Here is a 115343-nt window from a genome sequence, read left to right on the forward strand (position 1 = left end):
ACTTTACCGTCGGCATGGTAACGGATATCGGCGGTGTTGATGACAAATCATTTAACCAGTCCGCCTGGGAAGGCATCCAGGCATTCGGAAAAGACAACGGGCTTAAAAAAGGCAAAAGCGGTTTTGACTATCTTCAATCAAAATCAGATGCAGATTATACAACGAACTTAAATAAATTAGCGCGGGAACACTTTGACCTGATTTACGGCGTCGGGTATCTGATGCAGGATTCCATCAGCGAAATCGCCGATCAGCGCAAAGACACACATTTTGCGATCATTGACGCCGTTGTCAAAAAAGACAACGTGGCGAGCCTTACATTTAAGGAACAGGAAGGTTCATTCCTCGTGGGAGCGGCCGCTGCGCTATCGAGCAAAACGGGAAAAGTCGGATTCGTGGGCGGAATGGAATCTGAATTGATCAAAAAATTTGAAATCGGCTTCCGCGCGGGTGTACAAGCCGCAAATCCGAAAGCGACCGTCGAAGTGAAATATGCGGGCGGGTTTGACAAAGCCGATGTCGGCAAGGCGACGGCTGAAAGCATGTACAAATCAGGCGTTGACGTCATTTATCACGCGGCCGGCGCAACGGGAACGGGTGTCTTCACAGAAGCGAAAAATCTGAAAAAAGAAGATCCGAAGCGGAACGTATGGGTTATCGGTGTCGATAAAGACCAGTACGCGGAAGGCCAAGTCAAAGGAACAAAATACAATGTCACTCTCACATCAATGGTCAAAAAAGTGGATACTGCCGTGGAGGACTTAACGAAAAAAGCGAGTGACGGTAAATTCCCGGGCGGCAAAACATTAACATACGGTTTGGCGCAAGATGCAGTCGGCATCTCGGATCACAAGGAGAACCTTTCTGACGATGTCATCAAAGCAACAGACGATTGGAAGAAGAAAATCGCGGACGGACTCGTGATCCCTTCAACTGAAAAAGAATTGAAATCCTTCAAGGCTGAGTAAGAACCAGGGGATAAGGAGACTTTCGTGCTTATCCCCTCTCTTTTTTGAAAAGAGCGGTGAAGGAAAAGCTGCATCTCTTGCAGCTTTTCTTTTGCCAAGCTCTTTCTCATCAAAGTATCTCTGAAAAGGAGCGACAAATCTGTGGATTATATCATTGAAATGCTTAATATACGCAAGGAATTTCCCGGAATCGTCGCCAATGATGACGTCACGCTTCAAGTGAAAAAAGGCGAAATACACGCCCTTCTCGGTGAAAACGGCGCCGGAAAATCGACACTCATGAACGTTTTATTCGGCCTGTATCAGCCGGAAAAAGGCGAGATCCGGGTGCGTGGCGAACGCGTTCACATCAACAGTCCGAACAAAGCCAACGATCTCGGCATCGGGATGGTGCACCAGCATTTTATGCTTGTGGATACCTTCACCGTCTCAGAAAATATCATTCTCGGAAAAGAGCCGAAAACTTTCGGCCGAATTGACAGACAGCGCGCCGCCCGGGACGTGCGTGATATTTCCGACCGTTACGGCCTGCACATTGATCCTGAAGCCAAAGTTGCCGATATCTCCGTCGGTATGCAGCAGCGGGCGGAAATATTAAAGACCCTCTACCGGGGCGCCGACATTCTCATTTTTGACGAGCCGACCGCGGTGCTGACTCCGCACGAAATTCAAGAACTGATTCAGATTATGAAAAATCTTGTCAATGAAGGAAAATCAATTATCCTCATCACCCACAAATTAAAAGAGATTATGGAAGTCTGCGACCGTGTCACCATCATCCGGAAAGGAAAAGGCATTACAACACTTGATGTCGCACATACGGATCAAGATGAACTGGCAAGCCTTATGGTCGGACGCGAAGTGTCATTCAAGACGGATAAACAGCCGGCTGAACCGAAACAAGAAGTGCTTTCGCTTTCTGATGTAACGGTGAAAGACGCGCGCGGCGTTGAGGCGGTCAAACAGCTCTCCCTCTCTGTCAGAGCCGGTGAAATCGTCGGCATTGCGGGCGTTGACGGAAACGGCCAGTCTGAATTAATTGAAGCCATTACAGGTCTCAGAAAAACAAATGCCGGCACGATTACGTTAAACGGCAAACAGCTGCAAAATATGCCGCCCAGGAAAGTCACTGAATCCGGAATCGGGCATATTCCGCAGGACAGACATAAACACGGGCTCGTCCTTGATTTTCCGATCGGAGAAAATATCGTGCTGCAAAGTTATTACCAAAAGCCCTACTCTTCTTTCGGCATATTAAATAAACACACGATTTATAACAAAGCGCGAAGCCTGATTGAAGAATACGATGTCAGAACACCTGATGAATATACGCCTGCGCGCGCTCTCTCCGGGGGGAATCAGCAAAAGGCCATTATCGGCCGGGAAGTGGACAGAAATCCGGATCTTTTAATTGCGGCCCAGCCGACGCGGGGACTCGATGTCGGCGCGATTGAATTCGTCCATAAAAAGCTCATTGAGCAGCGTGACGCCGGTAAAGCGGTGCTTCTGTTATCTTTTGAACTTGATGAAATAATGAATCTCAGCGATCGCATCGCCGTCATCTTTGAAGGCAGCATCATCGCAAACGTCAATCCGCTTGAAACAAACGAGCAGGAGCTCGGACTTTTAATGGCGGGAAGTAAGCAAATGGAGGCGGGGAAAACACATGATTAATCGACTTTCTCATCTGGCTGTGCCGCTGATTGCGATCATCCTTGGATTAGCTGCGGGTGCGGTCATCATGCTCGCCAGCGGCTACAATGTCGTAAGCGGGTATTCGGCTCTTTGGAGCGGCATTTTCGGTGAAGTGTATTACATCGGGGAATCGATCCGGCAGATTACGCCATATATTCTGTCCGGATTGGCCGTGGCATTCGCATTTCGGACCGGCCTGTTTAATATCGGGGTTGAAGGACAGCTCCTTGTCGGCTGGACCGCCGCGGTGTGGGTCGGCGCTTCCTTTGACGCCCCAGCTTACGTCCACCTTCCGCTTTCGTTATTGGCGGCTGCGGCTGCGGGCGGCATTTGGGGCCTGATTCCCGGATTTTTAAAAGCCCGTTTTTTTGTCCACGAAGTGATTGTCACGATCATGATGAATTATATCGCTCTTCATTTAACCAATTATCTCATTTCCGATGTCATGACGGACCACCGGGACAAAACAGACAAAATTCATGAAAGCGCGTCGCTCCGCTCGCCGTTTTTAGAGCAGCTGACAGATTACTCCCGCCTTCATTGGGGCATTCTGATCGCTCTGTTTGCGGCAGTCCTCATGTGGTTTATCATTCATAAAACAAAAAGCGGATTTGAATTCCGGGCTGTCGGCTTTAACCAGCACGCCGCACAATACGCCGGAATGAGCGTCAGAAAAAATATGATGTACGCCATGATGATTTCCGGGGCCTTCGCAGGGCTTGCCGGCGCGATGGAAGGACTCGGAACCTTTCAATATGCGGCGGTTAAGGGCGCCTTTACCGGCGTCGGCTTCGACGGCATTGCGGTTGCGCTTCTCGGCGGCAGCACGGCAATCGGCGTTGTTCTGGCGGCATGTCTTCTCGGCGGCCTTAAAGTCGGGGCATTAAATATGCCGATTGAATCCGGGGTGCCTTCTGAAGTCGTTGACATCGTCATCGCCATTATTATTTTGTTTGTGGCATCAAGCTACGCCATCCGTCTCATCCTTGATAAATTGAAGAAAAAGGGGGCGAAGTAAGTGGACTTCCTGCAGATTTTATCCATTATTGTTCCGGCAACACTCGTATATGCGGCTCCGCTTATTTTAACCGCTCTCGGCGGCGTGTTTTCTGAAAGATCGGGGGTTGTCAACATCGGTCTTGAAGGACTGATGATTATCGGCGCCTTTACAAGCGTCATGTTCAACTTATTTTTCGGACGCGAGCTTGGCGCCGCCGCTCCGTGGCTCGCTCTGGCTGCGGCTATGATTGCCGGCGGACTGTTCTCACTGATCCACGCGGCTGCCGCGGTTTCTTTCCGCGCCGATCAGACGGTAACCGGTGTGGCGATCAATATGCTCGCGTTAGGAGCGACACTGTTTATCGTCAAACTGATTTACGGAAAGGCGCAGACTGATAAAATCCCGGAGCCCTTTTACAAAACGAACATTCCCGGGTTAAGCGATATTCCGGTTTTAGGAAAGATTTTCTTTTCAGACGTATATTATACATCGATTTTAGCCATCGTACTGGCCTTTGTTTCCTGGTTTATTTTATTCAAAACGCCGTTCGGCCTTCGCATCCGTTCTGTCGGGGAACATCCGATGGCGGCCGATACGATGGGAATCAACGTGTTCGGCATGCGCTATATCGGCGTCATGATCAGCGGGCTGTTCGGCGGGCTCGGCGGCGGTGTGTATGCTTCCACGATCGCGCTTGATTTCACGCACTCCACCATTTCCGGACAAGGCTTTATCGCTCTCGCCGCGCTGGTTTTCGGCAAATGGCATCCGATCGGCGCGCTCGGGGCTGCGCTGTTCTTCGGGTTTGCGCAGAGTTTGAGCATTATCGGCTCGCTTTTGCCCCTGTTCAAAGACATTCCGAATGTATACATGCTGATGGCTCCTTACATTCTGACCATTCTCGCGCTTGCCGGCTTCATCGGCCGCGCGGATGCGCCTAAAGCCAACGGCATCCCTTATATTAAAGGAAAACGCTGATTGCCACACAAAAAGAGTTCCGCACCCTGGTGCCGGAACTCTTTTCATCTATATACGATTCTGATATACTCACGCGGCTGAAACGGCGTTTGCATTGATTCAGCCGCACTCAGCTTGTCTTCTGCGTATTCCGCACCGAGAAAAAAATGCTCCCAATCATCTGCTTCCGTCTGCTGCCGCGTTTTGCAGAAATCATCAACTATGAATGTTCCTGCAATAATAGAACAAAATATTCCAATACAGGCCGCCGCCTTTCTCTTCATCTGACCAGCTCCTTTTGTAAAGCTTGATCTGAAAAAGAAATGTATATACAAAGATCCGGATATTTGATAAATTTATTTTGGGTTCAAAAGACCACAAAAACACAAAGAGGAATACATTATGCCGTAGCAGGGTAAAAAAAAGTGCGATATAATTTGTACTGGGTCCTATGACCGTGAATTGATTGATTCATTCTTACATAAAGCAGTTGCTTGATGAAAAAACAAGCAAAGGAGGTCTTCTGTTGCAGCTGTTACATTTCGCGATTTTGGCGCCTTTTTTATTTGCATTTATCGTTCCCTTTCTTTATAAACGGGTAAAACAAGTCCATACAGGCTGGTTTGTGCTGATAGTGCCCGTTGTGCTGTTTGTTTACTTTATCAGCAAGCTCCCTGTCACAATGGCTGGAGAAACCGTCCGGTATGCGGCCGAATGGATTCCGTCCCTCGGTATTAACTATACCGTTTATATTGACGGACTCGGGCTGTTATTCGCTTTATTGATTACGGGCATCGGCTCTTTGGTGACGCTTTACAGTATTTTTTACTTATCGAAGGACAAAGAAAAGCTCGGCCCTTTTTATGTGTACCTGCTGATGTTTATGGGCGCGATGCTCGGCGTTGTGCTCGTCGATAACGTCATCGTGCTTTATATGTTCTGGGAGCTGACAAGCCTGTCATCCTTCTTATTAATTGGGTATTGGCATAAGCGGAAGAAATCACGCTACGGGGCGGAAAAATCACTGCTGATTACCGTCGGCGGCGGGCTGTGCATGCTCGGCGGATTTATCCTGCTGTATCTGATGACGGATTCTTTCAGTATCAGGGAAATGGTCAACCAGGTGCATATTATCGCAGGCCACCCGTTCTTTATTCCGGCGATGGTTCTCCTGTTATTGGGGGCCTTTACAAAATCAGCGCAGTTTCCGTTTTATATCTGGCTTCCTGATGCCATGGAGGCGCCGACTCCTGTCAGCGCCTATCTGCACTCGGCTACAATGGTGAAAGCGGGTATTTATCTGATTGCCAGATTCAGTCCGGTTTTTGCTTTTTCACCCGTCTGGTTTTGGACGGTTGCCTCAGTCGGTCTGATCACGATGGTATGGGCTTCCTTTAATGCGATTAAACAAACCGATTTAAAAGCGATTCTGGCATTTTCCACAGTCAGCCAGCTCGGTATGATTGTATCGATGCTCGGCGCAGGAGCCGCCGCGCTTCATTATGAGCATTCAGAGTATTTTACGGCGGCTGTCACCGCGGCTGTGTTTCACTTAATTAACCATGCTACTTTTAAAGGAAGTTTATTTATGGCGGCCGGCATTATCGACCATGAAACGGGAACGCGGGATATCCGCAGGCTCGGCGGCCTGATGGCGCTCATGCCGGTAACGTTCACCGTTTCACTGATCGGAACGTTTTCCATGGCCGGTCTCCCTCCGTTTAACGGCTTTTTAAGTAAAGAAATGTTCTTTACAAGTATGCTGCGGATTGCTCATGCAGATATTTTCAGCCTGGATACGTGGGGCGTGCTGTTCCCCGTTCTCGCATGGATCGGGAGCGTCTTCACTTTCATCTACAGCATGAAGCTGTTTTTCAGAACGTTCCGAGGCGCGCGCAAAACGGATCAGCTTGAAAAGACGCCGCATGAAGCTCCGCTCGGCATGCTGATTTCGCCGGTGATTCTTGCCGCTTGCGCCGTCAGTCTGTTTTTTGCCCCGAACGTTTTGTCTTACAGCCTGATTGAACCGGCGATGAACTCCATTTATCCCGCTCTGTTAACCGGCGGAGATACATTCCATGTCCATATTTCCCAGTGGCACGGGGTGACGGCTGAGGTAATGATGACCCTCGGCATCATCATTGTCGGCACGATCGGTTACGTAACGCTGTCTAAATGGGAGCGTCTGTACGGTCTGTTTCCGAAAAAACTGACGCTGAACAAGCTTTACGATGCGGTGACGGGCAGTATGGAAAAAAGATCTTACCAGCTGACGTCATCTTATATGACCGGATTTTTGCGGGATTATCTGCTGTATATCTTTGCGTCGTTTATCATTCTCATCGGAGCGGCGTTCGTCATGAAAGGCGGCTTTTCCATGACAGCGAAAGGAATGGCTGAGATCGGCCTGTATGAAATCGTGCTGTCCCTCGTTATGGTGAGCGCAACGATTGCGACTGTGTTCGCCAAATCACGGCTGACGGCCATTATCTCACTCGGTGTTGTCGGGTACACACTCGCGCTGTTTTTCGTGATTTTCAGAGCGCCCGATCTGGCGCTCACGCAGCTCGTCATTGAGACGATATCCGTCGCCTTGTTTCTTCTTTGTTTTTACCATCTGCCGAAAATGCGGCGGAAAAAGAAGACAAGAACATTCCGGATGACGAATTTTATCATTTCTCTCGGTGTCGGCGTCATCGTGACAATGCTCGGAATCGCGTCTTCCAGCGAAAAAACAAAAGACAGCATCTCCTCCTTTTTCACCGCTTACAGCCATAAGCTCGGGGGAGGAAACAATATCGTCAACGTCATCCTCGTTGATTTCAGGGGATTTGACACGATGTTTGAAATTACGGTGCTGTCGATTGCCGCACTCGGGATTTACGGCATGATCAGAACAAAAGTAACAGAGGAGGGAGAAAAGCGTTGAGACAGCCAAAAACAAACGACATCATCCTTCAGACGGCAACGAAGCTTGTATCTTTTATCATTCTGCTTTTCTCTTTCTATTTATTTTTATCGGGGCATAACGCCCCCGGCGGAGGATTTGTCGGCGGACTGATTACGTCTTCGGCCATCGTGCTGCTGCTTTTGGCCTTTGATTTAAAAACCGTCAAATCGATTTTGCCCGTCAATTTTATTTATGTGGCGGGCGCGGGTCTGCTTATCGCGATTGCAACGGGTGCAGGTTCGTTCTTATTCGGAGCGCCCTTTCTCACCCATACATTCGGCCATTTTCATCTCCCGGTGCTCGGGAATACGGAGCTTGCGACGGCCACTTTGTTTGATTTAGGTGTGTATCTCGTTGTTGTCGGCGTGACGATGACCATTATTCAAACGATTGGAGAGGAAGAATAGTGGAAATCTTAATGTCTGTCATTGCCGGTATTTTGTTTATGGCGGCAACCTACCTGCTGCTTTCTAAAAGTCTGCTGCGCGTGATTATCGGCACCGCGCTTTTGAGCCACGGCGTCCATTTGCTGCTCCTGACCATGGGCGGACTGAAAAAAGGCGCTCCTCCCATACTGGGCGGAAAAAGCACGTCCTTTGTCGATCCGCTGCCGCAGGCACTCATACTGACGGCGATCGTTATTTCGTTCGGCGTCACGTCCTTCCTGCTTGTGATGGCGTTTCGCGCCTATCAGGAACTGAAAACGGACGATATGGATCGAATGAGGGGAAATGATCAACATGAATAACTTTGTGATATTGCCTATTCTGGTGCCGCTGCTTGCCGCAGTGCTGCTGATTTTTATGAACAGGCACGTGATGCTGATGCGGATATTCAGCACTGCCGCTTCCTGTGTCTCCATCGTCATCAGCGCCGCTCTCGTTCAGACGGTTTTCACACACGGGATTCAGACGCTGACACTCGGCGGCTGGAAAGCGCCGTACGGCATTGTGCTCGCCGCGGATCAGCTTGCCGCACTGCTTGTTTTGACAACCGCCATAATCGGGCTGCTCGTCACCCTGTACTCCTTCCGCTCCATCGGAGAAAAAAGGGAGCGCGCTTTCTATTATTCAGGGGTGCAGTTTCTTCTGGCCGGCGTAAGCGGAGCGTTTTTGACGGGTGACCTGTTCAACATGTACGTCTTTTTTGAGCTTCTGCTTATCGCGTCCTACATGCTGATCGTGCTTGGCGGAACGAAAATTCAATTAAGAGAATCATTGAAGTATATCGTGTTTAACATTGTGTCATCCGCGTTTTTTGTCATCGGCGTCGGTTACTTATATGCGGTGACGGGCACGCTGAATATGGCTGATCTAAGCGTAAAAATAAGCGAATCGGGCCAGACCGGGCTGATAACCGTGATCGGCGTCCTTCTTCTCGTCGTTTTCGGTTTAAAGGGCGGGATATTCCCGCTGTATTTCTGGATGCCGGGCTCTTATTACGCCCCGCCGGCTGCAATTTCGGCTTTATTCGGGTCTCTTTTGACGAAAGTCGGCCTGTATGCCATTTTAAGAGTATTCACCCTGATCTTTATTCACGATACGGGCTTTACCCACCAATTGATGATGTGGCTTGCGATGCTGACGGTGCTATTCGGCGTAATCGGATCTATCGCCTTTTCGGATGTCATGAAAATCGTCATCTACAATATTATTACAGCCGTCGGCGTGATTTTGTTCGGCATTGCCATGAACACGCCGGCCTCCATTCAAGGAGCGGTTTATTACTTGATTCACGATATGCTGATTAAAGGAGCGCTGTTTATGCTTGCCGGCACGCTTATCGCATTGACAGGCACTGCCAGCCTGCATAAAATGGGCGGACTGATCACCCGTTATCCCGTTTTAGGATGGATGTTCTTTATTTCAGCCATATCTTTGGCCGGCATCCCGCCGTTCAGCGGATTTGTGGGCAAGCTGAAGATCGCGGAAGGCGGGTTCGATAAGGGGGAAACATTGTTTTCCGTATTGATTCTTGTATCAAGCCTGCTTGTGCTCTATTCGGTGCTGAAGGTTTTTACGACGGCTTTTTGGGGCGAAGAAAAAGAAATCCCCGGCGCAGGCGGACGGTCCGCAAAAGGACTTCTTTATCCGGCAGCCGCTTTTCTCCTTTTGTCGCTTCTGTTCGGGCTCGGAACCGAATGGGTTTCACCGTATGTCAATCAGACGGCTGAGAATCTGCTGAATCCGGAAAAATACATTGAAGCTGTTTTGAAGGAGTAGATGGCATGGCTTTTCAACTATTATTAAACGTTCTTCTCGCTGTTTGCTGGATGTTTCTCACAAACAGCCTCAGCACGGCGGGTTTTATAACCGGATTTATCGCAGGCTTGGCGGCGCTGTTTTTTTTCCGGCGCTTCTTCTCGCGGCCGTTTTACATTTGGAAAATATGGTCAGTCATCAGACTGGTGCTGATCTTTATAAAGGAACTATATTTGGCCAATGTCAGCGTGCTGAAAACCGTTATAGCGCCGAAACTGAACATCCGCCCGGGCATTTTCGCGTTTAAGACGGAATTGACGGAGGATTGGGAGATCACGCTGCTCTCGCTGTTAATCACTTTAACACCGGGTACGCTCGTGATGGATATCTCCGATGACCGGTCGATTCTCTATATACACGCCATGGATATTGAAGATGCGGAGAAAGCGATCCACGACATCCGCGTCTCTTTTGAGAAAGCCATTCAGGAGGTGAGCCGCTGATGTTTACGTTTATTCTGCAATTATCACTCGGCATTATGGCGGTTTCGACTCTTCTGTACGTCATTCGCGTCATGAAAGGGCCGACGATACCGGACCGGGTCGTCGCGCTTGATGGAATCGGCATTAATCTGATTGCCATGACCGCGCTTGTATCCATTCTCTTAAACACATCGGCCTTTTTGGACATCATTCTGCTGCTCGGCATTTTATCGTTTATCGGCACGATTGCCTTTGCTAAGTTTTTGGAGAAAGGAGAGATTATCGAAAATGATCGAAATCGTTAAATGGGCCGTCGCCGTTTGTATTCTGATGGGATCGCTGATCTGCCTGGTCGCGTCTTTCGGCACACTCAGGCTTCCTGATGTGTATACGCGCGCCCACGCCTCTTCAAAAGGCTCGACACTCGGCGTTAATTTGGTATTGCTCGGGGTGTTAGGCTACTTGTGGATGCTGACCGGAGAAATTTCTGTAAAAATACTGCTCGGCATCATTTTTATCCTGCTGACGGCGCCGGTCGGAGCGCACCTCATATGCAGGGCCGCGTACAATTCGGGAGCGGCGCTTGATAAAAGAAGCGTTCAGGATGATTACAAAGGGATCAGAAACTTTGTGATCAAACGAAAAGAAGATTCATATTTGTAAAAACAAACAGCCGGACGATTCAGGGTTCCGGCTGTTTGTTTATTTTGTTATAACAGCCAGCGTACAGCGGGAAACACAGATCAGCCTTTCTCGTTCATCGAAAATGTTAATCCCGTACACAATGGTTGCCCTGCCTGTGTGAACGGGTTCCGCTATCGCCGTGACCGTTCCGCCCTCTTTCACGGACTTTAAATGATTGGCATTAATCTCAAGCCCGACACACGCCTGTTTCGACCGGTCGATAAAATGCTGGGCCCCGACACTTGCAGCAGTCTCCGCCAGCGCTGCTGATGCACCCCCATGCAGATATCCGAAAGGCTGCACCGTCCTCTTATCCACCGGCATCACCGCCACGCATCTCTCCGGCGTGTTTTCAGTGATTTCAATACCGAGTGCGCCGAGCAATGTATTGTTCAGATTCATAGGTCATTCTCCCTTCAAGATTTATAGTACGTTATCTGACTTGGCGATCAGCACCGCTTCAGTTCGGGAGCCGACATTCAGCTTATTAAAAATGGATGTCAGGCTGTATTCAATCGACCGCTTGCTTAAGTGAAGCGCATCTGCGATTTCCTGATTGGTCAAACCTTTTTCGACCTCTTGGAGAATATGGCGCTCTCTCGGGGTTAACCGATCCTGCTCACTTTGAGGGGAAGAAGACGTTTTTGTTTTTTGCTGGGTCATCAGCTGTTTGAAATAGGAGAAATCAACTAAAATCTGTCCGTTGAGCACGTGATATATGTATTGCATGATTTTCTCTTTAGATTCGGTTTTGCTGATGGCGCCATGCAGGCCCGCGCGGATGGATTCTTCAAAATAATCTTCAACCTCATAGCCTGTGTAGACAATGATTTTACAGAGAGGATTCTCTTTTAAGATTTTCTTGGAAAGCTCGATGCCGCTGATGTCATCACCCAGATTTAAATCCATTAATATGAGATCGTAAGCTGAAAAATCATGCCGGAGAACGAATTGTTCACTGGCATCAGGACTGAGGCAATCGACAGAAAGATTCGTGTCCGTTTCCAGAATCGTCTTGGTCCCCTCCATGACAGCCGGATGATCATCAATCACTAGTATCTTTTTCATGGTTTCCTCCCTTTTACTCACTCATTTCCATTTTATTAAAAAGACTTGGCTTCTGCCAAGTCGATTTGGTGATAAAATGGTTACAATTCCATTTCAATATCCGCTTTAAAACCGTTTCCTTCACTTGTGTCGATTTTCATCCGTCCGTCAAGCGCACGGACGCGCTCCTTGATACCCGAAAGACCCATGCTCATCGACTGTCCGCCGCCTTCTTCCTGATTGCAGCCGACACCGTCGTCTTCATAATGCAGAATCACTTTATTTTGAATGCTGATCAGCATAATCAGCACCTCATTCGCCTGTGAATGCTTCATGGCGTTCGAAAGAAATTCCTGAATAATGCGGTACAAATTCAGCTGCGTATCCAAATCCAGCGCCGCCGTAAACCGGCCCGTATTCAGACGGATATGAAACGGCGCACGCTCCTGCTGCTGCGCGGCAAGCTTGGATACCGCCTTGACCAGACCCAAATCATACAGCAGCTGAGGCCGAAGCTCATGGCACGTCTCCCGGGTCATCAAAATGACATCCGACATCTGCTCATTCATCTGATGAAGCTTGTCCTGCACCTCTATGTGGCAGGGCTCTTCTTTCTTAAAATCGGCCAGAAACAGCTCACACTGGCGCTTCAAAGAAATCAAATCCTGCAGCACTGAATCATGCAGATCACGGGCCAAATCCGAACGCTGCTTTTCCTCGATCGTAAACATCAGCTTTTTGAGCCAGACCGGGTTTGTCTCCTGTTTCTTTAAATCTTCGAGGTGATTCATAAGTTCTTCGATTTTAAGCACATTCTCCATCGTAATACTGGTGTAGAATGATAAGGTTTTTAACCAAGAAATCTCATCCCAGGTTAGTTTCGGAGTATTCATAAATGATAAACACAGTACAATGTATGATTTACTGCCCCGTTCCCCTATTTTCATTAAAAACCCTTTATCCACCTGAACTATTTTGCCAATTTCGCTTGTCGTTTCAGCTAATTGATGAGAATACGGCTCCCATAATTTTTTCTCATTATCATTAAAAAAACACCTTATATTTAAGTCTCCTTCTACTTCTAAAACACATACTTTACTAATCATCAAAACTTCAAGTAGAGTAGATTCAAGTTCAGTGAATACTTGTTTTAATGATGAAGCTCCTTTAATTATTTGAGTAAACTTGAATATGCTATCCTGATAATTATGTTTTTCAGAAAAACGCTTTAAACGGAAACGAAAATCTAAGATCTCTTTTGAATAAAACACAGCCAACATAATAATATATGTCAGCAAAGTTAGTTTAAACGTATAAAACTCTGAGTTTGGATCTTGTACAAGATCATAAATTGTAATAATAAGTAAAGTAGGAGTGACAGCTAAAAGACTATAATATTTCAACCGCCCAATAATAAAATCAATTTCATAGATTTTATTAGTCATAAATTGATAAACTAAAGAAAAAGGAATTAATAAAAGAAAAGGCGCAACTAAAAAAGAAGAAACATAATAGTCATTAAAAATGATGTAGGGTGCCACATACAAGAATACAAATGGTGAGAAAGCAAAAATATTAATTAAAAGAAAAGTCTTAAGAATATTTGCTTGCTCTGTTTTTTTGTACTTTATTAAACCTATGGTAATGAAAAATAAAGCTATTAAATAAAGGAGAGATATTGATACTAAATTAACTTTCCCCACTACTCCTCTTTCAAAGCAATGCCTAAAAAACTCTAGTATTATATTAATAACAGGGACTGTATATAAAGCAACAAAAACTTTCCCGTTAAAAATCTTGTATCCAAATTCTTTGATATATTGATAAATAAACAAGAGATAATTTACCGGTACGGATATTAAAGTTATGACATTTACGTATCGGCTTATTATATCTCCTTTTGATGAACCTCCCGCACTCACATATGCTATACCTGTAGTGAGTAAAAAGATGATCAATATAAAAGCTGAAACTGAATCTTGCTCCTTATTAATTTTTAAAATAAGGATAATACAACTAAGGCATACAAAGAAAAAAATAACAGGTATTAAATAAACAAATAAGTTGTCTTCACTTAATAAACTTAAATTTTTGAGATCAACTATTTCACCAGATCTTTCAACTGTCATAGATCTAACGTTTTTCAATGTATTTTGTTTTAAATCTTTTGGTTCAACGCTCTTATTCTGATTAATTTTTATTACAATGTCACCTTTTTTAACACCAGCATAATAAGCCATTGTGTAATCTGATACTTTGGTAATCTCTATTTGATTCTTGTTATTAACATTTGCGGTGGCTCCTACAAACAAATTATTTACATTTATATAAGTTAAATAGAAAATATAAGACAAGCTGAGTAAAATCAATAAAATGGAATACGTATTTTTAGATAACTTCATATTTACCCCTGTTTCATGACGGTTTCCAATATATCTCGTCTTTTGAACTCATTGAGATTAATTGATCAAATCCAAGCAATACCCCTTTCACCTCTTCTTTATCTAAACCTATAATACTGACTTCTTCTCTTCTCAATTTTTGAACAATTTCGGGATTACGAACTAAATAATTTACTATTTCCTGCATCTTTATCCACCTTCTCATTTTCGCAAATTTTTTTAATTAAATAGTTTTTGTTCTCTAAAGTCAAATTTAAATTTTCGAGTCCATTTTTCACTTTCAAATTATATACATTAATCATAACTGACATATAATGGATAACGCCAGATTCTAAGAGAAGCCGTTTTAACTCTGATTGTTGAAAGTTGTTGTTTAACAATTCTGTGGACACTGTGTTGAATTTTTTCTCTAAGAACTGAATTGCCAAATTTGTCTTTTTGAAAAAGGTTTCCGTATTATTCATATACATTATTTCAAATAAATCATTTTTTAATTGAGCTGCAACCCCTATATAGAAAGCATACTGCTCCACATCTGATTGATAACGTTTAGTTGCAAGTACAGCACCCAGCATACTTGGTAAAGCTGTCAAAGCCCCTGACTTTTTCTTAATCATTTCAATGCATTGATTTTCAGTTAAAGTATTATCAACCAAATCAATGTGTTGCCCTTCCATAGCTTGAACTGTATACTTTAGAGCTGTCTTGAGTAATAACCCGTCCGGATCTCGAGATGATATAACTTGGAGAGCTATTGTATAAATTAAGGTTGCAATATTTAAAGATACAGCCTGATCCATTTTCATCCACTCTGCATTTGGACGATCCTTATCTTGTATGTCATCAAAAATATCAGCCGCTAAGATAAGCAGTTCAATCCCTGTTCCTAAATCTAGTATTTCTTCAAAATCATTCCCTCCAAAAGCTAAATAATGATCTAAAGCTAACTCAGCAAATGGAAAGTTGTTTTTTGTATCAGCAAAATTCAAAACATGTTTACTTACTTCTTTATTCACATCATTTTTTTTGAGAATATGGTTTATTGTGTCCTTTACATCTTCTGCTTCTAGAGTTAATTTCTTAGCTATATGAATCCCTCACTTTATTTTACTAAACCCTTTTGTTCAAATACAGCATGTTTATTGTTTTTTAACAATCATATAATACTTTATCCATTAATTGTATAACAAATGCACAAAAAAAAGACTTGTTTCCAAGTCTTTTTAAGAAATTTTCATTGCATATGAGAATTTATCGAGCTGATCAATGCTTTTGTTAATGTTTCGTAATGAGTCGGTTGTTTCTCTGATATCATTTTCAAGTCGGAATAATAATTGCTTTACTTCTTCTAATTTGTTTTCCACCGTTTCCACACTCCTTTTTTTGAAAGATCAATGAATTGTGTATGGTGAACGAGTCCTAGGTATTTGATCTGTTACTAATAGTGTAAACGTTTTTGCGGGATTTTTCACCGAAAAGTATGTGTAAAAGTATCTGCGTGACACCGCAAACTATGGTAATTCCATAGTCCCGAACAGGGCATTTAGCGAACGGGACTATATAACTACCACAAAGGCAGACGTTTAGGATAAAGCAGACCAATCTGGCGGTTCTGCTGTTTTTTCAACGGTTTTCCGACAAACCGGCAGGGACTATAGTCCCTGCCGTCACAATTTCAAAACAGAATGGGCGAACAGCGTCGCATAACCACCGACAAACACCGAAAAGACCGCAACCCCCGCATTGTGGTCTTTTTGCATGTCATAACTCATTATCACGCCGCCTATACTCATGTATAACGAATGTTTTCTCAGGAAGGAGGCCGCCGTATGCATTATGTGTATCCATGCTGCCCTGTTTTCGCCGCGCCATACCGGCATCCAGCGCCCAGTGCCCCGGTTCACGCAGATATTTTGACAGCGTCCGCAAAAGAAGCTGCGGGCATGCTGGAGGATGCGCGCCTGCTCCTTGCGCGGCTGTCGGCGTCAAAAGAGCTTGCGCGCAGCATCCTCACCGCAGCGCAATCATCTGACACCGCAGCGGTCAAGCGGCTCATTAAGCAGACCGGCATCAAAAATGACTTTGACGTGACGTATAATCCCGACGGCATCCGTGTCAGTCTGATCAGAGAGCAAAGCCGGTTTATCATCGCCCTCAGATGGTCGGCTTAAAGCGGCTCAATCGATCAGCTGCCGGCACCATTCGATCGCCTGTAAGTAACATTCATACGCTTCTTCTTTGTTCAGTTCTTTTCCCCACTCGTCACAGTCCCAGTTGTTGCATTCAATGGCTTTGACGAGCGCGAGCATCTTATAATAATCGTTTTCATAACCGAGCAGCGCCTGTCCGACTTCATCGATTAAAGGCAGTTCTTTGATGATATCCTCCAGTTCCCTGTGGAGAAGCGTATCGATGAGCGAAAACATGCCGATCAGCATGTAAGAAGAGGGCTGGGGCCTTCCGGTTCTTTTCGCCAGCAGTTCGCACAGTTTGGCCCTGATTAAGGAAATCTTAATGATTTCTTTTTGGCTTGAGTGGCTTTTCGCCGTTAAATCTCTGAATGAAAGAATGTAAATCAAGCGCTTAATCTCATTCAGCCCGAGCATCATGATGGCCTGCTGGATGCTGTCTATCTTTTTTTTCAGCCTTGTTTGCGATCCGTTTAAAAAACGCAGAATCTGATACGATAAGCTGACGTCACGCTCTATGTATTCCGTCACGCGCTGTATATTAGGCTGGTCATTGTTTAATTCGCTTAAAAGCTGGTAGTAAGAATGAAAATGAAACGTCAGATCATTTCCGCTGATGACACGCGGTTCACTGAAAAAATATCCTTGAAACAGGTGAAAGCCGTCTATGGCCGCCTGTTTATAATCTTTTCTCGTCTCCACTTTCTCCGCTAAATAAATCAGACTTTTACAGCTGTACGTCTGAATGATTTTTTTGCGCTCCAGACGCGAGGATTGCAAAAAGTCGATTTTTAAAATATCAATATATTTCATCAGCTGTTCCACTAACTCTTCATTTTCCGGATTGATGGCGTAAAAATCATCAAGTGCTAATGTATATCCTAATTTCTTCAGCTGTCTGCATCTTGAGATGAGCGCCGGAGTGATCGGTATGTCCTCAAGAATTTCGATAATAAGCTGGTCAGGATCAAAGGAGGTAGGGAGATCTGAAAACATCAGGCTTTCTGTAAAATTCACAAAGCAGCGTTTCCCCTCAGTCAGCTTTTCGATTCCGATGTTGATAAAGCTGTTAATAATGAGATCCGTCGTAGCTTTATCTCCGTCCGCGGCCGAATAACGGTTCTCTTCGCTCTCCCGGTAAAGAAGTTCATAAGCAACAACCTGTTCGTTTCTGTTGAAGATAGGCTGTCTCGCAACAAACACCTTCATTCATTTACCCCCTTAGATGCGGCCTTCGAACATAAGTATATCAAATAACTTGACGAAATTTGTCTAAATGTGAAAAATATTATCACAACAAAAAAGCCTTTCCAGAGATAGGAAAGGCCGCTTTGTTTTCTATTCAAGTTCCCGTTTCAGCTTGCTTTTGATTTCATGAATCCGCTGCATCTTGTTGCTCCAGCAGTCTTCGCTTAAATCGACCGGATATTCTTCCGGCTTACTGATCCGTTTGTATTCCTCCCACAGAAGTTTGAGGTTATCCTGCACGTATTGCTGGATGTCGGTAATTTCGGGATTATCATAGCATAAAACGCCGTTTTCAAAGATCGGCTCATGCAAGTCTTTCGCATAGAAATCAGTGACGAATTTGCTGACGAACGTGTGGACGGGATGGAACATTTTTAAGCGTTTCTGATCATTTACCCGCTCGTCATAAAGCGCGATATAATCACCTTCCGAGTGGTGATTCAGCTTGTTGATAATCCGGTATACTCTCTTTCTTCCCGGCGTTGTCACTTTTTCAGGGTTTGACGAAATTTTAATGGTGTCGGTCAGTTTGCCGTCCTCTTCAATGGCGACAAGCTTATAAACCGCGCCGAGAGCCGGCTGATCGTATGCGGTAATCAGCTTCGTGCCGATGCCCCACGTATCGATTTTCGCTCCTTGGGATTTCAGATTTAATATCGTGTGCTCATCAAGATCGCTTGAAGCAATGACCTTTGCGTCTGTGAAACCCGCTTCATCAAGCATTTCACGCGCTTTTTTTGACAGGTACGCCAAGTCCCCGCTGTCCAGGCGGATGCCGATGAAGTTGATCCGGTCGCCGAATTCCTTTGCGACTTTAATCGCATTCGGCATGCCTGAACGGATCGTATCGTACGTATCTACGAGAAATACGCAGTCTTTGTGGGTCTCCGCATATTTCTTAAATGCCGTATATTCATCGCGGTACGCTTGTACGAGCGCATGAGCGTGCGTGCCGGATACCGGTATATTAAAACGCTTTCCGGCTCTTACATTACTCGTCGCGCTGAAGCCGCCGATCAAAGCCGCTCTCGCTCCCCACATGGCCGCATCCATTTCATGGGCGCGCCGCGTTCCGAATTCGAGGGCGTCTTCGTCACCGACAACGCCTTTAATGCGGGCCGCTTTCGTGGCGATTAATGTTTGGTAATTCACAATGTTAAGCAGAGCCGTCTCAATCAGCTGCGCTTCAATCAGGGGCGCTTCGACCCGCATAATCGGTTCGTTGTTAAAAACGAGCTCGCCTTCTTTCATGCTGTAAAGAGATCCGGTAAAAGAAAGATCCCGTAAATAATCAATGAAATCATCAGCATAGTGCAATTCCGTTTTTAAATAATTCAGATCGCTGTCGGTAAATTTGAAGTTCTCCAAGTATTCGATTGCTTTTTCTAAGCCCGCAAATACCGCATAGCCGTTTTCAAAGGGAAGCTTTCTGAAAAAAAGCTCAAAAATCGCTTTTTTCTCATGAATGCCGTCTCTCCAGTACGTTTCGGCCATATTAATTTGATAAAGATCTGTATGTAAAGACAAACTGTCGTCTTTAAAACCATGCTCCACCAAAATTGTTTTCCCCTTCCTTACTCTGCCACTTGCGCTCCGATGCTGTTCTTAAAATGGGACAGGGCCCATTCATGCCCTTCCGGATTAAAGCTGGCCACAGCGTTTTGATGAATGACGATCTGAAAGCCCTTGTTGTAGGCGTCAACGGCCGTGTGAAGAACGCAGATGTCGGTGCACAGGCCCGCAAGATGCAGCTCAGTGATCTGTCGTTCCCGCAGTTTCAGCTCTAAATCCGTTCCCGCAAAAGCAGAATATCTCGTTTTTTCCATATAATTTACGTTTTTTGCGTGTTTATGTTTCTCATAAAGAGGCGATAGCCTTCCGTACAGCTCTTTGCCCTCCGTGCCGTTGATATTATGCGGAGGAAACAGGCGTGTCTCGGGATGAAAGTCATCGTCTGCATCATGCGAATCTACCGCAAAGACAACGTAATCACCGTTTTCTATAAATGCTTGCGTCAAACTGACAATCGTATCTTCAATCTGTCTCGCGGGTTCTCCGCAGGTTAATGCCCCGTTCTCAGCTGCAAAATCATTCGTATAATCAATGCATATAAATGCTTTTTTCATAGCCGGCCTCCCCGCCATTCATATGAAAACCATTATATCCTATCTCCACTTGTAAGTGAATTGGCATTGTAAAATGACAAACGGTGTTTTGCCCTTTTAAGATTTCAGGAGTGAGCGCTGAAAAATGTCATCCTGCACGTAAATGCCGTCAAGGTTCACGGCATAATCGGCGGCAAAAACCAGGCCGAGCGGCGTTTCGAATTGAAGGTCCGAGATGACGGAGCTTCGGACACCGGCAAGTGCGGCAAGCTTCATATATGGTGAATAAGCATGATACGGGAGCCTTCCGTTTATATAGAGCACCGCGTCTTTTCGGCTTTTCAGCGCCTGTTTCACTTCTTCATACGGCTGCTTTTGCAGCACCTGTCCCTTCGTCAGGGCAATGATGACTCTTTCACGCAGCGAGCCTAAAAATAAATGGCGTTCATCCGGTTTCGTCTGCAAAGGGCCGTACATCCCCTGCTGTAAATAAAGGTCAACCGTTTTGTCGCTCATCGGCCTGTCCCTCCCAGCTTGTTTTACAATTATCGCCCCGGACGGGACGCGGTAAACCGTTTTCGTTACATTTCAGCCACCCAATGGGAGATCTTGCCGGCGAGCTCTCCGGCGGGTTCTTCTTCAATCAGCTTGCTGAATGATTGTAAAAGCCGCAGCGCCAGCGCCTTTTTCTCTTCCTCATAGGAAATGATCGTGCTCCACTCAAGTTCCGGAACGGCTACAAGGGTATGCTGTTCTTTTTTATTTTCATGCAGATATACATCACCGATCATTCCGGACTGCACGGTAATATTCGCTTTTCTGATTTTCATAAAACATTCCCCTTTTATAAAGACTGATTCTATTATACTACAAAAAAGCGACAGCCTCCTAAAAGGAGGCTGTCACGCGTTAAACCAATCAGGTTCGTCAAACACATCAATGTCTTCAAAGCGCGTTTTGCTGAATTTATTAGTAATTTTGACAAAATCTCCGGAATGAAACGCCCCTGCCCCCGCGCCTGAGTGGTCAACGGCTTTGGGAGAAATGGCAAACACGTCACCGAAGCTCGCCGCAGCGTCTCCGGCTAAACTCATAATATAAATCGGTCCCACAATTGCAGGCATACCCACACCTCCGCTTTTCTTTACAGCATTTTATGCGCTGCACCGGGAGTTGTGCCCGTTTTTATTTCGGCTTGCGGCTGTCTTCGAGCTTTGACCGCTGACGAAGTTTGATAAGCCGGACGATATTTAAGACGAAAGCTTTTAAAACCGCGTAAACCGGCACGGCCAGGATCATTGCGAGAATGCCGCCGAAACTGCCCGCTCCGATAAGCAGAAGAATAATGGTGAGCGGGTGGGTATTCAGCCGTTTTCCAATCACAAGCGGAGAAAGCAGGTTCCCGTCAAGCTGCTGGACGACAACGACAACAATAACGGCAAACAGCGCCTTAGCCGGCGAATCCATAAACGCGATAATCACCGCGGGCGCCGCCCCGAGAAACGGCCCCAGGTACGGAATGATATTGGTGACGGCGATCACCATCCCGAGAATTAACGCATACGGCAGGCCGATGATCCAATATCCGATAAAACATGCCGTTCCGACAAAGAGACAAATCAGCAGCTGGCCTTGGAAATAGGCGGCCAATGTGACATATAAGTCGTTAAATATTTTCCGACCTTCCGCCCGGTAGGAAGAAGGCAGAATTTTGACCGCCAAGAGCGGAAACCGCCGGCCGTCCTTCAGCATATAAAACAAAATGAACGGAACGGTGATCATGACAAGCGTGATATTCGTAACGACGCCGAACACGGCCGACAGGCTTGCCGTAATATTTTGCGGAAGGCTTTGTAAAAATCCCGTCAGAGACTGCTGGATTTTTTCTATCGACACATAATCCTGCGTCATCATCCACGTAAACCATTTGGAATGGGATAATTGCGCCGTCAAGACTTGAATCTGATGAATGTAATCAGGGAAATTGTTAATCAGCCCCGTGACCTGGGAAGCCACAATCGGCCCGATGGCAGTGAACATAAAGGCAATCAGACCGATGAAAACGAGATAAATGAGCAGGATCGCCAATGTCCGGGGGATTTTTTTCTCAAGCAGGCGCACGATCGGATTAAAAATGAAAAACAAAATGCCCGAGATCAAAATCGGAAAAAACAGAGTGGTGATAAAACCGAAAAACGGCTGAAATATAAACGAGACTTTCGTTGATACGTAAATAATGAGCAAAACGAGCAAAATTTGCAGCGTCCAAAAATGGACCTTTGATTTCAACAAGCGGTTTCCTCCTATTGGCGTGTGAACTTGTACTGTGATTGTACCAAAAAAAGCCGCCGTGCATCTATGTATCTCAAAAAAGAAGACGCACCGGGGTTCTATAGTGCCGCCTCCGGTTTGCGCCTTTTCGGGCTGTTACACGCGTTCGGTATAATCAGGCATGACGGAAACCACATGGCGGTTTCTGATATAAAATACACGGTCATGCGTCTCTTCAATGGCGATGTGATCCGGAGTGGCATCAATCAGCCGTCCTCTGACAATGCGTCTGACGGTTTGAATGATAAACCTTGAGCCGATAAGCTTATGGATGGTCTGATAAACGTAAGGATCCACTAACGAGACGATTTGCGGGCTTCCTTGATGGGCCATTTTCGCTGATCCCCTTTACTATGTTTTCCTTCAGCATATGCAGCGGACAAAGGCTTTGACACAGTACGTCTATCAGAGCGGAAAAGGTGTTAGTGAGCATGCGGAGTTATGTAAGCGGAAAAGGCCGCATGAGTGGCCTAGACTGAGCTTCTTATGGGATATTGGGCTCGGTCAATTAACTGATCAAGCTTTTGGATTTGTTTGAGCGCGGCCGTGTGATCCATTTGGCGGTAATGGTGATGTCCGCCGGGTTCTTCATCGAGTTCATCCGCTTGTTTCACGATTTGCTGGAGCGTATTCTTGTCCAGTTCGCCTTCAGGCAGATAGGAATCGGTGTGAAGCAGAATCGCCAGCGCAATGTCCTTCGCCGCTTTCGGTTCTTCACCGAGCCGGATGAGCAGCTTATGCGCCCGTTCCGCGCCTTTAATGGCATGGATATCATTTCTTCTGTACTTTTCATAATCCCATTTGCCGTCTGTGTACCATTCATAATGGCCGACATCATGCAGTAATGCCGCTTTCGCCGCCAGATCCGGGCTGACACCTGCTTTTACGGCAAGACGGTATGCATGAAACGCGCAGGCGATCGCATGGGCGACACCGGAACGCTGTAAATACTTTTGTGCGATTGGATGGGTGAAGACATCCATTAACGTTACATTTCTCATGGAAACCCCTCCTTCATATATTTTTAGAATCCTAACATAAATCGAGAAGAAACTCAATTCATCTGATACATTTCTTATACCCCTTATATGTTGTTTCATTCATCATATGCCGCCGGACCCCTAAGTGATTGTACAAACAAAAAAGAGCAGCGTGAAAGCTGCTCTACAAAAATTCTTTGATATCGTATATCCGTCCGTTTTCCGGCTCGCCCGCGATCAGTGAGTGAATGACGCCGGCGATGTATTCAGGACTTCTGAGGTTTTTCGTTTCTTTCAGATTGCGGAACCGTTCGATGTCATGGAAATCTTCTTTTGACGAAGAACGGATGACCGACTGCATGTCTGTATCCATCACTCCCGGCGAGAATGATATCATGCGGACCGGCAGCTCTTCATCTTCCTGTTCAAACCCGAATGTTCTCGTAAACATATCAAGCCCCGCTTTTGAGCTGCAATACGCGCTCCAGCCTTTATAAGGATTTTTCGCCGCGCCCGATGTGATGTTGACAATTGTTTTGCTGCCGCTGAACGCTTCGAAGCGCTTTGTGAACATTTGGCTGAGCAAAACGGGCGCCGTCAGGTTAAGGGTGTAATGGCGGTTCAATTCTTCGGCGGAAGCCTCTTTCGCCCGCTTGATCGGTTCCACCATTCCGGCATTGTTGATCAGTGTGACGGCGGAGTACCCCTTCTCCTCTGCTTGATCAAGAATCGCCTTCATCTGCCGCCCGGTATCTGCGAGATCGGTTAAATCAACACTGTATTCTGTCAGCCCCTCGCGCTTTTCCCCGCTTATCGTTCTTGAAAGCGCGGCGACTTCGGCTCCTTCTTGAAGCGCCTGTTCCGTAAGCGCCCGGCCCAAGCCTTTTGACGCGCCTGTTATAAGAAAAAACTGCATGAAACTCCCCCTTTTTTTCTTATTTTACGGGCTGTCTTCCCGCAAACACAAGCGATCCGTTTTACCGCTTTGCCTTTTCCTGCGCCGTGACTTTCGGGATCAGATAGATCATTGCCGCAATCCCGAGGAGGATCAAGACGGCATAAATAGCAGGAAGCAGATAAGAAGTCTTTTTCTCTTCCGTTTCCATATCTGCCGAGGTATGCCGCACCGCCGGCTCGGCAAATGTGATACCCAGTTGTTTCGATTGCGCTTTGATCGTATTCGGCTCCGTGTCTGACGATGTAAACAAATTTGATATCAGTTTGTCATCCGGGTTTTCGGCCGGCTGATCAAACGTGATATCCTTCTGTTCTTTCGGAAGCGCCGTTTTTTCCTCGGAGTAGGCATCGTCGTGCAGGTAGTCCGTACGAATTTCAATGTCTTTCTTTTCATATTCATTCGGCTTGACATCAGTATTTTCCTCATTCGCGGCTGCGGCTTGGGGAAGGAAAAGGAAAAAGGAGAGAGCAAACAGCAGCAATCCTTTTTCCATGAACGTGTTACGCCTCATAAGACTGATCACTTTCCTCCGTTTTTTCCGCAAACAGCCGAATGACGAGCGGAAGCGCCGCCGCAAGCAGCGTAATGATCGCAAGAACCGTTACCCCCAACGCAAACAGATGGCCCGTTCCGTATTGAATATCGATATAGACTTTCGAAACCGGACTGTCAAAGGTGAAGTTCGGCATAATCAGGTCGATCAAAGGCGCCACATAAAAGAGAATGAGCGCTGATGATGCGATCCATCCGGTAATTGAGCTGAAGACAAAGGCTGCCCGGATAAAAGCTGAACTCGCCGCAAGCAGGAGAATCGTAAAGACTGACCATTTAATCGTCTGATCATCCGGAAGCGAATAGATATTCAGACCGAACAGACTGATCATCAATCCGACCATAATGTTTAAAATCCCAAAGAGCGCGCCTTTGACAAGAAGCGGCGCCTGCTGATAATACGAGCTGAAATAGCCGATCAGAAGACTGCTGATCAGGACGATCACCAAAATGACGACCGGCGGAACATTCTGAACCCGGTCTTCCGGCACCTCTCCGCTGATTTTAAGCGGATTGGCGAGATAATCGTAAACATAGCCGTTTTCCTGTCCGTCAACGAGCGCGTTCCCTAAAATGCCGTACACGTCATTTCTGATCAATTTCGTGGAATCGACGTTTTTGCCCCAGTTGCTGTTCAGGGTGTCCGCTTTTTGCTGGACGTCATTTACGCTTTGCTGCATATTGTCGGTATAGCTGATGATGCCGGACTGGCGTTCTGACAGATGGCCCATCGTGTCAGACATTTGCAGGACTTCGCGGCCGACGGTATCCTGAGCGCCGAGCGCCATCGTTCCGGTTAATCCGTCTCCGCTGAACGCGGCCGCTTCCTGCACAGCACCTTCAGCCAGCTGATCGGATGCTTTCGCCGCGCTGTCTGAAATGCTGGCAAGCTCATCGAGCACTCCCGCTTGTTCATCCCTGATATACGAGCTGTAGTTATCCGAGAATTCGGTCATGCCTTTAATGAAATTGCTGATGTCTTCATCAGTCTGCATTTTGTTGTTTTTCAGATTTTCCCAGCTTGCCGTTTCTTCCGGTTTGATGGCGAGAACGGTTTGGACTTCACCTTGCTGGGCTTTCAGCACCCGGTTTTTCACATCAGGCAGCGAGCCCGCGTCAAGAGAGTGATAGAGTGTCGCCTCATACAGGGATAAATCATTATAGTAACTCATTAAATCGGATATCTTTTTTGTATTGATGTCAGCGGCAAACATCTGTTCAAGAGCAGATTTGCGGCCGCTGTCCAATGACGGGTAGTTCAGAATGTTCTGTTCTGTTCTTACAATCATTCTGTAAACGGTATTGAAGTCTTGTTTTCTCGTTTCTTCTGATTCTTCCAGCTTTTTCTTTAATTTTTCTGCGCGTTTTTTGACGTCATCAATCTGGTCTTTAAGGCCTTGGATTTCTTCATCAAGAGCATCGAGACGTTTTTTCAGTTCTTCATTATGAGTCTGCTGTTTCTCTTCCAGCTCTTTTTCAATTTGCTGAATGCGTTCTGCGGCTTGGTTCAGCCTTTCTTTTGCCTCAGATATGTCCGTGCCGCCGTCCCCTTCAGAATCGTTTGGATCGTCCGCCGGCTCATCAGCAGGCGGAGTGACGTTTTCAGCGGCTGTCGAGGTCTGGACGGTTTTTGGCTCCTGATCGCCTGTGTTATCGGAAGCAGGCTGCTCTTCTTTTGTGCCGTCTTCCGTTTTTCCGTCTTCTCCGGGATTCGTTCCGTTATTCGGATCGGTATCGCCGGAGTTTTCACCGTCATCGCCTTGGCCCGGTTTTTCCGGTTCCGGTTTTTCTTTTTCCGGTTCTTTTAATCCGTCAGAAATGTGATTGATTTCAGCAGAGATGCGTTTTAATTCGTCACGCTGATCGTCAAGGTCAATTTTCAGATCGCCGGGTTTTTCTTCTTCCGGTTTTTCTTCTTCATTCGGGTCATCCGAGCCGTCATCGCCCGGGTCCTTTTCCGGAACGGTTAATGCCGGCCGATCCCTTTTCATAAGGGTTTGAATGCTGTTCAATGTTTCAAATCTTGCTTGCGCTTTATATTGAGTCAAATAATTGTTCAGTAAATTGGATTGAATATCTGCCATCCCGTGTTCCTGCTCAGGAATCTGCGCTTCTCTCACCTGTTGGGCGGCCAAAAGAGACGATCCCGTCTGGTCAAGCTGTGTCTGCGCCCGATTTATGCCTGAAGAGAGCCCGCTCATCATCGTGCTGAACTGGTTGGCGGCCTGCTGTGCTTTAATGGCGTTCAATCCGGTTGTGATTTGCTTTTGATTTTGTTCCTGCGCGGCCATCAGCAGTTTTTTCTGATTTTCTTGATATTGTTTGTAGCGCTCGACCGTGTCGGCAAAGTCTTTGAGCGTGGTTTTGGCTTCATCTGCCGAGGTCAGTTTTTCTTTTACCGCGCCCTGCGCTTCATTCATTGATTTTTTCAGTTCGTCAATCAGGTCTTTTTGCCGTTTGATTTCACCTGCCAAGTCATTGGAGCTCGGCTTGTAAAAGTTGTACATGACGTTTTGAAACTCTGATTCTTTATTGACGATCTTGTCAAAATCGCCTCGGACATTGTTCACTTTTTGTGAGACGAAATTCCAATATAATGCCGACATTTTTTTATTCATTGATTTTTGGGCGTCTTCAAGCTCACGCTGCACTTTTTCTTTGTTGACGGCGTTCAGGTTGCTTTGAATATTGAATGTCAGCGTGGCTTTTTGCGGACGCTCCTTGTCATAGCTTAAGATGTCTTTTGAAAAATCGGATGGAATGTAAACGACGGCGTCATACTTCTTAGCCGCCAGACCGTTTTCTGCCGCGCTCCTGTTGACAACCGTCCATGAATAATCCGGACGGCCGCCGAGAGCGGCCGCTACTTCTTTGCCGAAATGGACGGATTCCTCTTCCTCATTTTCATCTGTTTGTAAGCCCATATCTTCATTCACGACTGCGATTTGGCGGGTGGCGTTGATTTTTTGTTTTCCCGGGTCATCGCCGATAAACCGGAAAAACAGCACCGGCAGCAGCAGAATGATGACGACCGCGGCTATTAATTTGATCAGGCTTTTTCGTTGTTCGGTCATCTGACGGCCTCCCTTTCCGCTGAACATAAAGGTATTTGGATTTTTTGCTCCTTCCCGTTTTCAACCAAATAGCCGAAGCCCGGCTGAATGTCCGGTTCCTGCCTTTGGTAAGGCAGCGGAATGACATTTTGTTCGGATTTTTTCACAAGCAGCATCGCGTGGCGGATCTGTTTCATTTCCGTCGTTAAGGAATCATAGCCTTTTGAGAATTCGCTGTGATTGCCCGCCGGGATGAAACTGAAGCCCACATGCGCGTAAGATTTCATAAACATCGCCAGCTTGTCCTGTACGGCGGTGTCGATCGTCTGCTGGAATCTTGTAATGCCGTCGGCCATTAACACGACCGGAGAGAAACTGAGTTTGTGCACATCGCCATTTTTGACGGCCTGCGTATACTGAGCTTCGCGCTCCGTGAAAATAGCTTCTGCCGTTTCGATCCACTGCCGGACGTCTTCTTTTGTGTCCAGATAGCTGACCTTTGTTTCCTGCGCATACTGCGACAGTCCGCGGTCAATCGAGTCAAACAGCCCGACCCGTTCCGCACCTTCACGCAGCAGGTGATTCAGCATCACTTTCAGGATATTTGTTTTTCCACGCTGTGTCTGGCCCAAAATAAGACAATGCTTATTTTTACCCAGATCAAAGTACACAGGGCTGACCTTTTCCTCATGAAGCCCGACAGGAATGCGGAACGGGTCTTGTTCCGGGCCGAGACGGAGTGAAAATTCGCTGGCCGTCAGCATATCCGGAAGCATCGGAATCGGGTCTGGTCCGGCTGTTCCGGCGTGGCGCTCAGCTAAAGCTTTGACATCAGCTTTCAGCGCCTGGAACATCTCGAGGTCATTTTCCGCTTCAGCCGGGAGAAACATTTGCGCGAAATACAGTTCTTCTTTTTGGATCATGACGCGGCCCGGGATCGGTTCGAGACTGAACGGCGGACGCCCGTAAATGGAGTATCCTTCTGACTGATCCATTAAATAATGGACGACTTTCGTTTTTATGTTGTTTAACAGCGACTGGCGGACGGCGTTTACCCTCGTTGCGGTCAGCAGGAAGTAAATGCCTAAGCTTTGCCCGTCGCGTGAAATCTGGATAAATTCCGTTTCTAATTCATGCATTTCGTCTTTGACGATGTCGAAATTGTCAATTGTGATAAATATAAACGGCAGCTCTTCTTCACTGAGCGAATTGTACATTTTGATATGGCTGACTTCTTTCTCCCTGAACAGTCGTTTCCGCCGCTCGATTTCTTCCTTGATGCGGATCATGAATTTTTCGATCTTTCTCATTTGATCCATTAAGAAATAGTCTGCGGTGTGCGGAAGCTTTGCCAATGGCAGAAGCGTGCCGTTTCCGAAGTCAAAGATGTACATATGAAGCTCTTCCGGCGTGTATCCTTCCGCGAAGTTCATCAGGAAGGTGATGGCAGCCACTGACTTGCCGTAGCCGGATGAGCCGAAAATGCCGATGTTGCCGTCATCCATCATCGTATAAACGAGAGGCGCCTGTCTTTGCTGATCAGGCTCATCAACGCAGGCGATGAAGAAGCGGTCTTTTTCCTGCGCGGGGTAAAGCGTGCGCGGGATACGTTCGGCAAGCGGCGGAAGCCACGGGCTCGGCAGCTTTTCAATTCCCATTTCATTTTGAATCCGCTCGATTTCTTCGACTACGGCTTCTATTTCTGCCGGGGCGTCTTTTTTCGCCGCATCATCCGCATCCACCTCAGACAGCGGAATTAAGCCGGTATCGGTAACGATGGCAATGTCATCCTCGGTGCCGTATACATCTTCCATGTAAGGGGCGCCGCTCCAGGCAGACTGGAACTGCTCATACACTTCGTTATTTCCGACTTGCAAGTAGCCGCGTCCGGTGACCGTAATATTCGCCGCATCACTGTTTTTCAGGATTTCTTTACTGTCACTTGCATCCTGCACTTTCAGCGCGACCTTAAAGCGTGAGTTGCTCCATATTTGGTCGTCAATGATGCCGCCCGGCTTTTGCGTGGCGAGAATTAAATGCACACCAAGGCTCCGTCCGATGCGGGCCGCGCTGACAAGCTCCCTGATAAAGTCAGGCTCTTCGCTTTTCAGCTCGGCGAATTCATCTGAAATCAAAAACAGGTGCGGCATCGGAATATCCGTTTCTCCCTGTTTATACAGTTTTGTATAGTCATTGATGTGATTGACGCGATATTGATCAAACAGCCGCTGCCGTTTTTTCAGCTCGCTCTTAATGGATGCAAGCGCCCTGATACTGAAGTTTCTGCTTCCTTCAATATTCGTGATGGTCCCGAGAAGGTGCGGCATTTTGCGGAACGGCTGCGCCATTCCTCCGCCCTTATAGTCAATCAGCAAAAACGCCGCTTCATGCGGGTGAAAGTGAACGGCCAATGACAGGATATATGTTTGCAGAAATTCACTTTTCCCGGAGCCGGTCGTTCCCGCCAGCAATCCGTGCGGCCCGTGCGCTTTTTCATGCAGGTTTAAATAGACGATGTCGTCTTTTCCTTTATAGCCGATCGGAACAGCCAGCGATTTTGCAGACTCACTTGTCTCCCACTTCTGCCTGATGCCGATTTCTTTTACTTCCTTCGCATGAAACAGCTCGAGAAATGAGACCGTTTCAGGAATGGAATTCGTCATTCCGACCTGATGGTGCAATGTCCGAAGCGTCCGGGAAAACCGCTCGTTGTTTGTCCGTTCATGCCTGTCCAGCTTAAACGGGATCTGCACCGCTTTTTTCTGTTGAATGAGAATGTCTCCCTCATCTTCATTAATGTAGCGGACGAGGGTGTGAATGTTTTCTGCCAGGCTTTCCTTTGTTTCCGCGGCGATGATGGCCGAGATGCCGAGATGCTCATGCCGGCCTTCGATGTATTCTAAAATGACGTGCTCTGCGATCAGCTGCTGATTTGTGATGACAAAGACAAAATGCGGCTGAAAGATCTTTTTTTCTTTATCCTCTTCCAAATCCCGCTCCCGCAGCAGCTCGTAAATGGACGATAACAATTGATCGCGGGTCTGTTCATTGTAAATAAATCCTTTCGCATACATATGAGGCAGCTGAAATTGCGGCAGCCACTTCATCCATTCCCATTCCTTATATTCGTCCTCATGAAAGATAAAGACAAATCGCAGGTCATGGTAGCTGTTGAAGAACGCGAGCTGGCCGATCAGCTGGTGAATTTCATTTTTGACGATCTGAGGTTTCCCGACAAGCCCCATCGGCCCTTCTTGTAAATCAACGGTCACGGGCGCATGGCGGATGTCTTTATACACACGCTGCATGTGCTGCGACTGCTCCATCAAGTCATCCACATCACGGTTCGCCAGGTCTCCGCCGCTCATTGAAATCTCGTAGCTTGACGGGACCGTGCCCGTTCCGAGCCGAAGCATCAGAAAATCCCTGCTTTCCAGCGATTTCTCCCAAATGCGGCCGCTGATTTCAGAAGTTAAATATTTCATTTTTTCAAACGGGGGAAAATGATGCGTCAGCACGTGCAGCTGTTTTTCCGACAGCGTCTGAAGCTCTTTCCGTTTGCTTTCTAAATACTGCTTGTACACACGCTCCCGTTTTTCCTCCCGTTTTTTCCGCTGGTTTTTTTCACGGAAATACTGCACGGTGGACGTAATGAGAGTCATCATAAACATCGCCAAAGAGACAAGGATGAATATACCCCTCGGCTGTATAATAGCGACAACCCCCATTACAATCAGCATGACCACAGGAGGCAGAATGACGAGCCACAGCCCCCGGTTATTCTGTTCGCTTTCCTGCGAGGGAAAGCTGAATGAAACGCGGTCTTCGGGAAGATCGTAGACCATGCGCGGCGTTCTTCGATATTGCGGGTATTTCTTTTTCATTTCGGTGCTTGGTTTTACCGTTTTGGTTAAACCGGTTTGAAGCTTTTCGTGATGAACGATTTCTAAAAGGTCGTCCTCCGTCAGCCTCACACGCAGAAAATTCCACAGCAGCTCATCTCCCGTCCGGAGCCTTTCGGGAGCTTCTGCAAGCTTTCCGTTCACATAAACTTCCTGACCATCAGGGACGACAGACCAGCATCCTCCCGACTTACGCAGATAAAAAGCCCCTGTTTGAGCGGAGGACGGCTCTTTGTATATATCCGCTTCCTCTGTTTCTGATGAGAAAACGATCTCATCCTTCCCGCCGATAAAATACACGGAGGATTCTTCCTGGTCAGGGGTGAGCAGAAGCCGCAGCGTCTCTTCTTCAATCCGGCAGGGCATTTCATTTCCTATTGTCAATTCGCCGGCACAGTTATTTCCCAGGAAAACATCATAACGATCTGTTTCTTTCCGATAAAGGGTTGCGGCGTTTTGCCGTAACGGAAGTGTGCCGACCGTGATTGTATCTTTCATATCCGGACCGATCGTAATCGGCTGAGAGGGCGGGAGTTCAGACAGCTGAACCTTTTGTACGTGCTCTCGGTAAAAGACCCATAACAGACTCATATGGCGAACCTCCTGACGACAGCCTGATCGTTACATGCGGCCATTTGATGTGTGCTGTTATTTTTTTTCATCTTTTTTCTCATCTTTCTTGTCGTTCTCTTTGTTATCTTTCGCTTTGTCTTGTTTGCTTTCATCCTGTCCGGCGGAAGCTTCGGCGGTGTCACTGTTTTCCTCCGCTTCTTTATGCTGCTCCTCCGCCTCTTTTTTCGCCTTCGCAAGCTCGCTTTCCACGGCGTCCAGTTCTTTCTGCTTTTCGTCGTCTTTCATACTGTCATCCGCTAATAATTGCTGTTTATATTTTGTAAGTCCGAGCCAGATGTACGGGTTGTACTCAAGATTGCGGCCGATTTTGATGGCTTCTTCATTTTCCCCTCTGCCGATATCAATCCAATAAAGGAAGTGCTTCGGGTCTGATTGCAGCGTGACCAGATTCCCGATGTTTTTCCGCTGTTCTTCCCTCAGATTTTCAACTGCCACATAAGAGGAAGCAAGCTCGTACTGCACAGATTCCGGGAGGCTTTCCGCATCGTATTTAGCGAGTGTGTCAATGACTTTGCTGTACTGCTGATTTAAAAAATAGCGGTTGCTTTCCGTAATTGCCTCTTGCTTCGGCTGGACGAAAAACAGAACGTATAAGGAGTAAAGAAGTGCCGGCACAAGGAGGACGGCAAGCGCCAGACCGGCGTATCTTTGGATTTTCCATTTCTTTTTCGGCAGTTTTATGTATGTCTTGTCCCTTTCTTCGAGGGAATCGATTGCGGTTTGAATGGCTTCTTCCAGTTCTTCAATCGTCTCCGCCTCTAACACGCTTTTCACCTCAGGAGAGAAATGAAGCGTCTCCTTGTACTTCAAATATTCATCGAAGGTGTACGCCCCGTCAGCTGCAAGCGCCGCACAGGCTTTGAGCTCTTTTAACACCCTTTCTCTATCTTCCTCATAAGGCGGAAGGCTCTCCTTTACGCCGTAATGAAGAAAGTAAGGCGTCAGCGCTTTATCAAACACGATATTTTCAGGGGCGGCAATCAGATTGAGACGTTTCAGCTTATGCTGTTTCACGGCTTGGACGAGACGGTAGGCAAATTGCCACCTGCTTTTTTTATCTTTTCCTTTTATATAGCGGAAAGCCTGATAAGAAGAAGGAGGTTTGATTGTGATGGTTACTTCGTCTTCTGAAACTGAGACCTCTTTTTGAAAAAAAGGATCGGCATCTTTAATCACATTCGCTTCCAGCCCGTCAAGAAGCTTGATTTTTTCCCGCTGGAAGGTGAACGTGAAGCCTGTTTCGGTTTCTTCCCGGACGGCGTCTAATTCTGTTTCTAAATAAGATCTGTTATGACCTGTCATTCCACCATGTCCTTTCATAAAATTTCAAGGCGGTCTCCGTTCGTAATGCCGCAGTCAGATAGCTTTTGTTCTCCGGAAAAAACCGTTTCTTTATTGACCACTCTGATCCAATAGCCTTCACGCGGCGGAACGGATACATGCTGAGCCTGCCGGGCAATATCAATGACTTTTTTCACAGAATGGTAATCTGACAATCTGAGATCGAAGACGCTGCCGTTATAATGTGTTAAATCTATTGTAATATCGATATACATATTCATATCACCCTTACATAGAAAGAGCGCCGTCTTCTTGATTGAATCAGGCGCTCCGTTTCTTCATTCATCTTATTATCCGCGAATTTGGTTAGCGATATCTTGGTCGGTAGACTCAAGCGTATTTGCCGTTTGATCGAGCTGATGATTCACATCTTGAAGCAATTCAGACATTTTAATAAATGAAGGTTTCAGCTGCTCATATTGATCCGCGAATGCTTCACTTGAAGCACCTTCCCACATGCCTTTCAAATCAGAAATCATGCGGTTCAGGCGGTCAACCTGATTCATGACTTCCTGACTTTCAACGCCATATTGCTTAGCCATCGCTCTTAGCTCTTCGGGTGTGACACGAATTAATCCAGACATATTCCTTATACCCTCCTGTGTCATCAGCCTAAATATGGGCTAATTCACTTATTTTTTGAACGTCATTATTATAAAAACAACCAATCGGCACAGTCAAACAAATCTGTTTTAATTTTACAAAATGAGTCTTATGATATATTGGATTTTTCGTCATAATTACACATTTTGTAAATACAATAGTATGATTTTCTTATTATTTTCGTTTTCGCTGAATGATCTTATTGTCCTAGTCTATTTCCCTGCAAAGATGCCTTTCAGTCTGAAAAGCAAGATGGTAAGATCAAGATATGAAGCTATGAAAAAGTAGGGATACAGATGACCAATCCAAAAGATCCATTTAAGTACAGTTTCGACAGGCTTGAAGATGTTGCCGACCATATCAGTGAAGTTCTTCAATGCCCCATTACAATAGAAGACGTTAATCATAAACTGCTTGCATACAGCACGCACAGCGATTGTACAGATCCGGCCCGGACGTCGACGATTATCGGGCGGAGGGTGCCGGAAAAAGTCATCAACAAACTGTGGAAAGACGGAACCATTCCGGCCCTTTTAAAAACGGACCAGCCGATCAAAGTGAAAGAAATTGACGAGGTGGGCCTAAGCAACCGCGTGGCGATTTCCATCTGGAAAAACAGTCAGGTTCTCGGATTTATTTGGGCGCTTGAGATCAAAAAAAAGCTCAATGACGAAGATCTGAAGACACTTCAGCTGGCAGCCAAAGCGGTGCGGAACAAGCTTTTGCACCTGCAGATCCACAAAACGAAAATCGAAGAGCGGGGCCAGGAGTTTTTTTGGAAAATGCTGACCGGCCATATTTATCAGGAAGCCGAGATGGCCGAAGGGTTTCATAAGCTCGGAATGGCGCTGCCGTCCGTGTTCAGCGTCATGATCATCCGTTTACATGATGAGCTGACTGAAAAGACGGAACAGCAGCTGCAATATTTGCAGGAAACGACACAGCAGATTCATGTCATGCTGGCGACTGTTGATTCAAATGAATTAATCTTATTAGCCGCGCCGAAAACCGATCAGCCTTTTAAAGATTTAAAGCACTTCGCTCTTCATATTCAAAAACAGTTGAAGGAACGATATAAAATTGAGGATGCGTCGATTGCGATCGGCGGTATTTACGAATCGATTTCTTACGTTTACCGATCCTATCAGGAAGCGCTTTCCGTATTAAAAGCGAAAGAGCGGTTTGTGAGAGAAACCAAACACCTTTTCAGCTTTTCTGAACTCGGCATTTATCAGTACCTTGATGTGTTGGATGAAAAACGCAAGCACAGCGGCTATATGAACTATTCCCTGTCAAAGCTTGAGCAGTATGACAGGGAGCACCAAGCCGATATGGTAAAAACGCTCGAACATTTTATTGATGCCGACAGCAATGTCAACACCGCCGCTAAAGCGCTTAACATCCATGTCAATACATTGAATTACAGGCTGAAAAGAATCAGCCAGATCGCAGAAATCGACTTAAAAAATGTGAATGAGAAGTTTACGATTTACCTGGATATCAAACTTCGCAGCATGGGTTCGTGAAATTTCACAAATCCGTGTTTTTTTATTTTCTGTTTCAAACAAAGAATTTTCGCAAAAATCGCGCTACACTTGAAGCATCACACAAACATTGGGGGAAACAGACATGATTATCGGGGTTCCAAAAGAAATCAAAAACAATGAAAATCGAGTGGCATTAACACCTGGAGGCGTTTCACAGCTTATCGGAAACGGCCATCGGGTTCTTGTGGAATCCGGAGCGGGGCTCGGAAGCGGCTTTACAAATGAAGATTATGTATCAGCAGGGGCGGAAATTCTGGAGGACAGAAAGCAAGTATGGGATGCGGAAATGGTCATGAAGGTAAAAGAACCGCTGGCTGAAGAGTATGCGTATTTCCGTCAAGGTCTGGTCTTGTTCACTTACCTTCATTTAGCCGCAGAGCCGGAATTAGCTAAAGCGCTTACAGAAAAAGGCGTGACAGCTATCGCGTACGAAACGGTAACGGACGGACGTTCCCTTCCGCTGCTTACGCCGATGTCCGAAGTGGCCGGCAGAATGGCCGCGCAGATCGGAGCACAGTTTCTTGAAAAACCAAAAGGCGGAAAAGGAATTTTATTAGCCGGCGTACCGGGTGTATCCCGCGGAAAAGTCACGATCATCGGAGGGGGCGGCGTCGGAACAAATGCCGCGAAAATGGCTGTCGGACTCGGTGCCGATGTGACAATGATCGATTTGAACGCAGACCGCCTGCGTCAGCTTGATGATATTTTCGGGCATCAGATTAAAACATTGATGTCAAACCCTGTAAATATTGCAGATTCCGTCGCGGAAGCGGATCTTCTGATCTGCGCCGTGCTCATCCCGGGAGCCAAAGCGCCGACTCTCGTTACGGAAGAAATGGTTAAACAAATGAAACCGGGTTCCGTCATTGTTGATGTTGCCATCGATCAGGGCGGCATTGTGGAAACCGTTGATCATATTACAACCCACGATAATCCGACTTACGAAAAACACGGCGTCGTTCACTACGCTGTCGCCAATATGCCGGGCGCCGTACCGCGTACGTCTACGCTCGCATTAACGAATGTAACCGTTCCTTACGCGCTTCAAATCGCCAATAAAGGCGCGGCACAAGCCATTGCAGACAGCCCTGCGCTTAAAGCGGGCTTAAATACGGCTAACGGACATGTCACGTATGAAGCGGTAGCCAAAGACTTAGGCTATGACTACGTGCCTGCTGAAAAAGCAATGCAAGGTTCGGCTGCAAAAGCTTAATAGAGATGAAGAGGACAGCCTGATCAGCGGGCTGTCCTTTTTTCTTTCTCACAAAAGGAAAAACGGCCCCCTGTCTCGAATATCAATTCATATCCCGGAAGAAAAAGGAGGATTCATATGGCTGTTCAGTACTATGGTGTATTAAAAGGCACTGTGTTAGATATGAAAAGGGAAACAGATGATGATTCTCCGCATTTTCAAGTCGAGGTGCTAGGCGAGCCTGATACGCGCTATCGCTGTGCGATCAATGTCATGTCAAGTTCAAAAGAATCAGAGGTGCTGTATGCGGCACGCGATCATTTTGACGCAAGCGCGATCACCCTGCTGCCGAACATTCCGTACGGATATACCCCAATTGATGAAACCAGACGTGAGCTGGCGCTGGATTATGTCCGCGGCGGATTGTTTGATCCCCGGAACATGGTGCCCCTTCCGCATGAAGTCACCGGTCCGGATAATGACTTAAATGACTTTATTGAGACGTACATGCAAAAAGCCAAATCAGAAAAAGCCACCGTCTATATTTACGGCTCTAAATTCGGGCCGGAGCCGGGCGCTGATAAGATTTTCGGGTTCAAGCCGACAAACGGCATGCATAATATTCATATGAATCAGGGAAACCCAATTGATACACGCTGGAAGAAGGATAACGGAACGTGGCACGACGGCGGTATTTTAATCCAGTTTGCAGACCAGTGGGCCGCGGTCTTTTTGGCTTTTCTGTCTCAGTCATGGTGCACGGATGAAGAAGGCCACCCTTATACATTTTGTGATCATACACAGCTTAACGGCTGATGTCCGCATAAAAAGCCTGCCGAAATAACGGCAGGCTTTTCTTATTACATTTTAGCAGCTTCGGTCCGCTTCAGGCTTTCCGGCCTCATATCACGCCAGTTTGTTTCAATATATTCGAGACAAACGGGGCGGGTTTCATTCGTCAGGCGGGTTTCCCAGCCGTCCGGCACATCCAGATAGGCCGGCCACAGTGAGTACTGGCCTTCAGCATTGACGAGCACATGGTATGAACCGTCTTCCCGTTCAAATGGATTTGTCATATCATCTCTTTCCTTTCTTTACCGGACTGTACGCCGTCCGTTTAATTTCTCTGCCAGAATCGCGCCGATGTCGGCAAGCGGGCCCGGCTGGCACATATCTTTATGGCGGCAGTCTAAGTCATACCGCTCGATTTTCCCCGTAATATACGGTTTCCAAGTATCCGGCTCGATCGGGTCAAACCACTCCGGAATAATCGTGGATCTGAAGAACAGCACATCTCCGTGGAACGGCTTCGGCTTGTATGTTCCTAACAGCCCGACAGAATTTACGTACGTGTCTTTCAGATTCATCATCACTGACTCGTCCAGGCTGGCTAATGCGCTTCCCTCACGGCGGAGAATGGTCAGCGCGGTGTCAAAATCAAGCGGCTGATCCCCGAGGCTGTCCGGGTCGTACCCTCCCAGGGCAAGCAGCGCAATGACGGCTTCCTCGTCATCAGGCGCATTTTTTATCGGCAGAAAATGATTCGGATACGCGTCAAGCATCACCAAAAGCGAAACCTCTTCGCCCCGGCTCTGTAATTGTGTCGCCATGGCCTGAATGACATTCCCTCCGAGAGACCAGCCGAGCAGACGGTACGGCCCTTTCGGCTGCACGGTGCGGATTTTTTCAATATAATCAGCCGCCATGTCATCTAAGCTTTGCGGAAGCGGTTCTTTTTTTCCGATGCCTCTCGCCTGTAAGCCGTATATCGGATAATCAGCTTCTAAAGAAGACATCAGCCCGGCATAACACCAGCTGAGACCGCCGGCCGGATGGACACAGAACAACGGTGTTTCTTCTCCTGCCGTTCTGAGCGGAAGAAGAACATCAAGCGCGCTTGTGCCCGTTCCTGACTCAAGTCTTTCAGCAAGGCTTGCCACCGTAGGAGCTTCAAATAGTGTTCCGATACTGAGCTCGGCTCCCATCGCTTCCCGAATACGGCTCATTAAATGAACCGCAAGCAAAGAATGGCCGCCTAAATCAAAAAATCTGTCATCAATACCGACACGCGGCAGATGAAGCACCTCTGCGAACAGCTCACACAGCATTTCTTCCTGCGGCGTTCTCGGTCCCCGGCCGGTGACCTCCGTTTGGAAGTCAGGAGCAGGGAGCGCTTTTCGGTCAAGCTTTCCATTCGGTGTCAGCGGCAGTTCATTCATTTGGACAAAAGCTGACGGAATCATGTAATCCGGCAGGCTTTCTTCGGCAAACCGGCGCATGTCCCCCGTGTCCAAGGTGCTGCCGGCAGATCGGACAAGGTAGGCAGCCAGCCGTTTATCTCCCGGCCGGTCTTCACGGACGACTGCGGCGGCATCCTCGACATCCGGATGTTTGACGAGAACCGCTTCGATTTCCCCCAATTCAATCCGGAAGCCGCGGATTTTAATCTGGTGGTCCGCCCTGCCCATATAATCAAGAGAACCGTCCGTCCGCAGGCGGGCTAAATCCCCCGTCCGGTACATTCTCGTTCCCGGCGGGCCGTACGGATCAGCCACAAAGCGTTCGGCGGTCAGGCTTTGCCGCCCTAAGTAGCCTCGTGCCACGCCCCCTCCGGCAACATACATTTCGCCCGTGATCCCCGGAGGCACAGGCTCCAGCCGGTCATCAAGCACATATACGTTCAGATCAGGAATGCCGCAGCCGATGAGGCTGTTTGCTCTCAGTTCGGCAATGTTTTTGTCTAATTCAAGGTAACTGACGTGCACCGTCGTTTCCGTAATGCCGTACATATTCACGAGCACCGGCTGATTGTCCGCGTGGCGGCTGTACCAATCCTCAAGCCGGCTCAGCTCAAGCGCCTCGCCGCCGAAGATGATATATCTGAGTGCGAGCTGACGCCCCAGCTCTTTGTGTTCTTTTTCCGCATGCATCAGCTGGTAAAACGCTGACGGCGTTTGGTTAAGTACGGTCACTCGCTCTTTCACGAGGAGATGCAGAAACGCTTCCGGGGATCTGCTGATGTCATGCGGCACGACGACTAGACGTCCGCCGTGGAGCAGCGGCCCCCATATTTCCCAGACAGAGAAATCAAAAGCGTAGGAGTGAAACATCGTCCATACATCATCAGAATTAAAGTGATACCAATGCCGCGTCGACTCAAACAGCCGGATAACATTGCTGTGCGGAATGATGACACCTTTCGGCACACCTGTTGATCCCGACGTGTAAATGACATAGGCCGGGTGAAGCTGTCTCAGCGGACGAATCCGGTCGGCATTCTCAGGGTTCGTGACGGCATATTGCCGAAGTGTTTCTTTGTTCTGCGGATCATCCAGGATGAAGGCCGGCATGCCGTTTTCGCCAGAGAGCTTACTTGCGCCTTCACGGTTGGTGAGCATAAATACAGGCTTGGCATCATGTAACATAAAGGCGATGCGGTCCGCGGGATAATCAGGATCAAGCGGCAAATACGCTGCCCCCGTCTTCAGGACGGCTAACAGCCCGACAATCATATCTAAAGAACGCGGCAGCGCCAGTGCGACAAACTGCTCCGGGCCGACGCCGCGGGCAATCATCATGTGCGCTAGCTGATTGGCTCTTTCATTCAGCTCTTGATAAGTGAGTCCGCTCTCTTCAAGTACTGCCGCCGTTTCATCCGATTTTGCGGCGGCCTGTATTTCAAACAGTTCAGGCAGTGTCTGCCGAGGCTGAATATGCTGTTTTGCCCGTTTAACCGGCAAAAGCTTCCGGCGCTCTTCATCAGTAAGAATGGTTAAGCTTCCGATCGGTTTATCCGGATGTGATACGGCATCTTCGAGCAGAAGAAGCAGGCGTCCGGCAAGTGCTTCAGCCGTTTCTTTTCTGAATAAGTCCGTACTGAACTCCAGCAGGCCTTCAATACCGGCAGGCGTGCCGTCATCATGGCGCTGTTCAGCCAATTCCAATGTCAAATCAAATTTGGACGATCCGACACTGCTGATTTGCAGGCTTGTTTCCATATCAGGAAGACTGAGTACAGGGTCAGGCGTATTTTGGAATGCGAGCATCACTTGGAACAGCGGATGTCTTGACCGGGAGCGAACCGGATTCAATTCTTCCACGAGTCGTTCAAACGGCACGTCCTGATGTTCATATGCTGCGAGATTCATTTCCCTGACCCTTTCAAGAAGCTCACAAAAGTTCGGATCGCCAGAGGTATCGGTTCTCAGTACGAGTGTATTAATGAACATACCCACAAGGTCTCCTAATGCGTCATCACTGCGGCCGGCTATCGGACTGCCGATCGGAATATCGGTTCCCGCCCCGAGCCGGGTCAGCAGTGCGGAAAGCCCTGATTGAAGCACCATAAACAGGCTTACGCGCTGATTTCTGGCAAGTGAGAGAAGACGGGCATGAAGCTCTTGGCCGATGTTGACCGGAATGACGCCGCCCCTGTAGCTTGATTCAGCGGGACGCGGAAAATCAGACGGCAGCTCCAGCTGATCCGGTACATTTTCAAGCGTTTTCTTCCAGAAATCCAGCTGGCGCGCAATTAAGCTCTCAGAATCAGACGCGCTGCCTAAAAGCTGCTGCTGCCAAAGCGCATAATCCGCATATTGAACCGCCAGCGGCGCCCATTCTGCTTTTTCACCTGTTTGCCGGGCGATATAGGCTATGGATAAGTCACGCATGAGCGGATTCAAGGACCAGCCGTCGCCTGCGATGTGATGCAGGAGAACCATCAGCGTATATTCGCCGTCACCAAGATCAAACAGCTCAGCCCGGACGGCCGGCTCTTTAGCGAGATCAAACCGATATCTTGCCGCAGCGGCAAGCATGTCTTGGAGCTCGTTTTTGTCTGCACGTGTCACTGTAAACACAGGGCGGGCTTCTTCAGCAGGTAAAATAAGCTGATGAGATGATCCCTTATTTTCCGGAAAAACGGTGCGCAGGCTTTCATGACGGCTGACAACATCGTAAAAGGCGTGTTTCAGCGCTGATTGGTCAAGCTTGCCTGACATGCGGACAATCACCGGAATGTTGTAAGTCGGGCTCGGCCCTTCAAGACAGTAGAGAAACCAAAGACGCAGCTGCGCAAATGACAGCGGAATGTGCTCCGGCCGGTCAAACGGCTTGAGCTTAGGCCGCGCACTCTTTGCGGTGTCAAGCTGTGCGGCGAGCCCGGCAACGGTCGGCGTATCAAACAGACGGCCGATGCCAAGCTCTGCGCCCATCGTCTCCCGGATCCGGCTCATCAGGCGTCCGGCTAAGAGCGAATGTCCGCCCAATTCAAAGAACCCGTCATCAATTCCGACCCGCGCGAGACCGAGAACCTCGGCAAACAGGTCGCATAATATTTCTTCCTGCGGCGTCCGCGGCCCTCTGTCAGACAGGACAGCTGAAAAATCAGGTGCAGGCAGAGCGCTGCGATCGAGCTTCTTATTCGGCGTCAGCGGCAATTCTTTCAGCTGTACAAACGCGCCCGGCACCATATAATCCGGCAGGCTTTCGCCCATATATTCACGAAGTCCGCCGATATCAAGGGGCTGATCCGCGACAGCATAAGCCGCCAGGCGCTTATCTCCCGGCTGGTCTTCACGGACAATAACAGCGGCCTGCGAAATACCCGGGTATTTCGACAGCACTGACTCAATTTCTCCTAATTCTATCCGGAACCCGCGGATTTTAATTTGGTGATCGGCTCTGCTGATATAATCAAGCGAGCCGTCCTCACGCCAGCGCACGAGATCTCCCGTCCGGTACATCCTCGCGCCCGCGGGCCCGTACGGATCGGCAATAAATCTTTCAGCTGTTAAATCAGGACGGTTATAATAACCTCTGGCAAGCCCCTCGCCCGCTATATAAAGCTCGCCCGCAATTCCCGGCGGGACTGGCTGCAATGCGGCGTCCAGCACGTATACCCGCGTGTTCCAAATCGGCTTTCCGATCGGAGGCGCCCCTGTATGGTCTTTTGCAAGCGGCTGTGCGGCCGACCAGATTGTTGTTTCAGTCGGCCCGTACAGATTCGTCACCGTACAGCCTGATTCAAGCAGAGCATGCATAAGCGCGTTCGGAAGCGCCTCACCTCCGACAAGCACCTGCAGCGCCCGGAGGGAATCAGGTTCATTGGTGACTAATGAATGCCACAATGTCGGCGTTGCCTGCATGATTGAAATACCGTATGAGTGAATCATGTTCGCAAGCGCCCGCGGTTCCTGAATCGTCTCTTTACGTGCGATGACGCACCCCGCCCCGCTGATGAGCGGAAGGAAGAGCTCAAGTCCGGAAATATCAAACGCCGCAGTCGTAACGGCAAGCAGGCGGTCTTGTGCGCCGAGCGGGAACATTTCCCGCATGGATAAGAGGAAATTGCTTACGCTTTTTAATGTCACGACTACGCCTTTCGGTTTGCCCGTTGAACCCGATGTATATATGACATAAGCGGGGTGCAAAGGCGAACATTCCGCCTGATCGGAACAGTCAGCATTTTGAGCGGCAACGGTTTTTACCGTATCCGGGTCATCGAGAATGATCCTTTTTGCATCACTATCTTCCGGCATGCGGCCGGATAATTCCATCGTTGTAATCAGGCATGCAGGGTGTGCATCTTTGAGCATGTATGTGATCCGCTCAGAAGGAAAATCAGGATCAAGCGGCAGGTATGCGGCTCCCGTTTTCAAAACGGCCAGCATGCTCACGGCCAACTCCTGTGACCGCGGAAGCAGCAAAGCGGCAAATTGTTCCGGTCCGAGCCCCTTTTCCTTTAGCATGCCGGCAAGCTGGTTCGCGCGCTTGTTCAATTCGGCATAGCTGAGCTCTTCGTTTTCGGTGATGATTGCCGGCCGGTCCGGTGTTTTTACGGCCTGTTCGTAAAACAGCTCCGGCAGACTTTTCTGCTTCTCGGCCTTGCGCGTGTCATTCCAGCTTTCCAGTACGCAGAGACGTTCACTTTCAGGCAGAAGGTTGAGTGTGCCGATTTTTTGTGTCTGGTCTTTCACAGCGGATTCCAGCAGAAGCAGGAATCGTTTTTGATGGTTTTCAATATCTTCGGCGCTGTACACTTCCGGATTCGCATCAAAGTCCACACGCATTCCGCTTCCGTCCGCTCTGTCGTAAACGTTAATTGACAAATCATCAACGGGCCCGGCTGATAAGTTATGGACGGTGCCTGGCGCTCCTGCGAAATCAAGAGCGTAGTCAAACGGCATCACATTGACTTGCGGGCCGAACAGCCTGCGGTTTTCTCCGAGCAATTTAAGATCGCGGCGCATGTCTTCATGGCGGTATTTCTGATGGCGCCGGATGTTTCGGATTTCTTTTGCCACTTGGCTGACGGCCTCATGAAAATTCATATCCGGGCGGAGAGAAAGCCGTAAAGGCAGAAGATTCATGACCATACTCGGAATATTCAGTGAAATCGAGCCGATCCGTCCCATCATCGGTAAACCGAGCACGATATCCCCTGCGTTTGTCATCCGGTGGACATATACCGCCGCTGCAGCTGTGACGGCTTCATGCCAGTTCGGAATTGCTTTTACATGCTGCAAAGCCGTTTCAGAAAGATAAGCCGTGCTTCTCCGAAAGCTTGTTGACGTTCTCGGCGCTCTTTCTGCCAAACTGACGACATCAGGTTCATCGGCAAATTTCTCCATCCAAAATTCCCGATCTTTCAGGAATTGATCAGACGCGCGGTATTCTTGATCTTCTTTTACCAGTTCCTCCAAAGAGCCGAAGGAGCGCCCGTTATCCGGACGTCCTTCCCGTATTGCGGTGTACATTTGCGCCGTACGCCGTGCCAGCAGTGAAAAACCGTAGCCGTCTATCACAATGTGGTGAATGCGCTGATACCAGAAAAAGCGTTCCGGTCCCGCCTGAAATAAAATGTCGCGGAACAAAGGCCCGGCCGCCATATCAACGGGCTCAGCCAAATCTGTCTGCATGAGTCTGAGTGCGGCCTGCTTCGGATCAGCTTCTGAACTCACATCTATGACATCGATCGCAGCTTCAAATGGAGGATTGATGATCTGCTTCGGCCCGTCTGCTCCCTCTTCGAAGCGGGCGTGTAATGACACGGCTTCCGTCAGCACACGTTCGAGAGCTGTTTTAAATATGTTCACATCGATCGCGCCGTTTATCTCAACATACTCGCCTGTATTGTAAATCGGATTATCAGGATCAAGCTGCTGCGCAAACCAGATACCGGCCTGTGCGCCTGTCAGAGGCAGCTGTTGTGTATCATGCATTCTATTCTCTCCCTTTATAAATAATCTGCGTTCGGCAAGACTTTTTGAGATCGGGAAGAAAGAAGTCTCCACCACTCTTCAAGCGTCGGGTTCTCCGCCAGTTCAACAAACGTCACTTCAGCTCCGTCACGGCGCCATTGTTCGACAAGGCTCATGATTCTGACGGAATCAAGGCCTCTGTCCAGCAGGTCTTCATGATCCGGAATATCAGACGGTGATTCTTGAAGAATCGCCGCAATTTGTTCCCGCACCCGGTCTTTTGTCAATACGGCGGAAGTCTTCCCTTCTCCTTCAGAAACCGGCGCGCCGCCCAGCAGCTCCAGCACTTCGTTTGTCAAAGCCGTGTAAGCGCAGCGCTGAGACGCATATTCGATGGCCATCTTATGTTTTTCTGAAGAAAAATCAGCAACGGCGTCTCCGATAAAGAAGCTTTGGATATCATCCATAAATGCTTCACAGGCTGTGACGAGACAGCCGATGTGTGCATAAATTCCCGTAATCATGAGCTGGTCTCTGCCGCTTTCACGCATGATGTCAAGGAGATTCGTCCGTTTAAACGCGCTGTATCTCCACTTTGTGAGGACAATGTCCTGATCATCCGGGGCAAGCTCCGGAATGACCTTTTCTTCATAAGGCCCGCTTTTCAGCCCCGGTCCCCAAAAATCCGTCAGCAGCGCGCGGTCCGCCGGGTCTTGGCTGCCCGGCTGCGCGGTGTACACCACCGGAATGCCGAGCGCTTTGCATTGCTCTTTTATTTTCTTGATATTCTGAGCCGCCTCCGTGATCGGAGCCTTCCCTTTCTCAAAAGCATCGACGAAATAATTCTGCATGTCATGGATCAGAAGCACCGCGCGTTTCGGGTTCAGCGTCCACGATACTTTATTTTCAGGCATATCTGACGCTGTCGGCAGCGCATATGCGGGAATAGACGGTATAGCCAATGTAAACACTTCCTTTTTTAAGATTGTTTGATTTCAGCAGGCTTCAATTTTTGGGCGATCGTTTCGCGAAGGTCCTTTTTGCTGACCTTGCCGACGCCGGTTTTCGGGAAAGAAGCGATAAATTCAACCCGGTCGGGAATTTTATATGCCGCCAGCCCGCGCTCCCGTAAAAACGCTTTCAGCTCTCCCGGTTTCGGCGCTTCTCCTTTCGGAATGACGAACACACAGGACCGCTCTCCGAGAAAGTCATCCGGCATTGAAACCATGGCCGCATCATGAACGGCAGGATGAGCCAGAAGGTGATTTTCCACCTCTTCAGCGGCAATCTTTTCGCCGCCCCGATTGATTTGATCTTTCGCACGTCCTTCGACGATGATATAGCCGTCCGCCGTCAGTTTGACGATATCGCCGGTCTGATAAAATCCGTCGGCTGTGAATGATCTTTCATTATGTTCAGGCGCTTTATAATACCCGCGAATCGTGTAAGGGCCGCGTGTAAACAAATGTCCCGCTTCTCCGGGGGCGACATCCCGCCCGTCATCGTCTAAAACCCTTACCTCATCAAAAGGTGACATCGGTCTGCCTTGCGTATTGACAATGATCTCTTCAGGATCATCCAGTCTCGTATAATTCACCAATCCTTCCGCCATTCCGAAAACCTGCTGAAGGGTGCATCCGAAAGCGCTCTTTACGCGGCGGGCCGCCTCAGCACTGAATTTGGCCCCTCCCACCTGCAGCACTTGAAGGCTTGATAAATCATCACTTCGCGAACCGGATGCGTCCATCCACACCATCGCAAGCGGCGGAACGAGCGCTGTAATCGTGACACGTTCTTTTTCAATTAACGGGAAGCAGTCATCCGGACTCGGCGTCGGTGACAGAACAACCCGGCCTCCGGCATATAAAGTTCCCAGCACACCCGGCGAGCTGAGCGGATAATTATGCGCTGTCGGCAGAGCGGCCAAATAAACGCTGTGATGATCCAAGCCGCATATTTCCGCGCTGAGGCGCAAGCTGTATATGTAATCGTCGTGTGTTCGCGGAATCAGCTTGGACAGCCCCGTACTGCCTCCTGAAAGCTGTAAAAAAGCGACTTCCGCCGGGCTTACCTCTTCCAGCTGAACAGGCTCTCTATGCAGGCTGCTCAGTTCCTGAAACTCTTCAGCTTCGCCGGCCACAATGACATGCGCCAAATCCGGAAGTTTGTCTTTCACCTGTCTGGCAAGCGCCCTGTAATCAAAACCTGAATGCATATCAGGAATGATGTATGCTTTCGCCTCTGCAAACTCGCAGAAATACGTAATCTCACTGCTTCTATGAGAAGGCAGCGCGAAAACGGGCAGTGCTCCGAGTCGGAACAGCGCGAAAATCACTTCAAAAAACTCAGCGATATTCGGCAGCTGAACGACAACGCGGTCTTCCTTTTGAATCCCGAGCTTATGCAGCCCCGCCGCTAAACGATCGGCCCTTTCATCTAATTCTTTGTAGGTCCAATGTACATCTTTACACGTCACGGCAGTTTGATTTCCGTATAAAGCCGCGCGCTCTTTCAGCATTCCTCCGAACGTCTCACCCTTCCAGCAGCCGTCTTTTCGGTATTTGTCAGCCCATTCTTCCGGCCATGGCGTAAATCCAGTCAGCACGATCCGTCCCCTCCTTTTTTACAACTCATCTTGGTAAAGCCCCATCGCCCGGAGCATGGTGCGGAATTTCGCCGATGTCTCGTCCAGTTCGTCCTGCGGCTTTGATCCGGCGACAATCCCGGCACCCGCAAAGAGCCGGAGAGACCTTGTTTCCGCTTCGGCGCAGCGAAGTGCGATAATCCATTCTCCGTCACCTTCAGCATCACACCAGCCCGCCATTCCCGTGTAGAAATTGCGGTCAAACGGCTCTATCTCCTGAATCGCTTCTCTCGCCGCATCCGTCGGCGTTCCGCATACAGCGGGCGTCGGATGAAGAGCGATGGCCAGCTCAAGCGATGTCGTTGACGGATCACTAAGCTCTCCCTTTACCTCGGTGGACAGGTGCCACATCGCCTCAGTTTTAATGAGTGACGGTTTTTCCGGCACATCAAGCACACGGCAGAACGGTTTTAGGGCGGCGGCCACGGCGGCCACGACTACGGCATGTTCATGCAGATCTTTTGCTGATTGCAGCAGTTCTTCCGCTCTTCTCTGATCCTCGGCGGGATCTGCGCTGCGAGGTCTGGAACCTGCCAGCGGATTGGACAGAATCGATGTTCCGTTTTTGGACAGCAGCAGTTCAGGACTTGCGCCGAAAAGCGTTTTTCTTGTTTCTGACGTTCCCGTCACATCCGCAGCGAATGTATAGCCGCGCGGGTTGTGCTGCGCCAAATGCTTGACGGCCTGAGGAATGTCGATATCCTTTTCAGCGGTCAGATGAAGCGTCCTTGACAGCACGATTTTGCTGAGCGGACCGTCCGTAATGTTGAATACGCCTTGTTCCACACCGCTCATAAAGCCCTCAGGCTCCGGAACGGGACGGATGTCATATGTATTGGATTGCGGCTTTTCTGCGGAAGATTCCGCAAACGAAAGCGGGCCTGCCGTATGGACAATCTTCGGTACAAAAAGCCGGGAAGCTTTTCTTCCGTCAAAAGGAATGGCGCCGGCCGCAATCGGATGTTTGATGCCGGCTTGCTTTGCCTCAAGAAGCGTCTGTCTCACACGTTCAGGCAGTGAATCCAGCTGATTCTCCGCGTCTGCATCCGGCACTTTTGCAAACAAACCTTCCGCAAGCATCGTCCTTTTCGGGGAAGCTAAAAAGAACGCCCCGGGCTTGTAAGTATCCAGCACCTTTTTTGCAGCCACTTCCGTCAATACAGGTTGATTTGTCATGTTTGTCCCTCCTTTTCGTTACATCAAACGCCTAAAGTAGCGCCGCCATCAACGCATAAATCATGCATCGTGATATGGCTTGCCTGTTCAGAGGCCAGAAACAAAACGGCATTTGCAATATCAGAAGGCTTTGCCAGCTTTTGAAGCGGAATTCCCGTTTTATATGTATCAAGCGAACCTCTGATAACGTCCTGTGCTCCGTTTTCATCCCGCCACAGCGCCCGCTGCATGTCGGTTTCCGTTGAACCGGGAGATACGATGTTGCAGCGGATATGATAGGCCGCAAGCTCCAGTCCGAGGCATTTCGTAAACATGGCGGCAGCCGCTTTCGACGCCGCATAAGCTGCCATGGAAGCACGCGGAACGCCGGCTGCATTCGAACCGACCGTTATGATGGCGCCTTTTTTCCGCTCCATCATGTACCGGCTGACAGCCCGCGATACATGAAATACGCCGGTCGTATTAACAGAAAATGTTTGATCCCAATCTTCATCACTGAGGGATTGCACCGGACCCGGCCGCAGCACGCCCGCAACGTTCGCCAATATTTCAATAGGCCCCATGTCACGTTCAACGGCAGCGATGATATCATTGACAGCCGCACTGTCAGATACATCTGCGGCAAACCCCTGCGCCTGCACGCCTTTTTGCCGAAGTCTGTCAGTTAGCCCGGGAAGCAGGTCTTCATTTGTATCTATAGCTGCCACATTTACGCCTTGTTCAGCAAGGGCAAGCGCTGTTGCTTCTCCGATGCCTTGAGCGGCGCCGGTGACAACGGCCGTTTTCCCTTTCATTCCCAATGCGTCCATATTATCATTCCCTTTCTACATTGATAATGATTATCATTATCAATTATGATTCAAGACAATCATATCCAAATCAAAACACGCAGTCAATTAGAAAATTAGAATCAGCCGCATTTAGTTCGAAGGGCCTGTTTTTTCTCATGCGGGAGAATACGGGGTATGCGGCCCTCCCGGATTCAGGCAGAAACGCAGGGCTCTGCTGATTAAAACGGGCAGGACAGAAATATGGCCCTCTCCTTCAAACTCGCTGTATTCAGCACGGACTCCATCATCTTCAAATCCGGATAATAAAGAGTACAGCGCCTCTGCGTGCTGCGGGATTCTGCTTTTATGTGTTTTTTCAATTTCTCCCGCAGCCAGCAATACGCTGACTTGAAGATTTTCCGCAGAGAGCCGGTCTGACAAACGTTCTGCGTTTTCCTGAATAAAACGCTTGTTCCAATGAATTGACGGACTTCCCGCAACATAGGTCTGGAACATGTCCGGCCTCGTCAAAAGCACTTGCAGCACAAAAAGACCGCCCAGCGAATGGCCGAAAATCGTCTGCCTGCCTCTGTCGATCGGATAATCCCGCTCCATCGCGGGCTTTACTTCTTCTTCTATAAACTCCAGAAACGCTTCCGCCCCTCCCTGTTCGGGCCATGCCGCGCCGCGCGGATGCACCGGCAGTTCCGATTCAGATAGCGGCATCGTAAAATCACTGTGCCGTTCGGCGGAAAACGGCTGATCTGTCGGGTAGCCGATTCCGACAATCACCGCCGGCACAACGCCTGTTTTTTCAGGCCGCCGGCTTTGCACCCGCAAAGCTTCGGCCATAGTGCCGAACACGGAATTTGCATCAAGCAGGTAGATGACGGGGAAGCCGGAGGCAGGCGGTTCTTCCTGAGGAAAAGAGACAAAGATACGATACGTACGGCCTCCTTTTGAGCGCATTTCTTTTACTTCTGTGCCCGGAACCGCGTATCGGCCGGCCGGCGCGAACCCCCGGTTTATTTGTTTTCCGTCCATTATGTGTTCATCCCCTTTGTGGCAATTGCTTTATCCATCCTTATTGATAATGATTTTCAATATCAAAAGACACCTCAAATAATAGGTTTTTTGCCAAACAAAGTCAATGGATTTTTGATATAAAAAAAGTACCTTATTTTAATAAGGTACCTAAGAACTATATAGGGATAGGGGCTTAATCCCATGTAAAGCGCTCATTCTTCCATGGATCTCCCCTCATATGGTAGCCGTTTTTCTCCCAAAAGCCGGGGTGGTTTTCCTTTGTAAACTGAATGCCGCGCAGCCATTTTGCGCTTTTCCAGAAATAAAGATGGGGGAAAACGCCTCTGAGCGGATAGCCGTGCTCTGGCGTTAACGGCTCGCCGTTATGCGCATATGCCAGCAGGGATGTTTCCCGCGTAAAATCAGAAAGCGGCAGGTTGGCCGTCCAGCCCTCTTCGGCGTGCAGAATGACGAATCCCGCTTCTTTGTGCACACCCGCTTTCTCAGCGATGTCTTTGGCGCGTATTCCCTGCCAGATATTATCAAGACGGGACCAGCCCGTGACGCAATGAATATCATTTTTCACTTCGGCTTCCGGAAAGGCTTTGATATCTTCAATGCTTAACAGCATAGGACGGTCAACAAGCCCGTACACTTGCAGATTCCATTTTGACATATCTTCATAATAAGGAACATTTCCGGCGTGAAGCACGGGAAACTTCGTTGTGACATTTTGATTTGGCGGAATCCGTTCCGACTGTTTTGTTTGTTTCGTTTTCCCGAAAAACATATGGCTCCCTCCATTTAGTAAACCTTTAGTAAATCTTTGTTGACAATCAATCACCCTTCGATTACGCTAATCTGGTACAAGTGTAAGGGGGAAAAACAAATGAAACAACGCAACCTTCGCGCGGGCGATATGGCGCTTATCGGCATGTTTGCCGCACTGATGGCCGTCGGCGCCAACATTACATCAATGGCTCCTTTTTTGCAAGTTGCGGGAATTCCGTTATCGCTGCAGCCTTTCTTTTGTCTGTTAGCCGCGATGCTTCTCGGCGCCAAACGGGCAGCCATTGCCATGACGGTATACGCATTGGCCGGACTCGCGGGGGCGCCTGTTTTCGCTCAATTCTCAGCAGGCTTTGCGCCGTTTATCGGAAAGAGCGGCGGGTTTATTCTCGCTTACATCCCGGCGGCATTTGCAGCCGGATGGCTGCTGGAAAAAACAAAAAAACCCGGCCGCCTGCATTATGCATGGGCCTCTTTGATCGGTACCGCCGTCATTTATATCATTGGCACGACCTATACGTATATTGCGCTGAAATTATGGCTTCATGCTCCGATCAGCTACGGAATGGCCTGGTTTTACATGATATGGTTTTTCATAAAAGATATCATTTTAGCACTGTTATTGGCATCTATCGCGCCTGCCGTATACAGGTCTATTCATAAAGCGACGGGGTTCAGCAGAAATCCGGCGTAAGATGTTCTCAGCATACAAAAAGGCTCCCCTTTCCGGGAGCCTTTTTTTACAGAACAAGTGCGGCAATCCAGCCGAATATCACAAGCGGAATGTTATAGAAAATAAATGTCGGTACGCACGTATCCCAAATGTGGTGGTGCTGTCCGTCGGCGCTGAGGCCTGACGTCGGCCCGAGCGTACTGTCACTTGCAGGAGAACCCGCATCACCGACCGCGGCGGCCGCTCCGATTACGGCGATCGTCGCCATCGGGCTGAATCCGAGCTGAGCGCACAGCGGGACAAATATGGTCGTAATGACGGGTACGGTTGCAAATGATGATCCGATTCCCATCGTGATTAATAAACCGACCACCAGCATCAAGAGCGCGCCTAATGATTGACTGTGACCGATAAAGCCTGTTGATGCTTTGACCAAGGAAGCCACATCGCCCGTTTTGTTCAATACATTTGAAAAACCGGCCGCAACAAGCATGACAAACCCGATAAAAGCCATCAGAATCATGCCGTCCGTGATCAGCTTATCCGCTTCATTGCGCTTCATGACTCCGCTGATAAACAGCGTAAACAAGCCGGCAAGCGCGCCCATGATCATACCTTCCACTCCGAGCACTTGTGACAGATAGAGCTGAACGGCAAGCGACACGGCAATGGAGATCAGGGCGATGGCAATGCTTTTTTTCGTATAAGGAGAAGACGACAGTCCGGCAATCTCCTTCGTCTCATATTTCTTCGGTTTCCGGAAGACGATGACGGATAAAATTAAACCGACTACCATCCCGGCCGTCGGGATGATTAAAGCATACGGAATATCACTGAGCGGCACCTTTAAACCGGCTGACGCCATATTATCTCTCAGCATCCCCTGGAAAATCTGTCCGAATCCGACAGGCAGAACGATATACGGCGCAGTCAGTCCGAATGTCATCACACACGCGATCAGCCTGCGGTCTATTTCAAGTTCGTTAAATATTTTTAAAAGCGGCGGAATCAATACCGGAATAAACGCAATGTGAACGGGCACCACGTTTTGCGAGAAACAGGATATGATTAAAATAACCAGTACGATTAACACTTTTGACAGTGCTTTTTTCCGCGAATCTTCCTTTTTTCCGATTAGTTTGACAGACGCTTCCACCATTGCATCGGGAAGCCCCGTCTTCGTCAGCGCCGCGGCAAATGCTCCGAGCAGCGCGTAGCTGACCGCGACGGTGGCATTTCCGCCGAGACCGTCCGTAAAAGCCTTCACCGTCTCTCCGAGGCCTAAGCCGCCGGTCAGCCCGCCGGCAAGCGCGCCGATCATTAAAGCTATAATAATATTGACACGCAGCAGGCTTAAGACGAGCATAAGCAATACTGCGACAACAACAGCATTCATTGATGAGTCCCTCCAAAAATCCTTTAGTTTGATAATGTAGTAGATAATTAAAGTTAACATACATTCCGCGCTTTAGTCAACTAAAGATTTTGGAAATCAAAAAACCCGCTGCATCAAGGCAGCGGGATGCTGTTATCTTTCGGGCGTAAACCGCTCAGTCAAAACAGCCAACGTCCTTGCCATGACGCCTGTTGCGCCGGCAGGGCCGAAGCATGTCGCTTTATTCGCTGTCGCGGTTCCCGCAATATCGAGATGAACCCACGGCGTGTTTTCCGCGAATTCACCAAGGAATGCCCCCGCCATAATCGCGTGGCCTTCTCTTCCCGGAGAATTGTTCAAATCAGCCATCTGACTGTTTCTCACCCGTTTTTTATCCTTTTCTGTAATCGGAAGCTGCCAGATCGGCTCGCCGGATTCTTTCGCCGATTCCGCCACCTGTTCATAAAACGCGGCGTGATTGGTCATGGCGCCCGTCATTTCGTTACCTAAGGCGACAATGACACCGCCCGTTAACGTTGCCACGTCTACAAGGACAGAGGCTCCGTGCTGCTTGGCGTATGTGATGCCGTCGGCAAGCACGAGACGCCCTTCCGCATCGGTGTTCAGGATCTCAATGGTTTTTCCGCTGAGCGAAACGATGACGTCATCCGGCTTCATAGCATCGGACGAAATCATGTTGTCCGTAGACGGTATGACGGCGAGCACGTTTTGTTCAGGCCGGAGTTCGCCGATAATTTCCATTGCGCCCAATACCGAGGCGGCCCCTCCCATATCGCTTTTCATGCCGACGATGCCGGTTTTCGGCTTAATTGAATATCCGCCCGTATCAAAGGTAATTCCTTTACCGACCAGGCCGATGACGTCTTCCCACTGATCTTTGCCCTGATACTTCAGAACGATCATTTTCGGCGGTTCGGATGAGCCTTTGTTAACGGCAAGCAGCCCGCCCATGCCGAGCTCTTCCATTTCATCTTTTTCTAAAATTTCACACTCGAAATCGTATTTTGCCGCAAGCTCAGCGGCATATGACGCCAAATCAGTGGCCGTCAGCATATTACCCGGCATATTCACAAGCGTGCGGGCTGAATTCGTCCCTTGGCCGTATGCCGCGCCGACGTTCAGGCCGGCCTGCACTTCCCTCAGGTCTTCTTCGGTCACGGCGCAGACTGATTTCAGTTCCTGATCCGGCTCATTCGATTTATGTTTATAATCCTGCACCTCATAAACCGCAAGCAGACAGCTTTCCGAAAGCGCATGAGCGGCATCGGCGGCAGGCACTTCCCCGGAGACGAATGTATCGAGCAACACGGATACTTCCTGTTTTTTATCTTGATGAATCTGCTGAAATACTCGTGCAAAGCATTCTTTCGTATCTTCAAACGAATAATCCGCTTCTCTTCCCAGGCCGATAAAATAAATACGTTTCATACCGGTCGCAGCCGGAGGGTATACTTTTGATACACGATTGCGTTTGGCGGACACATCACCATCCTTTAACAGCTGGGTCAGATGACCGTCTAATTTATCATCCAATTCCTTCGTAAATCCGTTCAGCGTGCTTTTTTGAAAAAGACCGATGACCAGTGTTTCGGGATGCCGCAGTTGATCAGATGCATAAAACATGAGTACACACTCCTTATGTGGGTATTTGTTATGTAAAGTGGTATAATGAAAAAACATTTTTCATTGATTTTATTTTACCAAACTAAGGGCGTTTTCTGCAGTTTTTCGATACGATCGGAATCAGCAGATACAGAAAGGATGTCGCATATGGATGTACTTATGAATTTTCCTTTACTGGCGAGTTTTGCCGCCATTATTTTTGCCCAAGTTGTAAAAGTGCCTATTCAATTTATCGTATCCAAAAAACTTGACTGGTCTCTTGTGACGAGCACCGGCGGCATGCCGAGCTCCCATTCCGCCGCCGTCACCGCGCTGTCAACCGGAATCGCTTTGGAACAGGGACTGGACTCGCCCCTGTTTGCAGTCGCCGCGATTTTCGCCGTCATTACGATGTTCGATGCTACAGGTGTCAGGCGGCATGCGGGTGAACAGGCGACAGTCATTAATAAACTGGTCATCGACTTTAATCGATTTGTCAGCGAAGCGAAGGACTTTCAGAAAGCGGAAGAGAAAGAAAAACAGAAGAAACTGAAAGAACTGCTCGGCCATCAGCCGATTGAAGTGTTCTTCGGCGGCGTCACCGGTATTGTGCTGACATTGATTTTAGATTATTTCTTTATGTAAAAACGCTTCAGCGGATGCTGAAGCGTTTTTATTCTTTTACCGTTTTGTATTGATTTCTGAACACTTGCAGCGACTTTGTTTCGTTCAGCTTTACAAGTTCGTCCTCGGTCACTGTGCCGTTCCCTTTTTTAATAATGTAGACCTCAAGTGTTTTTTTGCCCCAATTGTTATAGACGTCCTTGACGGTGTCAAAGTAGAGGTCAAGGCGGCTGCCTTTAATTTTTGAGCCGGTATCGGCGACAACCCCGTAACCGTAATTCGGTATAAACAGAATCGTCCCGATCGGGAAAACAGACGGATCGGCCGCAACAGTTGAATATAAATCGCGTTTGACCTTCACACCTGAATATGTAATTCCGTACTGCGGATGACCCGGAGATTTTCCGGTAGATTCCGCTCCGGCGGTATAACCGGTGGCCGTCACTTTTTGTGACGGATAGCGTTCCCAGTCAAAAGCTTCTTCCAGCGGCTTTACCCTGCCTGATGCCTTCTTTTCCGGCTGATTCTGTAAGGATTGAAACGGAGTGCCGATGTTTTTCAAAACGGCGCCGCGATGTTCCGTCATCCAATTTGTCAGATCCTTTGCTTCAACACCGGTTATAGAAAAGTATGTCGCATGGCATGCGCCCAAAAAGAGCACGATCATGAATACGCGTCTGATTATCGTCAATCTGAAATCACTCTCCTCCGAGTCATTGTTCCCAACTCGGTGAGGTGCTATACAAAAGCGCCGCGACACAAAAAAAGCTTTCTTGAATAAGAAAGCGGTTTAAAACATTTGATATCCTCTTTTTCTGAGCGCCTTTATGGCAATGCCTGACATGATGGCTCCCGCCAGTCCGCCCGCCAAAATCACGACATCCGCAACCGCTAATGACATGATGCGCTGAAACAGGCTTTGAAAGGATTCCCCCGGCGCCTGCACGTAACTGATCATCTTTTTATTGCTGATAATGAAAAGGCATACAATCGGATAGACAACAGCCATAATCCACGACATTCTAAGCAGCATGTTCAACAGAAAGCCTATGCCGAAAAACAGTACAAAAAATAGTACGATTGAGATCAGGACAACCGGCAAACTAATCACAAACATCCACCCCCTACAGCACTTTCAGTGTACCTCGGGGGCGGTAAAAAAGTCAACGTCTGGAAAAATCAGCGTCTCTCTTTGCCGCTTCCCTGGCAGGAGGGACATGTTTCGGAGCCGCCAAGAAGCAATTGAAAATACCCTTTACCTGAGCAGAACGGACACGACGCCGTGCTTTTTGCTGTCGTTTTCATGCGGATCACCCTTTTTTCTTAATTTTCTGATAATATATCATATTTACTTGTCAAGCAACAAGTCAGAATATGTAACATAACAACTCATGTAAGCGGAAACATTCATTTTTTTCTTTTACATGCTTTTTATAGCGCTCTTTTTTAAAAGAAGAGAAAACCCGCGGCTGCGGGTTTTCAGAAGAATTTAAACTTCCCTTTTTTCAGCGTCAGACCCAGCCCGCCGATCATAAAGAGCGAGCGGTTATCAATGACCTTTTTCATAAAGGACGCCGGCGTGCCTTTGAGCTTCCTGCCGTATACGACTCCGACGGCGTTATGCTCACCGAGGGAGGCGACCGTTCCTTTAATGTCAGGCTTGAACTCTTCAAGCTGGCCTCCTTTTATCAAACCGCCCAGATTTTTGGCGACCGTTTCTCCTTGCTGCATCGCGATCTGAGCAGTCGGCGGGTACGGCCGTTCCGTCTCTTCATTGATAAAGAGCGAGCTGTCGCCGAGGATAAAAACGTCATCATGTCCCGGCGCCCGAAGATCAGGGTTGACTTTGACACGGCCGCGCATATTTTCAAAACCCGCTTCCTCCACGATCGGATGTCCGCGCACACCCGCGGCCCAGACAACGGTCTGCGATTTGATTTCTTCCGGCTCTTCATCTTTCTTGCCGACTGTGACACCGTCTGCGCGGCATTCTTGAACCGCGGTGCCGATTTTAAATTCAACGCCTTTGCTCTCAAGGTATTGAACGGCGTAATCGACAAGCTCCGGATCAAATCCCGGCAAAACCGTCGGGGCGGCCTCGACACAGACGATCCGGACGAGACTTTCATCTATATCATAATATCTGCATAACTCCGGCTTGCGGTTCGCAAGTTCACCGAGAAATTCAATTCCTGTAAAGCCCGCTCCGCCGACAACGATGGTTAAGCGGTCAGGGCGTTTTTCGGCCTCCGTATTGTATGTCGCAAATTGGAGCTCAATATGGTCTTTCAGCTGGCGCGACGTATTAATATTCGCGATCGGAAAAGCGAATTCTTTTAAACCTTTAATCCCGAATGTTTCAGGGACGGCGCCAAGCCCGATGACGAGATAATCATAAGGGATGTCCCCTTGTGAAAGCGTCACCTTTTTATTTTGCACATCTATCGCTTTTACGGTATCCTGCACAAATTTAACCCGTGATTCATTGATTACATCTTTTATTTGATATCTGCAGCGGTCATGATGCAGCGTTCCTGCGCTCGCTTCATGCATCCATGTCGTTTCATAATGATAATTGTGTTTATTGACCAAAGTAATGTCGGCGTCATTTGCCCCGATATGCTTCGGAAGCCTTGTTACTGTCATTAATCCACCATAACCTGCACCTAAAACCACGATTTTGGGTTTATTCAATGCCATCACATCCACCTTCTTTTTTTTGCTGTTAGACGCATAATCAAATCAACATTTGTATTAGCTTCAGCTTATTGGCGGGATTTTATGAAATGAAATATAAAATTTTTTAGAAAACCGCACATGTCTGCATATCACCATACTATCCGGAAGAATCGGAAAACATTCAGGAAAAAAACAGATTGGAATTTGTCCCCATCTTAGCGGCGGCCGCAATTTTTTTCAAGAATGAAGCGGCCGGGCGGTTTTCGGCACTCGTCATCCTTTCAAATTGTATGTTATAATTAATAACAATTTTCAATTAGGAGGCAATTTGGTATGCAAGAGGATTCAAAGGTTTATGATATTACGGTCATCGGCGGCGGCCCGGTCGGCCTGTTTACCGCTTTTTACGGGGGAATGAGACAGGCGAGCGTCAAAATCATCGAGAGCCTGCCTCAGCTTGGCGGTCAGCTCAGCGCGCTGTACCCTGAAAAATATATTTATGATGTAGCCGGATTCCCGAAAATCCGCGCCCAGGAACTTGTGAACAACTTAAAAGAGCAAATGGCAAAGTTCGATCAGACCATCTGCTTAGAGCAGGCCGTTGAATCTGTTGAAAAACAGGCGGACGGTGTGTTTAAGCTTGTCACGAATTCAGAAACGCATTATTCAAAAACGGTCATTATCACCGCGGGAAACGGCGCATTTAAGCCGAGAAAGCTTGAGCTGGAATCAGCGGAACAATATGAAGGCAAAAACCTGCACTACTTCATTGACGACCTCAATCAATTCGCAGGCAGACGCGTTGCCGTTCTGGGCGGCGGCGATTCCGCTGTTGACTGGGCGCTCATGCTTGAGCCGATTGCCAAAGAAGTCAGCATCATCCACCGCCGTGATAAATTCCGCGCGCATGAGCACAGTGTCGAAAACCTGCATAATTCTAAAGTCAACGTGCTGACACCGTTTGTTCCCGCTGAACTTGTCGGTGAAGACCGGATCGAACAGCTCGTTCTTGAAGAAGTGAAAGGCGACCGTAAAGAAATCATTGAAATTGATGACCTGATCGTAAACTACGGCTTTGTTTCTTCTCTCGGCCCGATTAAAAACTGGGGCCTTGACATCGAGAAAAATTCCATCGTCGTCAAAAGCACGATGGAAACGAATATTGAAGGCTTCTTTGCCGCCGGAGATATCTGCACATATGAAGGCAAAGTCAAGCTGATCGCCAGCGGTTTCGGCGAAGCTCCGACAGCCGTGAACAACGCGAAGGCTTACATGGACCCGAAAGCGCGCGTCCAGCCACTGCATTCTACAAGCATGTTTGAAAAATAATATAAAAAAGAGTCTGTGTCATACCGGCACAGACTCTTTTTTATTTAAACATCCAAATATAATTCATGACGGTTCCGACAACGAGCGCAATGACAAGCGCCGACACGACCCAAATCGTGCCTAAAATAATCCGGTCCTGAATTTTCTGGGCTTTCGGACTGTGCCCGGGCTGTTTTTGTTCCATACCGGCCCCTCCCTTCTTCTGCAAATCTATCTATCGTAACAAATGTCTTACAACAACCAATACTACTATGATAACCAAACTGCAAATGGATGACAAGCTGACCGCATATGAGGCAGCATGAAATCATTTGACATTCCTGACAAAACAAAGTACATTATAAAAAGACGAACATTTTAATTTTATTTAATTATATTATTCGCTTTTAGGGGTGTTATATATGGAAAATGTATTTGATTACGAAGATATTCAGCTGATTCCTGCAAAATGCATTGTTGAAAGCCGATCTGAATGTGATACATCAGTTACGTTGGGCGGACACACGTTTAAACTTCCGGTCGTACCGGCCAACATGCAGACGATTATAGATGAAAACATCGCGGCCTGGCTCGCGGAAAACGGGTATTTTTATATCATGCACCGCTTCGAGCCGGAAAAACGTCTGGCTTTTGTCCGGGATATGAAAGCGCGCGGACTGATTTCTTCCATCAGTGTCGGCGTGAAGGAAAATGACTATGAATTCATCCGGGAGCTGAAAGAACAGGAGCTGGTGCCGGATTATATTACCATTGATATCGCGCACGGCCATTCCAATGCCGTGATCAGCATGATTGAATTTATTAAAGAACAAGTCCCGGAAAGCTTTGTCATTGCAGGGAATGTCGGGACGCCTGAAGCCGTAAGAGAGCTGGAACGCGCGGGCGCTGACGCGACAAAAGTGGGAATCGGCCCCGGGAAAGTCTGCATCACAAAAATTAAAACCGGCTTCGGAACCGGCGGGTGGCAATTAGCCGCGCTTCGCTGGTGCGCAAAAGCGGCGAGCAAACCGATCATTGCTGACGGCGGCATCCGCACGCACGGCGATATCGCGAAGTCCATCCGATTCGGCGCGTCTATGGTCATGATCGGATCATTATTCGCCGGCCACGAAGAATCACCGGGACAAACGATTGAAATCGACGGAAAGCTGTACAAAGAATATTTCGGCTCCGCTTCTGAATTTCAAAAAGGCGAAAAGAAAAACGTCGAGGGCAAAAAAATGCATGTCGAACATAAAGGGTCTTTGCGGGACACGCTGGTTGAAATGGAGCAGGATCTGCAATCTTCCATCTCTTACGCCGGCGGCAATACACTCGAAGCCATCCGTAATGTCGACTATGTAATCGTAAAAAACTCTATTTTCAACGGCGACAGATTTTAACACGCAGCAGAGCCGCTCGAAGATAAAAAAAATGACATTCATATTGAATGTCATTTTTTTATTAAATACCGAAATAAAGAGCGGCACTGGCTAACAGATTAATCACAAAAATAAACAAAAAGATGTAACGAATGAATTTATTTTGCACCGGAGCAAATATAAAGAGATATAGTCCTGCCACCCCAAAAGTAAGAACAGGAAACAGCCACTCAAAGGATAAAGAAATGATATAACCGATAATCATAACAATCGGCACACCGATTAATGATAATTTACTTCTCATATGATTTCTGCCCCTTTTACTTAAAAATTGGTGTGATGTAAGCTTCAATAACGGCAGCGGCGATCAGCAGACAAATAATAAGCAGCACCAATATTCCAATATGCCTGAACATTGAAACCATTATCTTTTTTTCCTTAGAAAAACACAGCCTGATGACCAATTCAACGCCCTTAAAACCAATGGCGCCACTTAATAATAACGCAGGAACTTCAAATATACCATGAGGAATTAGCAGTAAAAAAATCTGATAAAAAGGAACCCCGCTATGCAGATTTTCTATAATAGAGCCGCTTAAAATAAACCCGTTGGTGAATAAATAAAAGATTGAGGTCAACCCAAAGGTAAAAAAACCCGCGGCTAAAAACAGACAAGCGATTGCATTGTTTTTCAGCAGTTCAACCGCGCCTGACGAGCCGTTGTAAGACGCTGATGAAACAAAGTGATCGGAAAAAAACGCAGCGATCACACCGCCTGAAAAAAACAGCACTGACGCGGTTAACGGAATGGCGGACGTTCTGATTGCCGGCAACATGCGGTTCATCATGTATAGATACGCTCAGCCAATTCTTCAATCTCTTCTAATGAATGCTCGGATGACTGATACTCCGCCGCAAAAACGCCTTCATGTATAATACCGATCGTATCGCACAGCGAATGCGCCAGCTCCAGCAGGTGAGTCGATAACAGGACTGTATTTCCCTGCTTGACGTACTCCTTTAATAACGTCCGTATCGTTTTACCGCTGATTAAATCAATGCCCGTCAGCGGCTCGTCAAGAATTAATATCTTTGGCTGATGAATGAGCGCTGCCGCAATTGATAATTTTTGTTTCATTCCATGTGAATAAGTTTTAATCAGCTGATTTCCGTCTTGAGAAAGCTTCAGCGTCTCCAACATATTCTTTATATAATCATTTGTCCGCTGAGACGGAACTTGAAACATTTCCGCTGTAAAACGCAAGTATTCGACTCCCGTTAAGTAATCATATAAAAAAGCATGGTCGGGCACAAAACCGATATCAGCCGATATTTGCCCCCCCTCTTCTGAATCCAGTTCCTTGCCGTCAATCATGACGCGGCCTGAAGTCGGTTTAAGCAGGCCCGAAATGATTTTCAAAGTCGTTGTTTTCCCGACTCCATTAGTCCCCAGCAAAGCATAGATTGAGCCTTTTTTCACCTCAAACGAAATATCTTTCAATACCTGTTTTTCACTATAGTTTTTTTGTATATTCACTAATTTAATCATTGTTCGCAAACCTTTCCGCCATATTGATTCTGCGAAGAAACAGAAACATGACTCCATAGTTTAATAGTGTGAACAGGACAAAAATACCTGATGCAGAATGAATAAGCATCGTTTCAAGTTCCGGCTTTTTATAGATAAAATAGGACGTGATCGCAGCGATTTGAAGCGACACAATGAAAATGAAAGAACTGTATAAGTTGTTATACGTCTTTGCTTTCCCCGCTTCTCCAATTTCGTACAGATGCTCCCAGTTTTTCTTAGGATACAGGGCGGTGCTTGAAATCTGGACAAGACTGTATAAAAAACCCGAACATAAAAACACAATAAACAAGTAAATCGTCAGCGCCGCGGAAGACGGAAAAAACACCGTAATCAAAATGGTGATGATGAACGAATAGATAAGAGCGGCGAGATTATAAATACATACTTTCGGAAACACCAGCTGCCACGCATGTTTGATATTCCGGTGAAACAGATGCTGATTTTTTATTTCCCCGTCAACTGATAATACTGTTTTGAGCGCATCTCCGACGAGCTGATACGAAAAGTTCGCAATAATAACCGCCGCAGACACGATGGCGGCTGCCGAATACCCGATAAAGTGATGCGATAGAAGCGGAATACAAAAACCTAAAAACAGCATGAACAAATACAGCATACTGCCGAAGTTCCTGATAAAAAACCCGTCAATTCTCGATAAAAACAGCAGATCCTTTTGAAAAACGGCATGAAATATTTTGTTATTTCTATATAATTTCAGCTTTGGCGCAAAATCAGCGTTTGTCAAAAACATATAAGGAATAAGGTCCATTTTCTTCAGCGTGGCCGACCACAGTTTAAACATCCCCGCCGTTAAAAGGACGGCGGCCGCAAACACCGCAGCGAAAACGAGTACGGAATGTGAGCGGAATGCTAACCATACATACGGCGTATTCATGAGGATGTTCCGGAAAGCCGGTGACTCCGTAAAGCTTGAAATATCCTTTGCGGTATACTCCCCAAACACGAGAAGATAAACGGCATACCCGACTGCAAGCGGAACCAGCAGGCTGACGCTGAATAAAATGCCTTTCAGGATTTTCAAGTAAAACAATTTGCTCCATATATTTGTAAGAAGATAAACAACATAAGAAAACAGCATAGATAAAAATAAATTGAGAAGAAAATAAACGAAGCCCAAGAAAAATACGATGATCGCCGCAGACCCGGTCATGCCTGCGCTTGATAAAAACAAAAAGACCGGAAAAACAAAAAGATACCATACGAAAATGGTTTTTTTGATCGCCTGGCCGGCAAAAACAGAAAACAGCTGTAAAAAACGCACCTTTTTTAATTGATGAATGACCTTGCGCGTATCCAGCAGAAAGGCATTGTGATGTTCTTTAAAGAAGCCGGCAGCCCAAAAAAGCTGCTCAAGTGAAACGGCGATTAAAACAAATTGCCCCCATGCGCTGAGGGGCAGCTGAATCAGTTTTGTCCCGAATACAACACCGCATCCCAGGAAAACGAGATATAAACATAACAGAGAAATAATAATGGCAGACAGCAGTTTGCTGTTGAGTTGAGGAATGCCCCAATCTTCCTTTCTTTTTCGAAACGATGACAGGGTATTATATTTGATAAGAGCCGCAATTTGTTTGACTATCATACTTTCAATCCTTACATATGTATTTGGGAGAGAGGCTCTTTTTGCAGCTTGTACAAAAAGAGCAATTATTTATTGGTCGATTTTACCAAGCAGCTGCGTATTTTTTGCCGTATTTCTTAATCATTGTTTTTGCTGTTGCAACGATTGCATAAGAAATCGCGCCTGCGCCTGTAACGATACCGATGAGAGAAATGATAGAAGCAATTGTTGATGCCGCATCAATAATATCAATTGCTTTTTTAGCTGCTGCTGTAGAGATGCCCAGAGTCGAAGCTAATTCAGCATTGGCTGAGAATGCATGAGCCGCCGCCACGTTTAATTCAGTTCCCGTTAATAATAGTGCATAAACCAATGTTGCTGCAGCAAGAGCCGCGCCAAACAAAATGAAAGACTTTTTATTAGATTTTACTAAGTTCATCATAACATCTCCCTGCTCTGTTTTTTTAATTTATAATAAAATTCAGCTTAATTGACTCTCTCCCGAGCTAAATTTTATCCGCCATAAAATAATTAAAGAAAATAGTAAAGAGTTTTAATAAAACAAAACATCCAGTCAAAATGATTCTCTTGCCTTTACTGAGATCGGTCAGTTTTCCTGCGGCAGCATAAAGAGCCGCAATTGATATGAGCAGAAATGGATCCAGCAGCTGCAGACTCAAGCTGGTGCCGCCGGCAGAATATATAAGCGAGGAATCAGCCGTTAAGTAGTTAACAACTGAAAGAATCAACATTTTAAATGCCGAGATTAAAGAAGTCAGTGTATATAGAAGCAAATATATTTTTTTCGGTTTTTTTGTACCGAGAATAAAAGCGGCAACGAATAATAGAAATCCGCCTATCAGAATTTCCACAAAAGTTGTGAAGATCATAAACCCTTGCAGAAACATGACAATCGTACGAACACTTTTCTCCCCGATATCGTAGGTACTTTCTCCGACGGAAGAATAATACGACTGCAGAACTTTATCGGAAATACTGAATTGGAAGAGTAATGAACAGATCAAAATGATGAAAAAAGAACTTAAAAATATTTTTTTATTGCTCAATTGACCTATCATATTATCATCCTTTTCTTACAAAATAAATTAACTATTCTATACTTTTACAATTTAGTTTATTCCTATCAAAAAATCAATATCCTTTCGAAAAATATGACTTTAGAACGTGTTGACTAAGAGCACATCTTTCATATTTTTTGATTCTATATACCCTTTATTTTTTTCCGAATTTGCAAATAGTATGATTTGAACCGTTGATTTGAGGATTTTTGTGAAGGCCGTCACTCCTAAACCTATTGAAAATCTGCCCATTTCCTTTTGTGACATATGTCTGAATTCATCACATTTTTTTTATTGACTTAAAACATGGTTTAAGTCGTATCATCACCCAGTGACAAGGAAAAAATACTGTTGGAGGTCTTTCGAAGACATGTTGTTCAATTCGTGAAGCAGCAGCAAAGTGTAATATGACAGAATCAACGTTACGTTATTATGAAAAAAAGGGACTGCTGCCGCTGATTGAACGTGATGAAGCCAGCCGGCGGTTATTTTCAGAAGATCAAATGCCGCTCCTTGAAATCGTGATTTGTTTAAAAAATACCCGCATGACCATCAAAGGCTTTAAGCAATATATTGATTGGGTAATTGAAGGAGAGAGTCCTATTAAACTCCGGCTTGACATGATGAGGAGACACAAGCGGTCAGTACTGGATGAAATGTCGTCAATGACAAAGGCTTATATCAAAAGCTCTGTTCAAGAGACGTAAGTTTGTTGAAGTAAAAACAATCGGAAAAGAGGAGTTAATATGAAACTGACGGGAAATACAATACTGATTACAGGCGGAAATGCCGGAATAGGATTGGCTTTCGCAGAACGGTTTTTAAAAGCGGGAAATAAAGTCATCGTGACCGGACGGCGTGAGCACGCTCTTCAAAAAGCAAAGGAAACATTCCCGGATCTTATTACCTATGTCAGTGATTTGAGCATTCCATCTGAACGTGTATCACTGTTTGATTGGGTGAAAGAAAATTATCCGGAAGTGAATGTGTTAGTAAACAACGCGGGGATTCAACATCGTTTTCATGTGCTGAAAGCGGACGCGAAGGACAATTGGGACTATTTTAATAAAGAAATCACAACGAACATTGAAGCTCCCTTCCACCTGTCTATGCTGTTCGCTCCGTTTTTTGCCGGAAAAGAAGATGCGGCTGTCATTAACGTCTCTTCGGGATTGGCTTTTACACCGCTTGCTATTGCACCGATCTATTCAGCAACGAAAGCGGCGCTGCACTCATTTACAATGAGTCTGAGACATCAGCTTTCTGATTCATCTGTAGAAGTGATTGAAGTTGCGCCTCCGGCGGTAAATACAGATTTAGGCGGAGCAGGGCTGCATACTCAAGGAGAACCGCTGGATGAATTCGCTGATGGGATTTTTAAAGGACTGAAAGAGGGCAAACTAGAAATCGGATACGGTTCTTCAGCGGAACGGCTGCGCATGTCCCGGGATAAAGCCGATGAACATACGGCAAATATGTACAATGCGATGAAACATACAATTGAATAACCTCTTTGAAAAAGCAAAACCCGCTTCTGTTGAGCGGGTTTTGCTTTTATTAAACAGATAAACGCCTTTTTTAACAATGGTGCAAGCGCCATCGAAAAGAAAGACGTCCTATTGTTTCATCCTGAGAATGGCGGGCTGACCCTTAGCACTCTTCCGGCGTACCGGCGTTTTTGGCCGTGCGGAAAGAAGATCCGCAGCCGCAGGAAGCGATGGCATTCGGGTTGTCAATAGTGAAACCGCCGCCCATCATGGACTGTTTGAAGTCAATGATCGTGCCGGTCATAATATCAAGGCTTTCGCTGTCAACCAAAACGGTGATTCCGTGCTGTTCAAACATGCTGTCTTTTTCGCCTTTTTCGTGCTCAAATCCCATTCCGTAAGACAGGCCGCTGCAGCCGCCGCCTTTTACGCCCACACGGAGAAACGCGTTTTCTTCTTCATGCTCTTTCATCATATCTTTTATATGCAAAGCCGCTGCTTCAGTAATAGTTACTGGAACACTCATAGGTAGACCTCCTTTTTTAAAAACGGATGCTGATATCTATTATAAACCTTGAGGAGCGTATTTCTCAAACGAGCTGTTTACAAATAATAGACGCCGCTGCATACGGTTTCGGCGGGTCCCGTCATCAGCACGTGCCCGTTGTCCTGCCAATTAATCACAAGATCGCCCCCCGCTAAATGAACGGTGATATCCCGGTTTCGTTCGGAAACACCGTTCAATACGGATGCAACAGCAGCCGCACAGGCGCCCGTTCCGCAAGCCTGTGTAATGCCGGAGCCGCGTTCCCATACGCGGAAATGAAGTTCATCGGCGCTGACGGTTTCCACAAATTCGACATTGACGCCTTCCGGAAATCTCGGGTCTTTTTCAATGACGGGACCGAGCGTTGTAAGAGGCGCTTGATTAATATCCGCAACCGGAAAAACAATATGGGGGTTTCCCATTGATACGGCTGTTCCGGAAAGCTCCGTTTCTCCAAAAACAAAGGTTTCATCGATCGTCCGTTCATCTTCATTGCCGTGCATCGGCAGCTCTTTTTTGGTGAGGCGCGGTTCGCCCATATCGACGGCGACTTCACGCACAATCCCGTTTTCTTCCGTAATATCTGCTTTCACAAGGCCTGAAAGCGTCTCAATGAAAAAGGACGTTTCTTCTGTCAGCTTATGTTCGTATGCATACTTTGCCACACAGCGAAGGCCGTTGCCGCAATTTTTCCCTTCTGAGCCGTCATTATTAAAAATCCGCATTTTGACCGGCGCTTTTTCTGACGGACAGATGAGGATCATTCCGTCAGAGCCGATGCCCGTGTGAATGCTGGACACTTTAACGGCAATCTCAGCCAGCCGTTCTTCCGGCAGCTGTTCTTCAAATTGATTTACATATATATAACTGTTTCCAAGACCGTGCATCTTGGTAAAACGGAATGAATTCATATCGGCCTCCAACTTTTTTTCTTTTACTTAGTATAAAAGCTCTTCCCCTCGGACACAATACAAATATCCCCCGTTTTTCATACATAAAAGCTCCCTGCATATGCAGGGAGCTTTTATCGTTCACTAAATAAACATGCCGGCAATCGCCGCGCTGAGAAGGTTTGCGAGTGTTCCCGCAATAACCGCTCTTAATCCGAGGCGCGCAATGTCCGAACGGCGGCTTGGGGCCAAACCGCCCAGTGTGCCGAGCATAATCGCAATCGAAGAGAAGTTGGCAAATCCGCACAGCGCAAAGCTGATAATCGTAGACGTTTTTTTAGAAAAGTCCGCAATATGCGGACCGAAGTTTGAATAAGCGACAAACTCATTTAGCACAAGTTTCTGTCCGATATAGCTTCCCGCTCCGAGCGCCTCATGCCAAGGAACGCCGATTACAAATGCGATCGGTGAAAACACGTAACCGAGAATGGATTCTAATGTAATATGTTTGAAACCGAACCAGCCGCCGATTCCGCCGAGAATTCCGTTCACTACGGCGATGAGCGCGACAAACGCAAGAAGCATGGCGCCGACATTCAGAGCAATCTGAAGGCCTGTGGACGCGCCTTTTGCCGCTGCATCAATCACATTAGCGGCGCCTTCGCCTTCTTCGTCCATATTAAAATCGCCTTTTATCGTCTGCGTTTTTTCTGTTTCAGGTATTAACATTTTTCCGAACACGAGACCGGCGGGAGCCGCCATAAAGCTGGCCGCCAGCAGGTATTCAATCGGAATGCCTAACAGGGCGTAACCGAAAAGCGTCGAACCCGCTACAGCCGAAAGGCCGCTCGTCATAATCGTAAACAGCTCGGAACGGGTCAATCCCGCAATCAGCGGTTTAATGGCAAGCGGTGATTCAGACTGTCCGACAAAAATATTCGCAGCCGCCGCAAGCGATTCCGTTCTGCTTGTCCCAAGAAGTTTTGACAGTCCGCCTCCGATGACACGAAAGATGAGCTGCATGATTTTCAAGTGATACAAAACGGCAATCAGCGCTGAGAAAAAGATAATGACCGGCAGAACGCTCAGCGCGAAAGCCGGGCTGCTGCCCACTTTTAACAGCGGGCCAAAAATAAAGCTGATGCCTTCGTTCGCATAATCAATGAGAAGCTGCACACGGCTTGAGAACCATAAAAATACGGCCCGGCCGGCGTCCCACTTTAATACGATGAATCCGAAGGCCATTTGTAAACATAAACCGACAATGACGGTTCGCAGGTTAATTTTGCTTTTCTTCTCTGATAACAAAAAAGCAATGGCTAATATAGCAACTGCCCCGAGCAGCCCCCAAACGATATTCAATGAATCCACCTCTAAAATTTTATTTAAAAAAAGTCTTTATTAAGATAACAATATTTATTTTTGCTGTCTACAAATTTTTTATTTTGCCAAAACCCGGGCGCAATAAAAAAGAGACCCCGTTCGGAGCCTCTGATTAAAACATCGGATTTTCTTCTATGAATGTATATATGTTGTCAACCAACTCAGCAGGCGTGCCCCCCGTGACCACTTCGCCGTTAACCAGGGCGAACAGGGACTCCATGCATTTTCCGCAGTAGCTTAAACAGCCGTACTCAAGCACGTCTAAGTTCGGATCCTTCTCTAAGATCTCAAGTGCTTCCTGGGAACCGCGCGCTAAATTGCTGACACAGAATTCAATCATCGGATTCATGCGGTTTCACCTCACATATGTACCTTATCCTAACGGAATTTCCTCTATTCGTCAAAGATCCGGTTTCACGCTCAATGTTATCGTAACATATTAATTCGGGTTAAAGGTTTTACTATTGCGTGTTTTCTGGTCAATTTGTAGGTTATTTTAAAACTATTATTGTGGTTTTAGATCAAATTCGATATAATTCTAGATGTTATTTTACATAGTTCGTTATTTTGTAACAATATTGACTACCATATTTTTCGGGCAAAAGGGGAATCATTATGAAAAAATTGGTCTTGATCGGCGGGGGTTACGGAAACATGCGGGTGCTGCACCGCTTACTGCCGAACCAGCTTCCGTCAGATGTATCCATCACGCTGATTGACAGAAACCCGTATCACTGCTTAAAAACAGAATATTATGCGCTCGCAGCCGGCACGATTTCTGATCATCATATCAGGGTGTCTTTTCCTGAGCATCCGAATCTGGATGTTCAGTACGGTGAGGTGGCTTCCGTCGACACGAAAAACAAACAGGTTCTGTTTCATGACCGCGAACCGATTTCTTACGATGACGCGGTGATCGGACTGGGCTGTGAAGATAAGTATCATAACGTGCCCGGCGCGCCGGAACATACTTACAGCATTCAGACCATTGATCAGTCACGCGAAGCCTATCAAAAGCTGAACAACCTCGGCGCCAATGCATCTGTCGCTATCGTCGGAGCGGGATTAAGCGGCGTGGAGCTTGCCAGTGAATTAAGAGAGAGCCGTGACGATCTGAAGATTATGTTATTTGACCGGGGCGACCTGATTTTATCAAGCTTTCCGAAAAGACTCAGCAAGTACGTTCAGAAATGGTTTGAAGAACACGGCGTCACCATTATCAATAATGCGAATATTACAAAAGTGGAAGACGGCATCGTTTATAATCATGATGAAGGAATACCGGCCGATGCCATCGTGTGGACGGCGGGAATTCAGCCGAATAAAGCCGTCAGAGAACTGGATGCTGAAAAAGACCCGCAAGGCCGCATCGTTTTAACACCGCATCACAACCTTCCGGGCGATGAGCATGTTTACGTCGTCGGTGATTGCGCGAGCCTGCCGCATGCGCCGAGCGCCCAGCTGGCTGAAGCGCAGGCGGAACAAATTGTGCAGATCCTCCTGAAACGCTGGAACAATGAAGAGCTGCCGGAAACAATGCCGCAATTTAAGCTGAAAGGCGTCCTCGGTTCACTCGGAAAAAAAGCGGGCTTCGGTCTTGTCAACGACCGTCCGCTCATCGGGCGTGTGCCCCGTTTATTAAAATCAGGCCTTTTATGGATGTACAAGCATCATAACGGCTGATAAGAAAAAGCCGCTGATTGCGATCAGCGGCCATTTTTAAGAGCCCGCCACATAGCCGCGCTTTTCCATTTCTTCATATATATCTTTTAAATGCGGATTCCCTTCCCCCACAATGACATCCTCCACCAACACGAGCGGATAGAAAAATTCATCGTTCTTGATGCGCTCCGCAAGCTCTTCTGTCTCCTTTTGCTGAGGCGGTGCGTCAATATCAATATACCGCATGTTAAAAGGCTGCTCCGGGTATTTCCGTTTCAGCGCCGCCTCCAGCCATTCAAACGTATCTTTGGCGCTCGGCATATTCACGCAGCTTGCGCAAAGCGTTTCAGCGCCGTAAACACTGAGCGTAACCGGCTTTGTCATGTATATCATCCCCTTTACACCAGTATACAAAGGACGGGGCAGCTTTTGTATAAAAAACGGTTTTTATGTTCAAGTTTAAATATGCTATAATGGAGAAAGCAGCTTTGCAAACCAAACATTAGATTTTTACCGTTACTGTGAATATAATGGTTTTATGTATATGAAAGGAGCGAATCTCATGACTGAGGTTGAAATGAAAGAGCAAGTACAGGAAGTATTGGATAAATTACGTCCGTTTCTGCTTCGTGACGGCGGTGACTGTGAGCTTGTTGATGTAGACGAAGGCATTGTAAAGCTTCGCCTCCTTGGCGCATGCGGCAGCTGCCCAAGTTCAACGATTACGCTGAAAGCCGGAATTGAACGCGCCCTTCTTGAAGAAGTACCGGGTGTCGTTGAAGTAGAACAAGTATTTTAATCATAAAACCAGGCTGCATGACAGCCTGGTTTTTTTATTTTTACAAATAGTCATCAAACCATGAACAAATATAACGGATGCGTTTCATCCGCTGTTCGGGATGGCCGCTTCTCGACAGCTCATGCGTAGCTTTCGGAAATCGGATGAACGACGTCGTTTTGTTCAGTTTCTTCAACGCGGTAAAGAGCTGCTCCGCCTGCTCTATCGGACATCGGTCATCTCGCTCACCGTGCAGGATCAAAAGCGGCGTCGAAACGCGGGATGCATATTTTACAGGAGAACGATCCCAAAGCTTATCCGCTTCCTCAAACAAATCATGTCCGAGCTGCCAGTCGGTAAAAAAGAAGCCGATATCGCTGACACCGTGGAAGCTGAACCAATTTGAAATAGAACGCTGCGTGACGGCAGCTTTAAAACGGCCTGTCTGTCCGACAATCCAATTCGTCATAAACCCTCCGTAGCTTCCGCCCGTCACACCGAGACGGCCGCTGTCTATAAACGGATACGCCTGAACGGCTTCATCCACCGCCTGCATGACATCACGGTAATCTCCGCCTCCGTAATCACCCCTGACACGATTGACAAAATCCTGTCCGTAGCCGTGGCTTCCTCTCGGGTTGACATTCACGACAGCATATCCTTGTGCGGCCAGCACTTGGAATTCGTGAAAATACGTATGGCCGTACATCATGTGAGGCCCGCCGTGTATGTATAGAATGAGGGGATATGTTTGATCCTCTTCAAAAACGGAAGGCTTTAAAAACCAGCCGTTTACCGTCAGCCCGTCCTTTGTTTCATATTGCAGCTTTTCCGGCACGGATATGATACGCTCCTCTATAAACCGATCATTGTAAAATGTCAATTGCCTCTCTTCCCCATTTTCAAGTGAAATGCTGTAAAGCTCGGAAGGCTGTGCGGGTTTGGCAATGACAGCGATACAGCTTTTCTGATCAGGATGAAAAGCAAAACCGTTCACGTACTCTTCTTCTAATCGGATCGGATATACGAGGCCGTCAATCGAGATATAATAAATACCGGTGCTTCCCTGCTCGCTCCCGAGAACGTAAAAGCCCTGCCCGTCGTTTGTCCATACCGGCCGGGGCGTCACTCCTCCTATGATTGAATCCGCAATCAGCGCATCGCTCAAATGAACATCCAGCATGTCGGTCAGGCAGGACAGCCGCTCAGTTTTCACGTCGTACAGCCACGCTTTCTCTAAAGTCGCATTGCGAAATTCATTCTCATGGCCCAGCATCGCGATATAAGAACCGTCCGGTGAAAACACGCAGGAACCGAAAGAACCGCGGTGCGGCGTAATCTGCTTCAGGCTTCCGTCCGCCAGATTCATCAGATAGACATCGCTCGGCTTTCCGGCGTCACCCGGCTCGCATAAATTGGCGGTAAACGCAAGCTGCCTGCCATCCGGTGAAAAGGCCGCGCCATAATGATCAGCTTCATGATCTGTCAGCTGCTGAATCTCCCCCGTTTCAAGATGAATCAGCACAAGCTGTGTCCGGCTTCCGTTCAGCAGGCCCTTCCCGTCACGTTTATATGTTAATGATTGAATCTCAACCGGCTCATACTCGTCATGCTTCTTTTTTTCTTTCTCATCGGCGCGCTCCGCTGATGTCAGACTGACGGACACAAGCACGGATCTGCCGTCGGGCGCCCATATCGGATCTGATACGCCCCAAGGAATATCGGCAGCCTGTTCCGCCTCTCCGCCGGCAGCGTCGATGATGTACAGCTGAGGGATGCCGTCCTCCCTGTCAGAAACAAAGGCGAGGCGCCGACCGTCAGGCGACCACCGCGGACTTGTATTTTTATCGTCCCCGAAAGTCCACGGGTTTGAGATGCCGGATTCTGTGTCATATACCATAATAGCTGAGGAATAGGAATCCCGCTTATGATTGACTGTTGTCCGGACGTAAGCGGCTCTTCTGCCGTCAGGGGCATATTGCGGGTCTGTCACGGATACGAGAGACGCAATGTCCTCCTCGGTTATGAGTTTTTTCAAATCGTTTCTCCTCCTTTTCTTTTTTATTTCGCTTCCCTAAATAAAAATCCTTCTCCAGAAAAAGAAAGCGTCCTTCTCTGATGGGAAGAACGCTTTTTTATCATTATACACTTTTCACCTGTTCTAAAGGATTCCGTTCAATTACGCTTCCTTCTGACGGGACGGTAAGCGCCGCAATCTCACAGTGAGGGAAATGCTCAGAAAGCTGTTTTCTCAGCTCTTCTCCCTTTCCTTTTTCAATCAGGACAAGAATCGTCGGTCCCGCTCCGCTCAGCGCCGTTCCGTAAGCGCCTTTCATTTCGGCCGCGTGTTCCACCTTTGAAAGCTCAGGAACAAGCATGGCGCGGTACGGCTGATGGAGGATGTCTTTTCTCATCATTTTCCCGGCGAGCGCCCAGTCATTTGACATGATCGCAGCAACGAGAAGGTTGCTGACGGCGCTTGCTTTAACTGCGCGTCGGTACGGCAGCTCTTTCGGGAGCACGTCTCTTGCGTCCCTGGTCAGAACTTCGTAAAACGGAATCACTGCCACAACATCGATATCCGCTTCGGCAACACGCACGATATGTGTTTCATCTTCTTCGTGAAGGCCGATTACAAGCCCTCCTGCAAGGGAAGCAGCGGCATTATCAGGGTGTCCCTCTTCAAGACTGGCTAAGTGCAGCTTGTCGCTTTCCGACAGCTGCAGGCCGCATAACTCATCCGCAAGCTCAATGGCGGCGACGATAGCGGCCGCGCTGCTTCCGAGACCCCGCGCAAGGGGGATGTCACTCCAAACTTTGACATGGGCGGGCGGCAGCTCTTTCTGATAGCGGTCAGCCGTCCGTTTGGCGACTTGGTAGATGAGGTTGTCCGTTCCTTGAGGGATGCCCGCGACAGTTTCGGTTTCCGCCGAGAACTGCCATTCATCGTTTCGGAAAACCGAAAGCTTCAAATATCTGCTGAGCGCCATTCCGATGGAATCAAACCCAGGTCCTAAGTTGGCGGTGCTTCCCGGAACCGTAATGGAAAACAGCATCTCCGCCTCATTCATACACGCGCCGCTCCATTTAAGTATTCCAGAATACTGTCCTCATCTGTCGGCAGCGTGATCGGTTTTATGTCAGATACGTCCACAGCCGTATTCGGATCTTTCAGGCCGTTTCCGGTCAAGACTGCGACAACCTTGCTTCCTTTTGGAATTTCACCGGATTTCACCTGTTTCAAAACGCCGGCGATGGATGCACAGGAGCCCGGCTCGGCAAATACGCCTTCTTCACGGGCAATCAGCTGATAAGCGTGAAGGATTTCTCCATCTGTGACTTCATCAATTTTTCCGGCTGATTCTTCCGCAGCGAGCACGGCTTTGTCCCAGCTGGCGGGATTCCCGATTCGGATTGCCGTCGCAACGGTTTCTGGATTTTTAATGACCTCACCGCGAACGATAGCCGCAGAACCTTCCGCCTCAAAACCGCGCATCTTCGGAAGTCCGGTGCCGTTTTTCTCATGATATTCTTTGAACCCTTTCCAGTAGGCCGTGATATTCCCGGCATTTCCTACCGGGATCGCCAGAATGTCCGGCGCTTCGCCGAGCTGTTCGCATACTTCAAAGGCCGCTGTTTTTTGCCCTTCAATCCGGTAAGGGTTTACTGAATTCACTAATGCAATCGGTGATTTTTCACAAATCGACCGGACGATGGCCAGCGCGTCGTCAAAGTTTCCGTCAATCGCGATGATTTCCGCACCGTACATGACGGCCTGCGCAAGCTTTCCGAAGGCGATTTTCCCGTCCGGGATGATGACGATGCATTTCATGCCGGCTCTCGCCGCGTATGCGGCAGCCGCAGCGGATGTGTTGCCTGTTGAGGCGCACATGATGGTATCATTGCCTTCTTCTTTCGCTTTGGCGACCGCCATGACCATGCCGCGGTCTTTAAAAGATCCCGTCGGATTAACGCCTTCTGTTTTCACATGCAGTTCAATTCCGAGCTTTTCAGAAAGCTTCGGGAGGTGAATCAGCGGCGTGTTGCCTTCATGCAATGTCAGGGCCGGCGTCCGATCCGTCACCGGCAGAAATTCTTTATATTGATGGATGAGTCCTTTCCACATTAGCTCCAACCGTTCCCTTCTACACGATATGTGCTTTTTACTTCTTGTACAACTTCTAGATCATTTAAGTTTTGCAGAATGTCACTGAAATCTTCTTCCGATGTATGATGCGTGACGATGACGATTTCCGCGAGATCGTCATGTCCTTTTATCGGCAGCTGCAGAATTTTTTCAAAGCTGACGCCGCGCTCTGAGAAGGCCGATGTGATTTTTGAAAAAGAGCCCACCTGGTCTTTGACATGAATTCTTAAAAACTGCTGGGCGTAGATATCAGACGGCTGCTTCAGATTTCTTTCAAACTGCGGGGCGACAAAGCTGTTTCCGTTTACGCCGAGACGCATGTTTTTCATGACCGCGACCAGATCGGAAACGACTGATGTCGCAGTCGGCATGCTTCCGGCTCCGGGGCCGTAAAACATCGTTTCGCCTACGGCTTCTCCGTACACGTAAACGGCATTAAACTCGTTATGCACGGCAGAGAGCGGATGATGATCCGGGAGCAGTGTCGGCTGAACGCTGACTTCGATTTTATTGTCATCACGCTGGGCGATGCCGATCAGCTTCATCGTATAGCCGAGCCGTTTGCTGAAGCTGATGTCTTCATCCGTAATCCGGGAAATTCCTTTTACCTTGACATCGTCCAGATCGACGTTCATAGAGAAGCCGAGACGGGCTAAAATCGCCATCTTGCGTGCGGCATCGAGTCCTTCTACATCGGCGGTCGGGTCCGCTTCCGCGAATCCGAGATCCTGCGCTTCCTTCAGCACTTCTTCATACGGGCTTTTTTCTTTAATCATTTTCGTTAAGATGAAGTTCGTCGTTCCGTTGACGATTCCCATCATTTTTGTGATCCGGTCAGAGGAAAGGCCTTCTTCGAGCGTGCGTAAAATCGGGATTCCGCCGGCGACACTCGCTTCGTAATACAAGTCACAGCCATTTTCCTTTGCGGCGGCTAAAAGCTCTGACCCGTATACGGCGATCAGATCTTTATTTGCGGTCACAACATGTTTTTTCGCTTTCAAGGCATCAAGAAGATATTGCTTCGTCTGTTCAACACCGCCGATGACTTCAATAATCACGTCGACCTCAGGGTCATCGATCACATCATAGACTTCTGTCGTCAGCACTTCTTTCGGCAGGTCTGCGTCTCGTTTTTTATCAATATCTTTAACCAGCACTTTTTTAATCGTCACCGGACAGCCGACCTGGTGCATAAGCTTATCCTGATGATCTTGTATAATTTTGACGACTCCGCTTCCCACGGTTCCCAGTCCTAACAGTCCAATACGAATCGCTTCCAAAGAGAAACTCCACCTTTCTTCCTTTTGTCCACTAGAAAAGGACAATTGTTAACCCTTCACAGACATTTAAGTTACAAATATTATATAAGCCCGTATTTGTTTTGACAAGCGGCTGAATATTGTTTCTACGGCCATGAAAACGCTTAACACATTGATATGACAAGATTCCTTATTTTCTAAATATTTTTACGTTATATTTTCTTACGAACTGATTCCTTTTCCGAGCCACGCCACAGGCGGGACAAAAACCTGCGCCGACCTGACATTCATCATGTCGTGACATGTCTGTAAAAACTGTTCATAGCGGGTGCAGTCTGCAAGAATGTAGTCAAGCTGCTCTTCGTAAAACTGTTTTTCAGAATCATGAGAAATGTAATAGCTCTCCACCGTCTCAAAGAAATGAAGCGGAAACAGCAGGCGGCTGTAAAACAGGCGCTTGGAAAAGGAGGATAACGGCGTAACTTGCTCATATTCCTGCAAAAACAAAAACCCTTCGTTAAGCAAGTCGTCACGATGATACAAATATGTGCTGCGCATATATTCCGCAATATCACGGGCGGCATGGTCGAATACCCAATCGCCCGGAATGCGGATCAATGATTCCTCCGACCAGGTATCCCGTTCCATCCGCTGATGGCAGATTGTCCCCGAGTCTTCTGCGCCGGGATTGTCATCCAGCTCCGTATCCACTAAATATTGAATCGCATTTTCCGCTAAGCCTGAATAATAAGGAAATGCTTCGATCATTTTCTTTTCGAACGGTTCAAGCGGAGACATATGAATTTTCTGCATCCAGAATGATTCCAGCTGATCCACCCGTTTTCCCCATAAGTCCTTCCATTGGCCGATCCTGCCCGCTTCTTTCACTTCGTACGGAAAACCCCGTCCTTTTCTGTGAAATTCGGCAAGCTCCCCTCCGACAGAGAACGACCGGTTTGCGACGGGGATCGGCGCTTTTAAGAGCGCATACGTTTTGCCTTCGTCCTCAAAGGTCAGTTCTCCTTCCTTCGTAAAGATAAACACTGAAACGTATGGGTCACTTTGTTCTTGTAAATACTGACTCATGTAGTAAAGCTCCGTCAGCTCTGATTGCGAAAACCCGGAAACGGGAATAATAAGAAAGAAGGAATTAGGCGTCTGGAAGCATTGGTATTTCTGATAAACGGAAAGCTGTCTGACGTGGATGCCGTACTTTTCTTTAATGATGCTTTTCATCATAATCACCTGCCTGAAAAATTAGAGCTATTCACATCGTAGTCATACGCCGGCGGAATTATGAATACATATTGTAATCCTTTGAATCAAGTGGAGAAACATCGTACACATCGGAAGGGTGTTGTATAAACTAGTAAAAAAAGATTGGGTGAAGCAAATGTCAGAAAAGGAACAACTGAATCAGGTGGAAGCTGTCGCCAGAGCGCGTTTAAAAGAACGGGGGGTTGAGACGGACGATATTGCCGAGCTGGTGTATTTCCTTCAGAAAAAATATCATCCTGATTTGACGATGGAAGTATGCAGGCTCAATGTGGACCGTGTCATCGCAAAACGCGAGGTGCAAAACGCCATTTTAACGGGAATAGAATTAGATGTGCTCGCCGAACAAAAAAAACTGTCTGAACCGCTTCAGACCATTCTGGCGATTGATGAAAGCCTGTATGGGGTTGACGAGGTGCTCGCCTTCTCTATCGTGAATATATACGGCTCAATCGGCTTTACGAATTACGGCTACATTGACAAAGAAAAACCCGGCATTCTCGGGCGGTTAAATGATAAATCTACGGGGGAATGCCATACGTTTCTTGATGATATCGTCGGCGCAATCGCAGCAGCGGCTTCAAGCCGGCTTGCCCACAGCGCCAGAAATACAGAATAAGGACGGCCGTCATGGCCGTCCCTTTTTTATAGATGTTCAATCCATTCGGTTAAAGAGTCAATCGCATATGTCGGCTTCCGGTCGTAATCTGCCATATGCTCACGCTTTGTCACTCCGGTATGAACCAGCAGCGTATCCATGCCCGCATTGAGGCCGGCCATAATATCCGTTGCATAGTTATCGCCGACCATGAGTGTTTCGGAAATATCCGTTCCGAGCACACGCATCGCCTGTTCCATAATAATGGATTCAGGCTTGCCGATAAAGACAGGCTCAACGCCCGTTGACACCGTCAAAACGGATGTGAGCGAACCGTTCCCTGGTAAAAGCCCTCTTTCAGTCGGAATGGCGACGTCGCCGTTTGTTGAAATGAACCGGGCGCCGTTTCTGATCGCAAGGCATCCCGTTGCCAACTTTTCATATGTAATGCCGCGGTCGATTCCCACAACGACAAAGTCCGCGTTTTCTTCTCCGAAGCTCAGCCCGTTTTCTTCAATGGCCTGGCGGATGCCTTCTTCGCCGATCACATACACCGACGCGTCTTTTTTCTGCTGGGCGATATGCTGCGCAGTCGCCATGCTCGTCGTGAAGACCTGCTCTTCAGTTGCCGGAATGTCAAAGCTCATCAGCTTGTCCGCCACCTGCTTCGGCGTCCGGGAAGAATTGTTCGTCACGAATAAATACGGAATGCCGCGCGCTTTAAGCGTTCTCACGAATTCACACGCTTCTTCGATTTTTTCCGTCCCGTTGTACATTGTGCCGTCCAAATCTATCAAATATCCTTTATAATCCTTCATACTCAACACTCCTGTGGATTTTCTCACTCGTTGTTATTTAAATGCGGAAACAGGCCCTAATTCTGTTTCCAGGTAGGTTCTTACACGGGCCGGAAAGGCTTTCAGCACGTCCCTGTTTGACGTGATCAGCGTAAACAGCTCCTGATGATCGGCTTGCTGATATTCCTGAACAAGCCGCTTTCTGGAAGAGATCAGCTGCTTGAGCTTATTCGCTTCATCCTCAGCTACCACCTTTTCATCCGTCAGAATATCCATGATGTCGTCATAACTCCCCGGATCGCGCATGATAAAGCCGTCAATCATATCATTTCCGACATCGAGAATGCATTCGATCATAAGATGGCTGATCCGCTCAAGCGCTCTTTTTTCGATTTCGCTCTGCCATGCAGGCGTGCTGTCAAACAGCGCCAGCTGGGTCTCAAAAAAACGGAGTGTTTGTTCGATATTATTTCTGTCAACAAAATACACGTGACAGCATCCCCTTCTGCATCAATTATTTTCTGATTCGTTTTAAAACAAAATACGCGCAGCCGAAATTGCAGTATTCGTAAATGTATTCGTCCAATGTGCTGATTTTCGTTTCAAAGGTTGCTTTTTGATTCTGGTCATCAAAGAAGCCTTTGAGCCGCAGCTGACTGTATCCCCAGTCTCCCACAATGTAATCATATTTATTTAATATGTCCGAATAGCGGGCTTTGAACGCTTCTTCATTAAAGCCGTTTTTAAAATCGTGTACGAGTTCAAACTCGGCATTTTGAATAAGAATCATGTCTTCACCTCTTTTATCACTCTTTACTATCATAATTCATTGACTTCTGTCCATCAATTGCAAAATGAGACGGTTCGGATGGACGGAAAAATTTTCCCCTTTTATATCCAGTGTAGCGGTTCTGACGATCCTTATTCAAGAATGACTTTTTCCCTGCACAGACGGCTCCATCACAAAAAACCCAAAACCTGCGGCGTTTTGGGTTTTTTCGGCTTATCTTATGCTTGGGCCTGGCGTTTTTTAGACGCTTCGTTCACTTGTTCATCCGCATGATAGGAAGAACGGACAAGCGGGCCTGCTTCACAGTGGCTGAAGCCTTTTTGCATCGCGATTTCTTTCAGTTCGGCAAATTCGTCCGGATGATAATATTTTTGGACTTTTAAATGTTTTTTCGACGGCTGCAGGTATTGGCCGATCGCCATGATGTCGACATTGTTCGCAAGCAGGTCGTCCATCACTTCAATAATTTCTTCCTTCGTTTCGCCGAGACCGATCATAATGCTTGATTTCGTCGGGATGTCAGGCTGCATTTCTTTCGCACGGCGCAAGAATTCCAAAGAACGGTCATATGTTGCGCGGGCCCGGACTCTCGGTGTCAGGCGGCGGACGGTTTCAATGTTGTGGTTCAGAATATCAGGACGGGTATCCATTAATGTTTTCAGGTTGTCGTAATTTCCGCCCATATCGGATGGCAGCACTTCAATTGTCGTGAACGGGCTTTTTCTGCGGATCGCCCGGACCGTTTCCGCAAAGACGCCTGCTCCGCCGTCTTTCTGATCATCACGCGCCACGGCCGTGATGACGGCGTGCTTTAAGTTCATCAGTGCAACCGAATCAGCTACGCGTTCCGGTTCCTGCAGATCCAGCTCAGTCGGCAGACCCGTTTTGACAGCGCAGAAGCGGCATGCTCTCGTACAGACGGAACCGAGAATCATGAACGTCGCCGTACGTCTGACAGCCCAGCATTCATGGATGTTCGGGCATTTTGCTTCTTCACATACGGTATGCAGATTATTTTCACGCATTAATTTTTTCAGACCCGTATAGTTTTCATTCGTGTTCAGCTTTATTTTGAGCCATTCCGGCTTTCTCAGATGCTCGTCTTTCTTTGCCATTTCCCCATCATCTCCATTATCCCTTTATTCATGTTCGTGTGCGAAAAATTTCTATTTCACGATGGATATAAAACTTGCAGATTTCTATTCAATAGTCACTTTAACATAGGAAAAATTTCTCGACAAGGGAAGAGAATTACTTACATTTTCTCGGATTGTTGCCGCAAACTAGTTGTATTAATCCTGAAAGGAGATCATGTTGTGAAAGTTCTGTTATCTGCTCTTCTCCTTTTATCAGTTTTCTGTCCGGCTGCAAGCGGGAAAGAACAATCGGCTCCTGTTTACGGTGAACGGATGCAGTTGTACCGCAAAGCCGAAGCAGTCACGCAGATTCCTTGGTATGTGCTTGCGGCGGTTGATCAATATGAAGAAAATGTCCGCTCGAACCGAAAGGATCTGCCGGAAAAAGCGGGAATCATCAGCATTTATATTCCGGATCATTTGTGGAGCGGGCCTGAAAATCCAAATCCTAAGGACGAGGCGCCCCTCAGCATTAAAGTATTTGACGGGATCGGCCTGGACGGCGACGGCGACGGAAAAGCCGAGGTCAGCAATGATGAGGATATCCTTTATACATTTGCACAGTATTTAGCGGGATTCGGAACGGATCTTGACCATATCCGCATCGGCCTCTGGAATTATTACCGCCGTGATCAGACGGTCGGCATTATCACCGAATTCATGACACTGTTTAAAACGTTCGGCCGCCTTGATCTCGGAGAGCACGCTTTTCCGCTTCCCGTGAAGACGGATTACAGCTACCGCAGCACATGGGGCGCCGCGCGGGGTTTCGGCGGGCGCCGGATTCACGAAGGAACGGATCTGTTCGCTCATTACGGACTCCCCGTCAGATCGACCTGCTACGGTATTGTTGAAATGAAGGGCTGGAACCGTTTCGGCGGCTGGAGAATCGGCATCAGGGATATCAATAACACGTATCACTACTTCGCTCACCTGAACGGCTTTGCAAAAGGTGTGCATAAAGGCCAGATCGTCAAACCCGGAGAGGTGATCGGCTCTGTCGGCAGTTCCGGATACGGACCGCCGGGCACCGCGGGAAAATTTCCGCCGCATCTTCACTACGGGATGTATAAAGATAACGGCAGATCGGAATGGTCTTTTGACCCGTATCCCCATTTAAGGGCATGGGAGCGAAAAGAAATCCGCAGGAAAAAGTAAACACACAGCCGCCAGGAAAGATTGCGGCTGTGTGTTTTTATTTATCTTTCTTCTGTTTTTCACTCGGCAGCTGGACAGAAGGCGTCACACCTGATCCGCCGCTTCCGTTATAAAACTGCGGCACCTCTCCTTGAATCGCTTTAATGGAGACCGGAATATTATTTGTGACGACTGATGTCTTACTGGCAAACGGAATAATGACCTTCACTTTAATCTCCACAAAAATACTGATATCGATCAGGGCATTGTTAATGCCGTACGGCTTTATTTTTGTTTTCACATCAGTTAACGCATCACCGATCAGGTTAAAGCGCACGGGGATTTTCGGCCCCAGATTTCCGAGAACGCTGTTACCCGTGACCTGCCCTAAAGGGATGTTAATCATAATTTCATCGGCCGTTTTCGCGCCTTTTTCCGTTTCATGCTGCTTATTGTTCGACTCCGCTTCCTTCAAATGAGCCTGAAGCTGCTTTGTCACTTTCGCCTTCATGCTGTTGACCATTTGTGTATTAAAATCCATCGTTGTGACTTTTCCGTTTTCATCCGTTTTCATATCGACCATATCTTTCACATTGTCGCTGTGAGACATGTATTCTTCAATGGATTCCGTAATGACCTCTGTCGCCACCCGTTTGGTTTCCATTTCTCCTATGTTCATCAGCACCGGTTTGATTGAGGAGTTGATCATCCAGAGGCTGATGACCGTCGATATGATAAAAAAAGCAAACGACAGAAGAAGCACATATCGAAAAGGCAAAGGCCCTCTCTTGCGAAGAGCGCTCCGGTATCTAGGCAAGAAAAATCCCCCCTTACATATCACAATGTATGCTTGTAAGAGGGGACATAGTATTTTATTTTTACTCTTAAAAAGTCCCGCTTACCTTCATTCGGGTGAGATGGAACGGCCGGCGGATATTTGACATTACGGCTGCCGCGCGAGCTTCCAGGCGAGCAGATCTCTTAAAAACTCCGGCATAAAGTATTGTTTTTCTTTTGAATCGCGGATGTAAGGGAACAGCTTGCCGAGTGTAAACATGTCGAGAACGGCAACCGAGTATATCCGCTCCGGATCCACCTCTTCTCCGTTCACTTTCACATTGAGGAGATGCGTCACACCGTCTTCAAGGATGCCGGCCTCTGCCTCCGCTCCGGCATATACCATCCTGCCCATCACTTCCCCGCGGAAGCCGAGGCCTTTAATCCGCAGCTGCTCCATTTGTTCCGAGGCGGCCTGGCTGATTGTTTCCCGGAGTTCCCTGCCTGAAAGACGAACGGCGACCGGATTGATCGGATGAGGGCAGATGCGGTGCAAGTCAAGTTTTGTGACAGGCCCCTTCTGTAAAGACCCCAAAATGACGCCTGAATTCACCATGCTGACTTCACAGCCGCACCAGCTTTTCAGCGCTTCGGCTAATAGAAGCGGGAGCGGCGATTCCTCAAACCACTTCACGCCGGCTTCTTCATTCAGATTGGCGACTTGTACGGAGAGCAGGTTTTCCGCTTCCCGTTCTTTCTCTTTCAGAAAAGCCGCCGTATCTTCAGATTCCCCGTGCCAATCAGCCATTTTCTGTACAGATGCCTGTTTGCTGACAATGGTTCGTGATTCACTTTCTATCGTCAGCTCGACACAGCCGACATAGTTCCCGTATTTCTCCGCACATGCAAGCAATACGCCGTTTATATCCTGTCCGTCCTCAAGAAGGTGGTGCGTATGTGATTCAAGAATGACATCGATGTCGGGAAATTTTTCCGCTGCGGCCCGGTCATCGATCAGGCCTAAATGAGAAAGCAGAATGATGATGTCCGCTTTACCCTTGATATCGTCAAGTGATTCTTGAATGCTTTTTTCCGCATCCGTCACCGTCCAGCCGAGTTTCTGATAGACGGGATAATACGGCACCGTGACGCCTAGTATGCCGGCGGTCATCCCGTTTTTCAGCGTTTTGATCACGTAGGGCTCGGCCCATTCCGGGCGCTGTCCGTCCGCGTCAAACAGGTTGGACACAATGACGGGAAACGCGGCATGAGTATATAAATCCGCCAGCTCATCATGAGGCAGCGTAATCCCTTCATTATTCCCGACGGCAGCCGCATCAATCTCAAGACGGTTTAACAAGTCGACATTCGCTTTGCCGAAGGTCGCTTCCGTTATCATTTGGAATCGGTCCATATGATCGCCGATGTCGAATACGAGTGTTTCCTCCCCGTCCTTTTCATGCTCACTTCTCTTCTGCTCAATATAATGTACGATTTTCGGCCAATTTTCGAAATGGCTGTGCAAATCATTCGTATGATATAAACGGAGCTTCTCTAACATACCATCTCTCCTACCTTTTAGCTGAATATCCCTTGATAAATCAATTCACAGCCGATCAAAATCAAGACGACCCGCATGAAAAGCACGATCGTTTTCGTCTGCACCCGCTTATTGACCCACGCGCCCATTTTGCCGCCGAACCACGCGCCCGGAACGAGGCACAGCGCATACAGCCAATTGACATGGCCCTCTGCGATATGTGACACGGAACCCGTCACGGAGGATAAGAAAATGATGAGCATTGACGTCGCCACAGCCACTTTCGGCGGGAACAAAAATAACAGCATCATGGCCGGAACCATAAGAGAGCCGCCGCCGATGCCGAAAAGACCGCCCAATAAACCGACGAAAAAGGCAATGGCGATACCGGTAAAAATACGGTACGAATATGTATAAAGCTCACCCGATTCATCCTCATATGTCCGGATCATGCCTTTATGCGCTTTATTGACCGGTTTTGCTTTCGTCTTCAGCATTAATGTAATAGAAATCAAAATCATAAAAAGTCCGAACCAGACGGAAAACGTATGCGCATTAAAAAGTTTAGACAAATACGCGCCGATGATGCTTCCCGGGCCGGAACCGATAAAAAAGATCAGTCCGCTTTTGTAGTCAACGGTTTTATATTTCATATAGGCCAGAGTTGATGACAGGCCCGTAAAAATAATCACCAAAAGGGACGTGCCGATGGCAGTCTGCGGTGTTACGTCATGGAAAAACGGGGTCATCGTGCTTAAATAGAGCATCGCCGGCACGATGATAATTCCTCCCCCAAGCCCGATCAGGCTGCCGACCGTTCCCGCGATAAATCCCAATATGATCAAAATAAGATAAGACATGTGTCTTGAAACCTCTTTTCTAGCTGAATAGGTCGAGCTGCTTCGGAGCAAGCCCGGTATATGAGATATTTAACATTTCAAGCATCTCAAGCCCGTTATCGGCGGCGTCTCCGCCTGAGTTATTGTTGAACAGCACATACAGATTGCGCGACTGCTTTTTCAGCTCCTGAAGATTGTTTTTCCAATCTTTGAGCTCCTGTTTGTTATAGCGGTATAAATATCTGACCTCACGCCAGTTTTGTCCGCCGTCAGGTTTGATCCAGCCCTGCTTGTTCCGTCCGTGAAAACGGACAAGCGTTTTTTCTTCATCCGTTGCTTTCAGGACGGTCGGAATGCTGCCCTCGCCGATTTGCGGCTCGTCACATATGCTGTGAATCCAGCCTTCCTCCTTCATAAAGGAAAGCGTCTGTTCGTAAAATGGCGGGGAAAACCAAGACCGGTTGCGGAATTCAAGCGCGCACGGGATATCGCCCATCTGCTGCCTGCACCATCTTAAATATGCGACGTTTTCTTTCTTGCAGTCAAACCACGGCGGGAATTGGAACAGCACCATGGCAAGCTTTCCATGCTCTATATACGGCGATAATGACAGCTTAAACGCCTCAAACATTTCTTCCTTCGATTCAAAGGGAATATCGCCGCGCTGATGACCCGTCATTCCTTGATATGCCTTAATGACAAATTGAAAAGATTCCGGCGTCTCTTTGACCCATCTTTCGTTATTGCGGGCGGGCTGTATCGCGTAAAAGCTCGCGTCCAGCTCAACGATGGGAAAATGGGAGGAATACGCCTGCAGTTTTTGCGGGCCCGCTGTTTTAGGCGGATAGATGCTGTCATGATCCCCCCACCCCGTCAGTCCGATATAAATCACAATCCTTCACCTCTCATTCTAGTTTATCACAGGTGTTTTTCTCTTTCCGTTTCCATGTTTTTTCTGAATGCACTTTTCAGGTAACGGTACTGATGTTCATTGGTGTCCGAAAATGCCTCATCTCTGGAAGAAAGAATGTGCTGATAGACGATCGGCTCTGAAAACTGACTGCTCGTGAAATCATATATCTCCCCGTCTATTCGATTATAAAAATGCCAGCTTGTGCCGGTTTTTGTTTTGAGAATGTCACCGCCGTAAACATCTTGGATGACTAAAGCCGTCACGCCGCACTGGCCTGTGGCCGGGCAATCTTCCGTCCATTTTGTACTGGTCTTGCACGACCAGGATGCCGTTAATATGTTCAAGATTTGATCATACAATGTGTTTTACTCCTTTTTATAAAAAGATACCACGAGACCCGCTTTCCAAACGACAAAAAAAGCCGATTCTCATCAGAGAATCGGCTCTTTTATTTCAGAAGGCTTCAGAAATGTTCCGAAAGCCCCGCTCTGCTTACGACCGCCATCCTGGTACACACAGCGCCCCTTGCTGTAGGTCGCAGCAATTCGGTATGGAAAGGTGCGGCCTTCATACAGGCTTTGCTTATGTTTGGAAAACATCGTTTCTTTTGTGACGGTAAAAGGTTCCGGCCGGACAATGGCAAAATCAGCGTCAAATCCTTCTTCAAGCCGGCCTTTATTCGTTAAACCGAAACGTTTGGCAGGTGCTTCTGCCGTCCATCGGGCCACATGTTCAAACGGAATCCCATGATCGATCGCTAATTGAATCATGCCGAGAAGCGTAAATTGGCCTCCGCTGATCCCGCCCCACGACAGGAACATATTATCCTCGCGTTTCAAAGACGGATGACAGGGAGAATGATCCGAAGACACCATATCAATCAGGCCATCAGCCAAAACCCCGATCAATTCCTCTTTATCAGCCTCTGAGCGGAGCGGCGGAGCGCATTTGGCAGCCGCCCCTTTTTTGAGGAAGTCTTCAAAGCTGAATAATAAGTAGTGCGGACACGTTTCAACGGTGACATCCAATCCGTCTTTTTTCGCCTGCTGAATGGAGAGCACGGCCCGTTTCGTGCTGATATGTACAAAATGAAGCGCGCATCCCGTCGCTCTTGCATATTCAATCGCCCGCTGCACAGCCTCGCATTCGGCTTCTTCCGGACGGGAGGAAGCGTAAGCGCGGGCATCAATTTTCCCTTGGAGCGCGTACTCGGCTTCAAGGAATCGGGTGAGGGCGTCGCTTTCTGCGTGCAGGGCCAAAATCCTGCCGCACGCCGCGATTTCCTTCATTCCCTTTAAAAGAGTCCGTTCATCGGCTGATTGAAATTCATCCGTTCCCGATTTAGACAGAAACGCTTTAAACCCGATTGCCCCCGCTTCTGCCATCGGCCGGATATGTTCGGTATACCCGGGCATCAAACCGCCCCAAAGCGCAAAATCAACCGCTGACTTCCGTTCGGCGATTTCCGCCTTTGCCAGCAGGTTTTCAGCAGTTACCGTCGAAGGAATGCAGTTAAGCGGCATGTCAAAATAAGCCGTACAGCCGCCGGCAGCAAGCATGTTTGAGCCGGTTTCAATGCCTTCCCATTCTTCGCGTCCGGGTTCATTGAAATGCACGTGACAATCGACCGCGCCCGGAAACACATACATGCCGTCTGCCTGCACCACTTGTTCCGCGTTTTCGTCAATGCCGGGCTCGATCAATGCAATTTTCCCGTCCTTGACGGCGATATCGGCCCGCTCTGTCCCGCCTTTTCGCACAGCTTTCGCACCCTTTACAATTACGTCATAGGCCATTTTATCTTCCTCCCTGTAAGGATGACGATTTTCTGTCAGTTTTTATCACAACATGCGTCTATGATTGCCAGTTTACTGCTACTATGATCGTAATACATCAGCAAAACCGCTATAATTTTTGATGATTTTTATTCATATTAACCAATGGTTGTCTTTAGAACCTGAAAGGAGATTGACTGATGAACATTTATGATGTAATGAAGATTCCCGCTTATGAGCGGGCCGCATTAATCGCAGGCAGATCCGGCGGCTGGAGGGAGGTGCAGCACGTCAACATGATGGATGCGCCGGACATCGCTGATTTTTTACATAAAAACGAATTGCTCGTCACGACGGCTTACCACTTGAAGGACCGCCCGCAGATGTTGAAAGATTTAATCCGCCTCATGGCAAAACGGGGATGCGCGGGACTGGGGATCAAAACGAAGCGCTATCTTAATGTCATTCCGAAAGATGCCGCGGAGCTTGCCGACCGGTATGAATTTCCGATTATTGAGCTTCCGGAAGACATCAGGCTGGGAGATATCGTCAATGCTACACTGAGCCATATTCTTGATATGCGTTCAAATGAGCTGCAGCAGGCCATTTACGCCCATAAAAAATTTACAAACCACATCATGAGCGGCAAAGGGCTGCAATCCCTGCTTAAGAAGCTCTCAGACATCCTCCGGCTTCCCGTGCTGCTTTTGGATCAGCATACAAAACTCTTATCATCGTCCCACAGCATACCCATTGACACGTCTTTATTGAAAAACATCTGTTATTCCTTTTCCGGTCCTTATTTCACCTGCTTTTCCATGCTCTCCGACAGAAAGGCGTATTCTGTCCTGCCGATTCTGAATGTTGAAAAAAACTGCGGTTATCTGGTGATTCCGGAGCTGGTGCAGACCGCTGATAAAGGCATGATTTTGACAATTGAACAGGCGGCCAACGTCATTTCCTTTGAACTGCTGAAAGAAAATGCCGTCAAACAATTCGGCAGACGGGCGCGCAATGAATTTTTCAGCAATTTCATCGACCGCTCGTTTACCGGCCATGAAGAAATCAAAAGCCGCGCCAAAGAATTCCGGCTTCGCTGGGATCAGAAATACATGTGCATTTGCGGAAAACTCGACCGAAATGAGAAAACGATCAGCTTTACCGAAAATCAGCTCGTTTCCGATCATGTATTTGATCTGCTTGAAGGGGAGCTGTCATCCTTTCCGTTTCCCCCTCATCTCTTTATTAAAGGAAATGTCGGTATTCTTTTAATTGAAGCGACAGACAGCTGGAATGAAATGCACGCGTCTGTCATCAGCTTTTTGGAGCAGTTTCAGAAACAGGTCCGGACGCAGTTTAAACGGACTGTCTCCTTCGGCATCTCAAACATATGCCAAAAGCTGATCGATGTCCCTGACGCTTTTACTGAAGCTTCAGACGCCATTTCATCCGGGCATTTGTCCAGAAGCGCGGAGTTTATTCAAATCTATCATGCCAAAGACGTGCCGGAGCTGCTCCGCCTGCTTCCGGCGGAAGATGTGAAGAAGTTTTACGAAGCCACCCTCCAAAGCCTGGCCGATCGGCAAAAGGAGGACCAGAGCCTGCTTCATACACTGTCTGTTTACCTGGAGACCCACTGCCAGATTTCAGAAACGGCTAAGCGCCTGTACGTCCATCGAAATACGGTGATCTATCGTTTAGAAAAATGCGAGGAACTGCTCGGCAAAAGCTTAAAAGATCCGGAGACGACGATGCGCCTGCGGCTCGCGCTGAGAATGCAGCGGCTGATCGGTTAAAATTTAGCCATAGACCAGGATGCGGGTGTTCTCCCGCATCTTATTTAAGGGAGAACATTCAGCTAAATCCTCAAAAAATGCTGCCATTGATATCATCAGGCTTTTTCGATATTCGGGATGCAACCGATAATCTCACCCTTTTTGATTTCATCCTAAACTGCCTCGGAACCTTTGTCACAAGTATCCATGACCCTTTTTTGATGGTTTCGCCATTCATTTGAAAATCAGCGGGGAGCGACACAAGACTCAACCACTTCCCCAACGCCGCCCTGAAAGTCATGCTGCTTTTCCTTTTCTGATTTCATAAAAAAACCGCTTTTGATTAGCAGCCTTATCTACGTAAGAAACATGTATGATGTTTGCATTTATCAATTCACTTGGCATGTGTTCACTCATTTCAAAGAATATTTAACAATTTCTCCATCGTTATATTTCCATTAAGTGTTATTGTTATCCTATAAATACCAAAAGGAGGTTTTACGTTGAAACTAGCTAAAAATGCTTTGTTATCACTTGCAATTGTTTCATTCGTTTTCGCGCCTTTTTTTAACTCTTCAGCATCAGCCGTCGGTCCCTCTACTAAAGTGAATAAGAATTTGTTTCAATCTCAGTCTGAAACCCGCGTCAATTTAAAAGTAGGAGAGATAAGGAATTATTCTACTTCTGGTAATCGCATTACCTTTAATCCTATGGGTTATAACCCTCCTGCTGTGACATGGAAAGCTTTAGGTACTGACTACAAAACCATTCAGGTATTTGCAGTCGCTAAAGGAGAAGCCTGGATTGAATTCTATGATGATTCCTCCACTTGGAAAACCCGATACCATTTTGTAGTTCAGTAATAATCCGAAGAGATAGATTCTATCTCTTCTTTTTAATTAAACGATTGCGACGTTTTGAATTTTTTATTTTTCCTCAACTGACAGTCCCAAAATCTCGTTATCTACTACAGCGAGACAGAACGCAGTGACAATGAACCCGCTCAGCGGCGGAAAGCTTTGTGTCTCGCGGATACATACAGGTTTCGCTGCTTCCTGGTATCTTGAATTCTTCGTCAACACCAACAGTCGAACACATCAAGACCAAAAACCGCTTCTGACAGGCCGCGCAAGGGGATTTTATAAAATTTCTGAAAAAGGAGGGGCGCTTCCCCTCCGTGAACCGTAATAAAGCTTCGTGTGTTGGCTAATGGCTGTCTGGATAATGGTCTCACTGTCATCCTGGAAAGATCACTTACTTCTATAAGTCTTTCTTTTTAACAGAAACCGCAGATATAGCAGCAGAAATAACTATCCGCTCCGCTTCTTATGCACTCTCTGTAACATGGGGAATTATAAAAAGGAGGGCGCGCGGAAACATAGGGGGAGCCCCCTGAATGAGTCAATTGATGGGCCCATGGATAATAATTAAATTCTTGCCGCTGATACAAATGGAATGACGGGTAATAATACAACATTTTCAACTCCTTTTCCGTACACCATATTGTACTTACCGACATCCTTTTTAGATGATTGTCTCTTGCATAATTGTGTGTTGGCCTAATTGCGGGTTTTAATCTGCAAAATTTTCATGCAGGAGAACCATCACAACATCTTCCGGGAGAGGTTTTATAAGATAACCTCTCCTTGTTGTCACCAATCGCCCCCTACTGAACAGTTCGTATTATTTCAATGACCCGTTTTATCAGAATGCTCTCCCCCTGCATACGAAACAGCAAGCCCCAAAACCCTGCTTTTTCCTTCTCAGCATTTACGCCGCTCAATGTTGTCCCTGCCTGCCTGACTGCCTTCTTTTTTGATCAACTTCCGGCAGATCAAATTCGTCAGACTCGTCAAGCGATAAAGCTGGTTTTACTTTATCTACACCTGTTCCGGTTTCCATTCGCGCCATGCTTGAGCATACGGAACAACTGTTTTCGCTATATGATTTTCCCTCTATGCGCATCTCTGCAATTTCAGAGATGCAGACAGCCGCAGAATAAACGACAATCAGCAAAAAGCCTCCGGATACCCGGAGGCTTTTGATTCTTATCCTTGCTGCGTGAACGGCCGGGTCTGTGTCTTTTTGCCCCAGCCAAGCGCGGCCAGAAAACTGATGGCGAGAATGGCCGCTCCCAGCATATACGGAAATTCCATATTTACATCAAAGAGAAAACCGGCGGCCGACGGCCCGGCGATATTCGCTAAGCTGATGAATGAGGTGTTCATCCCGCCGGCAAACCCCTGCTGGTCACCGGCGAGCTTCGACAGCATCGTATTAACGGCCGGCCGGAGCAGCGATGTCAGCGTCAGGAAAAAGATTGCCGCGGCAAAAACGGCCCAATATGAACCCGCAAACCGGCACCACACAAGTCCTGCAGCAGCCCCGATCAACGTCACGTTAATGACGCGCTTTTCCCCGAACCTGCGGACGAGATAACTGACGCCGACCGCCTGCACAAACACGCCGATGAGACCCGCAGCCGTAATAATAAAGGCAATATCAGAGGCTTTAAATCCGTGTTTATGGTCAACGTAAAGGCCGAAAACGGATTCAAAGTTCATAATTCCGAAGTTCAGCACAAAAACCAGAATCAGCATAAACGCGAACGGCGATTTGAGCGCGCGTGACATTTGCTTAAACAGATGCTCACGTTTTTCCGTTTTTGACCGGGCTTCCAGCTGCTTTTCACGCCCCAGCGTTTCGGGCAGAAAGAAAAATGAAAGAACGGTTGAAAAGCAGGCGAGACTTGCGGACACGATGAACGGCACAGACATGCCGTAATGAACCAAATAACCGCCGACACCGGGTCCGATGACGACACCGAGCGTCATCGCCGCGCTGAACAGCCCCATTCCTTTCCCGCGTTCTTCCTCGGTCGTAATATCCGCAATGTAAGCGAACATTGACGGCATTAAAAACGCCGCGCCCATTCCGCCCAAAAGGCGGGATGCGAACAATTGCCACAGGCTTCCGGCAAAGGCGAAGATCAATTGTGACACGGCAAAGGCGGCAATGCCGAAAATAATCAGTTTCCGCCGTCCGTATTTGTCGGTTATTTCCCCGGCAATAGGCGCAAATAAAAGCTGTGTAAGCCCCGCCGCCGCAACAAGCAGACCCATCGTGCTCCCCGTCGCTCCGAATTCGGTAATATATGCGGGCATAATCGGAATAATCAATCCGATCCCAAGCATCGCAATAAACATATTCAGCATTAAAATTGACAATCGTCCCATGTACGCCATGATTTCTTACCTTCTCCCCAGACAAACAGATGATCATTCCATATTTGTCATTTTTTATAACATTCAGTATAACGGGGAAAAGGGAAAAAAGTCCAGATGATTTCAATCTCGTTTTCATATCTCATGACAGCACACCGGTTTCAGCCGGCAGATCATATATGTTAAGGGCCGCCTGCAGCGCTTCCCCGGCTTTAACTGCAACTCCGTGTCTGATCAGAACCGCTTCAAGTCCGGCCAGCACAAACAGCACATTTTCCTTTCTGCAGCTGTAGCCCATCGTTCCGATTCTCCAAATTTCCCCCTGCAGCGGACCGAACGAGCTGGCGATTTCAATTCCGAATTGAGACAAAAGCATACTCCTGATCGATTCGCCGTCTGCTTCCGGCGGAATCTTCACACATGTGACGACAGGCAGCTTCGCCTCCGGATCGCCGAATAAATCAAGGCCCATCGCTGCAAGTCCCGCCGTAAGCGCTTTTTCATGGCCCTGATGCCTGCGGAACCGTTCTTCAAGTCCTTCTTCCAGGACAAGGCGCACACCCTCCCGCAGCGCATAAAGCATTGCTGTCGCTTCTGTATGGTGATTCAGCCTTCTTTCACTCCAATAATCTTCGAGCTGGCTCAGATCAAAATAGTTGCTCGTAACCGGCCGATGACCGGACAGCATTTTACCGTCAGCTGCCGTTGCAATGCCACGTTCTACCTTTTTACGCGCGGCAATGACAGCGGCCGTCCGGTCATTATAAGTAATCGGCGCCATTCCGGAAGGGACCGATAGGCATTTTTGCGTTCCCCCGATGACTGCGTCAATCTTCCATTCATCCGTTTTTACGGCGCATCCGCCAATCGTGGCCACAGCATCCACGATAAAGAGTGCATCTTGGGCGCGGCACGCTTCCCCGATTTCTTTCAGCGGATGAATCCGCCCCGTTGATGTTTCTCCGTGCACCATAGCGACGATTTTCGGGGAAATCTTTTTCATCTCGCCGATAATCTCTTCAGGCCGGAAGACCGTTCCCCATTCACACTCGATCGTATGAACGTCCGCTCCGTACCGCTCGGCGATTTCAGTCAGCAGGTGTCCGAAGCGTCCGTATATCGGAACGAGCACGCTGTCGCCAGGTTCTATCAAACTTGCGAGAACAGCCTCAATCCCCGCTCTTGATGTGCCGTCAATCGGATAGGCCCAGCGGTTTTCCGTTTGAAACAATTCACGGAGCATTTGCATCGTTTCGTTCATGATGCCGGTAAACGCCGGGTCAAACTGGCCGAGGATCGGAGCGCCCATCGCCCTCAGCACTCTCGGTTCAGCTTCAGTCGGTCCCGGTGTCATAATCGTTCTTTGCGGAATGCACAATTCTTTTCTGGTCGGCACGCCGATTCCCCCTTTACGTTAATAGGCAAGTTTATGTAATACATTCGCCAGCGTAAGGACGCCGGTTTCAAGCTGATGTGCGGGTGTGAATTCAAGCGGCGAGTGACTGATCCCGCCACGGCTCGGCACAAACAGCATGCAGGCCGGAAAGGTTCTGCCGAGCATCTGGGCGTCATGTCCCGCTCCGCTTACGATCTTCTCCGGGTCCGCCCCCTGCTCTTTTGCAGCCTCTGCTGCGGTTCGTGTCAGTGTCTGATCCATTTGAACCGGCTCTATCCTCATATATTCATCAATAAAGGGTCTGACTCCTTTGCTGCGGCTGATGTTTTCAATAATCGACACCAGTTTCTGACGGAAGGCTGCCAGCACGTCTTCCTGCTGATGGCGAATATCAACGGAAAACTGGATACGGCCCGGAATGACATTCGCCATATTCGGCTCAACCGTCATTTTCCCGCACGTCAGGCGGAGCTCTTCCGGCTGTCTTTCCGCTGAGAGCATGAGTTCATGGATGATGCTGCTTCCCGCCGCGAGCGGATCTTTCCGCCATTTCATTGAAGTGGTCCCCGCATGGTTGCATTCACCGTCAAGCGTAACGGTATAGCGTCTCTGTCCGGCAATCCCGGTGACAATCCCGATATCCTTTCCCGATCGTTCAAGCGTTTGCCCCTGTTCTATATGAATTTCCAGAAAGGCACTAATATCAGTGCGCAGCGGCGCCGGATAACGGCCTGCACCGAAGCCGTTCTGCCGCATGGCTTCTTTCAGAGAAATGCCGGACGCGTCTTTCGGCGTTTCCGCATCTGAAAGCGAGAAAGCACCGGTGATATTGCCTGAGCCCCAATAGGTGATGGGAAAACGGCTCCCTTCCTCTTCACAGAGCGACACAGCCTCCAGCGTTTTTTTCGGACGCCCGCACGTCTCATGCAAATGCCGGATCGCCAGCATGCCCGCCAGCACGCCGAACGCACCGTCATATTTGCCGCCGTCAATAACGGTGTCAATATGCGACCCGGTCAGAATCACCTCATCAGGCGATTCTGTGCCGTTCAGACGGCCGAACACGTTACCGACATCGTCAAATGCCGTTTCCAGCCCGAACGCCTCCATTTTCTTTTTGACGGCAAGCTGGGCGTCCATCCATTCTTTCGTATATAAAAGCCTCGTCACTCCGCCGGAAGCGGAAGCGCCGAATTGAGACAGCCATTGTATGTCATCGGAAATCCCGATATTCGCCGCCGAAAGCTGCTGATGTTCCATACACGCCCTCCTTTTAAACTGAAAAACTGACAAGATGATCTTCATTATAGAAGGAGCGCATAACGAGTTCATTATCATATCTTCCAAAAAATCAATGATTTTCCGGATACTTTGACCAAGAAACCGCCCCTCTGTCCCATAAGCCGAAGGAACCATTTTTCAAAAAAGATAGAATATTAGATTTATTTTTTGGATAATAGAGGTAAAGGAGGGCAAGTCATGACAAAAAAACTTTGGTTTCTGCCGATTGTCTGCCTGTTTTTCATTTTGGGTTGGACCGCGCCGTCAGCCTCTGCGGGCGCGCCGGCTGACACGAATCTGTACAGCCGGCTGGCGGTTTCAACTGCCGGCGGCACAACTCTTTTTCCGCAAACTTCCTCAGCTGTCATCACTCCGTCTGCGGATACGGAGACATATTACAAAGAAGCTTCCGGAAAAAGCGGAACAGCCTTAAAGAGCGCCCTGCACCGCATCATCAGCGGACATACAAAGCTGTCTTACAGCCAAGTATGGAATGCATTGAAGGAAACTGACGAAGATCCGGCAAACCCGAACAATGTCATCTTGCTCTACACCCAGGAATCACGGGCCAAAAGTAAAAACGGCGGCAGCGTCGGGGACTGGAACCGTGAACACGTGTGGGCAAAGTCACACGGAAACTTCGGAACAGCTGCCGGCCCCGGGACGGACATTCATCATCTGCGCCCTGCAGACGTCCAGGTGAACAGCGCCAGAGGAAACATGGATTTTGATAACGGCGGCTCAGAATACCCGAAAGCGCCGGGCAATTATTATGACGGTGATTCCTGGGAGCCGCGCGATGAGGTCAAAGGAGACGTCGCCCGCATGCTGTTTTACATGGCGGTGCGTTATGAAGGCGGCGACGGGTATCCCGACCTTGAGCTGAATGATAAAACCGGAAACGGCTCAGCTCCTTACATGGGAAAACTGTCCGTTTTGCTCAAATGGAATAAACAAGACCCCGTCGACAGTAAGGAAAAACGGCGGAACGAAATCATTTACGAAGACTATCAGCATAACCGCAATCCGTTTATCGACCACCCGGAATGGGCGGACGAAATCTGGTAATCGTTAAGAAGTGATAAGGGAGCCCCATCATCAGGCTCCCTTTTTCAATATACGGCGTTTTCAGTGTCGGCATCAAAAAACACGGCCCGGTTCATATTGACCGCAAGCAGAATGGCATCGCCGGGTTTCACCTCTGAAGCGCCGTCAAGGCGGATCGTCATGCGGTCATCTCCGCTCACCGCATGAACGTACATCTCCGCGCCTAAGTTCTCACATACTTCCGCCACAGCGCGGCACACCGCTTCAGGCGGGTGCTCTGATTGTCCGGCAAGCGTCAAATGCTCCGGACGCAGCCCCGCAGTCATCTCCTGACCGCTGTATCCTTTCTGCACAAGAACGGCCGCTTTTTCTTTCGGAATGGGCAGACGAACGGACGAACCGGCAAAATACCATTGCCCGTGACTTTCTTCTATGACGCCTTTTATAAAATTCATACTCGGAGAACCGATAAAACCCGCCACAAACATATTCGCCGGATAATGATAAATCTCATGGGGGCTTGCGGCCTGCTGAATATCTCCTTCATTCATCACGACAATCCGGTCGCCCATTGTCATCGCTTCCGTCTGATCATGCGTCACATAAACGATGGTCGCTTTCAAACGCTGATGGAGCTTGCTGATTTCGGCGCGCATCGTCACACGCAGTTTCGCATCTAAGTTGGAAAGCGGCTCGTCCATCAGAAACACTTTCGGCTCCCGCACGATCGACCGGCCGAGCGCAACCCGCTGCCGCTGTCCGCCTGAAAGAGCCTTCGGTTTCCGCTTGAGCAGATGCCCGATTTCCAAAATATCAGCGGCCGTCCGGACTCGCTCTGCGATTTCTTTTTTCGGCAGCTTTCTGAGCTTCAAACCGAACGCCATATTATCAAACACCGTCATGTGGGGATACAGCGCGTAATTCTGAAAAACCATTGCGATATCACGATCCTTCGGGGGCAGATCGTTCACCGCGTCTCCATCGATATAAAGCTTCCCTTCAGAAATGCTCTCCAGTCCGGCAATCATTCTGAGTGTCGTAGATTTGCCGCAGCCGGAGGGACCGACAAGCACCAGCAGCTCCTCATCCTTTACATCTAAGTGAAAATCCTTCACTGCCGCCGATTGGGCGCCGTATGTTTTTTTGATATGGTCAAATGTTAATGATGCCATTCGAAACCTCCTCCAATACTGGAAACCGCCACATCTTTCTGTTATGTTAAAAATGTTCGGGGTTTCTGACAGATTCATAAATGAAAAGCAAATTTGTATTATAACGTCATAATACATATAATAGTACTACTACTTGACAAAGGAGGTCCGTCCCATTGTTAAATAACGGGAGCTCGAAACCTTTATATATTCAGCTGAAACAAATTATCGCGGACGATATCAAGAAGGGCGTTTATTCGCCGTCCGTAAAACTGCCGACTGAAAATGAGCTGTGCGAAACGTACAACGTCAGCCGCATAACAGTCAGGAAGGCCATCCTTGATCTTGTGGAAGAAGGCTGGCTCGTCCGGCAGCAGGGAAAGGGAACGTTCGTTAAAAGCCCTAAACTGAAGCGGGAGCTCATCGCGGTCAACGGCTACTCTGAATTTATGGAATCAACGGGAAAAAAACCGAAACACCAGATCCTTTCCCATGAAATCATTGAAGCGCCTAAATCCATCGCTCAAAAACTTCGCGTCGCTTCCGAAAGTCCCGTTCTTGAATTAAAACGCATTTTATTTCACGACGACCAGCCGCTCTCATTCGAAATCGCCCACTATCCGCTCAGTTTATTTCCCGACATCGGCAAGCATATTAAAGGCGGCGTGTCGATGCATGACATTTTGAAACAGCACTATCAGGTGGTGCCCACCCATAATACGAAACTGTTAAATGTCGTATACGCCAAGCAGGAAGAAAGCCGCTATCTGGCTTGTGATATCGGGGATGCGCTTTTTGAAATTGACAAAACCGCTTTTATGTCAAAAGACCAGCCGATATACAGCTCGCTGTTTTTAATGCATACCGACCGCGTCACGTTTACCATTAACAGCCCCTATGCGTAACAAGTATAAAAAACGAGACAATGCTTATCGTATTCTCGTTTTTTCACTGCTTTTCCCGCCGTCCGGCCTGTAGGGATGCCCGTAACCGAACGCTCCGAACCCCCCGCATGTTTTGGCAGCCGTCCCGGCGGCCGCAGTAAGCGCTCGCCGAATATCCTGATGTTCGTAGAAATCGGTAAGAAACCCGGCGATAAAAGAATCACCCGCCCCCAATGTATCTATGATATCAGCTCTTACCACCGGCTGATGATAGACGCGTTCCCCATCCGATAACACCGCGCCATGTTCTCCCCTTGTCAGACAAACGATTTTCGCTCCGAAACCGCGGGCTTTTTCGGCAAGCCGCACACATTCACTTTCACTCAAATCACTCCCGGAAAAAAACGCATACGTCACATACGGACAGACCGCTTCTAAATAGGCTTCGTCACGTTTTACAGAGAAATCAAAGGAAATCGGCACATGGCCGCTCAGCATCGGAAGGTCACGTTCTATCCTGCTGTATACGCTCGTATGCAGCAGATCATGTCCGGCGATAAATGAGATGTCATTCTCCTGAAAAGCGAGCGTCAGACGCGATTGCACGCCGCCTTTATTTGATCCGGCAAATATCCTGTCCCCTCTTTCATCAAGCGTGACGACCGCCATCCCGTTTTCTCCGTATGCCCGGCGGATCAGATCGGCATTCACCTTCTCCAGTTTCAGCACATTCAATACGTGATCCGCCGCTTCATCACTGCCGAGAATCCCGATATAAGAAGTTTCGTGGCCTAAGCGCCGGGCAAGCACGGCTACATTTAACGCATTTCCGCCCGGGTAAAACGTCTCCTGATCCTGATAATAATCTACTACATTATCTCCGGCCGCTATCAGTTTCATCTTTTCATCCCCCTTATCCTTTCACGCTTCCCGCTGCAATGCCGCGGATAAAATATCTCTGCATTAATAAAAACAGCGCGATAATCGGAGCAGCAGAAATCGTCAGCCCGGCCAGCAGCACGCCCCAATCCGTCTGCAGCGCATCTCTGAACTGCATCAGCCCGGCCGGAATCGTACGTAAATTTTCATCATCGATAAAAATAATCGCAAACATAAACTCATTCCATGTATGGTAAGCCGTCAAAATGCCTGATGTCACCAGAATCGGCACGCTCATAGGTAAGAATATTCTGAAAAATATTCCGAAACTTGTACATCCATCCAGATAGGCCGCTTCCTCAAGCTCTTTGGAAATCGACAAAAAATAGGAACGGATCAGAATCACGGTAAACGGAATACGGTAGGCTGCGTACGGAAGAATCAATGCCCAATACGTATTGTACAGTCCCAATGACTGGATAATGGAGTACAGCGGCACAAGACTGACCTGCGGCGTCAGCATCAAGCCGCCAAGACAAATGATCAGCACAAACCCTTTTCCTTTAAATTGAAAACGGGCCAGCCCGTATGCCGCCCAGGCACTCACAAATACGGTGATGAGACAAGTCAGCACGGTCACAATGACGCTGTTCATAAAATAAGCGGAAATCCCTTGGTTCCATGCGGATACGAAGTTTTCGGGATGCCAGACAGAGGGCAGCGACCAGCTGTGCTCAAAAATCTCATCCGAGCTTTTAAAGGCGCTGACCGCCATCCATAACAGCGGATATGCAACGGCAATGAGGTAGATAAAGAGAAACAGCCACACAGACGTTTCCCCGACATACCATTTTCTCGGTTTTCCGCCTGTTCTGACGGCCTGACGGGCATGACGCAAGTCCGTCTTTTCAGGAAGCATCGGCTACTCCTCCTTTCCGGTCTTAAAGAATTTCATCTGAATAAGCGACAGAGCAAGCGTCAGCAAAAGCACCACCGTCGCGATCGCAGAAGCGTAGCCCATCATATCCTTTGTAAAAGCGCTCTTATACAAAAATGTGCTCAGCACTTCTGAAGCATTGCCCGGCCCTCCGCCGGTCAGAATATACGGTTCATTAAATACGGTAAATGCGCCGGTCAGCGTCATCACCACGGCAACAAACGACATTTCTTTCGTCTGCGGCACCGTAATGTGAAAAAACTGCTGGATTTTTCCGGCTCCGTCCAGCTGCGCCGATTCATATAATTCAGCGGGAATGCTCTGAATCGAGACAATGTACAGCATGGCGATGTAACCGACAGACTGCCATTGAGACACAAAAATGACAGACAGCATAGCGGTATTTTCATCGCCCAGCCACGCCCGGGTCAGTTCATCAAGTCCGACCGCTTCCAGCAGCTGATTCAAAAGCCCGATTTCCGGGTTATAAATAAAATCAAACAACAGCGCAATGACGGTCATGGAAATGACGACCGGAAGAAAAAATACCGTACGGAAAAACGGCGACCATTTTCTTACCAATCTGTCTTCCAGCACGGCCGCCAGAATTAACCCGCCGCCAACCTGGCAAATCAGCGATATGACCGCATACAGCACATTGTTGCGGAGTGCTGTAAAAAACACGGGATCGCGGAACAGGTCAATATAATTTTTCAAACCGATAAACGTCTTTTCGGGTTGAAATGAGCTCCATTCAAACAGACTGAAAAACACATTCTCAATAATCGGAATGTAAACGAACAGCAGAAAAACCAGCGCGGGCGCGAGAAACAGATACGGAATGAAACGTTTTCGGCTGACCAAGGAAATCCTCATCTCCTTTCTCCAAAGAAATCTGTTCTATTCAGATGACGCTTTGACCTGACGCGCCGCTTTTTGCACGGAATTCATCACCTCGCGCGGTGTCATTGTGCCGCCGAGCATCTGCTGAACGCCTGCCGCATACACATCGGCGATTTCAACGTCAACATCCATATCAAACCACGGCACCATTGTTTCGGCACGGACGATATCCTGCACGGCTTCGCGCTGGATCGGGGTGGAATTGTTTTCTGTCGCCGTTCCCTGAACCGCGCTGTATTTACCGACGTCTTTTATCAGCTTCTCTCCCATTTTTTTCGAGGTTAAAAACTGAAGAAATTCCATGGCTTCTTTCGGGTGCTTCGTTTTTGAGGAAATCATAAATCCTTCGGGAGATCCAGTCAGTGCACGGGGAGATCCCTTTTCGCCGCTGATTTTCGGGAAAGGAAACAAGCCCAGATTGACCGGTTCGACGAGCTTAATTTCTGCCGTTTCCGCATAAATCATCGCCGCTTTGCCGCTCGTAAACTGCTGGCGCACGTATTCGTGATCAACGGAGTTCACGTGCTTTGTAAAGTACGGCAGAAGTTCCTGAAGCTTTTCAAGCGCTTTGACATAGCCTTCGTCCGTAAACTCCCCGGTTTCCGGGCTGTAATCCTTCGCCCGCGTTTTTTCATCCACCATACGCTGGTTCAGCGTCCCGATATAATGAGAAATGGTCCAAGGCGCTTTTGTGCCGAAACTGATCGGAATATATCCGTTCTCTTTCAATTTCTCACAGACTGTGATCAGTTCATCCCATGTCGCCGGGGGCTTCAAATGTAATGTATTAAAAATGTCTTTATTATAAAAGAATGATTTAGCGTCCATTTGCCACGGAACACCGTACTGTTTTCCGTCATGCGTAAAGGGTTTGATTTGTGACTGCACAAGCTGTGAGGACCAATCTTTATCCTGCTGATAGTAAGACGACAGATCGAGGGCTTTATCTCCTTTGATGAATTTATAAGCAAACCGGTCGCTCCATGAAAAGAAAATATCAGGGGGGCTCGTTGTTCCGAGCATGACTTTCACCTTGTCTTTATAAGAATCGTTTAAGACCGCTTCCGTTTGGATATGAATATCCGGATGAGCGGCTTCAAAATCTTTGACCGCTTCTTCAAAATAGCTTTTTTCCGGCTCCTTCGGCCACCTGTGAAAAAACTTCAGGGTCACTTTTCCGTCAGAGGAACTGCTTTGGCTTGAACAGGCGGCGGCTGACAGACATACAGCTAACAGAACGAACAGGCAGATGAGCTTTTTCAGATGCTTTTCCTCCTTTGTCACCGGACTATAACGTTATATATCATTATAGTCCGGTGAAATATAATGCGCGTTCTTAATATTCGACTTTCCACATGTAACGCCGCTGGCTTAACGGATGGTTCCTTGCTTCCGCCAGCGCATCCGCATAGCTTCTGAGCACCCGGTTTAATACGAGAGGAGCCAGGTAGCCTTTTACAGAATCGTCAATTCCGGAAAAATCATATGCTGCCGCATCAAGCACAGTCAGTTTTTTGCCGTATCTTTTTGAGAAGGAAAGCGCCCGCTCTTCAAGGGGTCTTGTTTCGTCTAAGCCGAGCAGGATAATAAATGGAACGGATTCATCAATGATTTCGAACGGTCCGTGAAAATATTCTCCGGCATGAATGGCGTGAGAATGAATCCATTGCATTTCCATGAGAATGCAGATGCTGTAGGAGTAAGCGACGCCGTAGTTCGCACCGCTTGCCATCGTGTAAATGATATCTTCTTTTTCGTGGGCTTTCGCGAATGCCTTTGCGTGATCCGCTTCTTGTTTAAGCGCTTTGTCATATACGGTCTGGAGCTTATTGAGTCCGTCGATCGCCTGCTCAAACGCGGGATGGTTTTCCAGCACGTGTAAAGCGCCGAACACGATTTGATACAGAACCCCGTAATTCGTATTTATCGCCTGTGCGTTCTCACCCCAGTCATACACCGCGACATATTCGGCTTCTTTCGCTAACGGCGAACCAGGCTCAAAGGTCATTGCAATCGTAAGCGCGCCTTTTTTTCTGGCGAAACCGGCGGCTTTCACCGTTTCCGGCGTATTGCCTGACTGAGAACATAAAATCACCAGAGAGTTCTCTCCGAGCTGAATGGGATTGCGCTGAATAAATTCATTTGAACTGTAGAGATCAGAGCTGATGGCTTTCGCCTCTCTGTCAAACACGTACTTGCTCGGATACATAATGGCTGAAGAACCCCCGCAAGCGACGAAAAAGACGTGGTCAATCGTTTTTCCTTTCAGATCATCCAAGAAAGCCTGAACCTTGTGATTCACTTGTGCGGCAGTTTGACTCAAATCCTTCACTCCTCAGTGTTTTATTATATAATGTTATATAACATTATATAACGTTATATTAATCGCAACAAAGGTGCGTTGTCAATCATATTTTCTGAAATTTCTAAAATATAGAATAAACCCGTCTAATTTCCCGCCCTTTCTTGACCTGACCCTTAGAGACACGTTTAGAATGAAAAGCAGGGAGTGATTCAGAATGAATATAAAAGAAGCCGCCAGGCAGACGGGTCTCACGAAAAAAGCCATCAAATATTATGAGCAGGAAGGTTTAATCACCGTCAGCAAAAACCCTGATAACGGATACCGTGAGTATTCCGCTCAGAACGTGAATACGCTGAAAATGATTGCCGCCCTCCGAATGCTGGCACTGTCTGTAAGCGATATTAAAGCGTTCCTCTTAGAGGGCAGCAGTCTGCATGATATACTGCGCCAGCAGCATCAAAAGCTCAGCCGGCAGATTGAAGAGCTTGAGCAGGAACGGAAACTGACTGAAATGCTGATCAAGCGCGTGGAAGATGCGGAAAATGTCGATTCAATTCTGCATGATATCGGCGAGGTCAAAATAGATGAACCGAAGTATATGGGACTTCAGCTGAAAAAACTGTTCCCGGGAGATTTCGGAGAATTTATCGCCGCGCTGTTTGAACCGTTCCTCGACTTTTCTATTGATACAGATGAGAAAAAAACGATATGGGCAAAGCTTATTAAAGTATTGGATGATATGGAAGAAGTTCCGGCTGCACACCCGATGATGCAGCTGGTCGGCAAGGAGGACCCAGCTCAGCTCCAGCAGCACAAAGTCCAGCATGACCAATTTATCGAGCGGATTTTGGAGAGAGACCCCGCCACTTGGGACACTCATAAAAACATCATCATTCAGCTTGTGAAAAGAGTGGAGACAGATGAAGAGTACAGAGAAAGCCTGATCAAGATCGGAGAATCCGCTTCTGATCTGCCCGCGCTGAAGGAAGGATCGCCTTTCAGCAATCTACTTCAAAAGCTCAGCCCGAAATATGACACGTATGTGCGACTTCAGCTTGAACTGAAAAAAGAAGCCGACGAGGAACTCGGCTTTGATTCAGAAGCATATTTAAAACAGATGCTTCAATCAAAAAAACGCTAAGGTTCGTCTCCTTAGCGTTTTCTTTCTTCATCCTCAGTGCTGTGCGTTAATGCGGTCAACGACATTAGCGATGAGCTGCTCTTTTCCTAAATCGGAATCTTCGTCAACGCTTGCTACTGTCAAAATGATGGCCGCTACCGCAAGAGCGATCGTCTCAATGGCGGCCGCCGCGTTTAAAAATACCTATACAGCACACAGCCATCAAATAAATACTGAAAAATGAACTTTTTCACACTAAAATACTATTATATGTAAAAAGGGAGTGTTCATATGTTTTTGATGAATGATAAGGTGCTGTGGGGAGCTGTGGTTCTCGCCTTTATTCTGTCGATTGTGTTTTATCCGTTTCTTCCTGCTGATATGGCCATTCACTATGACGTGTCGAACCGTCCGAATACATCAATCAATAAAACGGCCGGCGTCCTGATTTTTCCTGTGCTCATGATGATCTGCATGTTATTCAGAAAAAAGGTCGTTCAGCTGTTCCTCGTCGTTTACTGTCTGCTGATCGTGCATATTGCAGTGATGTGGCTGGCACTGTAAACATAAAGAAAACCGGAGCCCTTAAGCTCCGGTTTTTCTTATTTATAAAATACTTTCTCAATGTTGTATTTCGACTGCAGGGTATTGATCGCGTACGTTTCGTAAATCTCCCTTTCCATCGGATCATGGACGACACATACTTCAATTTTATACACTTCGTCCCTGTGATGTTTAACAGGCGACACATTGTCTTCAAAATGCTTTTTGATTCTTTGTCTTAATTTACGGGCTTTCCCGACAAACAGCAGTTCATCATGAATGTTATAAAACATAAAGATGCCGCCTTTGTCTCTCGGAATTCGGTGAAAATCAATGAAACCGTAAATCGCTTTAATCGCCGGTTCATTTTCCGACGGTGACTGCTGCCGTTCCGTAATCGTTACATCAGGAGCAGGAAGGTTTATTTTTATCAAAATGGGTCACGTCCTCTTATTCATTAAAGCTCCATCCTATCATAAGAATGCGCCAAAAGCTATTTTTTATTCAAGCGCCCCGGCCGGATCATAAAGGCTCAAATCAATTTCCGTCTGCTGGCCGAGTGCGAGTTTCGCCAGTTCCGCCCCCAGATACGGCCCGCTCGTCAGCCCTGAGGCGCCCAGCCCGTTGGCAACGAGGAGTCCGCTGATATTCGGCACTTTGCCGATGACGGGAAGAAAACCGGGAGTAAACGGCCTGAAACCGACTCTTGTCTCTATCACAGTACTGTCTGAAAGCCCCGGCGCCACAGTTAATGCTTTGTCAAAAATCTCGCGGAGGCCGCCGGCCGTCACCCGCAAATCCATGCCGGTATCGTTTTCATGAGTCGCGCCCGCTATGATTCTGCCGCTGTCAAAGGCGAGAATGTATTGATCGTTTGGGGGCATGACGACGGGCCAGCCGCCCGTATCCTCTCCCTGAAGCTCTAAATGAACGATCTGTGCCTTTTGGTATGATACTGAAAAACGGATGCCGAGCGGTTCAAGCAGCTCTCTCGCCCAAGCGCCGGCCGTTACGAGAACCTGGCCGGCAGTAAGCGTGCGTTCTGCGGTTTTCACACCGATAACGGCACCGTCCTCTGTCAATATTGACGCTTCTTCATTGTAAACAGCCGCGCCGTGATTAACGGCCGCGTTTAACAGCGCCTTACGAAGCGCCCTCCCGTTCACCCGGGCCGCGCCGCTGACATGAACCGCCCCGTATTCCTCCGACAGCGCGGGGAACAGCGCCTTCGTTTCTGCCGGAGTCAGTCTTGTAATGTCACCGATTTCAGGAGCGTCCTCTCTTCTTTTATAAGCTCTTTCCTCCATTTGGCTGAGCTTTTTTTCATCCGTATGGAGACTGACGGCACCGACCTTTTGATAGCCGGTGTCCGTTTCTCCGTCAGCTTCAAGCTGCTGTATCAATTGGTTATAATAGCGGGCTCCGCCTTTTGCGATCGCATACCATGCCTGGTTGCGGCGCTGCGACAGCCACGGGCAGACGATCCCTGCCGCGGCGTCAGTCGCCTGCCCCGGGTGTTTCCTGTCAAAGACCGTTACATCCGCACCGGCCTTTGCGAGATGATAAGCCGCGGACGCACCGAGAATGCCGGCTCCGATAATCATATAAGACTTCATGTGTAACACCTTTTCTATCTGTTTTGTCTTATTTATTTTAACAAATAGAGCGCCCGGTTCCTACCGGAGTCCTGACGGCAATGATAAGTTTCGAAAACGGAAACGTATAATAAAAGGAATACGTTCTTGTCTGAAAGCCGTTTTCCTCAAGAATTGCTCTGTATTGTGATGTATTTTTTATATCTGACACGGCCAATGTGCCGCCAGGCTTCAGCACCCTCACCATTTCCGTGATCGCCCGTTCCCTCTCTTTTCTGCCTGAAATGTTGTGTACGGTAAAATGTGAAATGACAAGGTCAAACGTTTTATCAGGAAACGGCATGGCTTGCGCGAGTCCGTCATACAAATCAATTTCCGGCGCTCCTTCTGCCCGTCTGTTCTTTTCAAATGCGTCTCTCCCGTTTCCGCCCAGATCCCAGCCTGACCATTTGTCAATCGCTGAGACGTCAGCGCCTTTTTGAGCCGCGGCGATGGCTAGCAGCCCCCGTCCCGTCCCAATATCAAGCACCTTCATGTCCGGCTTTAAACCGGAAAGCGCAAGAATGCGATGGCGGTGTGAAAGTTTAATGGCCGTTGAATACAAGAGCATCCAAAGACCGAGCAATAAAAACAAGGTGCCCGTCAGCCAGCCCCAGTAAGGAGGAATCATACCGCATAACGTGGCTGCAGCATAAAGGAGCGCAAGAAAGATAAATCCAAACGCTCCATAAGGCGCATCAATTCCGTATCGTGTTGTCATACTGTCAAGTCCTTTCAATATTTATCCAACTATTATACCATAATACTCAAAAGCCGAAAGGAGATACGACCATGTGAAACGCGGCATTACATTTAACATCCCAAATCAATTCGGACGGTTTGCGGCAGATATATTACAACCGTTCCCCATCTCTTCCTATACGTGGTTTATCGGTGATGGAGAGGCGTATACTGAATTCAAAGAAGACACCGATACAGACCTGTTTACGCAAAATCAGCGCATCATTCAGGGTCAAGAACTCCGTCATCGTCTGAAAGGAAACCCTTATTATATGATTTTTGCTGAATTGAAAGCTTTCCCGAGCGGGATGGTAACGGAAATCAATACGTATGAGGAATATTTGGATAGTTCCTGTAAACTTGTGCTTCTCATCGCAGATTGCTCGTATGTAACGTTATATTGCAAAGATCCGGACATGCTCGAAGCCCTTTTTCAGCAGGCTGTACAATGCGGGTTTCACCGCGTTGACTATGTTACAGATGAGAATGATGCGAGAACGGGATTGTCTGTCTGGTGAAGGTGGTGCGTTCTTTTTATGAAGCGCCGGATAGGGCTTAGGATTCAAAATATTGACAAATTCGTGTGTTTTCAACAAAAAAATCACTCCCTCATGTATACTGAGTCCGTAACTTACATATGAAAGGGGTATGGCAATGAAAATCAGTTTGAAGAAAAAAGCAGGTTTTTGGAAGAAGACGGCGGTTTCATCTCTTATTTTCACCATGTTTTTCACCCTGATGATGAGCGGTACGGTTTTTGCGGCCGGGCTGAATAAGGATCAGAAGCGCCGGGCGGAACAGCTGACCAGCATTTTTGAAAACGGAAAGACGGAAATCCAATATGGATATGTTGAAGCGTTGGATGACGGAAGAGGTTACACTTGCGGGCGGGCCGGCTTTACGACGGCTACCGGAGATGCGCTGGAAGTAGTCGAAGTATATACGAAAGCGGTGCCGAATAACAAATTGAAAAAGTATTTGCCTGAATTGCGCCGTCTTGCGAAAGACGAAAGCGATGACATCAGCAATCTGAAAGGATTCGCTTCTGCCTGGCGCTCACTTGGCAATGATAAAGCCTTCCGCGCTGCCCAGGATAAGGTAAACGACAGCTTGTATTATCAGCCGGCGATGAAACGTTCAGAAAATGCCGGACTGAAAACGGCCTTGGCCAAAGCGGTGATGTACGATACGGTGATTCAGCATGGTGACGGTGATGATCCAGACTCCTTTTATGCCCTGATTAAACGCACGAACAAAAAAATGGGCGGGTCACCGAAAGACGGAACGGACGAGAAGAAATGGCTCAATAAATTCTTGGATGTACGCTATGACGATCTGATGAATCCGTCAGATGAGGACACCCAGGATGAATGGAGAGAATCGGTTGCCCGTGTCGACGTTTTCCGCGATATTGTCAAAGAGAAGAACTACAATTTAAACGGGCCGATTCATGTCCGGTCAAGCGAATACGGAAATTTCACTATTCAATAAACAAAAAAACCCCGCCATATGGCGGGGTTTTACTATTAACCGATGGAGCCTTCCATTTCGAACTTAATCAAACGGTTCATTTCAACTGCGTATTCCATCGGAAGTTCTTTTGTGAATGGCTCGATGAAGCCCATAACGATCATTTCTGTTGCTTCTTCTTCAGAAATACCGCGGCTCATCAAGTAGAAAAGCTGTTCTTCAGAAACTTTTGATACTTTCGCTTCGTGCTCCAATGAAATGTTGTCGTTCAGGATTTCATTGTAAGGGATTGTATCAGAAGTTGATTTATTATCCATAATGAGCGTATCACACTCGATGTTTGAACGGGCGCCGTCCGCTTTTCGTCCGAAGTGGACGATACCGCGGTATGTTACTTTTCCGCCTTGTTTAGAAATCGATTTTGATACAATTGTGGATGACGTATTCGGTGCAAGGTGAATCATTTTCGCACCTGCGTCCTGATGCTGTCCTTTGCCCGCAAGAGCGATAGAAAGCGTCATGCCGCGCGCGCCTTCACCTTTCAGAATGACAGCCGGATATTTCATCGTTAATTTAGAACCGATGTTTCCGTCAACCCATTCCATCGTCGCGTTTTCTTCACAAACCGTACGTTTCGTTACTAAGTTGTAAACGTTGTTCGCCCAGTTTTGAATTGTTGTATAACGGCAGTAGCCGCCTTTTTTGACGATGATTTCAACAACCGCGCTGTGAAGCGAGTTTGTTGTGTACACAGGAGCCGTACAGCCCTCTACGTAATGAACGCTTGCTTCTTCGTCAACGATGATCAGCGTACGTTCGAACTGACCCATGTTTTCAGAGTTGATGCGGAAGTAAGCTTGAAGCGGTGTTTCAACCTTCACGCCTTTAGGCACGTAGATGAAAGATCCGCCGGACCAAACAGCTGAGTTCAGCGCCGCAAACTTGTTATCAGTCGGCGGAATGACTTTCGCCCAGTGCTCGCGGAAAATGTCTTCATTTTCTTTCAGCGCGCTGTCTGTGTCTTTGAAGACAATGCCTTGCGCTTCAAGATCTTCTTTCATATTGTGGTACACAACTTCGGATTCGTACTGTGCAGAAACACCGGCAAGGTATTTTTGCTCAGCTTCAGGAATACCGAGTTTGTCAAATGTCTGTTTAATTTCCTCAGGCACTTCATCCCAAGAACGCTCTGAACGCTCAGACGGCTTTACGTAATACGTAATTTCGTCAAAGTTTAAAGAGTTTAAATCCCCGCCCCACTGCGGCATCGGCATGTTGTAGAAATGCTCAAGAGATTTCAGGCGGAAATCAAGCATCCATTGAGGCTCTTCTTTCATGCGTGAAATTTCTTCTACGATTTCTTTTGTCAATCCGCGCTCTGAACGGAAAATGGAAACGTCCTTATCGTGAAAACCGTACTTGTATTCACCAATTTCAGGCATTTTTTTAGCCATCCATTTTCACTCCAATCTTTTAATTGCCGCCTTTTTCGCCAGCGACTCCTTTTTCAAGTGCTTTCCATGAAAGGGTGGCACATTTAATCCGAGCCGGGAATTTCGAAACGCCTTGAAGGGCTTCAATATCCCCGAGATCTATTGAGTCGTCATACTCTTTCCCTTGCATCATGTCTGAGAAAATCTTAGACATGGAAAGGGCGGTATCAATATCTTTTCCTTTAATCGCCTGCGTCATCATGGAAGCTGAAGCCATGGAGATGGAACAGCCTTCCCCTTCAAACTTCGCTTCCTGAACGGTATCGCCGTCAAGCTTCATTGTCAGTCGGATCCGGTCGCCGCAAGTCGGGTTGTTCATATCGACGACGATGCTGTCATCCAAAACCCCTTTGTTGCGCGGATTTTTGTAATGATCCATGATCACTTGTCTGTATAATGTATCTAAATTTGCATTAAAAGACATTTGTAAAGTACTCCTTTGTCTTTTGGAGGGCTTCCGCGAGCTTATCGATCTCTTCCTCTGTATTATACAGATAAAAACTCGCTCTCGCAGTAGCAGATACATCCAGCCATTTCATGAGCGGCTGGGCGCAATGATGGCCGGCTCTGACCGCAATGCCCTCAGCATCGAGGACAGTCGCGACATCATGAGGGTGAACCTCATCAAGATTAAATGTCACAAGTCCCGCCCGCTCTTTCGGACCGTATACCGTCACGCCGTCCAGCTGCTCGAAACGGTCAAGCGCATAGGCTGCAAGCTTATGCTCATGCCGGGAAATCTCGTCGAGTCCGATCTCTTCAAGAAAATCAATCGCGGCTCCCAATCCGATCGCGCCTGCGATAATCGGCGTGCCTGCTTCAAATTTCCACGGAAGCTCTTTCCAAGTTGATTCATAAAGCCCTACAAAGTCGATCATTTCGCCGCCAAATTCGGCCGGTTCCATATTCTCAAGCAGTTCTTTCTTGCCGTACAGCACGCCGATTCCCGTCGGGCCGCACATTTTATGGGAAGAAAGCGCGAAGAAGTCGCAATCCAGGTCCTGAACGTCAATTTTCATGTGCGGTGTGCTCTGCGCCCCGTCCACCACGATGACAGCGCCATTGTCATGAGCGATTTTGGCGATCTCTTTAATCGGGTTGATCGTGCCGAGCACGTTTGACACATGAGCGACTGCCACGATCTTCGTATGGCTTGTGACAGTCTGCCGGACGTCGTCCAGCGAAAGCGTGCCGTCTTCCTGCATCGGGATATATTTTAAAGTCGCGCCGGTTGCTTTTACTGCCTGCTGCCACGGAATGATATTCGCATGATGCTCCATTTGGGTGATGACCACTTCATCACCGGGTTTTAAGCTGGCGCGGGCATAGCTCAGCGCCACCATATTCAGTGAAGTTGTCGTGCCTTTTGTGAAAATGACCTCAGCCATTGACTTCGCATTGATAAACTTACGGACTTTTTCACGCGCACCTTCATAGCCGTCTGTCGCTCTCGTGCCAAGAGTATGAACGCCTCTGTGAACATTGGAATTGTATTTGCTGTAATACTGATCCACTGCTTCAATGACAGCACGCGGCTTCTGGGAAGTCGCCGCGCTGTCAAGGTACACGAGGTCATGTCCGTTCACTTGCTGATGAAGGATCGGGAACTGTTCACGAATATCGGTGATATTCATTATTTTACTTTCCTTTCGATGACGGAGACGAGCTGTTTCTTAACTCCTTCAATCGGAAGCTCTTTTACCACCGGAGCAAGGAATCCGTAAATGACTAAGCGCTCCGCTTCTTCTTTCGGAATTCCGCGGCTCATTAAGTAGTAAAGCTGGATCGGATCCACACGGCCGACAGATGCCGCATGTCCTGCAGTTACATCGTCTTCATCAATTAAGAGAATCGGGTTTGCATCTCCGCGTGCTTTTTCACTCAGCATCAGGACGCGGGATTCCTGTTCAGCGTTTGCTTTAGACGCGCCGTGCTCGATTTTGCCGATTCCGTTAAAGATGGAAGATGCGGCATCTTTCATGACTCCGTGCTTCAGGATATAGCCTTCAGAAGCCTTACCGAAGTGGATGATCTGCGTCGTAAAGTTTTCCGTCTGTTCTCCTCTTCCGACAACTACGGTTTTCGTATCGCCGTATGTGCCGTCTCCGTAGAGGTTTGTCGTGTTTTCAGAAATCGTGTCGCCGTCGTTCATCAGTCCGAGCGCCCACTCGATTTTGCTGTCTCGTCCGCGCGCGGCTCCGCGGCGGTTGACGTATGTTGTGACACCTGCTGACAGGTTGTCAACGGCGCCGTACGTCACGCTGGCATTATCACCTGTGACCACTTCACTGATAATGTTGAATACCGCTTCTTTCGGATTCACCGTGCTGATGTAGTTCTCAACGTAAGTGACGGAGCTGTGGTCTTCAGCGACGATCAGCACGTGGTTGAACAATGCCGTGTCATTGCTTTCATGAACGTAAACGGCCTGAACAGGCGTCTCCACCTGAACGTTTTTAGGAACATAAAGGAATGCCCCGCCGTTCATTAATGCCGCATGAAGCGCAGTCAGTTTATGCTCGTCGACCTTTACGCCGTCTTTCATGAAGTATTTCTCAACGAGGTCGCTGTGCTCACGGGCAGCCGTTAAGATGTCCGTGAAAATAACGCCTTTGTCTTTCAGTTCTTTTGAAAGAGAAAGGAAAGCAGGCGTTTGATCACGCTGCACATATAACGTTTTGTCTTCGTTTTCGATATCGATCAGCGCTTTTGCTTCATCAGCTAAATCTTCTAAAGAAGCAAGCGGCGCGTTTTCTACTGTATGCTTGTTGAACTTTGTAAAGTTCCAATTTGTGATTTTTGTTTTATCAGGCTTAGGCAGCGGCAGATCTTCAGCTTTTTCAAGAGCCTGTAAGCGCAGGTTTTTCAGCCAGGCAGGTTCTTGATGCTTTTCGGAAAAGCCTTTGACATATTCCTGATCTACGGATAGTTTCGTTTCCAATGTCATGATTATCCCCCTAACGCTTACGCTTCTTGGCCTACAGTTTCGTCTTCAATGCCTAGTTCCTGTTTAATCCAGTCATAACCTTCCGCTTCAAGGCGCTGTGCAAGCTCCGCGCCGCCGGATTTCACTACGCGTCCCTGCATCATAACGTGAACGACATCAGGCGTGATGTAGTTCAGAAGGCGCTGGTAGTGAGTGATCATTAAGCAGCCGAAGTTTTCGCTGCGCATTTTGTTGATTCCTTTAGAAACGACTTTAAGCGCATCGATATCAAGACCTGAATCGATCTCGTCAAGAATGGCGATTTTCGGCTCGATCATCATAAGCTGAAGGATTTCGTT

General features: G+C 47.8%; 115 protein-coding genes and 2 pseudogenes (2 of these 117 cut by a window edge). 33 read left to right on the forward strand and 84 right to left on the reverse strand.

From position 1 onward, the window contains the following. From L3V45_RS14835 to nupQ, 4 genes are all read left to right on the forward strand, one after another. Positions 1–968, forward strand: the 3' portion of a protein-coding gene (locus L3V45_RS14835) for a BMP family lipoprotein (RefSeq protein WP_069473557.1). It extends 106 nt beyond the left edge of the window; the window shows 968 of its 1074 coding nt (coding positions 107–1074); its start codon lies off the left edge, out of view; its stop codon occupies positions 966–968. 141 nt (positions 969–1109) lie between these two features. After that, positions 1110–2642 (forward strand): ABC transporter ATP-binding protein, encoded by a 1533-nt coding sequence (locus tag L3V45_RS14840; protein WP_032858207.1) that lies wholly within the window; start codon positions 1110–1112, stop codon positions 2640–2642. Then, positions 2635–3681, forward strand: a complete 1047-nt coding sequence (locus L3V45_RS14845; RefSeq protein ID WP_003152073.1) for an ABC transporter permease — start codon at positions 2635–2637, stop codon at positions 3679–3681. The genes L3V45_RS14840 and L3V45_RS14845 overlap by 8 nt, the downstream gene beginning before the upstream one ends. Continuing rightward, on the forward strand, positions 3682–4641 hold the full coding sequence (gene nupQ, locus L3V45_RS14850; protein ID WP_003152071.1) for a guanosine ABC transporter permease NupQ: 960 nt from the start codon (positions 3682–3684) through the stop codon (positions 4639–4641). A gap of 44 nt (positions 4642–4685) precedes the next feature. On the opposite strand, the gene L3V45_RS14855 is transcribed toward nupQ, so the two are convergent. Next, positions 4686–4904: a hypothetical protein gene (locus L3V45_RS14855; RefSeq protein ID WP_003152069.1), complete on the reverse strand. Its 219-nt coding sequence runs from the start codon at positions 4902–4904 to the stop codon at positions 4686–4688. 242 nt (positions 4905–5146) lie between these two features. Between L3V45_RS14855 and L3V45_RS14860 the strand changes: the two genes are divergently transcribed. From L3V45_RS14860 to mnhG, 7 genes are read left to right on the forward strand one after another with little or no spacing between them, the layout of a single operon-like run. Further along, the gene (locus L3V45_RS14860) at positions 5147–7549 is read left to right on the forward strand and encodes a Na+/H+ antiporter subunit A (RefSeq protein WP_015387786.1); all 2403 of its coding nucleotides are present in this window, start codon (positions 5147–5149) and stop codon (positions 7547–7549) included. Beyond that, positions 7546–7977, forward strand: coding sequence for a Na(+)/H(+) antiporter subunit B (locus tag L3V45_RS14865; RefSeq protein ID WP_003152066.1), 432 nt, complete (start codon positions 7546–7548; stop codon positions 7975–7977). The genes L3V45_RS14860 and L3V45_RS14865 overlap by 4 nt, the downstream gene beginning before the upstream one ends. Further along, the gene (locus tag L3V45_RS14870) at positions 7977–8318 is read left to right on the forward strand and encodes a Na(+)/H(+) antiporter subunit C (RefSeq protein WP_003152063.1); all 342 of its coding nucleotides are present in this window, start codon (positions 7977–7979) and stop codon (positions 8316–8318) included. The genes L3V45_RS14865 and L3V45_RS14870 overlap by 1 nt, the downstream gene beginning before the upstream one ends. Continuing rightward, positions 8311–9792 carry a Na+/H+ antiporter subunit D gene (locus L3V45_RS14875; protein ID WP_003152061.1) on the forward strand — a complete coding sequence of 494 codons (1482 nt, stop codon included), beginning with the start codon at positions 8311–8313 and terminating at the stop codon, positions 9790–9792. Before L3V45_RS14870 ends, L3V45_RS14875 begins: the two co-directional genes overlap by 8 nt. A gap of 5 nt (positions 9793–9797) precedes the next feature. Beyond that, positions 9798–10274 carry a Na+/H+ antiporter subunit E gene (locus L3V45_RS14880; protein WP_003152059.1) on the forward strand — a complete coding sequence of 159 codons (477 nt, stop codon included), beginning with the start codon at positions 9798–9800 and terminating at the stop codon, positions 10272–10274. Beyond that, positions 10274–10558: a Na(+)/H(+) antiporter subunit F1 gene (locus tag L3V45_RS14885; RefSeq protein ID WP_003152057.1), complete on the forward strand. Its 285-nt coding sequence runs from the start codon at positions 10274–10276 to the stop codon at positions 10556–10558. The genes L3V45_RS14880 and L3V45_RS14885 overlap by 1 nt, the downstream gene beginning before the upstream one ends. Next, positions 10542–10916, forward strand: coding sequence for a monovalent cation/H(+) antiporter subunit G (gene mnhG, locus L3V45_RS14890; RefSeq protein WP_003152056.1), 375 nt, complete (start codon positions 10542–10544; stop codon positions 10914–10916). The genes L3V45_RS14885 and mnhG overlap by 17 nt, the downstream gene beginning before the upstream one ends. A gap of 39 nt (positions 10917–10955) precedes the next feature. Here mnhG and L3V45_RS14895 read toward each other — a convergent pair whose 3' ends face one another. The 6 genes from L3V45_RS14895 to degQ form a co-directional block, all read right to left on the reverse strand. Beyond that, positions 10956–11339 carry a hotdog fold thioesterase gene (locus L3V45_RS14895; protein WP_003152054.1) on the reverse strand — a complete coding sequence of 128 codons (384 nt, stop codon included), beginning with the start codon at positions 11337–11339 and terminating at the stop codon, positions 10956–10958. 21 nt (positions 11340–11360) lie between these two features. After that, positions 11361–12005, reverse strand: a complete 645-nt coding sequence (locus tag L3V45_RS14900) for a two-component system response regulator ComA (protein WP_003152052.1) — start codon at positions 12003–12005, stop codon at positions 11361–11363. An 80-nt stretch (positions 12006–12085) separates the two neighbouring features. After that, complete coding sequence (locus L3V45_RS14905; RefSeq protein WP_236837055.1) at positions 12086–14386, reverse strand: histidine kinase; 2301 nt, start codon at positions 14384–14386, stop codon at positions 12086–12088. A gap of 13 nt (positions 14387–14399) precedes the next feature. Continuing rightward, positions 14400–14573, reverse strand: coding sequence for a competence pheromone ComX (gene comX / locus L3V45_RS14910; RefSeq protein ID WP_012118314.1), 174 nt, complete (start codon positions 14571–14573; stop codon positions 14400–14402). Beyond that, on the reverse strand, positions 14542–15402 hold the full coding sequence (locus L3V45_RS14915; RefSeq protein WP_159073777.1) for a polyprenyl synthetase family protein: 861 nt from the start codon (positions 15400–15402) through the stop codon (positions 14542–14544). The genes comX and L3V45_RS14915 overlap by 32 nt, the downstream gene beginning before the upstream one ends. Positions 15403–15609: 207 nt before the next feature. After that, positions 15610–15750: a degradation enzyme regulation protein DegQ gene (gene degQ, locus L3V45_RS14920; RefSeq protein ID WP_003152043.1), complete on the reverse strand. Its 141-nt coding sequence runs from the start codon at positions 15748–15750 to the stop codon at positions 15610–15612. A 465-nt stretch (positions 15751–16215) separates the two neighbouring features. On the opposite strand from degQ, the gene L3V45_RS14925 reads away from it, so the two are divergent. After that, positions 16216–16557, forward strand: a complete 342-nt coding sequence (locus tag L3V45_RS14925) for a YuzC family spore coat inner layer protein (RefSeq protein WP_014305721.1) — start codon at positions 16216–16218, stop codon at positions 16555–16557. Positions 16558–16563: 6 nt separating this feature from the next. Here L3V45_RS14925 and L3V45_RS14930 read toward each other — a convergent pair whose 3' ends face one another. From L3V45_RS14930 to L3V45_RS15005, 16 genes are all read right to left on the reverse strand, one after another. Continuing rightward, positions 16564–17784: an EAL and HDOD domain-containing protein gene (locus L3V45_RS14930; RefSeq protein WP_003152038.1), complete on the reverse strand. Its 1221-nt coding sequence runs from the start codon at positions 17782–17784 to the stop codon at positions 16564–16566. Positions 17785–17913: 129 nt separating this feature from the next. Continuing rightward, positions 17914–19380, reverse strand: a complete 1467-nt coding sequence (locus tag L3V45_RS14935) for a nicotinate phosphoribosyltransferase (protein WP_014305722.1) — start codon at positions 19378–19380, stop codon at positions 17914–17916. A 17-nt stretch (positions 19381–19397) separates the two neighbouring features. Further along, positions 19398–19949 (reverse strand): cysteine hydrolase family protein, encoded by a 552-nt coding sequence (locus tag L3V45_RS14940; protein WP_003152033.1) that lies wholly within the window; start codon positions 19947–19949, stop codon positions 19398–19400. A gap of 96 nt (positions 19950–20045) precedes the next feature. Next, positions 20046–20444, reverse strand: coding sequence for a YueI family protein (locus tag L3V45_RS14945; protein ID WP_003152031.1), 399 nt, complete (start codon positions 20442–20444; stop codon positions 20046–20048). 65 nt (positions 20445–20509) lie between these two features. Further along, positions 20510–20758: a YueH family protein gene (locus L3V45_RS14950; RefSeq protein WP_060387126.1), complete on the reverse strand. Its 249-nt coding sequence runs from the start codon at positions 20756–20758 to the stop codon at positions 20510–20512. A gap of 72 nt (positions 20759–20830) precedes the next feature. Further along, the gene (locus tag L3V45_RS14955) at positions 20831–21052 is read right to left on the reverse strand and encodes a spore germination protein (protein ID WP_003152026.1); all 222 of its coding nucleotides are present in this window, start codon (positions 21050–21052) and stop codon (positions 20831–20833) included. A gap of 61 nt (positions 21053–21113) precedes the next feature. Further along, positions 21114–22220 (reverse strand): AI-2E family transporter, encoded by a 1107-nt coding sequence (locus L3V45_RS14960; RefSeq protein ID WP_003152024.1) that lies wholly within the window; start codon positions 22218–22220, stop codon positions 21114–21116. Between the two features lie 135 nt (positions 22221–22355). Further along, the gene (locus tag L3V45_RS14965; protein WP_003152023.1) at positions 22356–22592 is read right to left on the reverse strand and encodes a DUF2642 domain-containing protein; all 237 of its coding nucleotides are present in this window, start codon (positions 22590–22592) and stop codon (positions 22356–22358) included. A gap of 137 nt (positions 22593–22729) precedes the next feature. After that, positions 22730–23260: an HD domain-containing protein gene (locus tag L3V45_RS14970; RefSeq protein ID WP_003152022.1), complete on the reverse strand. Its 531-nt coding sequence runs from the start codon at positions 23258–23260 to the stop codon at positions 22730–22732. A 163-nt stretch (positions 23261–23423) separates the two neighbouring features. Next, a complete protein-coding gene (locus tag L3V45_RS14975) occupies positions 23424–24155 on the reverse strand; it encodes a (S)-benzoin forming benzil reductase (protein ID WP_015387781.1) in 732 nt (243 codons plus the stop codon). Positions 24156–24216: 61 nt separating this feature from the next. Continuing rightward, on the reverse strand, positions 24217–24690 hold the full coding sequence (gene essA, locus L3V45_RS14980) for a type VII secretion protein EssA (RefSeq protein ID WP_043867377.1): 474 nt from the start codon (positions 24688–24690) through the stop codon (positions 24217–24219). A gap of 7 nt (positions 24691–24697) precedes the next feature. After that, positions 24698–27823: a type VII secretion protein EsaA gene (gene esaA, locus L3V45_RS14985; protein WP_236837057.1), complete on the reverse strand. Its 3126-nt coding sequence runs from the start codon at positions 27821–27823 to the stop codon at positions 24698–24700. Continuing rightward, a complete protein-coding gene (essC, locus tag L3V45_RS14990) occupies positions 27820–32295 on the reverse strand; it encodes a type VII secretion protein EssC (protein ID WP_069473561.1) in 4476 nt (1491 codons plus the stop codon). The genes esaA and essC overlap by 4 nt, the downstream gene beginning before the upstream one ends. A 57-nt stretch (positions 32296–32352) precedes the next feature. After that, the gene (essB, locus tag L3V45_RS14995) at positions 32353–33639 is read right to left on the reverse strand and encodes a type VII secretion protein EssB (RefSeq protein WP_043867654.1); all 1287 of its coding nucleotides are present in this window, start codon (positions 33637–33639) and stop codon (positions 32353–32355) included. A gap of 14 nt (positions 33640–33653) precedes the next feature. Beyond that, on the reverse strand, positions 33654–33893 hold the full coding sequence (locus tag L3V45_RS15000) for an ESX secretion system protein YukD (RefSeq protein ID WP_003152015.1): 240 nt from the start codon (positions 33891–33893) through the stop codon (positions 33654–33656). Positions 33894–33968: 75 nt separating this feature from the next. Beyond that, positions 33969–34262, reverse strand: coding sequence for a WXG100 family type VII secretion target (locus tag L3V45_RS15005; protein WP_003152013.1), 294 nt, complete (start codon positions 34260–34262; stop codon positions 33969–33971). A gap of 315 nt (positions 34263–34577) precedes the next feature. On the opposite strand from L3V45_RS15005, the gene L3V45_RS15010 reads away from it, so the two are divergent. From L3V45_RS15010 to L3V45_RS15020, 3 genes are all read left to right on the forward strand, one after another. After that, positions 34578–35807, forward strand: coding sequence for a sporulation transcriptional activator AdeR (locus L3V45_RS15010; protein WP_234949452.1), 1230 nt, complete (start codon positions 34578–34580; stop codon positions 35805–35807). Between the two features lie 103 nt (positions 35808–35910). Further along, complete coding sequence (gene ald / locus L3V45_RS15015; RefSeq protein WP_003152011.1) at positions 35911–37041, forward strand: alanine dehydrogenase; 1131 nt, start codon at positions 35911–35913, stop codon at positions 37039–37041. Between the two features lie 117 nt (positions 37042–37158). Beyond that, entirely contained in the window at positions 37159–37836 is a 678-nt protein-coding gene (locus L3V45_RS15020) for a YukJ family protein (RefSeq protein WP_146275414.1), read from the forward strand. A gap of 44 nt (positions 37837–37880) precedes the next feature. On the opposite strand, the gene L3V45_RS15025 is transcribed toward L3V45_RS15020, so the two are convergent. The 8 genes from L3V45_RS15025 to L3V45_RS15060 form a co-directional block, all read right to left on the reverse strand. Then, positions 37881–38096, reverse strand: a complete 216-nt coding sequence (locus L3V45_RS15025; protein ID WP_003152009.1) for an MbtH family protein — start codon at positions 38094–38096, stop codon at positions 37881–37883. An 18-nt stretch (positions 38097–38114) separates the two neighbouring features. After that, a complete protein-coding gene (locus L3V45_RS15030; protein ID WP_234949453.1) occupies positions 38115–45242 on the reverse strand; it encodes an amino acid adenylation domain-containing protein in 7128 nt (2375 codons plus the stop codon). Between the two features lie 14 nt (positions 45243–45256). Beyond that, complete coding sequence (locus L3V45_RS15035) at positions 45257–46183, reverse strand: isochorismatase (protein WP_003152006.1); 927 nt, start codon at positions 46181–46183, stop codon at positions 45257–45259. A 17-nt stretch (positions 46184–46200) separates the two neighbouring features. Continuing rightward, positions 46201–47826, reverse strand: coding sequence for a (2,3-dihydroxybenzoyl)adenylate synthase (locus L3V45_RS15040; RefSeq protein WP_003152004.1), 1626 nt, complete (start codon positions 47824–47826; stop codon positions 46201–46203). An 18-nt stretch (positions 47827–47844) separates the two neighbouring features. Beyond that, on the reverse strand, positions 47845–49041 hold the full coding sequence (gene dhbC / locus L3V45_RS15045; protein ID WP_234949454.1) for an isochorismate synthase DhbC: 1197 nt from the start codon (positions 49039–49041) through the stop codon (positions 47845–47847). A gap of 23 nt (positions 49042–49064) precedes the next feature. Continuing rightward, entirely contained in the window at positions 49065–49850 is a 786-nt protein-coding gene (locus tag L3V45_RS15050) for a 2,3-dihydro-2,3-dihydroxybenzoate dehydrogenase (protein WP_014305732.1), read from the reverse strand. A 135-nt stretch (positions 49851–49985) separates the two neighbouring features. Next, positions 49986–50855 carry an alpha/beta hydrolase gene (locus L3V45_RS15055; RefSeq protein ID WP_025853914.1) on the reverse strand — a complete coding sequence of 290 codons (870 nt, stop codon included), beginning with the start codon at positions 50853–50855 and terminating at the stop codon, positions 49986–49988. A gap of 175 nt (positions 50856–51030) precedes the next feature. Then, complete coding sequence (locus tag L3V45_RS15060; RefSeq protein ID WP_234949455.1) at positions 51031–51627, reverse strand: sulfite oxidase-like oxidoreductase; 597 nt, start codon at positions 51625–51627, stop codon at positions 51031–51033. A gap of 99 nt (positions 51628–51726) precedes the next feature. Here L3V45_RS15060 and L3V45_RS15065 point away from each other — a divergent pair, with 99 nt between their 5' ends. Then, positions 51727–52320, forward strand: coding sequence for a biotin transporter BioY (locus L3V45_RS15065; protein WP_139886821.1), 594 nt, complete (start codon positions 51727–51729; stop codon positions 52318–52320). A 46-nt stretch (positions 52321–52366) separates the two neighbouring features. Here L3V45_RS15065 and L3V45_RS15070 read toward each other — a convergent pair whose 3' ends face one another. Beyond that, positions 52367–53695 carry a Na+/H+ antiporter NhaC family protein gene (locus tag L3V45_RS15070; RefSeq protein WP_003151993.1) on the reverse strand — a complete coding sequence of 443 codons (1329 nt, stop codon included), beginning with the start codon at positions 53693–53695 and terminating at the stop codon, positions 52367–52369. A gap of 132 nt (positions 53696–53827) precedes the next feature. Then, positions 53828–55318, reverse strand: coding sequence for a leucyl aminopeptidase (locus L3V45_RS15075; protein WP_003151992.1), 1491 nt, complete (start codon positions 55316–55318; stop codon positions 53828–53830). A 147-nt stretch (positions 55319–55465) separates the two neighbouring features. Between L3V45_RS15075 and L3V45_RS15080 the strand changes: the two genes are divergently transcribed. Then, positions 55466–55942: a divergent PAP2 family protein gene (locus tag L3V45_RS15080; protein ID WP_003151991.1), complete on the forward strand. Its 477-nt coding sequence runs from the start codon at positions 55466–55468 to the stop codon at positions 55940–55942. Positions 55943–55970: 28 nt separating this feature from the next. Here the strand turns inward: L3V45_RS15080 and L3V45_RS15085 are convergent, their stop codons facing one another. The 4 genes from L3V45_RS15085 to L3V45_RS15100 form a co-directional block, all read right to left on the reverse strand. Then, positions 55971–56612, reverse strand: coding sequence for a 3D domain-containing protein (locus L3V45_RS15085; RefSeq protein ID WP_003151990.1), 642 nt, complete (start codon positions 56610–56612; stop codon positions 55971–55973). Between the two features lie 99 nt (positions 56613–56711). Further along, the gene (locus L3V45_RS15090; RefSeq protein WP_003151989.1) at positions 56712–57032 is read right to left on the reverse strand and encodes a YuiB family protein; all 321 of its coding nucleotides are present in this window, start codon (positions 57030–57032) and stop codon (positions 56712–56714) included. A 68-nt stretch (positions 57033–57100) separates the two neighbouring features. After that, positions 57101–57226 (reverse strand): YuiA family protein, encoded by a 126-nt coding sequence (locus L3V45_RS15095; protein ID WP_109567682.1) that lies wholly within the window; start codon positions 57224–57226, stop codon positions 57101–57103. A gap of 174 nt (positions 57227–57400) precedes the next feature. Then, the gene (locus L3V45_RS15100; RefSeq protein WP_012118337.1) at positions 57401–58621 is read right to left on the reverse strand and encodes an NAD(P)/FAD-dependent oxidoreductase; all 1221 of its coding nucleotides are present in this window, start codon (positions 58619–58621) and stop codon (positions 57401–57403) included. Between the two features lie 312 nt (positions 58622–58933). On the opposite strand from L3V45_RS15100, the gene yumC reads away from it, so the two are divergent. Then, complete coding sequence (yumC, locus tag L3V45_RS15105) at positions 58934–59929, forward strand: ferredoxin--NADP reductase 2 (RefSeq protein ID WP_003151984.1); 996 nt, start codon at positions 58934–58936, stop codon at positions 59927–59929. 40 nt (positions 59930–59969) lie between these two features. Here the strand turns inward: yumC and L3V45_RS15110 are convergent, their stop codons facing one another. Then, complete coding sequence (locus L3V45_RS15110; RefSeq protein WP_003151982.1) at positions 59970–60113, reverse strand: hypothetical protein; 144 nt, start codon at positions 60111–60113, stop codon at positions 59970–59972. 217 nt (positions 60114–60330) lie between these two features. Between L3V45_RS15110 and guaC the strand changes: the two genes are divergently transcribed. Further along, entirely contained in the window at positions 60331–61311 is a 981-nt protein-coding gene (gene guaC, locus L3V45_RS15115; protein WP_213403572.1) for a GMP reductase, read from the forward strand. Positions 61312–61372: 61 nt separating this feature from the next. Here the strand turns inward: guaC and L3V45_RS15120 are convergent, their stop codons facing one another. The 6 genes from L3V45_RS15120 to L3V45_RS15145 all read right to left on the reverse strand — a co-directional run bounded on the left by L3V45_RS15120 (position 61373) and on the right by L3V45_RS15145 (position 65545). After that, positions 61373–61594, reverse strand: coding sequence for a DUF5970 family protein (locus L3V45_RS15120; RefSeq protein WP_003151978.1), 222 nt, complete (start codon positions 61592–61594; stop codon positions 61373–61375). A gap of 16 nt (positions 61595–61610) precedes the next feature. Continuing rightward, positions 61611–62138 carry a stage II sporulation protein M gene (locus L3V45_RS15125; RefSeq protein WP_014305739.1) on the reverse strand — a complete coding sequence of 176 codons (528 nt, stop codon included), beginning with the start codon at positions 62136–62138 and terminating at the stop codon, positions 61611–61613. Beyond that, positions 62135–62839: an ABC transporter ATP-binding protein gene (locus L3V45_RS15130; protein ID WP_003151975.1), complete on the reverse strand. Its 705-nt coding sequence runs from the start codon at positions 62837–62839 to the stop codon at positions 62135–62137. Before L3V45_RS15130 ends, L3V45_RS15125 begins: the two co-directional genes overlap by 4 nt. Then, positions 62832–64487 (reverse strand): hypothetical protein, encoded by a 1656-nt coding sequence (locus L3V45_RS15135; protein WP_003151974.1) that lies wholly within the window; start codon positions 64485–64487, stop codon positions 62832–62834. Before L3V45_RS15135 ends, L3V45_RS15130 begins: the two co-directional genes overlap by 8 nt. A gap of 82 nt (positions 64488–64569) precedes the next feature. After that, entirely contained in the window at positions 64570–64905 is a 336-nt protein-coding gene (locus tag L3V45_RS15140; protein ID WP_003151973.1) for an uberolysin/carnocyclin family circular bacteriocin, read from the reverse strand. Positions 64906–64972: 67 nt separating this feature from the next. Continuing rightward, the gene (locus L3V45_RS15145; protein ID WP_014305740.1) at positions 64973–65545 is read right to left on the reverse strand and encodes a hypothetical protein; all 573 of its coding nucleotides are present in this window, start codon (positions 65543–65545) and stop codon (positions 64973–64975) included. A gap of 380 nt (positions 65546–65925) precedes the next feature. Between L3V45_RS15145 and L3V45_RS15150 the strand changes: the two genes are divergently transcribed. Both L3V45_RS15150 and L3V45_RS15155 read left to right on the forward strand, forming a co-directional pair. Beyond that, positions 65926–66252, forward strand: a complete 327-nt coding sequence (locus L3V45_RS15150) for a MerR family transcriptional regulator (RefSeq protein WP_257262507.1) — start codon at positions 65926–65928, stop codon at positions 66250–66252. A gap of 39 nt (positions 66253–66291) precedes the next feature. Beyond that, on the forward strand, positions 66292–67053 hold the full coding sequence (locus tag L3V45_RS15155; protein ID WP_014305743.1) for an SDR family oxidoreductase: 762 nt from the start codon (positions 66292–66294) through the stop codon (positions 67051–67053). Between the two features lie 142 nt (positions 67054–67195). Here L3V45_RS15155 and L3V45_RS15160 read toward each other — a convergent pair whose 3' ends face one another. The 4 genes from L3V45_RS15160 to L3V45_RS15175 form a co-directional block, all read right to left on the reverse strand. Beyond that, the gene (locus L3V45_RS15160) at positions 67196–67558 is read right to left on the reverse strand and encodes a HesB/IscA family protein (protein WP_003151967.1); all 363 of its coding nucleotides are present in this window, start codon (positions 67556–67558) and stop codon (positions 67196–67198) included. A gap of 77 nt (positions 67559–67635) precedes the next feature. Beyond that, positions 67636–68490: a diaminopimelate epimerase gene (gene dapF, locus L3V45_RS15165; RefSeq protein WP_014305744.1), complete on the reverse strand. Its 855-nt coding sequence runs from the start codon at positions 68488–68490 to the stop codon at positions 67636–67638. 123 nt (positions 68491–68613) lie between these two features. Next, the gene (locus L3V45_RS15170) at positions 68614–69831 is read right to left on the reverse strand and encodes a NupC/NupG family nucleoside CNT transporter (RefSeq protein WP_024085753.1); all 1218 of its coding nucleotides are present in this window, start codon (positions 69829–69831) and stop codon (positions 68614–68616) included. Positions 69832–69964: 133 nt separating this feature from the next. Continuing rightward, on the reverse strand, positions 69965–70201 hold the full coding sequence (locus L3V45_RS15175) for a YuzB family protein (protein ID WP_007408721.1): 237 nt from the start codon (positions 70199–70201) through the stop codon (positions 69965–69967). Between the two features lie 266 nt (positions 70202–70467). On the opposite strand from L3V45_RS15175, the gene L3V45_RS15180 reads away from it, so the two are divergent. Next, positions 70468–71535, forward strand: coding sequence for an NAD(P)/FAD-dependent oxidoreductase (locus tag L3V45_RS15180; RefSeq protein WP_060657594.1), 1068 nt, complete (start codon positions 70468–70470; stop codon positions 71533–71535). Positions 71536–71571: 36 nt separating this feature from the next. On the opposite strand, the gene L3V45_RS15185 is transcribed toward L3V45_RS15180, so the two are convergent. Further along, on the reverse strand, positions 71572–71898 hold the full coding sequence (locus tag L3V45_RS15185) for a YuzD family protein (RefSeq protein ID WP_044052935.1): 327 nt from the start codon (positions 71896–71898) through the stop codon (positions 71572–71574). Between the two features lie 79 nt (positions 71899–71977). Between L3V45_RS15185 and L3V45_RS15190 the strand changes: the two genes are divergently transcribed. Next, the gene (locus L3V45_RS15190; protein ID WP_169510385.1) at positions 71978–72313 is read left to right on the forward strand and encodes a NifU family protein; all 336 of its coding nucleotides are present in this window, start codon (positions 71978–71980) and stop codon (positions 72311–72313) included. Between the two features lie 40 nt (positions 72314–72353). Here L3V45_RS15190 and L3V45_RS15195 read toward each other — a convergent pair whose 3' ends face one another. From L3V45_RS15195 to yutH, 5 genes are all read right to left on the reverse strand, one after another. Beyond that, on the reverse strand, positions 72354–74330 hold the full coding sequence (locus L3V45_RS15195) for a S9 family peptidase (protein ID WP_139885438.1): 1977 nt from the start codon (positions 74328–74330) through the stop codon (positions 72354–72356). A 103-nt stretch (positions 74331–74433) separates the two neighbouring features. Continuing rightward, positions 74434–75363, reverse strand: a complete 930-nt coding sequence (thrB, locus tag L3V45_RS15200) for a homoserine kinase (protein ID WP_003151940.1) — start codon at positions 75361–75363, stop codon at positions 74434–74436. Continuing rightward, positions 75360–76418, reverse strand: a complete 1059-nt coding sequence (thrC, locus tag L3V45_RS15205) for a threonine synthase (RefSeq protein WP_015387765.1) — start codon at positions 76416–76418, stop codon at positions 75360–75362. The genes thrB and thrC overlap by 4 nt, the downstream gene beginning before the upstream one ends. Further along, positions 76418–77719 (reverse strand): homoserine dehydrogenase, encoded by a 1302-nt coding sequence (locus L3V45_RS15210; RefSeq protein ID WP_003151938.1) that lies wholly within the window; start codon positions 77717–77719, stop codon positions 76418–76420. Before L3V45_RS15210 ends, thrC begins: the two co-directional genes overlap by 1 nt. A gap of 201 nt (positions 77720–77920) precedes the next feature. Next, on the reverse strand, positions 77921–78937 hold the full coding sequence (gene yutH, locus L3V45_RS15215; RefSeq protein ID WP_031306537.1) for a spore coat-associated protein CotNH: 1017 nt from the start codon (positions 78935–78937) through the stop codon (positions 77921–77923). 154 nt (positions 78938–79091) lie between these two features. Here yutH and L3V45_RS15220 point away from each other — a divergent pair, with 154 nt between their 5' ends. Further along, entirely contained in the window at positions 79092–79592 is a 501-nt protein-coding gene (locus L3V45_RS15220; protein ID WP_003151934.1) for a phosphatidylglycerophosphatase A family protein, read from the forward strand. A gap of 26 nt (positions 79593–79618) precedes the next feature. Here L3V45_RS15220 and L3V45_RS15225 read toward each other — a convergent pair whose 3' ends face one another. From L3V45_RS15225 to lipA, 4 genes are all read right to left on the reverse strand, one after another. Further along, entirely contained in the window at positions 79619–80389 is a 771-nt protein-coding gene (locus L3V45_RS15225) for a TIGR01457 family HAD-type hydrolase (protein ID WP_015387764.1), read from the reverse strand. 33 nt (positions 80390–80422) lie between these two features. After that, positions 80423–80857 carry a DUF86 domain-containing protein gene (locus L3V45_RS15230; RefSeq protein ID WP_003151930.1) on the reverse strand — a complete coding sequence of 145 codons (435 nt, stop codon included), beginning with the start codon at positions 80855–80857 and terminating at the stop codon, positions 80423–80425. A 25-nt stretch (positions 80858–80882) separates the two neighbouring features. Next, on the reverse strand, positions 80883–81158 hold the full coding sequence (locus L3V45_RS15235; protein ID WP_003151928.1) for a YutD family protein: 276 nt from the start codon (positions 81156–81158) through the stop codon (positions 80883–80885). A gap of 218 nt (positions 81159–81376) precedes the next feature. Then, positions 81377–82273, reverse strand: a complete 897-nt coding sequence (gene lipA, locus L3V45_RS15240; RefSeq protein WP_003151923.1) for a lipoyl synthase — start codon at positions 82271–82273, stop codon at positions 81377–81379. A gap of 201 nt (positions 82274–82474) precedes the next feature. On the opposite strand from lipA, the gene lytH reads away from it, so the two are divergent. Continuing rightward, positions 82475–83452 (forward strand): L-Ala--D-Glu endopeptidase, encoded by a 978-nt coding sequence (gene lytH, locus L3V45_RS15245; RefSeq protein WP_024085755.1) that lies wholly within the window; start codon positions 82475–82477, stop codon positions 83450–83452. 37 nt (positions 83453–83489) lie between these two features. Here the strand turns inward: lytH and yunB are convergent, their stop codons facing one another. The 6 genes from yunB to L3V45_RS15275 all read right to left on the reverse strand — a co-directional run bounded on the left by yunB (position 83490) and on the right by L3V45_RS15275 (position 89296). Further along, positions 83490–84248 (reverse strand): sporulation protein YunB, encoded by a 759-nt coding sequence (gene yunB, locus L3V45_RS15250; protein WP_024085756.1) that lies wholly within the window; start codon positions 84246–84248, stop codon positions 83490–83492. Between the two features lie 126 nt (positions 84249–84374). Further along, complete coding sequence (locus tag L3V45_RS15255) at positions 84375–85769, reverse strand: bifunctional metallophosphatase/5'-nucleotidase (protein ID WP_236837059.1); 1395 nt, start codon at positions 85767–85769, stop codon at positions 84375–84377. A gap of 17 nt (positions 85770–85786) precedes the next feature. After that, complete coding sequence (locus tag L3V45_RS15260; RefSeq protein ID WP_043867388.1) at positions 85787–86608, reverse strand: sulfite exporter TauE/SafE family protein; 822 nt, start codon at positions 86606–86608, stop codon at positions 85787–85789. Between the two features lie 19 nt (positions 86609–86627). After that, complete coding sequence (locus L3V45_RS15265) at positions 86628–87479, reverse strand: DUF72 domain-containing protein (protein WP_014305754.1); 852 nt, start codon at positions 87477–87479, stop codon at positions 86628–86630. A gap of 26 nt (positions 87480–87505) precedes the next feature. Continuing rightward, entirely contained in the window at positions 87506–87859 is a 354-nt protein-coding gene (locus L3V45_RS15270) for a YunG family protein (RefSeq protein ID WP_044052931.1), read from the reverse strand. A gap of 72 nt (positions 87860–87931) precedes the next feature. Then, complete coding sequence (locus L3V45_RS15275) at positions 87932–89296, reverse strand: allantoinase (protein ID WP_069473572.1); 1365 nt, start codon at positions 89294–89296, stop codon at positions 87932–87934. A 179-nt stretch (positions 89297–89475) separates the two neighbouring features. Between L3V45_RS15275 and L3V45_RS15280 the strand changes: the two genes are divergently transcribed. After that, positions 89476–91071: a PucR family transcriptional regulator gene (locus tag L3V45_RS15280; RefSeq protein WP_160249216.1), complete on the forward strand. Its 1596-nt coding sequence runs from the start codon at positions 89476–89478 to the stop codon at positions 91069–91071. Positions 91072–91193: 122 nt separating this feature from the next. On the opposite strand, the pseudogene L3V45_RS15285 reads toward L3V45_RS15280, so the two are convergent. Beyond that, positions 91194–91455 (reverse strand): annotated as a pseudogene (locus L3V45_RS15285) (XkdF-like putative serine protease domain-containing protein); the annotation flags it as partial. Between the two features lie 98 nt (positions 91456–91553). On the opposite strand from L3V45_RS15285, the gene L3V45_RS15290 reads away from it, so the two are divergent. Next, positions 91554–91913, forward strand: a complete 360-nt coding sequence (locus tag L3V45_RS15290) for a hypothetical protein (RefSeq protein WP_043867394.1) — start codon at positions 91554–91556, stop codon at positions 91911–91913. Between the two features lie 63 nt (positions 91914–91976). On the opposite strand, the pseudogene L3V45_RS15295 reads toward L3V45_RS15290, so the two are convergent. The 5 genes and pseudogenes from L3V45_RS15295 to allC all read right to left on the reverse strand — a co-directional run. Next, positions 91977–92142 (reverse strand): annotated as a pseudogene (locus tag L3V45_RS15295) (hypothetical protein); the annotation flags it as partial. A gap of 687 nt (positions 92143–92829) precedes the next feature. Next, the gene (locus L3V45_RS15300) at positions 92830–93066 is read right to left on the reverse strand and encodes a hypothetical protein (protein ID WP_164691664.1); all 237 of its coding nucleotides are present in this window, start codon (positions 93064–93066) and stop codon (positions 92830–92832) included. 32 nt (positions 93067–93098) lie between these two features. Further along, complete coding sequence (locus tag L3V45_RS15305) at positions 93099–94295, reverse strand: MFS transporter (RefSeq protein WP_003151906.1); 1197 nt, start codon at positions 94293–94295, stop codon at positions 93099–93101. 121 nt (positions 94296–94416) lie between these two features. Then, positions 94417–95628 carry a pyridoxal-phosphate-dependent aminotransferase family protein gene (locus L3V45_RS15310; RefSeq protein ID WP_407045302.1) on the reverse strand — a complete coding sequence of 404 codons (1212 nt, stop codon included), beginning with the start codon at positions 95626–95628 and terminating at the stop codon, positions 94417–94419. A gap of 60 nt (positions 95629–95688) precedes the next feature. Continuing rightward, positions 95689–96930, reverse strand: a complete 1242-nt coding sequence (gene allC, locus L3V45_RS15315) for an allantoate deiminase (RefSeq protein WP_160249213.1) — start codon at positions 96928–96930, stop codon at positions 95689–95691. A gap of 219 nt (positions 96931–97149) precedes the next feature. Here allC and L3V45_RS15320 point away from each other — a divergent pair, with 219 nt between their 5' ends. After that, the gene (locus tag L3V45_RS15320; protein WP_003151902.1) at positions 97150–98019 is read left to right on the forward strand and encodes an endonuclease I family protein; all 870 of its coding nucleotides are present in this window, start codon (positions 97150–97152) and stop codon (positions 98017–98019) included. Between the two features lie 44 nt (positions 98020–98063). Here the strand turns inward: L3V45_RS15320 and L3V45_RS15325 are convergent, their stop codons facing one another. Further along, on the reverse strand, positions 98064–99170 hold the full coding sequence (locus tag L3V45_RS15325) for an ABC transporter ATP-binding protein (protein WP_043867399.1): 1107 nt from the start codon (positions 99168–99170) through the stop codon (positions 98064–98066). A gap of 155 nt (positions 99171–99325) precedes the next feature. Here L3V45_RS15325 and L3V45_RS15330 point away from each other — a divergent pair, with 155 nt between their 5' ends. Beyond that, positions 99326–100054 carry a transcriptional regulator FrlR gene (locus L3V45_RS15330; protein WP_012118372.1) on the forward strand — a complete coding sequence of 243 codons (729 nt, stop codon included), beginning with the start codon at positions 99326–99328 and terminating at the stop codon, positions 100052–100054. Between the two features lie 24 nt (positions 100055–100078). Here L3V45_RS15330 and L3V45_RS15335 read toward each other — a convergent pair whose 3' ends face one another. From L3V45_RS15335 to L3V45_RS15355, 5 genes are all read right to left on the reverse strand, one after another. Further along, positions 100079–100933 (reverse strand): PfkB family carbohydrate kinase, encoded by an 855-nt coding sequence (locus L3V45_RS15335; RefSeq protein WP_015387755.1) that lies wholly within the window; start codon positions 100931–100933, stop codon positions 100079–100081. A gap of 13 nt (positions 100934–100946) precedes the next feature. Continuing rightward, positions 100947–101831 carry a carbohydrate ABC transporter permease gene (locus tag L3V45_RS15340; protein ID WP_003151895.1) on the reverse strand — a complete coding sequence of 295 codons (885 nt, stop codon included), beginning with the start codon at positions 101829–101831 and terminating at the stop codon, positions 100947–100949. 3 nt (positions 101832–101834) lie between these two features. Further along, on the reverse strand, positions 101835–102725 hold the full coding sequence (locus L3V45_RS15345; protein ID WP_372584018.1) for a carbohydrate ABC transporter permease: 891 nt from the start codon (positions 102723–102725) through the stop codon (positions 101835–101837). A gap of 24 nt (positions 102726–102749) precedes the next feature. Beyond that, positions 102750–104015: an ABC transporter substrate-binding protein gene (locus L3V45_RS15350; RefSeq protein WP_032861971.1), complete on the reverse strand. Its 1266-nt coding sequence runs from the start codon at positions 104013–104015 to the stop codon at positions 102750–102752. Between the two features lie 73 nt (positions 104016–104088). Further along, positions 104089–105075, reverse strand: a complete 987-nt coding sequence (locus tag L3V45_RS15355) for an SIS domain-containing protein (protein ID WP_052586554.1) — start codon at positions 105073–105075, stop codon at positions 104089–104091. A gap of 196 nt (positions 105076–105271) precedes the next feature. Here L3V45_RS15355 and L3V45_RS15360 point away from each other — a divergent pair, with 196 nt between their 5' ends. Beyond that, positions 105272–106198, forward strand: a complete 927-nt coding sequence (locus L3V45_RS15360; protein ID WP_015387752.1) for a MerR family transcriptional regulator — start codon at positions 105272–105274, stop codon at positions 106196–106198. A gap of 270 nt (positions 106199–106468) precedes the next feature. Continuing rightward, entirely contained in the window at positions 106469–106741 is a 273-nt protein-coding gene (locus L3V45_RS15365; protein WP_007410095.1) for a DUF1648 domain-containing protein, read from the forward strand. A gap of 38 nt (positions 106742–106779) precedes the next feature. Here L3V45_RS15365 and L3V45_RS15370 read toward each other — a convergent pair whose 3' ends face one another. The 3 genes from L3V45_RS15370 to L3V45_RS15380 all read right to left on the reverse strand — a co-directional run bounded on the left by L3V45_RS15370 (position 106780) and on the right by L3V45_RS15380 (position 109075). Next, positions 106780–107154, reverse strand: coding sequence for a nucleotide excision repair endonuclease (locus tag L3V45_RS15370; protein ID WP_234949459.1), 375 nt, complete (start codon positions 107152–107154; stop codon positions 106780–106782). Between the two features lie 66 nt (positions 107155–107220). After that, positions 107221–108336 (reverse strand): NAD(P)/FAD-dependent oxidoreductase, encoded by a 1116-nt coding sequence (locus L3V45_RS15375; protein WP_003151885.1) that lies wholly within the window; start codon positions 108334–108336, stop codon positions 107221–107223. A 37-nt stretch (positions 108337–108373) separates the two neighbouring features. After that, the gene (locus L3V45_RS15380) at positions 108374–109075 is read right to left on the reverse strand and encodes a class I SAM-dependent methyltransferase (RefSeq protein ID WP_032857646.1); all 702 of its coding nucleotides are present in this window, start codon (positions 109073–109075) and stop codon (positions 108374–108376) included. Between the two features lie 73 nt (positions 109076–109148). Here L3V45_RS15380 and L3V45_RS15385 point away from each other — a divergent pair, with 73 nt between their 5' ends. Together L3V45_RS15385 and csn are read left to right on the forward strand one after the other, a co-directional pair. Then, positions 109149–109613, forward strand: coding sequence for a DUF2691 family protein (locus tag L3V45_RS15385; RefSeq protein WP_234949460.1), 465 nt, complete (start codon positions 109149–109151; stop codon positions 109611–109613). A gap of 136 nt (positions 109614–109749) precedes the next feature. After that, on the forward strand, positions 109750–110586 hold the full coding sequence (gene csn, locus L3V45_RS15390) for a chitosanase (protein WP_003151879.1): 837 nt from the start codon (positions 109750–109752) through the stop codon (positions 110584–110586). Positions 110587–110621: 35 nt separating this feature from the next. Here csn and sufB read toward each other — a convergent pair whose 3' ends face one another. The 5 genes in view from sufB to sufC are tightly spaced (at most 19 nt apart) and all read right to left on the reverse strand, a layout consistent with a single transcriptional unit that may run on beyond the window. Further along, positions 110622–112019: a Fe-S cluster assembly protein SufB gene (sufB, locus tag L3V45_RS15395; RefSeq protein ID WP_003151878.1), complete on the reverse strand. Its 1398-nt coding sequence runs from the start codon at positions 112017–112019 to the stop codon at positions 110622–110624. A 19-nt stretch (positions 112020–112038) separates the two neighbouring features. Beyond that, complete coding sequence (sufU, locus tag L3V45_RS15400; protein ID WP_003151877.1) at positions 112039–112482, reverse strand: Fe-S cluster assembly sulfur transfer protein SufU; 444 nt, start codon at positions 112480–112482, stop codon at positions 112039–112041. Continuing rightward, on the reverse strand, positions 112472–113692 hold the full coding sequence (gene sufS, locus L3V45_RS15405) for a cysteine desulfurase SufS (protein ID WP_007410089.1): 1221 nt from the start codon (positions 113690–113692) through the stop codon (positions 112472–112474). Before sufS ends, sufU begins: the two co-directional genes overlap by 11 nt. Continuing rightward, positions 113692–115005, reverse strand: coding sequence for a Fe-S cluster assembly protein SufD (gene sufD / locus L3V45_RS15410; RefSeq protein ID WP_003151874.1), 1314 nt, complete (start codon positions 115003–115005; stop codon positions 113692–113694). Before sufD ends, sufS begins: the two co-directional genes overlap by 1 nt. 17 nt (positions 115006–115022) lie before the next feature. Continuing rightward, positions 115023–115343, reverse strand: partial view of a Fe-S cluster assembly ATPase SufC gene (gene sufC, locus L3V45_RS15415; RefSeq protein ID WP_003151872.1) — the final stretch only. 465 nt of this gene lie beyond the right edge of the window; the window shows 321 of its 786 coding nt (coding positions 466–786); its start codon lies beyond the right edge, outside the window; its stop codon occupies positions 115023–115025.

The sequence above is a fragment of the Bacillus sp. R45 genome (assembly GCF_021729365.1).
Classification (GTDB): Bacteria; Bacillota; Bacilli; order Bacillales; family Bacillaceae; genus Bacillus; species Bacillus velezensis.

Bases quoted from the DNA above. Each gene is read 5' to 3' on its own strand.
- L3V45_RS15235 (WP_003151928.1), bottom strand. From the start codon at position 81,158: ATGATTCTTATTCAAAATGCCGAGTTTGAACTCGTACACGATTTTAAA.
- L3V45_RS15055 (WP_025853914.1), bottom strand. From the start codon at position 50,855: ATGGACGGAAAACAAATAAACCGGGGGTTCGCGCCGGCCGGCCGATAC.
- L3V45_RS14970 (WP_003152022.1), bottom strand. From the start codon at position 23,260: ATGAGAAATGTAACGTTAATGGATGTCTTCACCCATCCAATCGCACAA.
- L3V45_RS15020 (WP_146275414.1), top strand. From the start codon at position 37,159: ATGGCTGTTCAGTACTATGGTGTATTAAAAGGCACTGTGTTAGATATG.
- L3V45_RS14925 (WP_014305721.1), top strand. From the start codon at position 16,216: ATGCATTATGTGTATCCATGCTGCCCTGTTTTCGCCGCGCCATACCGG.
- L3V45_RS15000 (WP_003152015.1), bottom strand. From the start codon at position 33,893: ATGTATATCGATATTACAATAGATTTAACACATTATAACGGCAGCGTC.
- sufB (WP_003151878.1), bottom strand. From the start codon at position 112,019: ATGGCTAAAAAAATGCCTGAAATTGGTGAATACAAGTACGGTTTTCAC.
- csn (WP_003151879.1), top strand. From the start codon at position 109,750: ATGAAAATCAGTTTGAAGAAAAAAGCAGGTTTTTGGAAGAAGACGGCG.
- L3V45_RS15080 (WP_003151991.1), top strand. From the start codon at position 55,466: ATGGATGTACTTATGAATTTTCCTTTACTGGCGAGTTTTGCCGCCATT.
- yutH (WP_031306537.1), bottom strand. From the start codon at position 78,937: ATGATGAAAAGCATCATTAAAGAAAAGTACGGCATCCACGTCAGACAG.
- L3V45_RS14880 (WP_003152059.1), top strand. From the start codon at position 9,798: ATGGCTTTTCAACTATTATTAAACGTTCTTCTCGCTGTTTGCTGGATG.
- comX (WP_012118314.1), bottom strand. From the start codon at position 14,573: ATGCAGGAAATAGTAAATTATTTAGTTCGTAATCCCGAAATTGTTCAA.
- L3V45_RS14885 (WP_003152057.1), top strand. From the start codon at position 10,274: ATGTTTACGTTTATTCTGCAATTATCACTCGGCATTATGGCGGTTTCG.
- L3V45_RS15365 (WP_007410095.1), top strand. From the start codon at position 106,469: ATGTTTTTGATGAATGATAAGGTGCTGTGGGGAGCTGTGGTTCTCGCC.
- allC (WP_160249213.1), bottom strand. From the start codon at position 96,930: ATGGAACATCAGCAGCTTTCGGCGGCGAATATCGGGATTTCCGATGAC.
- L3V45_RS15320 (WP_003151902.1), top strand. From the start codon at position 97,150: ATGACAAAAAAACTTTGGTTTCTGCCGATTGTCTGCCTGTTTTTCATT.
- thrB (WP_003151940.1), bottom strand. From the start codon at position 75,363: ATGAATGAGGCGGAGATGCTGTTTTCCATTACGGTTCCGGGAAGCACC.
- esaA (WP_236837057.1), bottom strand. From the start codon at position 27,823: ATGACCGAACAACGAAAAAGCCTGATCAAATTAATAGCCGCGGTCGTC.
- L3V45_RS15125 (WP_014305739.1), bottom strand. From the start codon at position 62,138: ATGATGAACCGCATGTTGCCGGCAATCAGAACGTCCGCCATTCCGTTA.
- essC (WP_069473561.1), bottom strand. From the start codon at position 32,295: ATGAGTCTGTTATGGGTCTTTTACCGAGAGCACGTACAAAAGGTTCAG.
- L3V45_RS15225 (WP_015387764.1), bottom strand. From the start codon at position 80,389: ATGAAGGATTATAAAGGATATTTGATAGATTTGGACGGCACAATGTAC.
- L3V45_RS15305 (WP_003151906.1), bottom strand. From the start codon at position 94,295: ATGGCGTACATGGGACGATTGTCAATTTTAATGCTGAATATGTTTATT.
- L3V45_RS14845 (WP_003152073.1), top strand. From the start codon at position 2,635: ATGATTAATCGACTTTCTCATCTGGCTGTGCCGCTGATTGCGATCATC.
- L3V45_RS15335 (WP_015387755.1), bottom strand. From the start codon at position 100,933: ATGAAACTGATAGCGGCCGGAGATAATGTAGTAGATTATTATCAGGAT.
- L3V45_RS14940 (WP_003152033.1), bottom strand. From the start codon at position 19,949: ATGAAAAAAGCATTTATATGCATTGATTATACGAATGATTTTGCAGCT.
- mnhG (WP_003152056.1), top strand. From the start codon at position 10,542: ATGATCGAAATCGTTAAATGGGCCGTCGCCGTTTGTATTCTGATGGGA.
- ald (WP_003152011.1), top strand. From the start codon at position 35,911: ATGATTATCGGGGTTCCAAAAGAAATCAAAAACAATGAAAATCGAGTG.
- L3V45_RS15030 (WP_234949453.1), bottom strand. From the start codon at position 45,242: ATGCATGATACACAACAGCTGCCTCTGACAGGCGCACAGGCCGGTATC.
- L3V45_RS14855 (WP_003152069.1), bottom strand. From the start codon at position 4,904: ATGAAGAGAAAGGCGGCGGCCTGTATTGGAATATTTTGTTCTATTATT.
- L3V45_RS15095 (WP_109567682.1), bottom strand. From the start codon at position 57,226: ATGAAAACGACAGCAAAAAGCACGGCGTCGTGTCCGTTCTGCTCAGGT.
- sufS (WP_007410089.1), bottom strand. From the start codon at position 113,692: ATGAATATCACCGATATTCGTGAACAGTTCCCGATCCTTCATCAGCAA.
- yumC (WP_003151984.1), top strand. From the start codon at position 58,934: ATGCAAGAGGATTCAAAGGTTTATGATATTACGGTCATCGGCGGCGGC.
- L3V45_RS15325 (WP_043867399.1), bottom strand. From the start codon at position 99,170: ATGGCATCATTAACATTTGACCATATCAAAAAAACATACGGCGCCCAA.
- L3V45_RS14975 (WP_015387781.1), bottom strand. From the start codon at position 24,155: ATGCAGTTTTTTCTTATAACAGGCGCGTCAAAAGGCTTGGGCCGGGCG.
- L3V45_RS15065 (WP_139886821.1), top strand. From the start codon at position 51,727: ATGAAACAACGCAACCTTCGCGCGGGCGATATGGCGCTTATCGGCATG.
- L3V45_RS15110 (WP_003151982.1), bottom strand. From the start codon at position 60,113: ATGGAACAAAAACAGCCCGGGCACAGTCCGAAAGCCCAGAAAATTCAG.
- L3V45_RS14955 (WP_003152026.1), bottom strand. From the start codon at position 21,052: ATGCCTGCAATTGTGGGACCGATTTATATTATGAGTTTAGCCGGAGAC.
- L3V45_RS15050 (WP_014305732.1), bottom strand. From the start codon at position 49,850: ATGGACGCATTGGGAATGAAAGGGAAAACGGCCGTTGTCACCGGCGCC.
- thrC (WP_015387765.1), bottom strand. From the start codon at position 76,418: ATGTGGAAAGGACTCATCCATCAATATAAAGAATTTCTGCCGGTGACG.
- L3V45_RS15100 (WP_012118337.1), bottom strand. From the start codon at position 58,621: ATGGCATTGAATAAACCCAAAATCGTGGTTTTAGGTGCAGGTTATGGT.
- L3V45_RS14905 (WP_236837055.1), bottom strand. From the start codon at position 14,386: ATGAAGTTATCTAAAAATACGTATTCCATTTTATTGATTTTACTCAGC.
- L3V45_RS14895 (WP_003152054.1), bottom strand. From the start codon at position 11,339: ATGAATCTGAACAATACATTGCTCGGCGCACTCGGTATTGAAATCACT.
- L3V45_RS15380 (WP_032857646.1), bottom strand. From the start codon at position 109,075: ATGACAACACGATACGGAATTGATGCGCCTTATGGAGCGTTTGGATTT.
- L3V45_RS14950 (WP_060387126.1), bottom strand. From the start codon at position 20,758: ATGAAAATCAGAAAAGCGAATATTACCGTGCAGTCCGGAATGATCGGT.
- L3V45_RS15120 (WP_003151978.1), bottom strand. From the start codon at position 61,594: ATGAGAAGTAAATTATCATTAATCGGTGTGCCGATTGTTATGATTATC.
- dhbC (WP_234949454.1), bottom strand. From the start codon at position 49,041: ATGACAAATCAACCTGTATTGACGGAAGTGGCTGCAAAAAAGGTGCTG.
- L3V45_RS15130 (WP_003151975.1), bottom strand. From the start codon at position 62,839: ATGATTAAATTAGTGAATATACAAAAAAACTATAGTGAAAAACAGGTA.
- L3V45_RS15180 (WP_060657594.1), top strand. From the start codon at position 70,468: ATGAAAAAATTGGTCTTGATCGGCGGGGGTTACGGAAACATGCGGGTG.
- L3V45_RS15275 (WP_069473572.1), bottom strand. From the start codon at position 89,296: ATGGCCTATGACGTAATTGTAAAGGGTGCGAAAGCTGTGCGAAAAGGC.
- L3V45_RS15025 (WP_003152009.1), bottom strand. From the start codon at position 38,096: ATGACAAATCCATTTGAACGGGAAGACGGTTCATACCATGTGCTCGTC.
- L3V45_RS15310 (WP_407045302.1), bottom strand. From the start codon at position 95,628: ATGACACCGGGACCGACTGAAGCTGAACCGAGAGTGCTGAGGGCGATG.
- L3V45_RS15005 (WP_003152013.1), bottom strand. From the start codon at position 34,262: ATGTCTGGATTAATTCGTGTCACACCCGAAGAGCTAAGAGCGATGGCT.
- sufD (WP_003151874.1), bottom strand. From the start codon at position 115,005: ATGACATTGGAAACGAAACTATCCGTAGATCAGGAATATGTCAAAGGC.
- guaC (WP_213403572.1), top strand. From the start codon at position 60,331: ATGGAAAATGTATTTGATTACGAAGATATTCAGCTGATTCCTGCAAAA.
- L3V45_RS15340 (WP_003151895.1), bottom strand. From the start codon at position 101,831: ATGCTTCCTGAAAAGACGGACTTGCGTCATGCCCGTCAGGCCGTCAGA.
- L3V45_RS14945 (WP_003152031.1), bottom strand. From the start codon at position 20,444: ATGAGCGACAAAACGGTTGACCTTTATTTACAGCAGGGGATGTACGGC.
- sufU (WP_003151877.1), bottom strand. From the start codon at position 112,482: ATGTCTTTTAATGCAAATTTAGATACATTATACAGACAAGTGATCATG.
- L3V45_RS14930 (WP_003152038.1), bottom strand. From the start codon at position 17,784: ATGAAGGTGTTTGTTGCGAGACAGCCTATCTTCAACAGAAACGAACAG.
- L3V45_RS14965 (WP_003152023.1), bottom strand. From the start codon at position 22,592: ATGGCCCATCAAGGAAGCCCGCAAATCGTCTCGTTAGTGGATCCTTAC.
- L3V45_RS15345 (WP_372584018.1), bottom strand. From the start codon at position 102,725: ATGAGGATTTCCTTGGTCAGCCGAAAACGTTTCATTCCGTATCTGTTT.
- L3V45_RS15070 (WP_003151993.1), bottom strand. From the start codon at position 53,695: ATGAATGCTGTTGTTGTCGCAGTATTGCTTATGCTCGTCTTAAGCCTG.
- L3V45_RS15185 (WP_044052935.1), bottom strand. From the start codon at position 71,898: ATGACAAAGCCGGTTACGCTCAGTGTTTACGGCGCTGAAACGCTTTGC.
- L3V45_RS14900 (WP_003152052.1), bottom strand. From the start codon at position 12,005: ATGAAAAAGATACTAGTGATTGATGATCATCCGGCTGTCATGGAGGGG.
- lipA (WP_003151923.1), bottom strand. From the start codon at position 82,273: ATGGCAAAGAAAGACGAGCATCTGAGAAAGCCGGAATGGCTCAAAATA.
- L3V45_RS15375 (WP_003151885.1), bottom strand. From the start codon at position 108,336: ATGAAGTCTTATATGATTATCGGAGCCGGCATTCTCGGTGCGTCCGCG.
- L3V45_RS15255 (WP_236837059.1), bottom strand. From the start codon at position 85,769: ATGTTAGAGAAGCTCCGTTTATATCATACGAATGATTTGCACAGCCAT.
- L3V45_RS15175 (WP_007408721.1), bottom strand. From the start codon at position 70,201: ATGAATCCGATGATTGAATTCTGTGTCAGCAATTTAGCGCGCGGTTCC.
- L3V45_RS15220 (WP_003151934.1), top strand. From the start codon at position 79,092: ATGTCAGAAAAGGAACAACTGAATCAGGTGGAAGCTGTCGCCAGAGCG.
- L3V45_RS15155 (WP_014305743.1), top strand. From the start codon at position 66,292: ATGAAACTGACGGGAAATACAATACTGATTACAGGCGGAAATGCCGGA.
- L3V45_RS15060 (WP_234949455.1), bottom strand. From the start codon at position 51,627: ATGTTTTTCGGGAAAACGAAACAAACAAAACAGTCGGAACGGATTCCG.
- L3V45_RS15260 (WP_043867388.1), bottom strand. From the start codon at position 86,608: ATGTCTTATCTTATTTTGATCATATTGGGATTTATCGCGGGAACGGTC.
- L3V45_RS15010 (WP_234949452.1), top strand. From the start codon at position 34,578: ATGACCAATCCAAAAGATCCATTTAAGTACAGTTTCGACAGGCTTGAA.
- essA (WP_043867377.1), bottom strand. From the start codon at position 24,690: ATGGAAAAAGGATTGCTGCTGTTTGCTCTCTCCTTTTTCCTTTTCCTT.
- dapF (WP_014305744.1), bottom strand. From the start codon at position 68,490: ATGAATTCATTCCGTTTTACCAAGATGCACGGTCTTGGAAACAGTTAT.
- L3V45_RS15140 (WP_003151973.1), bottom strand. From the start codon at position 64,905: ATGAACTTAGTAAAATCTAATAAAAAGTCTTTCATTTTGTTTGGCGCG.
- essB (WP_043867654.1), bottom strand. From the start codon at position 33,639: ATGACAGGTCATAACAGATCTTATTTAGAAACAGAATTAGACGCCGTC.
- L3V45_RS15135 (WP_003151974.1), bottom strand. From the start codon at position 64,487: ATGATAGTCAAACAAATTGCGGCTCTTATCAAATATAATACCCTGTCA.
- L3V45_RS15145 (WP_014305740.1), bottom strand. From the start codon at position 65,545: ATGATAGGTCAATTGAGCAATAAAAAAATATTTTTAAGTTCTTTTTTC.
- L3V45_RS15280 (WP_160249216.1), top strand. From the start codon at position 89,476: ATGAACATTTATGATGTAATGAAGATTCCCGCTTATGAGCGGGCCGCA.
- L3V45_RS15360 (WP_015387752.1), top strand. From the start codon at position 105,272: ATGAATATAAAAGAAGCCGCCAGGCAGACGGGTCTCACGAAAAAAGCC.
- L3V45_RS15075 (WP_003151992.1), bottom strand. From the start codon at position 55,318: ATGTTTTATGCATCTGATCAACTGCGGCATCCCGAAACACTGGTCATC.
- L3V45_RS15160 (WP_003151967.1), bottom strand. From the start codon at position 67,558: ATGAGTGTTCCAGTAACTATTACTGAAGCAGCGGCTTTGCATATAAAA.
- L3V45_RS14875 (WP_003152061.1), top strand. From the start codon at position 8,311: ATGAATAACTTTGTGATATTGCCTATTCTGGTGCCGCTGCTTGCCGCA.